The sequence below is a fragment of the Flavobacterium sp. GNP011 genome (assembly GCF_056428925.1).
This window is the reverse complement of record NZ_JBWJVJ010000009.1, coordinates 57,672-138,917: the sequence shown is the minus strand read 5'-3', so window position 1 is coordinate 138,917 and position 81,246 is coordinate 57,672. Positions and strand designations below refer to the sequence as shown.

Below are 81,246 nucleotides of genomic sequence, written 5' to 3'. Positions count from 1 at the left end.
TTTTTTTTTTTTTTTTTTTTTTTTTTTTTTTTTTTTTTTTTTTTTTTTTATTTTTCTAGGATATGTGCGTCGGCAAAAAGCCAATTGAGTTTTGAAATGTCTTGAGCTGAGATTTCGTTTTGCGTTTGTACGGCAAAAACGGTTTTACTTTGGTTTTCAAAGAAATGAATCATTGTTGTGTAGTTTGTTGTATTGCGATGCAAATTTAATCAATTTAGATTACAATTTAGTCAAAAAAAAAGCGGCAATTTGCCGCTTTTTGATTTAGTTGATTATTAACTTTTTAATGACTGAATCAGCATCAATACTTACACGAATTAAGTAAGTTCCTTTTGAAATATTGTCCACTGTAATTTCAGATGTAGTTCGGTTTTCTTCACTGTAAATCTTTTGTCCTGTAATAGAATAGATTTCGATAGCGTAGGGTTTGTTTGTATTATTAATGTAGAAAGTTCCTTGAGAGGGATTAGGATAAAGTATTACTTCATTAATATCTAAAGGTGCAACTGTTGTTGATTCTTTTGTAACTACGATTCTACTCCCTAAATTAGTACAAGTATCTGAAACAAATGAATCCCATTGTCCAACTTTGTTGAATGTAGTTGATGGTGATAAGACGGTAGTTTTGCGACGTATAGTTTCATCAATGGCAAAATTAGCAGTTCCACTATTAAAAGTTCCAATGATATCAATTAGAATTCCGTTTTTAAATAATCCAACAGCATCATTTCCGTTAAAAGCCATCTCGGTTGCTGCGGTAGATAAGTTTGCTGAACTAATAGGATAACAGCTAGAAGCCATTAAGCTGTTTACAATAGTATACTTTGTACCATTTGCTAGGGTTCCAGATAAAGTTAAACCTGTGCTCCACGCACCAGCTCCATTGGTTTGTCTCTTGATACTATAGATTGACAAATTTACTGATGTACCTGTTGCATTTGAAATCTCTAATGCTTTGTTGTTTGAAGAACCTTCAATGTATTCAGAGAAAAGTAAATCAGTTGCGGTGTTGTTCGAATTAGTTACCACAGTCACTGTATTACTCACACCAGAAAGATTTCCTGCTGCATCTTTTGCTCTTACAGTAAAAGCATAACTAGTAGCTGCAGTTAATCCTGTTACAGCTGTATTTAAGGTAGTAACTGTAGTTCTTAGTACGTTGTTTACATATACATTATATCCTGTAACACCAATGTTATCTGTTGCGGCTGACCAAGCTAGAGTAACAGAGGTAGTCGTTTTACTTGAAGAGATTAGATTTAATGGTGTACTAGGCGCAGTAGTATCTGTAGTTCCGCCGCCTGTAGTTCCACCCCAAATAGCAGCTACATAAGCTGGATTGTCAATAAAAGGATTTCTATTACCTTGTCGTGCATAAATAGCATTGTTTCTTTCAATTTCTCTTGAACTTACAGGATCATTAGCATGCCAAGAAAGAAGTACGTTTAAAAAAGCAGTTGTAAAAACTTGATTGCTACTTCCATTAAACATAGCGTAAGGATAACCAGCTACTGTGTTTTCATAACGAGTAGCAAAGTAAAAATACATTCTAGCAATATCTCCTTTGAAAGCCGCTGCAGGTTCAAAAACAGTTCCTGTAAATCCTGAAACAGCACTTGTTCCTAGTTTGCCGCCGTTTAAAGTTGTTGTTGAAGCTGTTGCTACGTTTCCGTGCGGAAAATTAGATCGTAAACCGTTTACTTTTCCATCAGTTGGTGGAATAAAATGGGCATCAGACACCATTGGTGCTGCTGAGTTAAATACTGATTGCGGAATCATGTGTTCTCTATTGTAGCAATCGCCCTCTACAGAGTAGGTACCACATTGTTTTGTTGTTACTGCAAAAGTATACGGATCAGGGCCGTTTTGATTTTCAGAATACAAGTCGAAAATGGTATTGTCATTTTCATTTTGATGATCTCTATCTGATGTGATATAAGTAGTCCACAATCCTGCATATCCTTGATCAGTATGACCTTTGATGATATTGTATAATTGAGTTTTTAAGGTGTAACCTGTTCCACTTGCAGTGTTGTAGTATCCGCTGGGTACTTGTGCTGATACAATTGGTAAGAATAATAGTAATAATGCAGTGTAAATGTGTTTCATAATTGCGTTTTAAAGTAGTTTGCTTTGTGTTTGTTTTAAATACCTTACAAGTTGTTTTTGAGGGTTTTAAAACGGTGCAAATTTATAGTTTTAAATAGCTTTAATGTTATGAAATTGTAAATAAAATTATCACTTTATCATATAATGTGATAAATATTTGTCAAAAGTAAATTCATTCTTACTTTTATGTATGGATTCAATATTTTTAAATTTAATTAAAATAGTTTAAGACTTTATACGAATTGAATTATAAAAGATATTTCTTATATACTTAATTTTAATAAAGATTTAGAAAACCGTATCAGAGATAAATAGGGAAAGAATTTATATAAAAGGGTATAAAAAAAGCGGCACCTAGTGCCGCTTTGAAATTTATTATATTTTTAAAACTAGTTTACAATTAGTTTTTTGGTAACTGATTTTGCGTTATTTGTTATTTTAACCAAGTAAACTCCATTTTGAAGATTGTTGATTATAGTAGAAGAACTGTTAGTGAAATCTTTTTCATATACTTTTAGTCCTATAATTGAAAACACTTGAACAGTATATTTTTCGTTTTCACTTGGGAAATTGATTTTTACAGTACCATTTGAAGGGTTTGGATAAAGAAGTATTCCATTCCTTTCAAAATCTTCGTTAGATAAGGTTGTTATTGTGTGAGCACCTATTCCATCACAAGTATTGCTTGCGAAAGAATCCCACTCTGCTGTTTTATCAAAAGTTGTATTGGGAGAAGTGATGCTTGGTTTTCTTCGTAGGGTAACATTTTCACCAAATTTTGCTGTACCACCATTTAAAGTTCCAATAATGTCAATTAAAACTCCATTTTTGAATAATCCCATAGGATCATCTCCATTAAATGACTCTTGCGCTGACGATAAATTAGCATTTGCTACCGTATAACATGTTGTTGCCATTTGTGGATCAACCAAAACAAATACAGCACCGGCATTTAATGTGCCTGTAAGATTAAGTCCAGTTGTCCATGCTCCAGCTCCGTTTGATTGTTTACGAATAGAATATCCAGTTAAATCAACTGCAGCTCCTGTAAAGTTAGCTATTTCTAATGCCTTATTAAAACTACTTCCTTCTACATATTCAGAAAAGAAAAGTTCTGTTGCACCTGATCCGCCTGTTGGTGTAGCTGAGGTTGTTTCGTTTATTGTTGCGCTTGCTACAGATGAGTTTCTCTCATCATCTCTTGCAATAACATAGAATGAATAATTTGTAGAAGCTAATAAACCTGTAACAGTAGCAGTAAGTGCAGTATGTGAGGATTTGAAAGTTCCATTTAAATATAAGTCATATCCAGTAACACCAACGTTATCTGTTGCAGCGTTCCATGTCAACGTAATTGTATTAGAAGTCGTATTGCTAACTGTTAAATTAGTAACGGTAGAAGGCGCTTGCGTATCTGCAGGCTCTGTGGTCCACACTGAAGCAACATAATCTGGGTTGTCAATATATGGATTTCGGTTGTTTTGACGTGCATAAATAGCATTGTTTCTCACAATTTCTCTTTCGCTTACCGGATCTTGATTGTGCCAAGCAATCAATTGAGTTAAAAAAGCAGCTGTAAAAACTTTTCCAGTTGAGTTATTAAACATTGGAAAATTATAACTTGCAACGGTGTTTTGATAGCGTGTAGCAAAATAAAAATACATTCTTGCAATATCTCCTTTAAATTCATCAATTGGTTCAAATACTTGTCCCGTATATCCTGCTATTGAACCAGTGCCTAGTTTGCTTCCATTCAATGTTGTTTGTGATGCAACTGTAACATTTGCATGAGGAAAATTTGAACGTATACCATTTACTTTTCCATCTGTCGGAGTAATAAAGTGTGCATCAGAAACCATAGGCGACTGGTCGTTGAAAACTGATTGTGGGATAATATGTTCTCTATTGTAGCAACTTCCTTCATTGCTAATATTACCACATCTTTGCCCAGCAGTGATCGCATAGTTATAAGGGTCAGTTCCCGCAGGATTTTCTGAGTACATGTCTAATACGGATCCATCTTTTTCAAAAAAATTATCCACATCAGATGTTTCATAGGTTACATATAAGTCTCCATATGATAATGTGGTATGTCCTTTTATAATGTTGTACAATTGTGTTTTGAGTGTGTATCCTGTTCCTGTAGCTGAGCTGTAGTATCCTGCCGGCGCTTGTGCAAATCCTAATGCACATAACATTACAAATAGTAAAGTGTAGTTTTGTTTCATAGTGTAAATAAAGTGGTATTTGTTTTTGATTTTGAAAATTTTGCCAAAACTACTATTTATTTTCTAAATATCGGGTTATGAAATGTTTATTTAAGTAGTTCTATAACGCGTCTCTTTAAGTATTGTTTTTAAGGTGTTAGTTTTCTGCTTTGGTAAGCGCCCAAATCCGGTTGAAGTGTTCTTGTCAGCCCCAGAATGTCTAACGGAACCAAGAAAGTCGCATTACCTTTGGCGAAAGCTGCCGAAGTATCGTCAATATTCAATTTGTTTTTTGATATGCTTAAAAATTTAGGGTCTTTATTGAGTAAAATAGCATTATAGTGAGCAGGATCTGAATCAAATAGATATAAAGGATTTGTACTTGCAGTGCTTGAGCGGTTATCAAACTTAATCAAGCAGTTGTTAAATTGGTATTCAAATGCAGCTGTAGTTTTTTTACTCAATGTCATTTCTGATGCATAGGAACCATAGATGATACAATTGTTGAATTTAGCTTCTGTAAGGTCTTTTGCCTCTGGTATGGCACCCGTAATAAAATTACTCAGTACCAATGCTTGTTGTTGTGAGCTATTCCAGTTGTTATTAAAACTACAGTGTGTGAAAGAATAGGATCCTCCGTATGTACAAGCTAGCACTGCTTTACCTGCAGCATTTATTACAATATTTTGACCCTTAATTTTTGCGGTCTGTGCTAAAATACCATAGTTGCTACTATTGTAAATTTGGGTGTTTTTAATTTGAACGGTTGAACCATCGTTGTTTTGTATCAACAGGCCTACACTAGCATTTTTAATTGTTAAGTTTTCGAAGGAATTATTGGTACTGCCACTACTTAGCCATACAGTACCCCATTGTCCAGGCACTTCAGCAAATGCGGGTTCTAGTCTATCGCCTTCAAAAACAACTTCGTTTTCCATTTTTGGAGTTATTGATTGTTTTCCTTTGACTTGAATAGATCCTTTATTGGCCACTACAATCCCTGAATTTGCATGAAAATAAACACGAGAGCCAGCTTCAAAAATGGCTGTCTTTTCTTTAGGTACTGCGGCGTAACCATAAATTACGTAGGGTTTTGTTTTGGTAAAAATCAATTCATTGCCATGTACAGGATCATTTTCGTTGAGGTAAAAACCATTTATTTTTTGGTCACCCACAGGAAGTGTTTCGGTTGTTCCATCAGCAAATCGTTCGGGATATAAAAAAATAGCATCTTGAACAAGCGTAACTAGTTCCACGTTTTGTTGATTGCTTCCACTGTCAAATTCAATTTGATCAGTATATAAAAACGTATCCGAACTGACATCAGTAATCGCTGCGGTAGTTTCTATGAATATAAATAAGCTGTCGCGCGCAAGTATGGGAACATTACTGAAAATTTTCCCATTATTTCCTTGTAAACCGTCTACTGTCATTCGGAATTTAGAATTCAAACCTTTACCGAGTTTTATGGTAGGGATTGAAATGTCATTTTTACTTCGGTTGTATACCTTTAGCATGTAGGTGCTTGAGCTGATATTTGAAAAAACAGTATCCAGATAAACGGTATCTTTTGAAAATTTTAAATCACCAGTACTTGCGATTGTTTCGAAGTCCGTTCGGCAAGAGCCCAAACTAATAAGGATTCCAGTAAAAAGTAAAAGTATTTTAAGACGCATGAACTAATTTTTTTTGTAAAAATAGCGAAAATCTATTTTCGAAATCAGAATAACGATTGGAATTCCTATTTTCTATCTCATCTTTTATTTATTTTTACGGTTTAAAAGCTAATAATATGACATTCGACAAAGAAAAAATACTGGAGTATTGCAATACCGTTTCAAAAAACACCTTGATGCAAACACTAAACATTGTGTACACTGATGCTGGTGAAGATTTCTTAGTAGCTACCATGTCAGTTAATGCTACTGTTCATCAACCTATGGGATTGTTACATGGAGGTGCATCTGTAGCATTAGCAGAAAGTGTAGGGAGTGCTGCATCTATGATTTATGTTAATTCGGATGTTAGCGAAGTACGCGGAATTGAAATATCAGCCAATCATCTTAAAGCCAAAAGAGAGGGAATTGTTACCGCAACAGCCCGAATCATTCACCGTGGTAAGAGCATTCACTTGTGGGAAATTAAAATTACGGATGAAAATAACGCTCTTATTTCACTTTGTAAATTGACAAATATGGTGCTTCCTAAACGTAAAACTACCGATAAGTAATGGAGGAAATGATCCAGAAAGTAAAAGGTCATTTGCTTGACAAGCTACCCTTTGTTTTGTACCGGAAACCCAATCAAAAAGAAATTACGGGTTATTTACAACAAGAGGATACTTTATTTTCTATTAATGATTTTACTGAAAAAGGATTCGTTATTTGTTCATTTGATGGATTAAATACGTACTATATCCCTGAAGAAAAAGCTGAAAAATTCCAATGGAAGTACCATCAATCTTTTATTCAAAAGGAAGAAAAAAGCCTTCCTTTTTTTGAAAGCAAAGATAAGGAAGTATTTATAAGCTTGGTTAGTAAAGGGGTTCAAGCTATTAATAATAAGGAGTTTGAAAAAGTAGTATTGTCTAGAAATGAAATTGTAGCTCTAGAAAATAAAAGTATATTTGAGATTTATGAATCCTTGGTATACAGTTACCCTACTGCTTTTGTCTATTGTTTTTATCATCCAAAAATAGGCACTTGGCTGGGTGCTACACCAGAATTACTTCTTAATATAAAAGAGGATGTTTTAAAAACCATTTCACTGGCAGGAACTCAAAAAAATGCTGGTACTCCAGCTGTTTATTGGCAAAACAAAGAAATTGAGGAACAGCAATTTGTGACTGATTTTATTGTTTCAAAATTAAAAAACGAGTTGGAAGGAGTTACAGTGTCTAAACCCTACAGTATTCAAGCGGGTTCTTTGTGGCATATCAGGACAGATATCTCAGGTAGAATTACACCTGAAACATCATTTAAAAAGTCAATTCAAGTCTTACATCCTACACCAGCTGTCTGTGGTTTACCAAAGGAAAGTGCTAAAAAATTTATTATTGAAAACGAAAATTACGATAGGGAATTTTATACGGGTTTTTTAGGTGAGTTGAATTGTGATGTGGATAGCGGTCAACAAAACGCTGATTTATATGTAAATCTGAGATGCATGCAAATTAAAGCTAATGAACTGGAAATGATAGATAAGCAAAGTATAAAACAAGTACATTTGTACATGGGTTGCGGTGTAACAAAAGACAGTATTCCTGAAAAAGAGTGGGAGGAAAGTGTTAATAAATCCATGACCATTAAAAAAGTATTGCAATCATTATCATAGAAAATTAATAATAACAAAAAAGTATGAAACTAGACATATTAGCTTTTGGCGCTCATCCAGATGATGTAGAGTTAGGGTGTGCAGGAACTATTTTAAAAGAGATCTCACTGGGTAAAAAAGTAGGTATTATTGATTTAACTCGTGGAGAGTTAGGTACGCGTGGCTCTGCAACCATTAGAGATCAAGAAGCGGCTGCTGCGGCAAAAATACTTGGCGTAACTGTACGAGAAAATTTGGGGATGCGTGATGGTTTTTTTGTAAATAACGAAACACACCAATTAGAGATTATAAAAATGATACGGAAATACAAACCTGAAATAGTGTTGTGTAATGCCGAAGACGACCGTCACATTGATCATGCTAAAGGAAGTAAATTGGTGTCGGATGCTTGTTTTTTATCTGGTTTAGTTAAAATTGAAACTAGTCTAGAAGGAGAGTTACAAACGGCTTGGCGCCCAAAACTGGTATATCATTACATTCAATGGAAAAATAGCATTCCGGATTTTGTGGTGGATATTACAGGTTTTACAGATTTAAAAGTTGCATCTATATTGGCATATAATTCTCAATTTTATGATCCTAATTCAACAGAACCAGAGTCGCCAATTTCAAGTAAAAACTTCTTAGAAAGTTTAAATTACCGTTCTAGGGATTTGGGTAGGATCACGGGCGTAGATCATGCTGAAGGTTTTACAGTAGAAAGATATTTGGCTGTCAATAGTTTAGGTGATTTGATCTAAAAAGGATATAAATTTTTTTAAAAAAGTTTTAAAAAACGTTTGCAAAAGTAAACTTTAGTTGTATCTTTGCCACCGCTAAGCAAATGGTGGTTGTAGCTCAGCTGGTTAGAGCATCGGTTTGTGGTACCGAGGGTCGCCGGTTCGAACCCGGTCATCCACCCAAAAAAGCAAAAGCCTCGAAGAAATTCGAGGCTTTTTTTGTATCTATAATTCAACTATATTTTGTGGGTTTTAGAAAGATTATAAAACCTATTTTTTTGATGTCTTGATGTTTTGAGTCGTTTCTTTTTCTAATGGCTTAAAACAGGAATTAAACAGCATTTAATTGAACTCAATAGTTTAGCAAAGCGATCAGTTTTATGTTTATAAACGGTTAGGATGTACGGTTTGTATTTCTAGATTGTTTTGGATTTTAAAAAAAAATACGCCTCAAAGTAATTCGAGGCGTATTTTTTTGCACAAGGGATAGTAGTGAAAATCCTCCCGATTTTTTTTCGGGAGATTGTAACGGATAGCCCGACCTTGCTGCAACGCTAGTGGAAGCAAGGATGTGCCCTAATTGCTATTATTTTTTATCTACTACGGGTCTGTTTTCACGATTTGCGAGTTCCCAGGCGGTTACAAATGCAAACTGTGCTCGTTTGGCTAGGGCATCGTACTCAATTTTGTCAGGACTGTCTGTAGGCTGATGATAATCAGCGTGTACACCGTTGAATAAGAAAACGGATGGGATACCAAATTTTGCAAAGTTGTAATGATCTGAACGCTCATAAAAATGGTTTGGATCTTTAGGGTCGTTGAAGGTGTAGTCTAGATCTAGCTTTGTGTATTTAGTATTTGCTGCGGTGCAAATGGCATCTAAGTCGCTTGATAAACGGTTTGCACCAATGACGTATACATAATTATTGCTTTTGGCATGCGCGTCATCACGACGTCCAATCATATCGATGTTGATATCTGTAATCGTATTTGCTATAGGAAACAAAGGATTTTCAGAGTAATAACGGGATCCATGCAAGCCGTGTTCTTCGCCTGTTACGTGCAGGAAGAGGATGGATCTTTTAGGACCGTGGCCGTCTTTTTTTGCTTTTTGAAAGGCTTGAGCAATTTCAAGTAATGCTACGGTTCCAGAACCATCATCATCGGCTCCATTGTAAATCTCGCCGTTTTTTGCGCCTACGTGATCGTAATGGGCTGATATAACCAAGACTTCATTTGGCTTTTCTGAACCTTCAATATAAGCCCAAATATTTTCAGAGTCTGGTAGGTTTTCATTGTATTGCGCGTTCAAGAAAGCAGCTGGAATTTTTTGATAATAATCACTAGCGGCTGTGGGAAATGGAATGCTGTTTTTTTTGTACTGATCAATTAGGTACGTACCTGCTTTTTTTTGGCCTGCTGATCCTGTTTCACGTCCTTCCATTTCATCAGAAGCAACAATGTATAGGTGTGTTTTTAATTCATCAGCAGTTATTGTTTTCATGTATTGCAAAGGATCTACCGGTGCTAGCGCAACTTTTTGACTGGTGCAACTTACAGTCATAGCGACCATAAGTATGGGTAGTAGGTTTTTTTTCATTTTTTATTTTTAATGTAAATTGATTAATGTATAAAGTGCAAATAAGGATATTATGAATGTTATGATGATAAAATTAATTAGAAATAACAGGCTGCTTTTTAGGAATGATTTCCGGCGTGTTTCCCCATAAAAACGATGGTGCGCTGGAAAAAAGTAGTAGACCATCCAGATGATTCCAATCCAGTTTAGTACATTTTCTATCAGGACTACAACGGTAGTTTGTGGCAGCGCAGCGGTACACTTGTTAAGCAGATATAGTATTAAAAAGAGTAGGAGCAGGAACGAAAAATAGTGTAGCGTAAAGATACCATGATCAAAGTAGTACCACTTTTTTTTATTGTGAAAAAGCCACAAGAAGAAAGCAAATAGTGGCATGATGATAAACAAAACTTTAGGAAGGTTGTGACCAAAAGAAGATAGAAATTTCTCGAATATTTCGTTAACCGTATTTTGTTCGGCTACTATTCGTAATTTTTTCATCAGCCAGTAATTTGGATCGGATAGTTTTTCGGAGGCAGGAGCCTGTTTTTGTATCGAGTCTAATTGTGCAACTGTAGGTAAATCTTTAAAGGAAACGTTGTTTATCGTTTTTGTTTTTTCATCTTGTAGGGTATCGGTTTTTTGTAATCCTTTTAGGTTGTTAAAAGTGGTATTAGGACTGCTATGGGATTCTTTTTCAAGAGCAAAAGTAGAGCTAATGGGTACCATTGCAATTACTAAAAAAGTGACAAAACTGATAAAAATATACAGACGAACAGGTGTTAAGTAAGAGAGTCGTTTTCCGGATACATACTCTTTTGATAATGCTGCAGGCTTGAGCAAAAGATTTTTTATGGTGCGCCAAAAAGTGTTGTCGTAATGTGTTAAATCTTCAAAAAAATGAAAGAAAAGATGGTGAAAGGTTTGTCTTGTTTCTATGTTTTCTTGACCGCAATTGGGGCAAAATTTGTTTTCGACCACAAATTTGCAATTAAGGCAGGTTTTGTCGTTTCGGATTTTACTTTTTGACATAAAAAAAACAGTATAAATAATAGACTTTTTGTTGAATTTTAATCTATAAAACTAACAAAAAAACCGAACTTATACTGTTTTTAAAAAATATATTTAAAAAATTATTTCAATACGTCTTTTAAGAAAACGTTCATTCGCTCCCAAGAACGCTTATCTGCTTTCTCATTGTAGGCAGCTCCTTTTGAATTATCATTGCCAGCTTCAGGATCTGAAAAGGCGTGAACGGAATCAGCATAGTAGATCATTTCCCAATCTGCTTTTGCAGTTCTCATTTCTTGCTGAAAAGCCGCTACTTCGGCAACTGGAACATAAGGGTCATCAGCACCATGAAGTATTAGGACTCTTGTTTTGATAGGAGTACTGGTTCTAGCAGCATCGCGACCTAAGCCACCGTGAAACGAAACCACACCTTGAAATTTCATGCCAGCTCTAGCAGCTTCAAGAACGCCTGTACCGCCAAAACAGTACCCTATAACAACAATATTATCAGGATTTGCACCTGCTTTTACTAATTGGTCTAGTGCTAACTGAATGCGTCTTTGATAATCGCCTACATTTTTTTTGTAAAAACCAGCTTGTTTTCCTGCTTCTTCAGTATTCTTAGGATAATTGCCTTCACCGTAAATATCAGCAACAAAGGCATAATAGCCCATTTTTGATAATTTTTCAGCAGATTGTTTGGCATGGGTATCAATACCTTTCCAAGCAGGTAGGATTAAAACTCCTGGTTTTGTTTTTGTTGCTTTTTGAGGTGCAACCGCAAGGCCATTTAGTTTTTGAGCACCATCAGTATACGCTACGGGCTTTAATTGAGTCTGAGCACCAGTGGAACTTAGTAGTACGCCAATAAGGGCTAAAAAGATGTTTTTCATAGTAGTGATTATTAAGGATTACAAATCTCTGATTTAATTATGCTAGTCTGCTTTATCTAATATCCTATTATCTGATATCAGTATTTTAAAATCTTATAGTAGTTAATGCAGGGCTTATTCCCCTGGATGATACGTTTTTTCAGCATGTTTCAATACGTCTTCTTTGTAAAACAAAACATCCTTGAATTGTCCCTCTTGATATCGTTTGGCTTGATCAAAAAAATGTTTTGAGCTAGGATTGCCGCTATTTCCTCCCGCAAGTAATGATTTTGCTTTTATTTTTGTGCCAAATTCGACCGCACATACAAAACTATTGCCGTTGCTACCGTAGCGTTTTTGGGTATTTTTTTGATAACTACTTTTGAATGCTGGTAAGCTTCCCCAAACTGCTGGTCCAAAACCAATAGGCAAACTTTCTTGCTCATCATCATATTCTAATGCTATAGCGCCAGAGGTTCTTTGAAAACGATTGATCTGTCCCCAAGGGATTTCCCAAGAACCAAATTTAGTTTTTAATTCATTAAGAACCTTTTGTAATGGCGGTAGCAAATCATTTGGTTGTGCATTTTTCAAAAATTGAGTAGTATTTTGTACCTGATCTAATTCGCCTTCGTTAGTATATACTTTTTGAATTATAGGTTCTAATTGATAACCCCATTCTACGGCAAGTGTTGTTGCTACTGAATTTTCATGAGCATAAAAATCCCAATTTTTCAAAACAGTTATGGGTGCAATGAGTTCATCATAAAGTGGTGTATTGGTTTTGATGTTCTTTTCAAAACTGGAAATCAATGCTGGTATCAAAAATTCGAATACGGTTAATTTAGTGTCATAACCATCTGCAATTACACGGTCTAAAGTATACTTATTTCCTTTGCTTAACAATCGTACGGCATTAAGTCCTCTAAAATTTTCACCATCAGGCGCCATATAAGGTGGGAAACTTTCGAGTTTTGGACTGTTTTTACCAGCAACAGTAAAAGGTGTAGAGTTGCAGTTTTGCAACCAGCCGTTTTCAGGATTGTAAGAATGTACAATTTCTGAAACCTCGTGCAGTCCTTTCCATTGTGTTGCGTTTGTTGTTCCGTCTACAACTTTTGACCAATTCAATTTAGGATCTCTTATTGGTACAAAATTACCATGCCAGTAGGCTATATTTCCTTCTTTGTCGGCATAGACCGTATTGTTCGAAGTGTTGGCTTTTATATCCATTGCCTTTTTATAGTCAACAAAACTTTTGGATTTAGTTCGAATCCAACTTTGTTCTAAACTTTTTACAGAGCGATTGAATGATTTCAAGCTGATCCATTTTCCGTCTCTTTTAGCCATGATTGGGCCGTTATTGGTGAAATAGGAGGTAAATGTTTTAGGAATTAATTTTCCGTTTTCAAGGTACTTGATGGTTATTTTTTTTTCGACAACGGGTAGGAGTTGGGTGTCGTATTCATAAAACAGTTTCTTATTTTTGGTCACGATATTTTCGGCATACAAATCGGCTACATCCACATTTGAAGAAGTGTGCATCCAACCGCAATTTTCATTAAACCCCTGGTAAATAAAAAATTGTCCCCACGTAACCGCACCATAGGCCTGCAAACCTTCGTCACTACTAATCTGTATTTCGGGTCTAAAGTAAAAGGTAGTATGCGGATTAATGTATAAAATGGCATTTCCAGCTGCTGTTTTTGAGGGTGCAATAGCAAAGCCGTTGGATCCTGTTTGCACATTAATTTCACGTTCTACGTATGCTATTTTGTCACCTGCAGATCCGTAAAAAGATTTAAGTTCACTTGTAGTAAGTCCTGCCGTGCTAATTGCTCCAATGCTCCCATCAGTCCAAAGTAAAGGAAACCATGGCTCAAAATGGTTTAATAAAGCCGGTTGTACTTCGGGGTGTTTGTATAGGTAGAAGTTGATCCCGTCAGCATAACTGTTGAGTAATTTTTGTAACCAAGGTGCCGCTTTTTTATAGTCAGCTTTTGCTTCATCAATGTCTATGAGTAATTTGATTTCTAAATCGTTGTATAGAAATTCTTGTCCTTTTACTTCGGAAAGTCGTCCTAATTTTTCGATGTAATTCATCTCTACACGTTTAAAATCATCTTCACATTGGGCATACAACATTCCAAAAACGGCGTCGGCATCAGTCTTGCCATATACGTGCGCAATTCCCCAATTGTCTCTAATGATAGTTACTTGTTGCGATTGCTTTTGGAGTCGTGCTAGTTCTGACGTAGTCATTTTTTGAGCAAAAAGAACACTTGAAACTAAAAAGCATACTGCAACTGTACTGAAAATCTTGAAATAATTCATTTTTTTTATTTTTAAAGACTTACATTTCGTTTGAATGCGCAACCCAATTCAATTATAGAATCTGTCTTGGCAATTCCTGGTATTGTATCAATTTTTTCATAGAGTACTCGTCGCATGTGCTCGTGATCTTTTGCAATGATTTTGATGTATAATGTGAAAGAGCCTGTAATATAGTAGCACTCTGTAATTTCGGGAATTTTTTTGAGTTCTTCAATAATACGATCTGAATCTTGGTCCTTGTTTAAGGTAATACCAGTAAAGGACCCCCAGTCATACCCAATTTTCTTTTCGTTAATGATAGGTTTTATCCCCGTTATGATTCCATGATCAATCAACCTATTAATGCGCTGATGTACCATTGTATTTGATATTTTCAAAGTAGTAGCTATGGCAGAGTAGGCCATGCGTCCGTCTTTTTCTAGTTCTTTAATAATATTGATATCAAATTCGTCTAATATATCCATGTTGTTAAAATTACAATTGATGCAGTTGTTGTGTTATAAAAGTACTTCTTTTTATTGACTTCAAAAAAAGCTTAAAATTGATTTCTAGTACTTCAGAAATGACTTAATTTTGGTCTAAATTAAATAAATATTTACTATTAGTAGCTTTTTTAAAGTCAAAAATTTTAATTTCGTTGGTAAATTAAAAAATAATGCTAGTTTTGTACTCTTAAAATGTAAATCCTTAACATCATGGCACATACAGAACAAAAACTTTCATCAAAATCTGAATCTTTAATTGCTAAAGAAAATCAATATGGAGCACACAATTACCATCCTTTACCAGTAGTTTTAGAAAGAGGCGAAGGCGTTCATGTTTGGGATGTTGATGGTAAACAATATTATGATTTTTTATCTGCTTATTCAGCGGTGAATCAGGGTCATTGTCATCCAAAAATTGTAGGAGCAATGGTAAAACAAGCACAAACGCTAACGTTGACTTCACGTGCTTTTCATAACGATCAATTGGGTCCTTTTGAAGAATATGTAACAAGATATTTTGGTTTTGATAAAGTATTACCAATGAATACTGGTGCCGAGGCGGTTGAAACAGCTGTGAAACTGTGTAGAAAATGGGCCTATGAAGTAAAAGGAATTCCGGAAAATCAAGCACAAATCATTGTTTGCGAAAATAATTTTCATGGTCGTACCACTACAATTGTATCGTTTTCTAATGATGAAAATGCACGTAAAAGCTTCGGACCTTTTACCGCTGGATTCATCAAAATTCCTTATGATGATGTTGATGCCTTAGAAGCTGTCTTGAAATCAACAACAACTATTGCTGGATTTCTTGTGGAGCCTATTCAAGGTGAGGCTGGAGTTTATGTTCCAAGTGAAGGGTATTTGGCGAAAGCCAAAGCTTTATGTGCAGCACACAATGTTTTGTTTATTGCTGATGAAGTACAAACAGGAATAGCACGTACAGGAAGATTACTGGCTACTTGCGGTAATTGTGATTGTAAAAAAGGTTGCGAAAATACGCCAGAAGTAAAACCAGATATATTAATTTTAGGAAAAGCAATTTCAGGTGGGGTTTATCCAGTTTCGGCAGTTTTGGCAAATGATGTCATTATGAACGTGATTCAACCAGGACAGCACGGGTCTACTTTTGGAGGAAATCCTATTGCTGCAGCGGTTGCCATTGCGGCACTTGAAGTTGTAAAAGATGAAAATTTAGCGCAAAATGCGGCTTATCTTGGTGAAGTTTTAAGAAATGGATTAAATGAAATTGCTGCAAGAAATCCTATCATTACCTTAGTGCGAGGAAAAGGACTATTGAATGCGATTGTTGTAAATTGTGACGAGGAGTCTGATCTTGCCTGGAATATTTGCATGAAGTTTAGTGAATATGGTTTATTGGCTAAGCCTACACATGGAAATAAAATTCGTTTTGCACCACCATTAGTGATTACAGAAACACAAATTCACGAATGCTTAGCGATTATCGAACGAGCATTAAATGATTTTAGATAACACGCAAAAGCATGGGAAAAACAATAAAATTAATAAAGAACAGATCAGATATAGGTGCCGGAACGCGCGGGTCTGATTTAGGTATTGATGCCATAGAAATTGCTGCTATAAATCAAAACAGTGATTATTTCAACCGATTTCTGTTTGAAGATGTTAAAACTCACAATGAAACCATATATGATAAAGACCGTAGCTCTAGTGCCAAGCGAATTGAACATGTTTTAGAACAGTGTATTAGAGTGAACAATGTGGTAAAACAAAGTATTGATGAAAATTACTTTCCAATTGTTTTGTCAGGAGATCACTCTTCAGCTTTGGGAACATTAAGCGGAATAAAAGCGGCTTTTCCAGAGCAAAATATAGGAGTTTTTTGGATTGATGCACATGCGGATTTGCATTCACCTTATACATCACCTTCTGGAAATATTCACGGAATGCCTTTGTCAGCGGCACTTGGAGATGATAATTTGAGTTGTCAAAATAACGAAGTAACTCCAGAAACGCATCAGGACTGGGAGGAAATGAAAAACATTGGTCATCCAGGTCCAAAAGTTCTACCTGAAAATCTAATCTATTTTGGAGTTCGTGATACGGAGGAAGAGGAGGACAAACAAATCGATAAATTAAAAATCAAGAATTATAAAGTTGATGAAGTCAGGTTTCGAGGTTTGCAAACTTGCGTTACTGAGGCTTTAGCAAAAGTAGCTCATTGCGATGTTTTGTATATTTCTTTTGATGTAGATTCTATGGATTGTGATATGATTTCTTATGGTACAGGTACGCCAGTTGCTAAAGGATTTGATCAGTACGAAATAATCGCAATCATAAATCAAATCATCCAAACTAAGAAAGTGGTTTGTATCGAATTTGTTGAGGTCAACCCTTTATTGGATACAAAAGGAAATAAAATGGCCGAAACTGCTTTTGAAGTTTTAGAAGCAATTACTCCAAATTTAATGAACGTAAATCTATAGATCAATAATAATAGATTTTAAGTATCTTATTTAAAATGGGATGCTTATCGTTTTTTCTACATGATATAAAAGGCTTGATTTCAAATTGTATTGAAGTCAAGCCTTTTTTTTAATTGTTATTTTCGAAATTATTTGACAAATCTAATAATTTCGAAAATAAAATTTCTAAATTATATGTGAGTACTCAATCGTAAATTACATTAATCTTTTCCTAGAGGTTACTCGACGATTTTATTCTTGAAAAAACATAAAACAATTCGGTTGCAATTTGTAAACTACGTTCCTCATATTTTTCTTCTTGTTGTGGTGTTTGATCAAATGCTTTAGGATCTTCATAAGTAATCGGAATTCGTTTTTCAGCACCAGCAATAAAAGGGCAGTCGCCATCTGCTTGGGAACAAGTCATAATGGCTGCAAATTCGCTTATTGGATTAAAGTCGGCATCATAAGTTTTAGAAAAACCAATGATTGGATGTTCATTTTTCCCATATTTTATAGCATAAATAGGATTGTTACCATCTGCAATTTTTTTAACTTCAAAACCAGATTTCTCTAATGTTTTGGTTACCATTGGGAATAAAGCCGTTGCTTCAGTGCCACCAGAATAGCAATTTATATTTTGTATCTTAAAATGTGCTGCAGAAGTTTGCGCCCAAACCTGTGATAAATGGCTTCTTCTGGAATTATGAGTGCAAATAAAGTTTAGCCTAATTTCTTGGTGATTACTAACTTTTGTCTGAATATAATCAATAAGTGGCTGCAAAACATTTTTTCGATCAGTCAAAATGGTTTCGAAATCAAAAGCACGTATTACTTTTTCTAGCTCTGGGAATAGGATGGTTTTAATGGGTTCCATTTTACAGTTTTAAATTTAGCAACAACCTCCGCCTGGAGAACAGCTATTGGTTTGACTTTGAATCTCAGATAATTTTACTTTTTGTTTGTTCTCAGGAATTCCACATTGATCTTCAGCCAAACAAGCCGTTAATTTGTTTACTAATGTAAAAGCAGTTCCGTTAAAACCCATATCGTATTTCCCTATAGTTTCAGCTTGATATTCTACTTCCACTTCATAATCTTGGATTCCGAGAACCTTTTCCGAAAGGGTGATGATATCCAAAAGTTTTTTTGGTTTTAAACGGTGTTCAAAGTCATTGGCATCCCATAATTGAAAGTTAACAACGGTTTCATTTCGAAGCTTCCCGCCGCAATCAATAAATTTCTTAGTAATCAAACCTACTTCGGTTACATGAAAATGTTCTGGAACATAAGTACCGTTTGGTAATACAAAAGCAACATTTTCTAACGTGCTTAACTCATTTTTTACTTCTGATAATTTCATTTTTCTAATAATTAAATTAACAACATTGATTTTTCTTATTTTCTAAATAGGTATTGATGTGATCAAAAAAACTTTTGATAGGATTAAACCCTTCTTCATTGAGACAATAGCAAATCGCATTTCCTTCAATGTTACCTTTTATAAGTCCAGCATTTTTGAGTTCTTTTAAATGTTGCGAAACCGTAGGTTGGGCCAGAGGGAGTTCATTTACAATGTCACCACATATACAGCTATTCACTTTTAGAAGATGTTGTACAATAGCAATTCTCGCAGGATGCCCTAAGGCTTTCGCCAATGTTGCTAATTCGTTTTGTTCGTCTGTAAAATGTTCTGACTTGGTAATACCCATGGCTATATATTTATATTGCAATATTACGATAATAATAAATACGAAACTTCAGAATCATTAGTTTTATTTCCAAATAGCCAATTTTATTTAGGGCGTTCCCCTTTTTGTAATCCCTTCCGCAGTAGCTTCAGGAATTGCAAAAGGGTCGGGCTCTTCGCTGCAAGTCCTCGTTCCTTCCTTTAGGTCGTCACTGTGGGCTTTCCGCTGCTATCCCTAACGCGGTTTGTGAATGTAGAGGACGTTTTTCTTGGATAAGTATGAAAACTACCTATATATTATAATTGTTTATCATGGTATAGGTAGTAGCTACATATAATGTCGTTTGATGTTAATGTTGTTATCGTAGTAAATGGTAGTATCTATATATAATGGTATATGATTTTATAATTGTTACTATAGTAAACGGTGGTGTCTACATATAATAGTATTTGATGTTGTAGTAATAAATAGTACTACCTATATATAATAGAGGTCGTTGTATGTAGAATGTAATGAAATCCCCATCAATGCTATGATTTCACAGTAAAACTATCTTAATTCAAAATAACTTAAAAAAAGTTTAGGTTTTAAGAGTCGTTTAATCAGTACTTTAGTTTAAAAGTTAAGAAAAGATTAAAAAAAGGCGAATAAAAAGCTTGTAAAAGCGAATAAAGGTTGTAGTTTTGCACCCGCAATGACGCAGACGTTCTTTAAAATACTGGCAAGAAAAACGAAGTGATTAGGGATTTACTCTTTAAAAAAAAACTTTAAAAAAAGCTTGTGAGATTTAAAAATGAAAGTTATCTTTGCACCCCGCAAAACAACGGAAGTTCCTTGAAAGATTGATAAGAAATAGAGAAGTAAACGAGGTAAAAATTATCTCAAAAAAACTTCAATTTTTTCTTGCCAGTTAAAAAAAGAATAGCTACTTTTGCACCCGCTTTGAGAAACAAACGAAAGGCGAAAAAATAGTAAGAATACGTTCCTAGACATATTGAATTGACAGCCGTTTTGTTCGCAAGAACAGAACATAAAGAATAAGAGTAATAGAATCGGAAGATTTGAAAAAACCACTAGAACTGAGTCGAATAACAATAGTTCGCCACGGCGAACAAACAATATACGATGAAGAGTTTGATCCTGGCTCAGGATGAACGCTAGCGGCAGGCTTAACACATGCAAGTCGAGGGGTATAGGTTTTCGGACCTAGAGACCGGCGCACGGGTGCGTAACGCGTATGCAATCTACCTTTCACAGAGGGATAGCCCAGAGAAATTTGGATTAATACCTCATAGTATAGCAGTTTCGCATGAAACCACTATTAAAGTCACAACGGTGAAAGATGAGCATGCGTCCCATTAGCTAGTTGGTAAGGTAACGGCTTACCAAGGCAACGATGGGTAGGGGTCCTGAGAGGGAGATCCCCCACACTGGTACTGAGACACGGACCAGACTCCTACGGGAGGCAGCAGTGAGGAATATTGGACAATGGGCGCAAGCCTGATCCAGCCATGCCGCGTGCAGGATGACGGTCCTATGGATTGTAAACTGCTTTTGTACAGGAAGAAACACCTCTACGTGTAGAGACTTGACGGTACTGTAAGAATAAGGATCGGCTAACTCCGTGCCAGCAGCCGCGGTAATACGGAGGATCCAAGCGTTATCCGGAATCATTGGGTTTAAAGGGTCCGTAGGCGGTCAGATAAGTCAGTGGTGAAAGCCCATCGCTCAACGGTGGAACGGCCATTGATACTGTCTGACTTGAATTATTAGGAAGTAACTAGAATATGTAGTGTAGCGGTGAAATGCTTAGAGATTACATGGAATACCAATTGCGAAGGCAGGTTACTACTAATGGATTGACGCTGATGGACGAAAGCGTGGGTAGCGAACAGGATTAGATACCCTGGTAGTCCACGCCGTAAACGATGGATACTAGCTGTTGGGCGCAAGTTCAGTGGCTAAGCGAAAGTGATAAGTATCCCACCTGGGGAGTACGTTCGCAAGAATGAAACTCAAAGGAATTGACGGGGGCCCGCACAAGCGGTGGAGCATGTGGTTTAATTCGATGATACGCGAGGAACCTTACCAAGGCTTAAATGTAGATTGACCGGTTTGGAAACAGACTTTTCGCAAGACAATTTACAAGGTGCTGCATGGTTGTCGTCAGCTCGTGCCGTGAGGTGTCAGGTTAAGTCCTATAACGAGCGCAACCCCTGTTGTTAGTTGCCAGCGAGTCAAGTCGGGAACTCTAACAAGACTGCCAGTGCAAACTGTGAGGAAGGTGGGGATGACGTCAAATCATCACGGCCCTTACGCCTTGGGCTACACACGTGCTACAATGGCCGGTACAGAGAGCAGCCACTGGGCGACCAGGAGCGAATCTATAAAACCGGTCACAGTTCGGATCGGAGTCTGCAACTCGACTCCGTGAAGCTGGAATCGCTAGTAATCGGATATCAGCCATGATCCGGTGAATACGTTCCCGGGCCTTGTACACACCGCCCGTCAAGCCATGGAAGCTGGGGGTGCCTGAAGTCGGTGACCGCAAGGAGCTGCCTAGGGTAAAACTGGTAACTAGGGCTAAGTCGTAACAAGGTAGCCGTACCGGAAGGTGCGGCTGGAACACCTCCTTTCTAGAGCCTTAGTGTTAGTAGTAATACACGCTAGGGAAAGAAGACGAAAGTTCAAGTTGGAAACAGATACCAACATTTTATTACTCTTGCTGTTAATTTAAAAAAAAAGAATAAAAATTTAAGAATAAGAGTGTCTCGTAGCTCAGCTGGTTAGAGTACTACACTGATAATGTAGGGGTCGACAGTTCGAGTCTGTCCGAGACAACTATTTAGACTTAAATAAGGAAATTTTAGAAGAAGAGTGAAATCACGTTAAAGTGAGCACGTTATCCAACTGCGAACTGCGACTGATAACTGCCAACTAAAAACGGGGGATTAGCTCAGCTGGCTAGAGCGCCTGCCTTGCACGCAGGAGGTCAACGGTTCGACTCCGTTATTCTCCACAAATTTAGTCGAAAGACTAAAGTCTGAAAGTCAAAAGTATGACTTTATGACCTTAGACTTTATAACTTTCGACCTAAATAAAGTTCATTGACATATTGAGATAAGAAATAATAAAAAGTAGAAAGCGTTTTTTACTATTTATAGTAAAAGACAAAGAAAACGGTCTTAATTAAATTTAAGATTGGTACAATAAGCAAAATAAGGGCGTATGGGGGATGCCTTGGCTCTCAGAGGCGATGAAAGGCGTGATAAGCTGCGAAAAGTTACGGGGAGCAGCACACATGCGTTGATCCGTAAATACCTGAATGGGGCAACCCACTATCTTGAAGAGATAGTACACCGATAGGTGGGCAAACCCGCTGAACTGAAACATCTAAGTAGGCGGAGGAGAAGAAAACAAAAGTGATTCCGTAAGTAGTGGCGAGCGAACGCGGATTAGCCCAAACCAATGTTGTTACGGCAATGTTGGGGTTGTAGGACCACGATATTTTATGTACAAGGAACCGGAAGTTACTGGAAAGTGACACTATAGAGGGTGATAGTCCCGTATGGGTAACGAGTATAATGAATAGTGGTATCCTGAGTAGGGCGGGGCACGTGAAACCCTGTCTGAATTTGGCGGGACCATCCGCTAAGGCTAAATACTCCTGAGAGACCGATAGTGAACCAGTACCGTGAGGGAAAGGTGAAAAGAACCGTGAATAACGGAGTGAAATAGATCCTGAAACCATACGCTTACAAGCGGTCGGAGCCCTTTCGTGGGGTGACGGCGTGCCTTTTGCATAATGAGCCTACGAGTTAACGTTGCTGGCAAGGATAAGTGGTTAAGCCACGGATCCGTAGCGAAAGCGAGTCTGAATAGGGCGCTTTAGTCAGTAGTGTTAGACGCGAAACCGTGTGATCTACCCATGGGCAGGATGAAGCGCTGGTAACACAGTGTGGAGGTCCGAACCGGTTGACGTTGAAAAGTCTTCGGATGACCTGTGGGTAGGGGTGAAAGGCCAATCAAACTCGGAAATAGCTCGTACTCCCCGAAATGCATTTAGGTGCAGCGCACGGCATAAAGTTATATAGAGGTAGAGCTACTGATTGGATGCGGGGGCTTCACCGCCTACCAATTCCTGACAAACTCCGAATGCTATATAATGTTTCCGTGCAGTGAGGGCTTGGGTGCTAAGGTCCAAGTCCGAGAGGGAAAGAACCCAGACCATCAGCTAAGGTCCCCAAATATACGCTAAGTTGAAAGAACGAGGTTTGTCTGCCCAGACAGCTAGGATGTTGGCTTGGAAGCAGCCATTCATTTAAAGAGTGCGTAACAGCTCACTAGTCGAGCGGACGAGCATGGATAATAATCGGGCATAAGCGTATTACCGAAGCTATGGATTTCATATTAAATTATGGAGTGGTAGGGGAGCATTCTAACAGGGTTGAAGGTGTGTCGTAAGGCATGCTGGACTGGTTAGAAAAGAAAATGTAGGCATAAGTAACGATAATGCGGGCGAGAAACCCGCACACCGAAAGACTAAGGTTTCCACAGCTATGCTAATCAGCTGTGGGTTAGTCGGGACCTAAGGCGAACCCGAAAGGGACAGTCGATGGACAACGGGTTAATATTCCCGTACTAGTTATTACTGTGATGGGGTGACGGAGTGATGAAAGCGCCGCGAACTGACGGAATAGTTCGTTGAAGTACCTACCTATAAGACCCGCAGGCAAATCCACGGGTTTTGGGGAAATACGATAGTACTCGGATACTTCGGTAGAAGAGATAGTGCGCCTAAGGGCTTCCAAGAAAAACCTCTAAACTTCAGGTAATAAGTACCCGTACCGCAAACCGACACAGGTAGTCGAGGAGAGAATCCTAAGGTGCTCGAGAGATTCATGGCTAAGGAATTAGGCAAAATAGACCCGTAACTTCGGGAGAAGGGTCGCCAGCAGCAATGCTGGCCGCAGTGAAGAGGTCCAGGCGACTGTTTATCAAAAACACAGGGCTCTGCAAAATCGTAAGATGAAGTATAGGGCCTGACACCTGCCCGGTGCTGGAAGGTTAAGAGGAGATGTTATCTTCGGAGAAGCATTGAATTGAAGCCCCAGTAAACGGCGGCCGTAACTATAACGGTCCTAAGGTAGCGAAATTCCTTGTCGGGTAAGTTCCGACCTGCACGAATGGTGTAACGATCTGGACACTGTCTCAGCCATGAGCTCGGTGAAATTGTAGTAGCGGTGAAGATGCCGCTTACCCGCAGTGGGACGAAAAGACCCTGTGCACCTTTACTATAGCTTAGTATTGACCTTGGATAAATGATGTGTAGGATAGGTTGGAGACTGTGAAGTGGCGTCGCTAGGCGTTGTGGAGTCATTGTTGAAATACAACCCTTTGTTTATCTGAGGCCTAACCCCATAATGTGGGGGACATTGCTTGGTGGGTAGTTTGACTGGGGTGGTCGCCTCCAAAAGAGTAACGGAGGCTTCTAAAGGTTCCCTCAGTACGCTTGGTAACCGTGCGTAGAGTGCAATGGCATAAGGGAGCTTGACTGAGAGACATACAGGTCGATCAGGTACGAAAGTAGAGCATAGTGATCCGGTGGTTCCGCATGGAAGGGCCATCGCTCAAAGGATAAAAGGTACGCCGGGGATAACAGGCTGATCTCCCCCAAGAGCTCATATCGACGGGGGGGTTTGGCACCTCGATGTCGGCTCGTCACATCCTGGGGCTGGAGAAGGTCCCAAGGGTTGGGCTGTTCGCCCATTAAAGTGGCACGCGAGCTGGGTTCAGAACGTCGTGAGACAGTTCGGTCTCTATCTACTGTGGGCGCAAGAAATTTGAGTGGATCTGATTCTAGTACGAGAGGACCGAATTGGACAAACCTCTAGTGTATCTGTTGTCACGCCAGTGGCACCGCAGAGTAGCTACGTTTGGAAGGGATAAGCGCTGAAAGCATATAAGCGCGAAACCCACCACAAGATGAGATTTCTTTTAAGGGTCGTGGGAGATGACCACGTTGATAGGCTATAGATGTAAAGGCAGTAATGTCATAGTCGAGTAGTACTAATAACCCGTAAGCTTATGTACACCCTTTTCCTCCCGAGTAATCGGGAGGGAGAAACTTTCTAATACACTTTTTATATTCTTTATCTCAGTATGTTAAGATATTGCAGCAAAGCTGCGTTTAAAGTTTGATGTTTAATGTTACAGGTTGAAAAACCTGAAACTATAAAAACTTGAAACTCCTTAAACAATAATCTTAAGGTGGTTATTGCGGCGGGGCTCACCTCTTCCCATCCCGAACAGAGTAGTTAAGCCCGCCTGCGCAGATGGTACTGCAGTTATGTGGGAGAGTATGTCGTCGCCTTTCTTTGAAAGCCCATTCTAATCGGATGGGCTTTTTTTTATCATTTACTTTTTACAAGTAAGGTACCTTAGCTCAGATGGTAGAGCAATGGACTGAAAATCCATGTGTCCCTGGTTCGATCCCTGGAGGTACCACAACCAGCTCGGATGGTGAAATTGGTAGACACGCTGGACTTAAAATCCAGTGAACAGCAATGTTCGTGCGGGTTCAAGTCCCGCTCTGAGTACATAGAAAAACCCTCTAACACATATGTGTTGGAGGGTTTTTCGTTTATATTGTACTAAATTTAAATTTTAGATCTTGGAAAAAGATGATCAAGTTTAAAAGTTGGGGATTATGCAAAAATATTAGTTAATCTGAATAAGAAGAAATCTATTTTCCTTTCTCCTCTAAACTGACTTCTAAAAGTTTTTATTTTTGCATTAAATGAATGTGAAGCTGCATTTGTACTTCTATTGAAAAAGTAGTTTAGTATTGATTGATCATTGACTGTTATTGTATTTAGAACAATATTGAAGTTTTTAAATCCTGATTATTCAACTTTTTTATACCAATAAGCTAATTTTAGCATTGCAATATTTTTATCGTTATTTGTGTTGTAGATACTTCTCAATTGTTGAGATAAATTGTAAGCTTTTTTATTTCTGGATAGAGAGCAAATTTAATTTCGGCTCTTCTTGATTGTTTAATTGAGGCTAAACATGATTAAACTGATTTGAGAAATATAACTAACGAAAGAATTAAAAATTAGAATATAAATAATAGACCAATTTGAAAATTCAATTTCCTTAGTCCTATTGAAATTCTAAATAATAAGTTTATTGTGGTTTTGTGTTGAACATAGATTTAATTGTTATGGTAATTTTTATAATATTAGGGATAAAAAAAGGCAACAAAGTATTTTTGTCGCCTTTTTTGAAATTATAAAATAAATGCACTACTCTGCCAAAATGGATTCTGATGTCAGTACGTTCAATTCTATCATGCATTGCTTCATCATTTGAAACGTTCTTTCAATATCATTATCCAAACCTATTGAAAATCGAATTAAGCCATCAGTCAATCCCATTTCTATTTGCTCTTCCATTGGAATTTCGCTTGAAGTTGAAGTTCCCGGTGCGCTAAATAAAGTTTTATAAAATCCTAGACTCACAGCTAGGTAACCTAAGTTTTTTTCTTGCATTAATTCCATCAAGGCATTTGCTTTTTCTAAAGTACCTACATCAAGCGTCATCATACCTCCAAAACCATACTCATGATTAATCATAGACGAATATAATTCATTACTAGGGTGACTTTTTAAACCAGGATAAACCGTTTTTAACCCTTCATTTTCAAAACGTTCGGCTAGATACATAGCATTGTAACTGTGTTGTTTCATTCTTATGTGAAGTGTTCTTAAGTTTTTCATCACACTAGCTGAACGCAAACTATCCATTGTAGGTCCTAATAACATACTGGCTCCACTATTTACATTTTTTAAGCTATTGATAAATTCTTGCGATGCACACGTTACACCCCCAACAGTATCACTACTGCCGTTTATGTATTTTGTTAAACTATGAATTACAATATCAGCGCCTAATTTTGCTGGAGAAACAGATAATGGCGAAAAAGTATTATCAACGACTAGTGTTAAGTTGTATTTTTTAGCAATCAAAGAAAGTCCTTTTATATCCGCTACTTCAAGTAACGGGTTACTCACTGTTTCACAATATAGAACTTTAGTATCTGGAGTTATAGCAGCTTCTACAACATCTAGTTTTGTAATATCAACAAAGGTGGTTTTAATGCCTAACCTTGGAGTGAAATTCTTCAAGAAAGCATACGTTCCACCATAGATTGTTCTGCTCGAAACAATGTGATCACCAGTTCCGCAAAGTTGCAATAACGTAGGTGTAATAGCTCCCATTCCCGATGCCGAAACATTTGCCGACTCTGTTCCTTCCATAGCAGCTAAGGCTTTGTCTAAATATAAATTACTTGGTGATGAATGACGAGAATACAAGTAGCAACCTTCCATGTTGCCTTCAAAGGTATCAAACATGGTTTTTGCCGAAAGAAAAGTATAGGTTGAGGAATCAGAAATGGATGGATTGACACCTCCAAATTCGCCAAAATACTGTAAATCTTGAATGTTATCTGCGGGATTGAAATTTTTCATAAAGATGTTTTTTTTTTAAGCTATTCCTGCTATTCGCTATATCTTTTATTCGCTGAGGCGCATAAAAGGATGCCGCTTCTATCAGGGCTAGGGGACTACGGTTCTAAGATTAATTATATTCCAAAATAACAGTGTTCTAGATTAATAATCAATATTACTTGTTGATTTTAGATTTTTAAACTATAAAAAGTATTAAATGCGATTAAATTTTCTAAATTAGCATCAAAAATAGGATTTGTATAGATTTTTTTCATTTTTAAATTTCAAGAATATGATTTTAGATGCTATTGATAAGAAACTCTTGTATTTATTACAATCAGATAGTAAAAAAACAACCAAGGCGCTTTCCTTAAAGTTAAATCTATCTGTAACGGCAGTATATGAACGAATTAAAAAATTAGAGAGGGAAGGTGTTATCGATAAATATGTTGTTTTAATAAATCGTTCGAAAGTCGAAAAAGGTTTTGTGGTTTTTTGTCATCTTAAATTAATTCAGCACACTAAAGAGTTCATTGCAAAGTTTGAAAGTAAGGTCATTCAACTTAAAGAAGTCATTGAATGTCATCATGTAAGCGGGGATTATGATTATATCTTAAAAGTAGTAGTAAAGGATATGGAGGCCTATCGCGAATTTTTGGTAACCAAATTAACTACATTAGAACATATTGGTAGTACACACAGTACATTTATGATCAACGAAGTAAAATATACTACTGTGGTGGAGTTTTAGTGTGTATTAAAGTGATTTCGATTCTATATTAAATTTTTCGGCTTTACTTTTAGGTTTAATTTATTGGTTGAGTAGAATGAAGAATTAGATTTTTAATGTAAGGTTTATTTTGAATTTGTAATTGACTGAAGTTTTAGTTTATTTTTTTTGTTTAAAAGAGCAAAATGATTTTGAAAATGACTGTATTTAGAAATATAAAATGAAAAGCCGTTCTGAGAATTTTTCAGAACGGCTTTTCTTAACATAAAGCATTTATTTTACTTAACGAAACTATTTTTTAATGATTTTTTGCATAGTTTCTTTTCCATTTTCTAATCTGATGGTAACATAATAAAGACCAATACTCAAGCGGCTTACATCAATGCTTCCTTCATTTAATTTTCCTTCCTGCACAATACTTCCTTGTGTCGAAATGATACTGTAACTGCTTAAAAGGCTTGTTGAATTAATTTGCAAAGTTTCGTTTACAGGATTTGGATACAAACGTATAAGATAGGTTTCTTCTTCAGGTGTTACTACAGATTTAGAACCTATTTTAGAAGTAGTTACTCCCCAAGTATAGCTGTATCCATTGGTTTTATTTAATAAATCAGGTGTTTGATTGGCAGATCCGCTAGAGCCATTATTGAAAATTATATTTACAGACGTTGGGCCGGTTATCGTGTATTTATAAAAACCATTTGTGTCTGCAACCATTGGTACGCCTGGCCAAGTTGTATTGGTAACACTTCCTGACGGAACAGCATTCCAATAATGTACTTTTGGAACAGTTGTCCAGCTCATGGGTGGTTTAAAATAAACCGTAATAGTTGTAGGTGTACTAAAATTGTAAACTTCGGATTTAACTGCTGAAACTACACCGCTAGTATTTTTAACAAACGCTTTTAATGTAGTATTAACAGTGAAAGCAAACGATTTTGTTCCAATTGCAGAAGCCGAAGCAGTTGTTGGAGTTGTTCCATCTAAGGTATAATAAATAGTAGATGCTGTTTCATTAGCTGTCAAAACAACATTTACAGTTGTTCCAGTTGTAAAGGTACCTCCAGGTTTTGAATTTGTAAAATCAGGCACGATTGCAGGACATCTATTCGTAGGTTGGACACTTAACCAAGCCGTATCGTAAAATTTAATTCCTGCTGTGGCAGTTAAATCTACTGTTTTCAGATTTCCATCATTAAATAATAAATTTGTGGCACTAACTGTTGACGGGAAAGTATATTTATACCAATCTCCGCAATCTTGTGTCATAGCTATTCCAGGATAGGTTACGGCTGGAGCAGTTCCAGTTGGTGACCAGTAATAGACTTTTACAGTAGTTTTCCAGTTTGTTGGCTTTTTAAAATAAACGGTAAATGTACTTGGAGCATTAAAAGTATAAGTTTCTGTTTTAATGGCAGAACTAACTCCAGCTGTATTTTTGACAAAAGTTTTAAGGGTTGTTGTGCTTGTTATTGCCAATATTTTAGAACCTACTGAAGTTGCAGAACTTGTTGTAGGTATTGTTCCATCCAAAGTATAATAAATTGTAGAGGTGCTTTCATTCGCTGTTAATGTAACATTCACAGTAGTTCCAGTTGTAAAAGTTCCTCCTGCCTGCGAGATCGTAAAATCGGGAGCAATTACAGGGCATCTGTTATTAGGTTCTGCAATTAACCAAGCTGAGTCATAATATTTAATTCCTGCTGAAGTATTTAAGTCGGCAGTTTTTAGGGTTCCGTCATTAAATAATAAATTTGAAGCACTGACTGTCGTTGGGAAAGTATATTTGTACCAATCTCCGCAATCTTTTGTCATTGCCACTCCAGGATAGGCTACAACGGGCGCAGTTCCTGTTGGTGACCAATAATATACTTTTACAGCAGTATTCCAGTTGGCTGGTTTTTTAAAATAAACTGTGAATTCAGGAATTGCTCCAATAGAATATTGTTTTGTTATAATTTCTGATGAGTTTCCATCTTTGTCTATAGCAAGTGCTTTAATTGTAGTATTTTGTGAGACGGTAATTGTTTTGGTAGACTCTACGAAACTTGATGTAATAGTAGGGGTTGTTCCATCTGTGGTGTAATACAATTTTGGTTTTGGATCTGTACTGTCCGTTGCTGTGATTGTTACATCCAAAGCAACAGTAGAGTTGCCTGCATTAGGAGTAAATGCAACTTTTGGAGCTACATCCAGATTTTTTCCAACCCATACATGTTGAATTTTTGATTTAGTTATGTTTCCTTTTTTATCCGTCACTTCAACATAATAATCTAATAATTTTTCAGAAATTCCTGCAATTTCAGCAGAATATTGATTGGCAATTACGTCTGGCAACATGTATAAATCGGCCTGTGTGCTATTGGTGAAATTTCCTTTTGGGAAAACTCTTTCGGTCATTGGCAATGATATCCATGCTCCAACTTCGCTACCTCCAGCGTAAATTTCGTTTTGATTTGAACTAACTGTGTTCTTTCCATCAATATCAACTCGGTATTTTAATTCTGATTTTTGAATGCCACTCACATCATAGGCAAAAGTATAAACAGTGAAGTCTGCTGAATTCAAGAAATCCTTGTAGGCATAAGGCGCGCCATATCCTCTCTCACCTGGGTTATAAGGCCAGCGTTGCGGAATGAAAACGGAGGGTTTTGTTGCATCAACACCTAGATGTGCATCAAGTGTAGGTTTTGCAAATTGAACGCAACGATTTACAGCAAGTGTTGTTTTTATTTCTAAGTCTTCTGCTAGACCGTAATAAGCATTCCCACTGTCATAACCGGCCATCAAAAAGTGCCATGCTTTTTCAGCTGGACTTATAGCAGCAGTAGGATTAACAATTTCGCTTATTCTAAGATTGTTTCCTTCTAGTTGCTCTGCCATGATAGCATGGTTTTCACCTGCAGTAGTTATAGCTTGGTTCATCATGTCTTCGGTCCAACCATTTGGATTGAATTTTTTGGTAACGGGATCAAAGAACGGCCAAAGCCAATTGGTAAATTGCGGGTGCCCAAAATCACCATCAGCATTTACCCATGAACCATCTTCAACATGTACTACTTCTGACTCGGGAACTGGATTATCTTTTAAATACTGAGGTATCGTTGTTGGGATGTTTCCATTTGCAGCCGATGCATGCGTAAATCCTGTAACTGATTCATTGTAATAGGACGAGCCGCCACCCCAAGCATTATCGCCATCATGAGCAAATAATACTAAAGGAGGTCTTGGAGAAGTAGAAGCCTTGGCAACAATAGGAGCAATTAGTGAAGTACCAATTGCTGCATATCCATCTTCGTAGCTTTCATAATCGGCCATAGGTACAACTGTTATTTTGTATTCTTGTGCTGTTTCTGGATCTACATATTTTGCTTTATATGGAAGATATGAATAAGGAACTGCAAACTGACCGCCGCGAGCATCTTTTTGAGCCGAAAACCAAGTGTTTCCTTTGGTGTCAACCTGATCTGCTTTGTTGGGAACATCACACATAGTTCCTCCAGATCCATATTTTACAGGATAATCAGATAAAGTTCTAGATAAGTGACTATTAGCAATCACTGACCATTCTATACCACATTCTTTCAATGTTTTTATAATTCTTTCAGAGAAAGCGCATTCTGCGGGCCAATATCCTTTTGAATCATGTGAGCCAAACAATTGTGCCGAGTAATATTGATGTGCTTTGATTTCTTTTTTCAAGGCTTCGTCGCTCAATAGAGGAGAAAGGGCGTGATGCATCGTGAAGGAAACCATTTCCATACGAGGAAAGCCACCAGATGTTTTCCATGATTTAGCATCTTTAATATTCTGAATCCATGAATTGGAATAGCCCCATTGATTGGCTTGGGCGAGTTCATTAACGTTTTCAAGTAGGGAACCTCCGTATGTTATTTGTGCTCCTGCTTTGGCTAAATCTCGAATAGAATTAATAGCATTTTTTGGAGCAAATTGATAAGCAGCAACACGGTCGCCTATACCAAAAATCTCTTCCAAATTATTTGTAGGGTGAGCGAGTCCATTTTTGTCATTATTAGCACCAGAAACTTTTAAATCTTGTGATTCTTTTGCAATTTGGTACCTGTTGGGATTCTTTTTACTTAGATCGCCCCAATAGGTTGGTTGATGCAAATGCCATAAATAAGTTGTATTAACTTGTGCATTTACAAAAACAAAAGGAATTAAAAGTACATAAAATAGTAGTAGATTTTTTTTCATGATTCGATATTTTACGTTTATATTATAATTTTTTATTAAATGTATATATTATTAACATAAAAAATATATTTAATGTTTTTTATTGGCTACTATTACGTTATAGTGTTTGTAACTTTATGTTTTCTAACACAAACAAAAAAACTAATAGTATTTTTAATGAATTAATCGTTTAATAAGGTTTATGTGATTCATAGTTTTGATTTTATTATTTTTAATAAAAATTAACAAGCGGAGTTGTTTTTAGAGAGTATAGTTGCTTTTGTAGTTCTATGTTAGTTAAGAGATAAATTATGATTTTTTTATAAAAGGTTTTCATTAATACTTGATGAAATCGTTATAATTAGAACAAAAACCTCTAAATTTAAACTTTAAACAAAACTTTATTGCTTAATTTTGCATCACTAAAAATAAAAAATAGATACTATGAGTTCATTTGACGTAGTCATTATAGGTTCAGGCCCAGGCGGATATGTATCTGCTATTCGTTGTGCACAACTGGGATTTAAGACAGCAATTATTGAAAAATATTCTACTCTAGGTGGAACTTGCTTAAATGTGGGATGCATTCCTTCAAAAGCATTGCTTGCTTCTTCTCATCACTACAGTGAAATTGCACATTTTGCAGATCACGGTATTGAACTTTCTGGTGATGTAAAGGTAAATCTTGAAAAAATGATTGCACGCAAACAAGCGGTTGTAGATCAAACTTCGGGAGGAGTTAAATTTTTAATGGATAAAAATAAAATCACAGTTTTTGAAGGTTTAGGTTCTTTTGTTGATGCTACACATGTTGCTGTTGCAAAAGCAGATGGAACTTCTGAAACTATTGAAGCAAAAAATATTATCATAGCAACCGGTTCTAAACCATCTTCTTTGCCTTTTATCAAAAATGATAAAGAAAGAATTATAACTTCTACTGAGGCATTAAAACTTAAAGAAGTGCCAAAACACCTTGTAATCATTGGTGGTGGAGTAATAGGTATAGAATTAGGTCAAGTGTATTTAAGATTAGGAGCGCAAGTTTCTGTAGTTGAATATTTAGACCGAATTATTCCAGGAATGGATGCATCTTTGTCTAAAGAATTGACAAAAGTATTGAAAAAACAAGGAATGAAATTCTATGTTTCACACAAAGTGAAATCAGTAGAAAGAAATGGTGAAGGAGTTGTTGTTCAAGCCGAAAATGCTAAGGGAGAAACAATAACATTAGAAGGAGATTATTCATTAGTTTCAGTAGGGCGTCGTCCGTATACCGATGGATTGAACGCAGATAAAGCAGGTGTTAAAATTTCTGAAAGAGGAATGGTTGAAGTAAATGATCATTTACAAACAAATATTCCTAATATCTATGCAATTGGTGACGTAGTTCGCGGAGCGATGTTAGCACACAAAGCGGAAGAGGAAGGTACCATGGTTGCTGAGATTATAGCAGGACAAAAACCACACATCAATTATAATTTGATTCCAGGTGTTGTTTACACTTGGCCAGAAGTTGCTGCTGTGGGTCAAACAGAAGAGCAGTTGAAAGCTGCTGGTGTTGATTTTAAATCAGGTAGTTTTCCATTTAAAGCTTTAGGACGTGCGCGCGCTGGTGGTGATTTAGATGGTTTTGTAAAAATCCTAGCTGACGCAAAAACAGATGAAGTACTTGGAGTTCACATGATTGGTGCTCGTTGTGCCGATTTAATTGCTGAAGCGGTTACTGCCATGGAATTTAGAGCGTCTGCTGAAGATATTTCAAGAATGTCTCATGCACATCCAACTTTTGCAGAAGCGATAAAAGAAGCTGCTTTAGCTGCCACTGATAATAGAGCATTACACGTATAAGTAGACTATATTTTAACAAAAACCCGTTCAATCTAATTTTTGAACGGGTTTTTTATTTAATTGACTTTGCGAAAGTATTTTTTGTATGTGAAATAGCCTATTATGCCAATTAAAATGATCGACCATAATTGAACGATTACCGCAATTATTCCTTCAATAAGATACCAGCCATTTTCGAGTCCATCAATTATTTTCGAACCAAAACCTTGACGAAATTCCTTTTCATTAGCAATCATCTCTTTTTTGATGGTTTCACGTTGGTAAATTTGTAACGTTAAAGTGCTAAAATTTACTTGGTCAGCTAATGAGATATTTTCGAGTTTGCTGTTATCTTTTTGTTCGCTTTTTTGATTTAGGTCGTTTTCTGCCTGCACCACTTCATTTAGTTTTTTGCCTTTGCTATCAATCGCTTTTACAAGGCGCTTTTCTTGATTGGCGTCTCTTTTTTCTTTTAATTGATTGGAGAGCAGTTGTAATGAAACATCGTCGGCCTTAATTATACGATACTCCAGAAAATCAATTTGTTTCGCAATGGTTTTGATTACCGTATCCATTTTGGTATTGGGAACCCGAATGGTGATGTTATTCTCAACAGTATATTTCGTGATTTCTAAAGTACTGTCTTGGCTAATTTTAACCTCTTTTTTTTCAGAAATTGTACTTTGTAAATTGGTGTAAGTTACAAAACCTCCAAATTTGTTGGTGGCGTTTTCAATAATGTAAGTTGAGTTGGGGACATTTTTTACCTTAAATTTAATATCGGCAGTTCGTACAAATTTTCTATCACTATTTTTTGATTGTACTGCTGCAGCTGAAGAAACAGTATTACTACTATCTATTGAAGAAGTTGTTGTTTCAGAAGCAGTTTCATCTAAAGAATCAGCTTTTTTGCAAGAAATAGCTAAAATGATTAGCAGTAAAGGGAATAGGGCATGGTGTTTTTTAAGCATAATTTTTTGTTTTACAGGTTAATAATTTATTTGTTAATAGGTGTTTTCTTTTTTGCTAGCTTTTTAGATTTTAAGTAAAATGCTACAATTCAAATTTCATGCCATCAAAATAAACTTTGTGTAAATGGGTAAGGAATTACGTTTAAAAGCTTTGTATATTCTTGCTTTTAGAATAAGTCATGATTACCTATTTAACATAAAAATGTTGTAATTTTGAGCTATAAAAAACATTTCAATTCCTTGAGAACATCCATCATAAAAAATGTCGAAAATCCATTACAAATCAAGCAACAACTTGTAACATGGGCGCAACAGTTTCGTGAAATTATTTTTTTAGATAGTAATTCGTATCCGCAAGAGTACTCATCCTTTGATTGTGTACTTGCAGTTGACGCTTTTACCTCTTTAAAAACAGATTATTACAATGCATTTGATGATTTAAAACAGTATCAAGAAAGCATTAAGGATTGGTTGTTTGGTTACTTGTCTTACGATTTAAAAAACGATATTGAAAAGGTTTCATCAAAAAACAATGACTTTTTAGATTTTCCAGATTTATTTTTTTTTCAACCCAAAAAAGTATTTGTACTCAAAGGAAACACATTTGAAATTCAATATTTGAATTTTTGTGATGATGAAATAGATTATGATTTTGCAACTATTTTGTCAACAGAATGTCCTATCAATACAATTGTTGAAACAGTTCATATGCAACAGCGGATTTCAAGAGAAAATTATTTGGAGAAAGTAATTAAAGTAAAAGATCACATTCACAGAGGAGATATTTATGAAGCTAATTTTTGTATGGAATTTTTTTCAGAAAATACAGCAATTGATCCATTGCAAAAGTTTTTAAAATTAAATTCCATCTCAAAACCACCTTTTGCAGTTTATTTTAAGAATCATAAACATTACATACTTTCGGCGTCACCGGAACGTTATTTAAAAAAAGAAGGAGAATTAATAGTTTCCCAGCCCATAAAAGGTACATCCAAACGTTTTTTGGATACAACTGAAGATGAAGAATCTAAAAATAAATTAGCATCAGACCCAAAGGAACGTGCAGAAAATATAATGATAACTGATTTGGTTCGAAATGATTTGGCACGAACAGCTCAAAAAGGCAGTGTTCAAGTAACAGAGCTTTGTAAGATTTATTCTTTTTTACAAGTGCATCAAATGATTACTACCATTACTTCAAAATTAGATTCTCAGTATACAGCAACCGATGTTTTAAAAACAACTTTCCCCATGGGGAGTATGACAGGGGCACCAAAAATTTCTGTTATGAATATTATTGACGAACTTGAAGAAACCAAAAGAGGCGTTTACAGTGGAGCAGTCGGGTATTTTACACCTAACGGTGATTTTGATTTTAATGTAGTAATCCGAAGTATTCTGTACAACAGTGCTTCAAAATACCTTTCTTTTTCTGTGGGAAGTGCCATTACTTCTTTATCGGTTCCAGAAAAAGAGTATGAAGAGTGTTTACTAAAGGCTCATGCTATGCTTGAGGTTTTGAGTTAGTTAAGTTAAATAAAATGATACAACAAATAGAGAAACATATTCAGCAAAACCTATCTTTTTTACAAGGTAAAAAGGTGCTTTTGGCAACCAGTGGCGGCATAGACAGCATGGTTATGGTTCATTTGTTTCAGCAAATGGGTTTTAACATGGCTATTGTTCATTGTAATTTTCAGCTTCGAGGTTTAGAAAGTTTTGAGGATCAAAATTTTATTCAAGAGTATGCATCAAACAATAATATTCCTTTCTTTTTTACCCAATTCGACACCAAGTCATTTGCCGAAGATTATAAAATATCTACACAAGTTGCCGCTAGAGAGTTGCGTTACAGCTGGTTTTACGAAATTTTAGAGCAAGAGCAATACGATTACATTCTTACGGCACACCATGCTGATGATGCTCTTGAAACTTTTATAATCAATTTAAGTAGAGGAACTGGAATTGAGGGTTTGACCGGAATTCCTCAGCAAAATGAGCGTGTAGTAAGACCACTTTTGGCATTTAGCCAAGATGAAATTACACGTTATGCCCAAGAGAACAATATGAAATGGAGAGAAGACAGCAGCAATGCCACAGATAAATACCTTCGAAACAAAATCCGGCATCAGTTTGTACCTTTGTTAAAAGATATTAATTCTAATTTTTTGTCATCATTTCTTAAAACGCAAACCTATCTTCAGGAAGCTCAAGTTATGATGGAGGATGCCGCTATTATGATTTATCAGCAGGTGGCAAAGCAAGAGGATGAAATTATATATCTTGATATTAAAAAATTAAAACAATTACCTAATTATAAATCCTATTTGTACCAATGGCTCAAAGAATTTGAGTTTACATCTTGGAATGATATTTATGCACTTGTTGAAAGTCAATCAGGCAAGTTTGTTCTCGCTCCTCAATACCGATTATTAAAAGATAGAGATTCTTTAATCCTTAGTCCGATAAATTTCGTAAATACCAATGAGGAATATTTTATTTCTGAAAATCAAAGAGAAGTTAATATTCCCTTAAATCTGACTTTTTGCAAAGTAGCCGACATTAGTATCGTCACAAATACTTCTATCTTTGTAGATGCAGATTTGTTGCACTACCCATTGCGATTGCAAAAATGGAGTGAGGGAGCTGTTTTTCATCCTTTTGGTATGCAAGGGAAGTCAAAAAAAGTGAGTAAATTTTTTAAAGATGAAAAATTATCTTTAAATGAAAAAGAACAAACTTGGTTGCTATATTCCGATGAAACAATAGTTTGGCTTGTTGGATTAAGACCAGACGAACGGTTTAAAGTAACCGAAACAACTAAAAATATTTTAAAAATAGAACTACGCTAATGAAAAAATTATTCTTTCTTTTATGTGCTTTTTTGGTCTACGCCAATTCAAGTGCACAAGTTTTAGATCCTGCTAAATGGACTACCAAAATTGAATACAAAGGTGGATCTACTTATCTATTAACTTTTAATTCTGTTATTGAAAATGATTGGCACTTATATTCTCAATTCACACCAGATGGGGGACCACTTCCTCTTGAAATTATTTTTAAAAACCAAAAAGGAAATTTTAAACTTATTGGCAAAGCCAAAGAAAGCAAAACAAGAACTGCCTTCAATGATATATTTGAGGTAAACGAAACTTTTTTTGAGAAAAAGGCTCAAATTCAACAAGAAATTGAACTTACAAATACTAAGCTTACTGAGGTTAAAGTTGACTTTAATTATCAAGTATGTAAAGATGTCTGCATCAATGTTGAAAAGAATTTCACTATAAAAATTCCTCAAAATGAAAGTGCAACTACAGAAGTAGCACCGGTGATAAATGTTGCGACCGGGGATTCAACTCAGTCAAAAGAGGTTGTTGATATTTTGAAAACAGAGGTAAAATCTGAGAAAACCGCTAAAATAATAGCGTCTATAGCTGAAAAACCAGAGGAAAAAAGAGGATTATTGTCTATCTTTTTTATTGCATTCTTATCTGGATTTGCAGCATTATTAACACCATGTGTTTTCCCAATGATCCCTATGACGGTTAGTTTTTTTACCAAACAAAGTAAAACTAAAGCAAAAGGAATTCGAAATGCTATTATTTACGGTATTGCGATAATTTTTATTTATGTTGTTTTAGGATTTTTGGTAACGGCAATATTTGGAGCTGATGCCCTAAATGCTTTATCTACCAATGTATGGTTTAATATCATTTTCTTTATTTTATTAGTTGTTTTTGCCTCGTCATTTTTGGGCGCATTCGAAATCATGTTGCCAAATTCTTGGGCGAATAAAGTAGACAATCAAGCAGATCGAGGTGGTATAATTGGTATTTTATTCATGGCATTGGCTCTAGCCATAGTTTCTTTTTCATGTACGGGACCTATTGTAGGAACTTTATTAGTAGAAGCAGCATCAAAAGGTGGTATTGCACCTATTGTAGGAATGTTTGGTTTTTCATTAGCACTTGCATTACCATTTATGTTGTTTGCTATGTTCCCAGGTTGGTTGAATTCATTGCCTAAATCAGGTGGTTGGTTGAATACGGTTAAAGTAGTATTAGGTTTCTTAGAACTGGCATTGTCCTTTAAGTTTTTATCTAATGCTGACTTGGTATTGCAGCTCCATTTCTTAGAAAGAGAAGTGTTTTTAGCCATTTGGATTGCTATTTTTGGAACATTAGCTTTATATCTTTTTGGAAAAATTACACTCCCACATGATAGTCCATTGAATCATATTTCGGTAGGAAGATTGTCTTTAGGATTAGTAGTTTTAGCTTTTACGGTGTATCTAATTCCAGGGATTTGGGGAGCGCCATTAAAATTAATTTCAGGTTTTCCGCCACCTATGACCTATAGCGAAAGTCCTTATGGAGTAGGAAATTCAAAAGGAGGCTCAGCAACAACAGCTCAAGTTTTACCAGATGGAGCTCATTTAGGACCACATGATTTAATAGCTTTTGAGGATTATGACAAGGGAGTAGCTTACGCAAAATCAGTTAACAAACCTATTCTATTAGATTTTACAGGTTATGCGTGTGTGAATTGTAGAAAAATGGAAGATTATGTTTGGTCCGATCCAATGATTTTAAAAATATTGCAAAACGAGGTTGTGCTTATTTCGTTATATGTTGATGATAAAAGGGAACTCCCAAAAGAAGAGCAATACGTATCTAAAGAAACTGGAAAAGAGGTGGTAAGCGTAGGAAATAAATGGAGTGATTTTCAAATTACCAAGTTTAAAGCAAATGCACAGCCATACTACATTGTTATGGACACTGATGGGAATATGCTATCAGATAAACCAGAAAGTTACAACTCAGATATCAATGCTTACAGAGATTGGTTGAGAGACGGAATAGATTCATTTAAAAAGGCCGAATAGGCCTTTTTTTATGCTTATTTTTTTACAATGAATTTATTTTAGTGTCTTTAAACTGTTTTTATTTCCACATATTTTTTATCTTTAAACCCTATTAAATTTAAAAAACACATGAAAAAACTACTAAGTATTGCATTATTGATATTTGGTTTCTTATTATCCTCGGCTCAGGATTCTAAACCAAATTATGTAGCAGAAAATTACACTAAAAAAGAAGTGCATATCAAGATGCGCGATGGAGCTGAGCTATTTACCTCAATTTATGCTCCAAAGGATACTTCAAAAAAGTATCCAATTATTATGCAAAGAACACCTTATAACTCGGGACCTTATGGGGCTGATAAAATGAAAAGGTCGATTTCACCTAGTGATACGATGATGAAAGAAGGATATATTGTAGTTTACCAAGACGTTCGTGGTAGATTTATGAGTGATGGTTTGTATGATAACATGCGTGGCTTTGTACCTAACAAAAAATCAAAGACTGATATTGATGAAGCATCTGATACGTATGATACAATAGACTGGTTGGTGAAAAATGTACCTAATAATAACGGAAACGTTGGAGCATGGGGAATATCTTATCCAGGTTTTTATGCAACGTATTCTTTGTTAAGCAATCACCCCGCTTTAAAAGCTGTTTCGCCACAAGCGTGTATAGCTGATTTCTTTTTTGATGATTTTCATCATAATGGGGCTTATCTTTTAAGTTACTGGAAAGTAACGCCTTTATTTGGACCACAAAAAAAGGCACGTACCACAGAGCCATGGTATACTTTTACCAATACAGGAATCAATGATGATTATCAATTTTTTCTTGATGCTGGCCCACTTTCAAAATTAGATAAGTATTATGGAGCCGATAATGAATTTTGGCAACAGCTAAAAGATCATTCTAGTTATGATGATTTTTGGCAAAAGCGAGGTATTCTTCAACACTTGAACAATATAAAACCTGCAGTTATGACGGTTGGTGGTTGGTTTGATGCAGAAGATTTATACGGTCCATTAAATACATACAGCACGATTGAAAAGAGCAGTAAAAATTACAATACAATCGTAATGGGGCCATGGAGTCACGGAGATTGGGCTCGTAATTCTGCCAAACAAGTTATTGGGAATATTAATTTTGGTGATAGCATTTCAGGTTTTTACCAAAAAAATATTGAAGCTAATTTTTTCCGTCATTTCCTGAAAAATAATGGAAAAGGTGAAAACACACTTCCTGAGGCTTATGTTTTTGATTCGGGTAAAAAAGAATGGAAAACGTATGATGCTTGGCCTCCAAAGAATACCGAAAAGAAAGCTTTTTTCATGCAAGAGAACAAGTTGTCGCAAATGGCAAAAAGGAATTTTGCCTTTGAAGAGTTTGTAAGTGACCCAAAGAAGCCAGTTCCTTATTCTGAAGATGTAAAACAACAAGGTCTTACACCTAGAAAATACATGACTGATGACCAGCGTTTTGCTGCCAGACGTCCTGATGTTCTTGTTTTTGAAACGGAAATTTTAACAGATGATACAACACTTGCGGGGGACATTTTAGCCCAATTACAAGTAGCAACAACAGGCACTGATGCTGATTGGGTTGTAAAAGTCATTGATGTTTTTCCTAATGAGGAGCCAGAGACTAAAGAGATAGCTCCTCATTTAAAAATGAGCAATTATCACATGATGGTGAGAAGTGAAGTGATGCGTGGTCGTTTTAGAAATAGTTTTAGTAAACCAGAACCGTTTGTAGCTAATGAAAAAACAGCAGTAAATATTAAGTTGCAAGATGTGTTTCATACCTTTAAGAAAGGGCATAAAATTCAAGTACAAGTTCAAAGCACTTGGTTTCCATTGATAGATCTAAATCCTCAAACTTTTGTAGAAAATATTTTTTATGCAAAACCAGAAGATTTTCAAAAACAAACTCATAAAGTGTACAATGATTCTAAAATAGAATTTACTATCCTTAAATAAAGAGTTGTTAAGATTTATATCTTTTATGAATCAATCCCTTTTAAAAAAAAAATACCTCAAAAAGTTATTACTTTTTGAGGTATTTTTTTTTAAGATATGTTTCAAAATGATTATTTAATACTTATTCTAGTGAATAATGCTTGATTATAAAAATTCACCATGTTGAGAAATGTCAAGTCCTAATTCTTCTTTTTCTTCGCTTACACGTAAAGGTGTTATTTTGTTTACAATGAAAAACAAAACATACGATGCGGTAAAAGCAAAAATAGAAACCACAACTAAAGCTTTTAATTGGTTTAAAAATAAAGTTGTTTCTCCAAAAATTAAACCTTGATTATCTCCTACAATTGAGTTAATTGATTTTGAAGCAAATACACCAGTAAGAAGCATGCCTACCATACCGCCCACACCGTGACAAGCAAAAACATCTAATGCATCATCAATTTTTCCTTTATGAAATGCTCTCACTACAAGATTACTGATGATACTAGCAATTGCTCCTATAAACATAGCGTGTGGAATACTCACAAAACCAGCAGCTGGTGTAATGGCTACTAAGCCTACAACTACGCCAATACAAGCGCCCATTGCTGATAATTTGTGTCCTAGAATTTTGTCTAGAAATACCCAAGCCATTCCAGCAGCAGCTGCCGCAACTGTAGTAGTTCCTAATGCTTGTACCGCAAGGCCATTTGATCCTAGTGCTGAGCCTGCATTAAAACCAAACCAACCAAACCACAGTAAACCAGTTCCTAATAATACATAGGTTATTCTTGCTGGATTAACCTTTTGAACTTTTCTTTTTCCAAGGAAAATAGCTCCTGCAAGTGCTGCCCATCCTGCACTCATGTGTACTACTGTGCCTCCAGCAAAGTCAAGTACTCCCATTTTGAAAAACAAACCATCAGGATGCCAAGTCATGTGCGCAAGCGGAGTATAGATAAATAATATAAACAAAACCATAAAAAGTAAATAAGCCCAAAAACGGATACGCTCTGCAAATGCTCCAGTTATCAAGGCAGGTGTAATGATGGCAAACTTAGCTTGGAATAAGGCAAATAGCATAAACGGAATGGTAGGAGCAAGACTCCATGCTGTGTTTGTTCCTACACCTTGAAAAAACAAGTTAGGGATTGGATTTCCAATAATACCTCCAATTGTAGGGCCAAATGAAAGTCCGAAAGCAATGATAACCCATAAAACAGTGACAATTATCATGGCCATAAAACTTTGAAGCATTGTACTAATTACATTTTTTTTTCCAACCATACCGCCATAGAAAAAACCTAATCCAGGAGTCATTATAAGTACTAGAGCTGTTGCAACAATAATCCAAGCGGTATCGCCAGTGTCAAATTTTACAGCCTCGGTTGGAGCAGGTGCGTCGATTAAGAAATAATTTGAAAAAAGGGTAAATAACAAGATTGCAATTAACAGCACACTCAAAACAATTTTTCTCATAGTTTTTTGATTTAAATTTCAATAAAAGTATAAAAATGTTGTTTATACCCCATTAAAAATAACAGTATGAGTTAAACTTTTGAATATATATTAAAATGACCCCTATTTTTTTAAGGGTTAATTATAATTTAATCTTTAAATTTACAATTTAACAAGCCCAATTTGAACTTTTTAAAAATTTTATTGTCAATCTAGATTATTTACATGAATTTATTGCATAAAAAAAGACACTAATTGATGAATCAACTAGTGTCTTTAGAAATACCATTCTAAAAAAGATTATTTCAACGTATGTCTACTTAAAATTTGATACACCTCGTTAATGTTGTTACCGCCTTTTCCAAATTGTTTACTGATGGGGGTATCGTCATTATTAAGCCAAATTTTTAATTCAGCATCCATATCTAATAATCCTGCACTTTCTTTTGAGAATTTTTTTATACTAGAGTAGGGAATGGTTAAGTAATCAACTTTAGTTCCTACTAATTGTTTTTCAATTAATATTAACCTCTTATTGGTGAAAATAAACATATCTCTAATGAGTTTGTATGCTTTTTCAATTACCTCACCTTCAATCAAGATTGGTTCAAATTCTGTTGCAATATTTTGAATATTTACCTCAGACGCATTTCCTAGAATAGCATTAAATAATCCCATAATAATTTATTTTTGGTTGTATTTTGTTTTGTAACGATCGTTCAATTTAGTTTGATGTGTTTCTAAGCTAATCATTCTACCTTGTATGAAAGCATTTGTAAGCCTGTTTGTTCTCATATCAAGTGCATCACCATCAGATAAAAATAAGGTTGCATCTTTTCCTTCTTCAAGAGTACCGCATTGTGCATCAATACCTAATATTTTAGCCGTATTTGATGTTATAAGTTGTAAAGCTTGCTCTTTATCTAAGCCATAAGCAGCACAAGTTCCAGCTAAAAACGGTAGGTTTCTTGTGTTCATTCTTTCATGTGACCCACTATTTTCGAGGCCTACAAGAACTCCTTTATCAGTTAGTAGTTTTGCGTTTTTGTATGGTAAATCAATATCATGATCATCATTTTCTGGCATTTCATGAACTCTTTTTAATAAAACACCAATGTTATTTTCTCGCAATAAATCGGCAGTTTTATAAGCTTCATAGCCACCAACAATAACCATTTTTTTGATACCATTTTGTTTAGCAAACTGTACGGCATCAATAATTTGTTTTTCTTCATTAGCATGAATAAATAAAGTTTGAGTACCATCAAATAGACCTCTTGTAGATTCTAAAACAATGTTTCTTTCTTTTGAATTTTCGCCTAAATAAGCTTTGGCGTTAGCAAGATAAGATCGTAGTTCTTGAACTTCTTTTGCATATTCTTTGTTGGCTTCAATATTTCCTGGTTCTGCCCACCAGCCGCTTCTTCTAAAAGTTGAAGGAAAGTTAACGTGTATTCCATCATTTTCTTTAACCAATGCATCTTTCCAGTGCCATGCATCCAGCTGAACAATTGAGGATGTACCTGATATTACTCCGCCTCTAGGCGTTATTTGTGCCATTAAAATTCCGTTTGGTCTTACTGTTTCAATAACTTTTGAATCAGCTGTATAAGCAATAATGCTTCTTACGTGAGGTTTCATAGCACCTATTTCATCTTCGTCATCAGATGATTTAACGGCGTCAATTTCAACAAGACCTAAAGTAGAATTTGGAGCAATAAATCCAGGGTAAACATGTTTTCCAGCAGCATTTATCGTAACATCATAAGCACCAGCCGCAAGACGTATAGCGGTAGCATCGGCAATTAGGGTAATTTTTCCGTTTACAAATCCTAATGCACTGTTTTCAATCACTTTGCCATTTCCTAGATGCGCAGTTGCATTCATGATCAAAACAGATTTGGATTGTTTATTTGCGGGTGTTTGTTGCGCTTGAGCTAGTATTGGCAAACCGAGTGCCAAAATTAAGAGGTATATTTTTTTATAATTCATTTTATATTTTTTTAAAGTTGCTTGACTAAGCTTAAAGTATGAAATTGAGAAAGTGTTACTCCTCAAGAGTATCGCACTCATATTCTTTTCTTTCTTTCTTTTTAGGCTCTTGTGTGATCATTCCTTTGTTTTTTTCTTGTAACAATTGACCTATCAGTTCACTTCTTTCTTTTGTGATTTCTACTCTTTTTTCAAGATCTTTTTTTGCATCAAAGTACACAACTCCTTCAATTAAAGTTTGCTCTGCTTTTGCATAAATAGATAATGGATTGTCACTCCATAATACAATATCAGCATCTTTACCTGCTTTTATACTACCCACTTTATCATCAATGTGCAATAATTTTGCTGGATTCAATGTTACAAATTTCCACGCATCCTCTTCAGATATATTTCCGTATTTTACTGCCTTAGCAGCTTCTTGATTTAATCTTCTTGACATTTCAGCATCATCAGAGTTGTAGGCAACTACAAGTCCAGCGTTGTGCATAATAGGACCATTAAAAGGAATAGCATCATTTACCTCAAATTTGTAAGCCCACCAATCAGCGAAAGTAGAAGCTCCCACACCGTGCTCTTTCATTTTATCAGCCACTTTGTAGCCTTCTAGGATATGTGTATATGTATTTACTTTAAAATTAAATTTTTCAGCAACATTCATTAACATTAATATTTCTGATTGTACATAAGAGTGACAAGAAATAAAGCGTTCTTTATTTAATATTTCAGCAAGAGTCTGTAGTTCTATGTCTACTCTAGGAGCTTTTCCTTTTTTATTACTTGCGTTAAATGCTTTCCAGCTCAAATCATATTCTTTGGCTCTTTGAAAATAATCAATAAAAACTTGTTCAACACCCATTCTTGTTTGTGGAAAACGAGTAGGATTTGTATTTCCCCAGTTTGATTGTTTTACGTTTTCTCCTAGTGCAAATTTTATAAATCCTGGTTGGTTTTTGTATAACATTTCATCAGCTGCAGCTCCCCATTTCCATTTTACAATGGCAGATCTACCACCAATAGGGTTTGCTGAACCGTGTAATAATTGCGATGTTGTTACACCACCAGCTAGTTCTCTGTATATATTTACATCTTCAGAGTTTACTACGTCTTGAATAGTTACTTCGGCACTAGAGTTGTGTCCGCCTTCATTCACTCCATTAGAAATCGCAATGTGAGAGTGCTCATCTATAATACCGCTTGTAAGGTGTTTTCCTTTGGCATCAATTACAGTAGCAGAGGCATCCGAAATGTTTTTACCCACTGCTGCAATTTTTCCGTTTTTCACCAAAACATCTGTTTCGGTCAGGATTCCTTCTTTTTCGTTAGTCCAAACTGTTGCATTTTTATACAAGATATTTTGCGCTGCAGGTTTGCTAAGATTTCCAAAAGCTGTATTTGGGAATGTTCTAGGGATTACAAAATTGTTTTTTTCAACTTTAGTAGAATCGATGGTTTTTACAAATGGAGCTGTTTTTACTGCAGACCATTTTACTTCTTTTCCGTCAAATAAAACTGCTTTTCCAGAAAGGGTTTGGGTATCGTCAATAAACCCAATCAATCTTGTAAAACTAGTTTTGGTTGAATCCAAAGGTTTGATCACGGTAGATAACCAATTGTTGCTCATAGAAAGTTTTGAATTTACTTTTTTGGCATCAACAGTTGTAATTTCTGATTTTGGTGCGCTTACTTCACCATTTATTTTCCATTTGAATTTTTCATTATTAATGGTGAGATCGTAATTCCCTCTAATATCTTTGATAGTTAAATCATTTATTACAAACTTGTTACCTTGAACCCAGTTTTCATATAAAATTGTTTTTTCATCAAAAATGGCGCCTGATGCAATTACGAAATTAGCTAAGCTTCCGTTTTTTAACGATCCAACTTCATTGCTTTTTCCTAAAATAGCTGCAGGAATTGTAGTCAGTGCCTCTAGAGCTTTGGTACTGTCAAAACCAAATTTTATAGCTTTTAAAAGGTTTGTTCTAAAATCTTCAATTTTCTTTAATTTATCAGTAGTCAGAGCAAATACCACTCCATTGTCTGATAAAACTTTTAAGTTTGTAGGAGCTTGATTCCAAAAACGCAAGTCTTTTAACTCCATTTGATTAGCCTGGTTTGGATCCGAAACATCATACGCTTCTGGGAAATTTACGGGAATTATAAATTTAGAATTGGTGTTTTTAATTTCTTCAATTCTTTCAAATTCGTTTCCGTTTCCTTTTAAAACATAGTTTAAGCCAAATTCTTTAGCAATTTTGGCAGCACGTAAACTGTTTAATTTGTCCTCCGATGCAAATATTTGAACTAATTTTTCATTATTTGCAAGCGCCTCAAGCGAAAGATCTTTAGTAGCAGAGTTCCCCTTTTTATACCAGTCTAAATCATGATACATTTGTCTTAATAACGCCATCATTCCCATTAAAGACCCAGGATAGGATTGATTTGTGGTAACGCTCCTTGTAAAAGCAAAGTGATTGGTTAACTTGTCTGCCAGCAATTGGTTTTGCTTTTCAAAATTATTCAATGCTATTAAGGTCCCTGTTCCTCTTGCAATACCGTTAGGAACGTGTGTTCCTACTACTCCAAAACCAGCTTTTAGCAATTCTTCTGCTTTGGTTTGGTCGTATTTAAAGTTTTCATAGGCATTAGCCTCGGCTAGTATACTTTCATTCCAGTAATAGCCTATTCTTTTAGTGTCATATGTAGGCATACGTGGACCAGTAACACTTTTTGGTTTTTCTATACCAAAATTAGTGTAGATATCTATGAAGGAAGGATAAATTGTTTTTCCCTCAAGATTTATCGTAGTACAGTTTTTTGGAATGGTAATCGAGGTTCCCGCACTTACTACTTTCCCGTTTTGGATCAGTAAGGTACCTTTTTCAATAATTTGAGTTGGAGTTACATAAATTTTAGCATTTGTAAATGCAGTAAAATTGGCACTCTTGTTTTGTATACTTTCGTTATTAGGAAAGTATTCCTGCGCATACGTTTTAGATAGCACCACGCTAAATAAAAGTAGAAATAGAATTTTTTTCATAGTTTAGTTTCTAATTAGTTCTTAAAAGTAAAAAATTGTTCAAAGAGTGTAGGCTGTTTACATGAATTTAACATTTGTTTTTTATTATGTTGATTTACTAAGTATTATAAATTAGAATATGTTTCTATTTTATGAAATTATATAAAAGATGCTATTTTTTTATATTGTTTTTGCAGATGTTAAAATATAAGAAAAGTTTTTACTAATTTTATTTTAAAATAATAATATATGTTAGTAAAGGTTTTTGGGAGTGCTGTTTTTGGCGTTGAAGCTACAACAATTACAGTTGAGGTTAATATGGATAAGGGTATAGGCTACCATCTTGTAGGTTTACCAGATAACGCTATAAAAGAGAGTAGTTACCGTATTGCTGCCGCGCTCAAAAACAATACCTATGCTATGCCCGGAAAAAAAATCACCATTAACATGGCGCCTGCAGATTTACGTAAAGAAGGTTCTGCCTATGATTTGACATTGGCTATTGGTATTTTAGTGGCTTCAGGCCAAATCAAAGCAGATGCTCTTGAACAATATATTATAATGGGTGAATTGTCTCTTGATGGAAGTTTGCAACCTATAAGGGGAGCCTTACCAATAGCAATTAAAGCTAAAGAAGAGGGTTTTAAAGGTTTTTTTCTGCCTAAACAAAACGTAAAAGAGGCAGCCATTGTAGCTGGACTTGAAGTCTATGGTGTTGAAAACGTTCAAGAAGTGATTGATTTCCTTGAAGGTAAAGGAACTCTAGAACCTACCACGATTGATACTCGCGCTGAGTTTTACAAGACACTGGATTTTCCAGAGTTTGATTTTTCGGATGTAAAAGGACAAGAAAGTATTAAACGTTGTATGGAAATTGCTGCTGCTGGTGGACATAATATTATATTAATAGGTCCGCCGGGTGCAGGAAAAACCATGCTTGCTAAAAGATTACCAAGTATTTTGCCGCCCATGACTTTGCGCGAAGCACTTGAAACTACAAAAATTCATAGTGTTGCTGGTAAACTTAAAGAAGTGGGTTTGATGAATCAAAGGCCTTTTAGGAGTCCGCATCACACTATTTCTAATGTGGCCTTAGTAGGTGGCGGAAGTTATCCTCAACCTGGAGAAATTTCTATGGCGCACAACGGAGTTCTATTTTTGGATGAACTCCCAGAATTTAAAAGAGATGTACTTGAAGTAATGCGTCAACCCCTTGAAGATCGAGAAGTAACTATTTCTAGAGCTAAGTTTACGGTAACGTACCCATCATCGTTCATGCTTGTTGCTAGTATGAACCCTAGTCCGAGTGGTTTTTTTAATGATCCAGATGCTCCACAAACGTCTTCACCACATGAAATGCATCGGTACTTGAGTAAAATATCTGGGCCATTGCTAGACAGAATAGACATTCATATTGAAGTAACTCCTGTTCCTTTTGATAAACTTTCAGATGATCAAAAAGCCGAAAGTAGTGTTGCTATTAGAGAGCGCGTGACTGCAGCTCGAGAAATACAATCTGTACGTTTTGATCACATGGACCACATTCATTACAATGCCCAAATGAATACCAAACAAATCAGAGAGTATTGCGCTCTTGATGAGGTATCAAAACAATTATTAAAAACAGCTATGGAACGATTGAATTTATCTGCAAGGGCTTACGACCGAATTTTAAAGGTAGCGCGAACTATAGCTGATCTTGAAGCATCCCCAGCAGTGCAGTCAAACCATATTGCGGAAGCTATTCAATATCGAAGTTTGGATCGCGATGGTTGGTTGGGATAATTTTTTTGAGGATTTTTTTTAATTATGGTCTACTTTAAAAAACATAAATGATAGTCTTACTTTTTACAAGACATTAATTCATGATATATCGTAGTATATTTTTTAAATCTAAAATAATATTACGTTGCTATATCTAAATAGCTATGAAAAACGGAATTAGGACTAGTATAAAAGTAATGTTATAGTCTTTTTTATTTTGACCTTCGAGTCATTTTAATGAACCTATTCAAATTTACAGCTCATGGCTATTTGCAGAATTTATAAACGAGTCAATTTTGTCATCAGTAAGATTTTGAATGTTTTTAGTAATTTTTTCAATATCCCAATTCCACCATTGTATTGCTAATAATTTTTCAATTTGTTCTTTTGTAAATCTTTTTTTGATTTCTTGAGCTGGATTCCCTCCAACGATGGAGTAGGGTTCTACATTTCTAGTTACCGTCGAATTCGATGCAATTATCGCCCCGTCACCTATTTTTATTCCGGGCATTATAGTAGAGTTATACCCAATCCAGACATCGTTTCCTATTTCTGTATTTCCTTTATTAGGATACTGTTTTCCTTCCATGGCATTTTTCCAGTCCTCTCCAAATATTGCAAAGGGATAAGAACTTATTGATTTTGTGAGGTGATTTGCCCCATTCATTATGAATTTTACATCAGAAGCAATCATACAAAATTTGCCGATAATTAATTGGTCTCCAATAAAATCAAAATGATATTTTACGTTTTTCTCAAAATTAGCAACGTTTTCAAAATCATCATAATAGGTATAATCTCCAATAATTATGTTAGGGTTTGTGATTGTGTTTTTTAAAAAACAAAGTTTATTATAATTTTCTAATGGAAATTGGGTGTCTTTATTTGGGATTTTCATTTCTGAATTTTTCTAGATGATCTTTAATTTATTATTATAAACTATTTTTTCTTTTAAAAAGCCCACATTATCTGTAAATCATCGGAAATGTAGTCTGCCGAGGAAGATAGTAGATTCAAAAGTAATGGTCCTATTGTTTTTAATTTTAAGTGTAGGTAATTTAATTAAATTGGAAATACACTTATATAATTTTTCTTAATTTTTTTACTCCATCAAATCAATTTTGTAACCAATCCCAATATCAAAAATGGGATATTCCTTGTTTTTAAAATAGATAATTGGTTTTTCAATTTGTCTCCACTTTGAATCTCTTTCATAATCAAATCGATAAAATGTTTTAGTATCTTTTTGCCTTTCAATAATAGGGATGTTTGGTAAAATCCATTTTATAAATTTTTTATCAGCAAATTTTTTATTAACGTCATAAGGCATTTCAATAATTAGGGAATTATTTTCATCAACTTTCCCGATAAATGTTACTACAACAAACAAACCATCTTCGGGAATTTTGATGTTTTTTTCAAAGTTTGTAGTAAAAAAATCATTTATAAGTTCGGAATCGATTACCTCATATTTACAGTAATTATTTAAATTTTCACCAGGCATTCCATCAACACATTCTAATATTTCTAATTTTATTAAAGTTTTATATGGATATTGTTTCTCGGGATACATGTTTCTTGTAACATCATTAGCTTTTTTAAACACCGGAATTTCAATGCTTTTTAAATAATTTATTTTTGTTTCATGTGTATTAATTTTAAAAGCAAACTTCAAGCCTATTGCGCTATGATACATCTTGTTATAATCACTATGGATTATTGGTTTTGAATTTATTTTTTTTGCAACATTTAATTTTTGATTGTTTTTAATTACAACTTCATCTAAATTTATAATTTTTGGTTTTAAAAAAATGATGGAGTCGTTTATTTTTAACTCTATTTTTTTTAATTCGTAAGATACGTGTGATATTTCAAGTGAGTTGATATTAATGTCACTAATATTAATTTCACCTTTCTCACTTGAAAAAACACCATATCCATTTAGAAAATTGATGTTTGCATACTTTACTGGCAATTTTGTTATACTGTCTAAAACGTTTAGTTTTCTATTCTGAGAATTTGAAAAATAAATATTAAATACCGCAAGTGAAATACATAAAAAAAGTTTATTCATTTTATTTTTCTTAATTACAAAAAGTTTTTAGTTCGAACTATAAGACTAAAAGTAAATCAGTATAGAAACTTCATTTTTTAAATTTTAGTATAAATATAGTAGATTTAAACTACAAAAAATATTTTCAACCAAAAGGCAGTTTGCTTATTTGGTAAAAAAATACGTGAACTTGTCTCTTGAAATTCTCTCAAACTCTTCGAAAAACTTTTAAGTAATCGATACAAATATTCTGTTGTGCTTTTCAGCTACGTCTTATTAAACCTGTATTTAATTTTTTGTTTTTCGGTTGTTTCAATTTATTGTTAATGTTATGAAAGCAACTAGGCAATTATTGATTTCTAGGATTATTTATTTAAGGCAACATCATCTTTCCCAGATTGTAACTATTACAAATTAATAGAGATTTACTTTTTTTAATGTTAAAAAGTGGGATTCATACGCTAGCGGTATAAAAAGTATAGAAATAAATACGTCAAAAGAGAGATTTCGATAAAGATCTCTTTTACTTTTGCCAGATGTTAGAAATTCTGTTCCAAGACGAATATATTATTGCAATTAATAAGCCAAGTGGATTGTTGGTTCACAAATCATTTTATGCACGCGATGCAAAAGTGTTTGCTATCCAAGAATTGAGAAATCAAATAGGAGGGCAACATGTTTATCCTATTCATCGGTTAGATCGCAAAACATCAGGTGTCTTGTTATTTGCGTTGGATACAGCCGTTTTAAAAATTATGAATGATCGTTTTGCCTCACGCGAAGTCGAAAAAAAATATTTAGCAATTTTACGTGGTTGGTCACCCCTAGAATTAACGATTGATTATGATTTAACCAATGATGATGGTGTTGTACAAAATGCAATAACCTATTTTCATCGATTGCAAAGTGTTGAAATTGAGTTAGAATTTAACAAACAGCCAACGTCACGATATTGTTTGGTGGAAGCGATTCCTGAAACTGGGCGTATGCATCAATTACGAAAACATTTCAAACATATTTTTCATCCCATTTTAGGAAGTCGGCCACATGGATGCAACAAACAAAATAAATTGTGGTTGGAGCATTTTGAACTGAAAGGAATGATGCTTCATGCCCATCAGTTAATTTTTAATCATCCCATAACAAATGAAAAATTAATCTTGAATGCAAAGATTAATGAAGAGTTTAGAAGAGTAGGTACTATTCTTAATCTAGATTTGAGTACGTATGAATAGCATACTAATTTGTAAAGTAATGCTTTAAGTTATTGCTGCATTTGGAAGCAATAGTTTCAGTAAAAAGAGGACCATATTTGAGATTTTTGATTAATTCTTGAGACATTTATATCGAATGTTATTTTTACGGATTTAAATTTAAAGGTTAAATTCATAGATATTTTCGCAACTTTTACGATAAATTTATTTTTTTACAATGATACTTTGTGCTTGGTGTGGTTCAGTATTTTGTTTTCTCTTACTGCAGTTGAACGCTTTCTTTTTAGTCATAAATTTCACATTATAATACCTTCACAAGATGATGGAAATTAGCAGTAGTGCTACCGTAGATTTAGTTTAACTACTGTTTCACCAAACTTGTAAAACGCAAATTGGAATCAAAATATCAAACAGAAATATAAAATAATAAAAACGCTACTTTGAAAACACAAATTCCTCCCTTTGAACTTCTGCTTTTTTACAAACTTCGTTAAATTCTTCCACTGATTTAAACTGTAGTTGTTCGATAATTTTATATTCGTAAAAAACCGTGAAAGTATCATTTTTAAAAACCCAAGGCTCTACTGTGATTTCTTTTACAGCCTTGTAAAACGTTTGACTCATATCACCGTCAGGACTTTCAGATACTTCCATTTTGCGTCCTTCGGGCTGTATTTTGTCCATGCAAATAAGAAGAGAAAAAGCATCGCACCATTCTACAAGGCGGTACAAGCGATGCATGTATTCTTCGTTTATGTTTAAATGTTTGAAAATATCTTTGCGGTTTTTTTCTTGCTCTTTCAAAAAAGTTTTCAAATTCTGGTCTTGACCGTGAATTGAATCAGCACAAATAAAATCTAAATGTAAGGAAGTTAATAACGCATTTAACTGACTTTTTGAAGTTGCATTTTCCATTACATTGAGGTATCGCTTTAAATCCGTTTTTTTAGATTCATCGTTGACTAAGAAATGTCTTGGCGCACCTGCCTTGGTTAAATTTTTATTTTCTAATGTTTCTACAACCCCGTCATCATGCTCAGCGATAGCAATGAGTGTTGGCACAATTATATCATTTGGCAAATCAATATTATATTGATATCCTATCATCGCAGCTAGAAGGCCGTGAGAGCGCTGGTTTATAATTTTCCAACCTTTAGCATGTGAAGCAACAATCATAATATGGAGGTTTTCAAATTAATATTTAAAATAAAAAAGATTTCATTATAGAAAATTCTCTTGTAATTCAAATTTACCATAATATATCCAAAGAAGGCAATAATTCTAACCTTGGTACTAATTAAAAAAAGTGGAATAATAAATTAATGTAAGTTCAAGTTATAAGCGCAACAGATAAATTAAAAACACTTGGAGTTATGCCATTGCGATGGCGAGCTTCCCGCTCGTGCCTTTTACAAATTTATAGTGATCCACTTTTGCTAGTGTTCATGAGCTGGTGTAAGGGATTAGATTAAATTGTTTTTGTCACGCAAGCAACGAAATTCGGGATGCTAGCTATTGTTTTATTTGGTCTTAAAGTCCTTTTTTATTAGACAATTTGGAAAGAACGGTTTTAATATTTTCAATTGTTAAGAAGGAGTGAACACAAAAATAAAAAAAGGAGAAGTTATTTTTTCATTTAGAGTTTAGGTCAATTTGAAATAAACTTACTGTTGCGTTGTCATAATGTGCAGGAAGTCCTTCAGTATTTTTAAGTTTTAGTAAACCTAAAAACTCAAAGCCACATTTTGTGTAGTAATTAATCAATCCTGAATTATCGCCAACTGTATCCATTCTAATGATTTGTTTTTGATTTTCAATAGCATAAATTTTTGCCCACTCAACGATTTTACCCGCTAAATTTTGTCCGCGAAAATCAGGACTGGTTGCTATTCGGTGAATGTAAATAGCTGGTTCTTCGTTACGTTCCTCCCAAATTTGTGGATCGTCAAAAGTTGTCGCCCAGACACAAGCAATTTTACCATCAACCACTATTTTCCATTGTCTGTTTTCTAAAATTTCAGTTTCAATAAGTTGTCTGTCAAATTCTGGCCAGTGATGGGTAAATCTCGTTTTCTGAAAATCGGTGGCGATTTTGTACAAACGGAAAATTTCGTCTGTGTCGTTGCTGTTGCTATTTTGTATTTGAAAGTTCATTTATGTGTTTTTAATTACTATTTTAAGGTAAGATGGTTGTCTGATTAGTACACCCTACTTTCACCATCATTTGGAATAAAAACCTTGTCAGAAAGTCCAATTTTTGAAATTTCTACTTTTAATTGTTGTCGTGTCGTCGGGCAATGATTTACAGCTTCCAGATGATTTGCGATTACTTGATTTGGTGCATTTTTTACAAACCTCAAAATGTCATCCATTCGCATTAATAAAGGCTGAAAAATATCTAATTGTGCTGTTCCAGAAGCCGCCACAGCTATTTCAGGTTTTAATTGTGTCAAAACTTTGTGAACATCGTCAGTGTAAACGGTATCGGCGCTCAGGTAGATTGATTTTTCGTTTGGTAATTTGATATAAAAGCCCATTACATTCCCCATTGGTTTAGCTACAAATCCGTAACCGTGAACTGCTGGAATACCTATAATTTTTCCACTTAAAAAAGGGCTTTCTTTCCAATATTCAACAGTTTGTGATACGTTTAATCCTTTTTTCCTTAATGTGGCTTCGTCTTTTATGCTACAAATAACAGGAATTTGTTTAGAGCGAAGAAAATGCTCTGCTTCCTTGTCTAAATGGTCGGGGTGCAGATGTGTTATTAAGCAATGTGTAGTTTTTTCAACTATATCCATTGCATTGGTTGGCAAATCTACAATTGGATTTCGTTGTGGTTTAAATCGAAAAAGTGTGAAAGTTGGTCCAGCTGTTCCTTTTTTTCCAAGCATTGGATCCACTAAAATTACTTTGTCTCCCGTTTCTATGATCATAGTGGCATTTCGCAAATGGTGTATTTTCATTTTTTGATGTTTTAAATTGAAAGTACAAAGTTGCTTATTGGCACAATAGATTCCATTGATTGAAATCAATAAATCAAAAAAACAAAGTGTACTCGATATTGATTTGAATCAATGCACCTAAATTTATTCAATATTATTTTTGCAATAATAAAAGTTACAAAGAAATGAACTATAAAGTTGAAGTACTATCGAATACTATTTTTGCAACAAATTCTTATTTAGTAATTGATAATCATAAAAATGCATTAATTGTCGACCCAAGCTTTGATCCTAAATCAATTGAAAGAAAAATTGATTTTTTAGGTTTGAAAGTTGTAGGTATATTAGTAACACATGCACATCAAGATCATATTTTTAGCGTTAAGTATTTTATGGATTTATATAATGTTGCGGTATGGGCTTCAGAGAAATCAAAAGAATTGTTTGGAGATCGTTTGCGCAATCTTAGTTTTATTGGTTCTCAACATTTTGGACTAGAGGAAACTATTTTGAATGTTCTTGTGAAAATTTTGGAAGATCAAACCACCTATCATATAGAAAACTTTGTTTTTACAACTGGTATTTATCCCGGGCATAGCATTGGTTGCACTATTTTTGATTTTGGAGAATTTATGCTGACTGGTGATTTTATTTTCAAAGGAACTATTGGGAGAATAGATTGGCCTGGCTCCAATCCTGAGGATATGAAGAACAGTTTGATGTTATTTAAAGATAGATATAAAGCAATCGATATGCCAATATATGCGGGGCATAATGATGCCACAACTATTCAAAATGAATTGAATACAAATATTTTTTTATTTGATCCAACCAATGTAAAATGGTTATAGGCTATATTCTTTTTCTAATTCTGCTTAATGTTTCAGGAGTGATTCCTAAATACGAAGCAATATGATATTGTGGAATTTGAAGTAGCCAGTCTGGTTTTGTCTTCATAATATCGAGATATAATTCTTCGGCGGTATTTACAAAATGGTTGAATTCTTCGGTTTCTTTATTGACAACTATTCGTTGAAAAATGGTTTCAACAAATAACTTACCACAATTGTATTGGTTAGTAAATGTCGAAAATATTTCTTTTGATAAAACTCTCAAATCAACATCAGTTAAACATTCTTGGTATTTTTTTGTAGCGGTAGCGTGTGCAAAGGATGAAAAATCAGTGATAAAACCGGCATCTGTAAAAAAATTAATATTTTTTTCTTTGTCGGTGGTTGCATAATATTCTCGGATTATTCCTTGATCTAAAAAACGAAGTTCATTTTCTACTTTTCCATTTTCTAAAATGATTTCCCCTTTTTTGAATGATTTTACAGTAAAAGTATTCACAAACTCATCTAAACCTTCTTTGTTAAAAGGAAATTCATTGCTAAAAAATAATGATAATTTGTCTGATTTTGTCATATTTACTCTTAAGATAATTTTGTAATTCGTTCAATAAATTGCTACCAATGTATCTTTACATAAGATACCCCTTTTTAAACAATTAAATTATATCTTTAAGCAAAGGTATGTTTCGTTTTTTAATTTCAAATGTATTTAATTTTTCTAATAAAAGGATCTAATAAATCTTTATTGATTAAATACTTTTCGTTCTAAATTTTGTGTAAAGTAAGTATGTCTTTCTGAAGATGTAAATGAAATACTGACAATAAATTTTTAACTTAATTTTTAATTTTAAAAGACGTAATAGGCATAATTATTTTATAAAATAATTGAAGTGTAATTGTTCATTATCAACGTTCTTCTGTTGTCTATTTAAATAGCTAATAGAATTGGAATTATTGTAGTCTTTTAATTGGTTTATAAAAAAACGGCGTTTCAAGTCACACTGAAACGCCGTTTGTTACTTTTTAAAGTGCTTATCGAATACTTTTCACGAAGGTTGCTATATTTTGGGTTCCGTTTTTAGTTAAATCTTGAATAAACGCACTGCCTATAATGGCTCCTTTAGCAAATTGTGTGGCTTGATTAAAAGTTTCGGCATTGTTGATTCCAAAACCTATAACTTGTGGGTTTTTCAAGTTCATATCGGCAATTCGTTTGAAATATGCTTCTTGTGTGGCTCCAAAACCAGTTTGAGAACCGGTAACACTGGCTGAACTTACCATGTAAATAAATGCATCAGAGACGCTGTCTATGAAATGAATGCGCTCTACAGAAGTTTGTGGTGTTATTAAAAAAATGTTTTTAAGACCGTATTTCTCAAATATATCTTTATAAGAATCAGCGTATACATCTACGGGTAAATCTGGAATGATTAATCCGTCTATGCCTATTGCAGCACATTTTTTACAAAAATTTTCAATTCCGTATTGCAACATAGGGTTAAAGTAGCCCATGATGATTAGTGGTATGGAAACTGTTTCTCTTATTTTTTCCAGTTGGTCAAATAATACTTGCGTGGTCATGCCGTTATGCAAGGCTTGGGTTGAACTTTCTTGAATCGTTGGTCCGTCGGCTAGTGGATCACTAAAAGGCAGTCCAATTTCAATCATGTCAACTCCATTTTTTTCTAAGTCTTGGATTATTTGTACGGTATCATTCAAGCTAGGATATCCAGCAGAAAAGTAAATGGAAAGGATCTTATTGTTTTCTTGTAATTTTTTATTAATTCTGTTCATGATATATTAATTTCCCTTTTTGATTAGGGTTTAGTTATGGGCTTACTTTTATTTAAATTACGGCGCTGTAGGCCCAGGCTTTCTGTTTTGATTGGAGTTGTACTTCAACTCTTTTATAATGCAGCCCTTCATATAAATCAGATAGGTGAAGCTCTTTGGTACTAATTTCGTAAACCATTCCATTAATGGTATTTTCTTGATTTTCAGTTTGTGTAATAATGGGGTAGTTGACTATTCCAAATTCTTCTTCAATTTGAATTTGTTTTATCACATAACCTATTAATGTCTCTGGAGTGCCCTCTAGAATGCGCCCAAACAGGTCTTTTTGTATGTCCTCGTTTTGTAAACTACCGTAAGCAAATAATTTTTCCATAATGTGGGTTTGACAAATTTAATTTAAAACGTGCTTTGCTATTCTTGATTGCGTTAAGGATGGCAGCGGTATCTCCCGGTTTAGAAAAACAAGGCTTTTGCCGTAGTTTTTGTTAATCGGGAATTTAGCGTACAGCCTGACCTCGCTTTTTTCGGCGAGGGAACGCCCTAAAATTAAGTCAAAAAAAACATCTCACATGATAATAATGTACTAAACTATAATTTAAAATAATCTATGTAGGTATTTAAATCTTTGTCACCGCGGCCTGAGAGATTAATTACTACAATATCATCTTTCTTGAATTTCATTTCGTCTAATACTGCAAAGGCATGCGCACTTTCTATGGCAGGGATTAAGCCTTCCATTTTAGATAATTTGATACCCCAGTCCATAGCTCGCTCATCAGTAATGGAGATAAATTGAGCTCTTCCAGTCGTATATAAATTAGCGTGCATAGGGCCAACGCCAGGATAATCAAGCCCCGCCGAAATGGAGTAAGGCTCTGTTATTTGTCCATCGTTTGTTTGCATCAATAGTGTTTTACTTCCGTGGATAACACCTATTTTTCCGAGTGCTGAGGTGGCTGCGCTTTCCCCAGAGTCTACGCCTAATCCAGCTGCTTCTACAGCAATGATGTTGACTTCTTTTTCGTCAAGGAAATGATAATATGTTCCTGCAGCATTGCTACCACCGCCTACGCAGGCAATAACATAATCTGGGTTTTCTTTCCCTTCTTTTTCGAGCAATTGCTCTTTTATTTCTTTTGAAATAACACTTTGAAAACGTGCCACCATATCAGGATACGGGTGTGGTCCTACCACAGATCCTATAATGTAGTACGTATCTACAGGATTGTTAATCCAGTCTCTGATAGCTTCATTAGTAGCATCTTTCAAGGTTTTTGAGCCAGACTTTGCAGGTCTTACCTCGGCACCTAGCATTTTCATTCTGGCTACATTTGGCGCTTGTCTTTTTATATCCACTTCACCCATGTACACAATACATTCAAGTCCCATTAAGGCACATACAGTTGCCGTAGCTACACCGTGTTGTCCAGCGCCGGTCTCGGCAATAATTCTTTTTTTACCCAATCGTTTGGCTAGGAGTATTTGACCTATGGTGTTGTTTACTTTGTGTGCTCCTGTGTGACACAAATCTTCTCTTTTGAGGTAAATTTTAGTATTGTATTCTTCGGATAAGCGTTTTGCAAAATACAAAGGAGTAGGGCGGCCTACATACTCTTTTAGCAAGGCATCAAACTCTTCTTGAAATTCAGGTTCTGCGGTGATTTTTAGGTAATTTTGGCGCAGTTCTTCTACATTTGGGTATAACATTTCAGGAATGAAAGCACCACCAAATTCTCCATAATATCCTTTTTCATTAACGTTGTAACTCATTTTGTGTATGTTTAAAAGTTAAAGTTGTAAATTATGTTGCAACTTTTGTAATAATGTAATGTCTTTTAATCCAGGCTCTGTTTCAAATTTACTGTTTAAGTCTAGAGCGTGAATTGGTAAATTGGTATTCAAGATTTGTTTTATAGATTCAACCTCATCAAGGCTTATCCCACCACTTAAAAAAAAAGGTTTTTGCGAAGGATATTTTTCTAAAACCCGCCAGTCAAATGTATCTCCGTTCCCACCCGGAAGTTTGCCTTTGGTATCAAATAAAAAGTAATCGCAGACCGTTTCAAAAGGTTCAAGTTCTTGAAAATCAAAGGTGTCATTAACCGAGAACACCTTGATGATTTCTATTCTTTTTCCTTTTAATTTTTCTTTCAAATCAATACAAAAATCAACCGACTCATTTCCATGCAATTGTATAGCTTGTAAATTATATTTTTCGGCTTTCGCCAAAATTACTTCGATTTTCTCTTGTACAAATACGCCCACTTTTTTTATGGATGCTGGTAATTCGGGCATCTCTCCATCAAAATAACGACTAGATTTATCCCAAAAAATAAATCCCAAATAATCAGGTTGTAGCGCAGCAAGTTTCAGAACGTTATCTGGATATTTCATACCGCATACTTTTACTTTTACTCCCATTTTTTCTGATAGAAAGGGAGACGAAAGGGGAGTTGTATTTGGATTATTTGTTGAAGGTTGCATAATGACTACCTGTATTGATTGTTGTGTTTTATTTTTTTTAAATTAAGAAAGTAGTTTCTGGATAAATTCAGTAGCTGCTTTTCCTGCGTTGTCTGTTTTCATAAAATTTTCTCCTATCAAAAATCCCTTAAAACCGAACGGTTTGAGTTCGTTAATAGCTTCCACGCTAGCAATTCCACTCTCGGATACTTTTACAAAATCATCTGGAATTTGTGAAGCGAGTTGCTTGCTGAAATCCAAACTCACTTCAAAAGTTTTTAAATTTCTATTGTTAACACCAATCATGTCAAGTGACGGCATAATAGATTTTTCTAACTCTTCTTGATCATGTACTTCAAGCAACACTTCTAATCCTAAACTATGTGCAAATTCAGATAACTGTTTGATTTCCTCTCGTGTTAAAACCGCAGCAATCAGTAAAATTAAATCGGCGCCGTGGGCTTTTGCCTCTAGAATTTGGTACTCATCAACTATGAATTCTTTGCGCAAAAGCGGAATGGTTACTGTTGCTCTAGCCAAAAGTAAATCATCAAGAGAACCGCCAAAATACTTCCCATCAGTAAGTACTGATATTCCACAAGCGCCTGCATTTTCATATCCTTTTACCACCTCTTCAACAGTAAAATTATAATTAATTTCAGCTTTTGATGGTGACCTGCGTTTGTGTTCCGCAATTATTCCAGAGTTACTAGCTCTAAGTGCTTGACTTAATGAAATTGTTTTTTTTTCAAAAAATACTGAGGATTCTAGCTGTGATACCGGAATTATTGTTTTTTTGAGAATTACTTCTCTTTTTTTGTCAACTATTATTTTATCTAAAATGTTCATTTCTTTTTTATTAGATGTTTTTATATTTAACGTTTATTATTGATTTATAATTTGTAATTAACTATTTCAACAACAAATACTTAAAATTAAAAACTATTTTATTTGCTTAATTCCTGTAATTTCTTCAAAGATAAAAGTCCTTTACCAGATAATAAACTTTCTTTCGCTATTTGAAATCCTTCTAAAGGCGAACAGTTTGTAACCGTTGCAATAGCCATCGCAGCATTGGCACAAACCACATTGTTTTGAGCTTCGGTTCCTTTTCCAGCAATAATTGTTGTAAACATTTGAGCCGATTCTTCAATGGTTGTACCGCCTTCAATTTCTTGTTGCGTGAGTATATTAACTCCAAAATCTTCGGGATTCAACATACCTTCTTTGGTTTTTGATATTGTTTTTGAAGCACCAGTCAGCGATATTTCATCGTATCCATCTAAAGAATGAAGTATGGTGAAGTTTACATCTGTATTTTGATACAAGTACGCATACATTCGGGCAAGTTCTAAATTAAAAACACCTACCAATTGATTTTTTGGAAAAGAAGGATTTACCATGGGGCCTAGCATATTAAAAAATGTTTTTACAGCCAGTTCTTTTCTAATAGGTCCCACGTTTTTCATTGCAGGATGAAATAAGGGTGCGTGCAAAATACAAATCCCAGCTTGGTCCATACAACTTTCTAGAAAACCATTGTCATTACTAAAACGGATGCCTAGTTTTTCCATTACGTTACTAGAACCAGAAATAGACGAAACACCATAATTACCATGCTTAGCCACTTTTATTCCGGCACCTGCTGCTACAAATGATGCTAATGTCGAAATATTAAAGGTGTCCTTCCCATCTCCGCCAGTACCACAAAGATCTATGGTGTTATAAGCAGATAAATCAACTCGAATACACAATTCTAGTAGCGCTTCTCTAAATCCAGCAAGCTCCTCAATAGTGATGCTTCGCATCATGTAAACGGTAAGGAAAGAAGCTATTTGGCTGTTGTTGTAACCTTCGTTTGAAATAGTAATCAATACGTTTTTTGCTTCCTCTTTAGAAAGTGTTTCGTGATTGATCAATCGGTTTAATATGTTTTTCATTTTTGATAGTTGTTCTTAATGGTAAACTCTTTGTGTGATAATTTAACTAGGAAAATTTTTAAAACTAGCTTTTAATCCAGTTTTCCAAAATTCGTTTTCCATTAGGTGTCAATACACTTTCAGGGTGAAACTGCACCCCACGTACATCATAAGTTTTGTGACGCAAGGACATGATTTGTCCGTTTTCGTCAAGAGAGGTAATCTCTAGAACATCGGGTAAATTAGTATCTACTACCCAAGAATGGTAACGACCTACCTCAAATTCATTGCTTAGTCCTTCAAAAAGAAGTTCATCAGTCACGGTAGTTTTTACCATAGAGGCTACGCCATGATATACTTTGTCAAGATTAGAAAGCGTTCCACCGTAAACCTCACCTATGGCTTGCTGCCCTAAACATACTCCAAAAATACTCTTGGTAGGTCCATATTTGCGAATGACTTCTTTTAATAAACCCGCTTCATCAGGAATTCCAGGACCAGGTGAAAGCAGAATTTTATCGAAAACTGAAATTTCATCAATATCAAATTGATCGTTTCTATAAACGGTAACTTCAAGGTCTAAATCTTCAAGATAATGTACCAAATTATAGGTGAAACTATCATAATTATCAATGACTAAAACTTGCCGTCTTGCAGCAGCAGTTGAAGTAGATGGTGTGTGTATATTGTTGCTCATTATATTTTTTTATTTTTATTTTTTTTTGAAAAAGAAACCCTTTTACAAGGAATTTATTAGAATTGAATTTAAATCGTTTCGGCTAAGTCTAATGCGGCATATAAAGCTCTTAATTTATTGTATACTTCTTGCATTTCACTTTCTTCATCAGAGCTTGCCACAATTCCAGCGCCCGCTTGACAATGCAATTGATGATTTTTACTTAAAAAACTTCGGATCATAATGGCATGGTTAAAATTACCATCAAAATCCATAACACCTATTGCGCCTCCATAAAAATTCCGACTTGTTTTTTCGTATTCTTCAATGAGTTGCATGGCACGGTGTTTAGGTGCACCACTTAAGGTTCCTGCAGGAAACGTATCAGCAACTACTTGCATCGTTGTAGCCGTGTCATGTAAATGACCTGTGACTTTAGAAACCAAGTGAATAACGTGCGAAAAGAATTGTACTTCTCTATATTTTTCTACTTGAACATCATGACCATTTCGGCTTAAATCATTTCTGGCTAAGTCAACTAGCATAACATGTTCACTGTTTTCTTTTTTATCCTCAGATAATTGCTTGGCAAGGTTTGCATCTTTCTCATCATCTCCAGTGCGTTTAAAAGTTCCAGCAATGGGATGAATTTCGGCTTTTCTATCTTTTACTATAATTTGAGCTTCGGGAGAGCTTCCAAAAATTTTGAAATCACCATAATCAAAGAAAAATAGGTACGGAGAAGGGTTGATGCTTCTCAAGGCTCGGTATACATTAAACTCATCACCTTTAAAACCTTGCGTAAATCTTCTTGATAGAACTAGCTGAAACACATCACCTCTAAAACAATGTTTTTTAGCCAAAGCCACATTTTCCTTAAATTCTTCATCAGTCAAATTAGAAAAACCGTCACCTTCTTTTGAAAATTTATACGAAGCAATATTTCTAGATTGAAGCAGTTGTTCTAGCTCGGCAATATTATTACGACCGTCTAAGCTGTGGCAAAAAAGAAAGGCTTCGTTTTTAAAGTGGTTGATTGCAATAATATTTTGGTAAACCGCATAATACACATCTGGAATGGAATTGCTATTTTCTTTTTTGGCGATTGTGACTTTTTCAAAATACCGAACCGCATCATACGAAATGTATCCAAATAACCCGTTGTTTATAAATTTGAAATTGTTTTTATCAGATTTAAATTGTGCTGAAAATTCCTGAATTACAGCAGGAATATCAGTACTTGCATCAATATTGATTTTTTGGGAACTACCGTCAGGAAAAGATTTATAAATGATTTCATTTTCTATTTTTAAAGATGCAATAGGATTGCAACAAATGTAGGAAAAGCTGTTGTCATTACCGTGATAATCACTACTCTCTAGTAAAAGACTATTGGGGAATTTATCTCTAATCTTAAAGTATACACTCACAGGCGTTATGGTGTCAGCTAAGATTTGTTTGTATTTTGTTTGTAAAGTAAATGATTTCAATTTTTTATATTTTTAAGTGTTGTTTCAATTTTTATCAAAAAAAAAGGCTTGTCGTGATGACAAGCCTTTTATATTTATAGTTTTAAAAATACCATAGGAGCTTAGTTCACGACATTTGACGTAAATTGTTCCACCACCATGTATTTTTTAAAATTGTATTCAATGTTTATTATTTTATACAAATATATAAATGAAATTTCAATTATGATACGTTTTAAAATAAAAATAAATATTTTTTTTTCTATTTTTTGTTATGAATATAAAACCTGAGTTTTTCTTAGAAGTGATTTTATTATGAATTACTTACTGGCTAAATTGCTGTAGGATCTTAAACGGAAATCTGGAGCTTTTTTTAAGGAAGGTTGAATGAAAAAATCTAAAGTTGGTATATTAGTATAATCTAATGCGTAGGAGGCGTTGCTGTACCAATTTGCTATTTCAATATTATTTCCTGCTACTTCACTAATAATTTTATCAGAACAATTATTAGCAATTACACCTCTAAAACTGATTCGACTGAGATTTTCACTAATGTAACTTATCTTTGAATCTAAAACAGCAATTGCAGAAAAGCCATGTATTACGCTATTATCTAATGTTAAAAAACATTTATCTTTTATATAAATTGCTTCTTTTACAAGTCCTTGATTGTTTTCTTGCGTATTAAGTAGGGTCATGTTATTGGCTGTGATGTGAGTGGCTTTTTTAGTAAAATCGCAGTTTTCTATTTTGTCATAATTATCAATTTCAAAGCATCTTGAACCTGATACATCTGATGAAAATGGATCCCTAATAGCAATACTGTTTGTAATTTTAGATTGAGAGCCTTGTGTAAAATCAAAATCATCATCAGTAGAACGGTATGAAATAATATTGTTTAAAGTTGTTTTACCTCCATAACATTCAAAGGAATCATCATTTGAAAAACTGATTTGAATGTTTTCTAGTTTTGTTTTGTTTCCAACTCCAGCAAGTGATAAACCATTGAGTTCTTTTTGTTCTTTTAATTTTCTGCCTGAAAATTCAATACGCACAAATTTTAAAATCCCAGAATTATCCTCTTCATTTACACCACCATAATAGCTAACTTCTGGATTTAAATTAAAGTCTAAAAAACCGATTCCACCAATTCTATTGATAGGAGCATCACCAAGAATTACAATACCACCCCAATCTCCCGGTTTTCTTGATAAAACAGCATTGTTAGAAGTAAAGATAATAGGAGCAGTTTCATTCCCTTCGGCCATGATCTTAGATCCTTTTGTAACTACAAGTGTTCCGCAAGTTTCTTTATCGCCACGAATTACAGTTCCTGCCTCAATTGTAAGCGTTGCTTTGTTTGTTACATATACTACACCTATTAAACGATAAGTGTTTTTGCGTTGCAAGACCATGTCGCTGCTTATAACTCCTGTTAGTATCGTATTAGCTTCATTATATTCTGTAGTGGCAGGTTTAAAATTTGTCCAGTTATTGAGCCAATTCTCTTCTCCTAAAATACCTTTGAGTTGTTGTGCATTGATGTATAAGCAAGAAAGCAATAAAAGCAGTGTCATTTTTAGTTTCATAGTATTTGTTTTTGTAGATTCAATTATCACAAGAGATGGACGTTTTTAACAATCCAAATGTACTTATGATCTGTTAAGAGATTCTCTACTTAATATTATGAGTTTATTACGAATAACTAGCGTATGTTATTTTTATGCAACTTAAATTTATTTGTTGCGCTATTTTAAATTTATTTAGTATTGAAAAAGTAAAATAAATGAAACTTTACTTTTGATTTTAACTATTGAATAGTGATGGATGTTTATAATATTTTGTGTCAAGTTAAACTATAAACAAATTAATAAATAGTAGAAACAAGTTTAAAGACAAAAAAAACCTATCAATTTCTTGATAGGGTTTTAGAGGTATTTAATTTGAAATTAGAATTTCAAATTCACAGCTAATGTAAAATCATCGTTGATAGCTTTGTCACCAATAGCACTAAAGATGCTTGCCGAGTTGTACTCTATTTTATATTTAGTTCTGTCTACAACTACATTTGCAGTTGCTGTATTAGCTGTAGTAGCTAGATCAAAAGTTACAGGTTTTGTAATTCCTTTAATTGTTAAATCAGCAGTTACATTGTAAAGATTAGCTGATTTACTTGCTACTTTTTTGAAAACTAAAGTTGAAGTTGCAAATTTATCAGTTCCAAAAAAGTCATCTGCTTTTAAGTGTCCTTCTAGATTTTCTTTTCCTTGTCCAGCTTTTAAGTCGGTTACAGTCATTGAAGTCATATCAACAACAAATGAACCTCCAGCTACTTTTTTTCCTTTAAAAACAAGGTTTCCGCTTTTTAGGTTAATTGCACCTTCATGTGCACCCGTTACTTTTTTTCCAACCCAGTTGATAGTACTTTTAGATACATCTACTGCTTTTGTTTGTGCGTTTACTGTTACTGTTGTTAGCGCTATTACTGCAGCTAATGCAATTGATTTTAAGTTTTTCATTTTAGTTTGTTTAAAGTTGATTAAAATAATTATAGTGTAATAAATAAATCCTCGTTTGATTTTCTCACTTTTTTATAATGCTGAGTAGCATCTTCTTCATGACGGTACCCTATTGTTGCAAGAAGGGTAGCATTTAGACCTAATTTATCTAGACCTAGAATTTCATTTACTTGTGCTGGAATAAAACCTTCCATAGGAGTAGTATCAATTTTTAATTCAGCCGCACTGTTTAATAAGTTACCTAATGCAATGTAAGTTTGTTTTGCAGACCAAATATCTCTTGCTTCTTGTGGTAATCCTACAATATTTCCCTTCATGTAGTCAACGTATCCTTGAATACTTTCTAGCGGAATTTCGCGAGTTTCGCTTATTGTTTTAGCAAAATTATCAATACCTTCAGCACCAAAATTTAACTCATTTGCAAATACAATTAAATGAGAAGCATCTACAACTTGAGCTTGTCCATAAGCTGCAGGTTGTAATTTTGCACGTAATTCAGGATTTTCAACAATAATAATTTTGTAAGGTTGTAATCCATAAGAAGATGCTGTTAAGCGGATAGCTTCTTTTAGTGTATTTAAATCTTCAGTTGTAATTTTTTTGGATGCATCAAACTTTTTTGTAGCATATCTCCAATTCTGGTTTTCTATAAAAGTACTCATAATTATTTTTATTTATTGTTTTCTATATTTTTCTAATAAAGCGTTTAAAATTTCAATTTCTTCTGGTGTTAAGTTTTGAGAAAAAAAACGTTCATGCGCAATAACTTTTGGATCTAATTCTGATAGAACTTCTAATCCCTTACCCGTAATTAAAACTTCAATTTTTCGTCTGTTATCAGGACATACTTTACGTGTTACATATTCTTTTAATAACAATTTGTCTACAAGGCGGGTTGTATTACTTGTTTTTGCAAGCATTCTTTCTTGTATTACAGACATGTTTGCTGGATTTCCTTTTTGACCTCTTAAGATACGCAATACATTATATTGCTCACTTGATATTTCAAAAGGTTTGAGGATTTCATTAAAATTCTCTGTAATAACATTTTGTGTGTACAAAATATTGAGGATAATTTTTTTGGAATTATCCATAGCTACAGTTGATTTTAATATCTCTTCAATTTTCATATTTGTATATATGTAATTTGTCGGTACAAATATAGCGAGAATTATGGTTGTATATACAAATGTGTTTTAAATTTTTGTTAAATTTTATTTTAAAAAGCTATGTAAAGCATTTAGAAAATAATAAAAATATACTATATAATTGAAATACATTTAACCTATTTTATGTGTATTCCATCGAACAATATTTAAGTTTCATCATTTAATTTTTTAATAGATTATTTTTTTTGTTACATTTAACAATTACTTTAATACTAATGTTTTATGAATGAGGCTAATTACAGCTATGATGAATTGCTTATTTTAGTAAAGCAAAAAGAAATACAACTTCGAACCTTAATAGAAAAAGAATCTTGTAAAAATAACTTTGAACAATTGATTCATAGTTCACAGGATTTTGTATGTGTTGCCAATGCCGATTGTTATTTTAAAGAAATCAATCCTACATTTGTTGCAGTTTTAGGTTACTCAGAACAAGAACTTTTATCGCAACCATTTCTAAATTTTATACATCCTGAAGATCTTGAAAAAAGTATTGATGAAGTAAAAAGGCTTGGTAAAGAAAAACAATCAATAAACTTTGAAAATCGTTATGTAAAAAAAAATGGTGAGATTATTTCTATCCAATGGATTATCACCGTATCTCATGAACACGGCCTGGCTTATGGCATAGGTAGAGACGTAACGTGTGTTAAAAGAATTCAAGAGCAATTATCAGAGAGTGAAAAATTACTTAATGATGCCCAGCATATTGCGAAATTGGGTAGTTGGAGATATGAGTTAGATACCAAAAAAATGTTTTGGTCTAAGGAATTGTATTCTATTTATGAATTAACAAAAGAGCCTGATCAAGATTTATTTAAAGAGTTTTTAAATATTTTTTCAAAAGAGGATTCTTCTTTTTTTCTCGAAAAAATAAATAATGCAATAGATGATGAAAAGGAATTTGATTTAGAACGCAGAATAGTCTTTGCAAATCAAGATCAAAAATGGTTGTATGCCATTGTTACACCCCAAAAAGACCAATCAGGCAGCGTAATCGCTTTTCACGGAACTGTACAAGATATAACTGAAAAAAAGCAAATAGAATCTGAAATTAAAAAACGTGAAAAAGTTGAGGTTGATCAGCAGATACAATTAATCCAGCGAGAAAGTGATTTAAAGTTTAAAAATTACATAGAGAATGCTCCGGATGGTATATTTGTTTTAGATGAGAATGGTAATTATCTGGAAGTAAACCACGCTGCTTCTGTACTTACTGGCTATTCAAGAGAAGAGTTGCTCACTAAAAAATTTGGGGATTTATCCAGAATAGAAAATCATAAGGAGTATTATAAAGAATTTAAAAATTTAGTTGAAAAAGGAGTTGGCAAAAAAGAAATTCAAGCATTTTTAAAAAACGGTTCTGAACGATACTGGCAAGTTGAAGCAGTAAAAATTTCCGAAAATAGGTTTCTAGGTTTTGTAAAAGATATTACAGAGAAAAAAGCTATTGAAGATAAAATTGCTCAAAATGAACGCCGTTTTAGAGCATTAATAGAAAATAATGTTGACATTATTTCCTTAGTGGATGAAAAATTAAACATCATATTTAGGAGTGAATCGGCACAAAGAGTTACCGGATGGTCACATAAAGATTTCGATAATATATCAGTTTTCAATTTTATTCATCCTGAGGATCAAAAAAATATTCCACTCTTATTAAAAAAAGCATTAAGTGAACCAGGAAGTCCATTTCCAATTGCTTTACAATTAAAACATAAAAAAGGTCATTACATCTGGCTAGAAGGTTATGTTAACAATTTACTTCATGATCCTGATATAGGCGGAATTGTTATTAATTTAAGAGATGTAACATCTACTAAGAAAGCACAAGAATTACTGAATGAGGAACGCCATAAATTTTTTAAGATTGCTGCTACCTCACCAGGATTAATATATTCCATGAGACAAAATAAAGATCAGTCTTTATCTTATACTTATGCTAGTAATGCTATTCAAGAAATTTATGGTTATGCTTTTGATGAAATTGAGTTTGATACCTCTAAATTATTTGAGCGCATCCATCCAGATGATGTTAATAACGTTATTGATAAGATAAAAATAACTAAAACAAAATTAGTACCACTCAAGACTCAATATCGCTATTTTCATCCGCAAAAGGGAATGGTTTGGCATGATGTAAACTCGTTGCCAGTTCCAGAACCTGAAGGAACGGTTATTTGTCATGGTATAATAACTGACATTACCGATCGAATTCTAGCAGAACAAAAAATCATTAAAACAAACAGACTGTATTCGTTTATAAGTCAAATGAATCAAATGATTGTACGAACTATAGATGAGCAAACTTTATTTAGAGAAGCATGTACAATTGCTGTAGAAACAGGTAAATTTAAGCTAGCATGGATTGGTATAATTGATCCAGTTAGTGAAAAAGTACTTCCTGCCATGGTTGCTGGGGAGCATGAAAATTATGTTTCTGTAATCAAGACAATTTCTACAAATAACAAAATTCCTGAGGGTCAAGGACCAATAGGAAGAGCGGTTAATGATAAAAAACATATAGTTTGTAACAACATTGAGACTGATTCTACAATGAATCTTTGGAAAACAGAGGCTTTGAGAAGAAATTATAGATCGATGATCACAATTCCTATCAAAAAATTTGATACAGTTGTTGGTGTGATTGCATTTTACGCCAGTGAAATCAACTTTTTTGATGATGAAGAAATTACCTTACTTATTGAGGCTACAGAGGATATTTCTTTTGCACTTGAAATATTTGAAAAAGAGTCACTTCGAAAAAAGGCAGAAGATACCATTTTTGAAAGTGAACAACGTTATCATACGTTAACAGAGGTTTCTCCTGTTGGAATTTTTAGGACGGATCCTACAGGATATACTACTTATGTTAACCCGTATTGGAGTCAACTTTCTGGTTTGTCTTTTGAAGAGGCATTAGGGAATGGGTGGTTTAAGGCTGTGCATCATGATGATGTAGCAAACCTTGCTGGTCGTTGGAATAACGATTCGAAAAAATTAAATTCTTCATTTTCTGAATACAGATTTGTACGTCCAGATGGATCAATATCTTGGGTAATGGGCAAGGCTATACCAGAGAGAAATGTAAAAAATGAAATACTAGGTTACATAGGTACAATTACTGATATTACCGAGCGTAAACTTGCTGAGTCTGAAATTTTGAAAGAAAAACAGCTTTCTGAAGTTGTTATAAATAGCCTTCCTGGAATTTTTTACCTCTATGATGAAAAAGGGAAATTTGTAAAATGGAACCAAAATTTTGAAGAAATCACGGGATATAATGAAGAGGAAATTTTGAATATGAGTCCGCTTGATTTCTTTGATGACGATCAAAAAAAGAGACTCGCTCCCCGAATTCAATCTATATTTGAGACCAAGCAAGGCAATTCTGACATGAATGGCGAAGGTTTTGAGCTTGAATTCTTTACTAAATTTAAAAACAAAATTCCGTATTATGTAAACTCAAGATGTATTTCATATGAAGGTAAAAAGTGTATTGTAGGTATGGGAGTAGATCTCACTGAAATTAAAAAAGCAGAAGAGAAAATTAGAGCAGCCAATGAGCGTTTTGAAATGATTTCAGCAGCTACCAATGATGCTGTTTTTGAGGTGAACTTAATTACAGGAGAGAGTTGGAATAATCAAGCATTTATTGATCTATTAGGTTTTGGTAGCACAATATCAAATGGTGTCAATAATATGACTGTCTGGCGTTCAAAACTCCATCCGGATGATAGAGATAGAGTTATTGAAAAACTGGAAGAAACATACGCTGGAACTACTAATAATTGGTCTGATGAGTTTCGATTCATGAAAGCAGATGGAACCTATGGGATATTTTTTGACAGAGGTATAATTTCTAGAGATGAAGAAGGTAAAGCAATACTACTTAATGGTGCATTAACCGAAATTACTGAATTAAAGAATATCAAAGAGCAGCTTATTAACAGTGAAGAGCGATATAAAAGTTTGATAGAGCAAGCCTCAGATGCAATTATGATTAGCAATAGTAAGGGTAAATTACTTGAAGTTAATGATAGCGCTTGTAAAATGCTAGGTTTTACAAAAGAGGAATTATGTACTAAGAATTTTGAAAACTTATACATTATAGATGATCTTGTCAAAAGACCAATAATCTTTAATGAATTGATAAATACTGAGCAAACATTGATGGAGTGCAATATGATGCACAAAAATGGTACTTTAAAAGCTGTAGAGATCACGGCTAAAAAAATTGTAGATGGTAGAATTGTAGCCATTGTTAGGGACGTTAGTGAGCGTAAACAAATAGATGATGAGTTTATGCGAATGCATAAAAAAATGGAGGCCATACTTGGTGCCATTCCAGATATGCTTTTTGAAATTAATCTTGAAGGTAAAATTTTTAATTATCACTCCCGTAGAGACGATTTACTAGCTGTACCACCAGAATATTTTCTAGATAAAAAGTTTTCAGATGTGCTTCCTCATGATGCGTCAATTGTTATTATTGAGGCTATTCACGAAGCTTCAATTGATGGGTTTTCAGCTGGTAAGCAATATGTACTCGAATTAGGCCAAGAAAAGCATTGGTTTGAATTATCCGTTGCGCCTATGAAAGAAAATTTAGATAATGAGATTCATTTTATCTGTTTATGCAGGGATATTACAAAAGCTAAGCAATCTGATTTTGCATTTTTTAAAAGTGAGGAACGCTACCGTGGATTATTGAATAATCTAGATGCAGGAATAATGGTGTACAGACCAGACGGATCAATAATAGTAAACAATCAAAAATCAAACGAATTATTAGGGCTTACTGATGATGAATTGAAAGTCATATCTAGTTATGATGCAAATTTTAGACTTTATAATGAGCTTGGGATTGAATTACTTGTTGAGAAATATCCAGTTAACCAAATTATTTCAACTAAGACTTCCTTGAAAAATTTCAAAATGGGAGTAGTACGATCTACTAATAAAGAACCAATATGGGTCTTGGTAAACGGCTATCCGGATTTTGATAGTCACGGGAATATCAACGAAATTGTTTTGAGTTTCATTGATATTACAGAACAGAAAGTGCTGGAAATGGAGCTCTTAAAAGCTAAAGAATTGGCCGAAGCCGCAAACAAAGCCAAAACAGATTTCTTAGCTAATATGAGTCATGAAATTAGAACTCCATTAAACGGGATTATAGGTTTTACACACTTGTTAATGAAGTCTAATCTTAAGAAAAACCAAGCAGAGTATATGACTACTGTTAATGAATCAGCAACGTCATTAATGGATATAGTAAATGATGTTTTGGACTTCTCCAAAATTGAGTCGGGTAAACTAGAGTTGGATTTTGAAAAAGTAAATCTTTTTAAACTTACCAATCAGGTAATCAACTTGTTTAAGATTCAGGCCATCAAAAAAAATATAAACTTAATTCTTGAAATTGACAAAACTGTACCGCAATTCATCATAGCAGACTCGGTACGACTGAAACAAATTTTAGTAAACTTATTAAGTAATGCAATAAAGTTTACTCATTTTGGTGAAATTAGATTAGATATTAGTCAAATAAATAAACCTGAAAAAAAATCAGCTTCAATCAAGTTTTCTGTAAAGGATACTGGTGTTGGGATCAAGACATATAATAATGAAAAAATCTTTAAGTCCTTTGTACAAGAGGATAATTCTACTAACAGAAAGTTTGGGGGTACTGGATTAGGATTAGCTATCTCAAATCAGTTGCTAGCCTTAATGGATAGTAAGTTAGAGTTAATTAGTAAATATGGAGATGGAAGTGATTTTTATTTTGTAGTTAAATTCAAGAAGACTAGTTTAAAAAATGACCTTGAAATACCAATTATTCCTAAAAACAATATTATTAGTGCATTACCAGAGTGTGTTTTAGATGATAAGAGAGTCTTGATTGTTGAGGATAATAAAATAAATATGCTTTTAGCCAAAACCTTGGTAAAAAGAATCATTTCTAATTGTCAAATTTTTGAAGCCAAAGATGGAAACGAAGCAGTAATCCTTTACGAAAAAGAAAGACCTGATGTTATTTTAATGGACATTCAAATGCCTAATAAAAATGGATATGAAGCTACAGACGAAATTAGAAATTTAGATAATTCTCAAGACGTTCCTATTATTGCAATTACAGCAGGTATTATGGTAGGTGATAAGGAAAAATGCTTTGAAGCAGGTATGAATGATTATTTACCAAAACCTATAATTCAAACAGATTTAGAGCGTGTTTTGCAAGCTTGGTTAAAAAAGTAAATTTTTAAAAATTATATTAATTGAAAAAAGGTGTTTGACTAATCAAACACCTTTTTATAATTTTCATCAAAACACAAATTGATATTTCTTAAGTTTCAATAAAATCATTAATTATGTTTGCTAAACAATTTTATACGATGCAATTGAGTAGTTCTTATCATATAAAAGAGCTTCTTGTATTTTTTCAATGGCAATTACGAAATGGCTTACAATCACAATTTCTTGAAAGTTTGAACTTGTTGAAACTTGATAAATGCCTTCTATTTCAGTTAATTTCGAATCAATTCTTTCGGCGCATGTAAAGCAAGTTACTCCGTTTAATTCATATAAATTTACAACTACATTTGTGTTTTTTTCAAAAGTGATATACAACTCAGAGTTAGCTCTTGGCGTAATAGAATTAAAAGCAGTTTCCATTTTTTTTATATGGAAAGCATTTTTAAAAAGAGTTTCATATTCATTTTGGCTTCCGCCAAAGGGAGGACCAGACTCAAACTCTCTATTAAAAAGGAGACCGGATAGAATTCCGTTTTGAGCTAAAAGTTGGTGCATTTTCCACATATATTTTTGTCTCATAAATGGAGGAATGGCACAAAAAAAGGTTTGTTCTATAATACAGTCATACTGCCCTACATGATCAAAGAAATCACCAAGAACAATTTTAATTTTTGGATTTCCTGCATGTTTCTCAACTAAAAATGATACTGGTGATGCTGCAATATCAATCACAGTGATGTTAGTAAAACCATTTTTTAGCAAGTAATCAGCCTCATGACTGTTGCCGCATCCAGGAATTAAAATACGACAGTTTTTATCTGTAAGTGTATCTATAAATTCCTGCAGTGGTGGCGCTATGGTACCTAAATCCCATTTAGTGGTTTCAGCTGCATATTGTGATTCCCAATAATTTCCATCTATGGGTGCCTCGCATTGCACTACACAACATTTTATATCAGACATGTGTATATTTTTTTCTAAATCTATTTTTTTGATGAGGTTTCTCGGTCTCTAGTTCAAAGGGCTTTTTGTTGCTGTTATTGTTTTAATATTTTACTTTGGCAAACAAAATCTGTTTTGGGAATACTCGTTTTTGCAATGGCGTTAAATCCCCCTTCAATTTCGGTAAAGTTTCTAAAACCGCGAGCCTCAAGGATGGAAGCCGCTATCATACTGCGGTACCCACCAGCACAATGAATGTAAAAATGTTCTTTTGGGTCAATATCTTTAATCCAGTCATTTATAGCAGCAAGAGGTTTGTTATAGGCTTCGTCTACATGTTCTGCGCTGTATTCTGTTTCTTTTCTAATATCAACGATCTTGCTTTCACCTATTTTTACTTCTTGTTCAAATTGTGCTGCCGAAATTCTGTTGATTGTATCCACCTCATTTCCAGCATTTACCCATGCATCAAATCCTCCGTCAAGATGACCTAATAAGTTATCAAACCCTACACGACTCAATCGTGTTACTGTTTCTTCCTCTTGTCCTACTTCACAAATTATCAATATAGGTTGTTGTACATCAGCCACTAGCGCACCTACCCAAGGGGCAAAATCTCCGTCAATACCAATATTTATAGACTGCGGGATAAATCCTTTTGCAAAAACACCGTTTTTACGAGTATCAAGAAGTAATGCACCATTTTCTTCGGCAGCAGTTTCAAATTCTCTAGGAGTTAGTGCTCGCATTCCTAAATTGAGAACACTTTCAAAACTGTCATAGCCTTTTTTATTCATGGCTACATTCATACCAAAATACGCTGGCGGAGGCAATAAACCATCCGTAACTTCTGCAATAAACTCTGCCTCAGTCATTGTTGCACGTAGGGCATAATTTGTTTCTTTTTGATTCCCAATGGTAGAAACGGTTTCTTTACTCATGTTTTTCCCACAAGCACTGCCCGCGCCATGCGCAGGATACACAATAACATCATCTGCCAAAGTCATAATTTTATCACGTAAAGAATGATATAAGGTAGCTGCAAGCTGATCTTGTGTCATGTGAGCCGCTTTTTGAGCCAAATCAGGTCTTCCAACATCACCTATGAATAAGGTGTCACCAGAAAAAATGGCATGGTCTTTTCCGTTTTCATCAATTAGTAAAAACGTAGTACTTTCCATGGTGTGTCCTGGAGTGTGTAGTACTTTTATAGAAACATTACCTAAAGTAAAAATCTGGCCATCCACAGCAGATATACAGTCAAATTCACAAGTGGCATTTGGACCATAAACAATTGGAGCATTTGTAGAACGACTCAAATCTAAGTGTCCGGAAACAAAATCAGCGTGAAAATGCGTTTCAAAAATGTATTTTAATGCCACACCGTCTCTTTTTAATCTATCAAGATAAGGCTGCGTTTCTCTAAGCGGATCTATTATGGCAGCTTCACCATTTGAAGTAATATAATAGGCACCTTGTGCTAAACATCCTGTATATATTTGTTCAATTTTCATTTTTATATTTTTTTACAGTACAAATGTACTTCTGTTTTTTAGTAAATACAGTGATATTTGTTACATAAAGTTTTTATTTGAAAAAAAATTCTTTGGTAATAATATAGATCCCCATAAAAAGCACAAACCAACCAAAAATAGGTTTTAGTTGGACTCCATCTATTTTTTTAGAAAGTTGCAAACCTATTAGCATTCCTATAAAAGCCATACCTGATATTAAAAAAAGAATTTTATAATTTATAGGTGTGCCAATGTAGACATCACCTCCAAAACCAATACTCGAGTTGATGAAAATTATAAGCAATGATGTGCCAACCGCTTGCTTCATAGGTAATTTTGCAAAAAATAAAAGTGCAGGTATAATTAAAAACCCTCCTCCAGCTCCCAGAAATCCTGTTACAATCCCGATGAGAAATCCAATTAGACTAAGTTGAATATAATTGGTCTTGGATGTTGAAATCGTAGGTTTTGATTTTCTTATCATAGCGATAGCAGATGCAATCATTAGTACTGAAAAAACAGACATAATAAGTACATTTTTGGAAATTTGATAAGAGGCTATCGAAAATAGTGTATTGGCTATTTTAGGAAAAATAACTTCGCGTATTATTAATATTGAAACTACTGATGGTATTGCAAAGTACAAAGCCGATTTAATTTTTAAATTCCCCATCTTGTAATGACTAACGCAACCAAATAATGCGGTCACACCTACAATAAAAAGGGAGTAGCTAGTAGCAATTTCAGGATCTATTTTAAAAAGATATACTAAAATAGGTATGGTAAGAATGGAGCCTCCGCCGCCTATTAATCCAAGCGATAGCCCAATTATGATGGATGCAATGTATCCTAAATATTCCATAAACGATGTTGTTGAAAGGTGAACTAATTTTTAAAAACGTAAAATGTTAGTTTTAAAGAAGTTCAATATTATTACGATGAAGTGACACAATTCCTCTTTGTTCCATTTTTTTTAACAATCTAGATATGACCTCTCTAGAAGTATTTAAATCAGATGCTATTTCTTGATGAGAAAGTTTTAATTCTTTACAGCCACAAGATGTTGCATGCCTTTGCAAATAAAATTCTAATCTTTCGTCCATAGCTCTAAAGGCAATACTATCTATAACTTCAAGTACTTCTTCAAATCGGCTTCTGTAGGTGTCAATAACAAATTCGTACCAGCTTCGGTGTTGCATCATCCATTTATCCATCAATGGCAACGGAATCATAACTAGTTCAACATCTTCGACAACAAGGGCCATAATTTGACTTTTTTCATTTTTAGTAGCACAAATCATTGAAATCGCGCAAGCTTGTCCTGGTTGTAAGTAATACATGAAAAATTCTCCTCCATTTTCATCCTCTCTGTATATTTTTATTTTTCCATGTATTACGAGTACTGTACTTTTTATATATTGGCCTGTCCGCATAATTACAGATCCAGCTGGATAAGAATGTAAGACTGCATTGTTTTCTATTTCGTGAACTAAATCTGTAGAGAAAGAGTGGAATATTTTTTTTAAGGAGTCAATCATTTCTTGAATTTATATTTTCTATAAAAGTAATCTAAAATGCTAAATTTAGCCGTTTTTTCAATCCTAAAAAATAATTAAATACCTCATTAATAGGTTGTTGAAAATTGTTTTCCTATAGATTTTGTAGGCTTATAAAATATCTTGTTTTATTTGATTGAATGTGAATATTTTACGCAATCGTTTTCTTAGGATTAGAATCTAATTAACAATTGATTCGATACTTGTTTGATAAAAACATCGTATTTTTACAAAAAAACAATAGTATGAATTTAACACAAGAAGAGTGGGTTTCTCAATTTGAGGCCGACGAAAACACAGTAATTTTAGACGTAAGAACTGAAGATGAATTCAATGATGGTTTTATAGCCAATGCCATTAATATTGATATTCATAGGGGGCAAGATTTTATAACTGAAATTGAAGCATTAGATAAAGATAAAAAATACTATATATACTGTAGATCTGGTATGCGTAGTGCAAAAGCTTGTGAAATAATGAATCAATTGGGATTTGAAAACACCTATAATTTACTAGGAGGTATTTTAGATTGGGAAGGTACTGTAGTAACGCCTTAATATTGTGCATGCGCTTGCTGATTTTTAATTTTAAACCTCAAAAAAATGAATGTAATTCCCGAAGAATATCAGATTAAGAGCTTATTAAATCAAGACACCTATCTTGTTAATGGTGAATTAAAAAAATGGGAGGGACAAACTACTGCCGTTTTTTCTACAATTTCATCTACTCCTGCTTATGGTCCTACCATTCTTGGTTCAATACCATTTATGGGTGAAGAGGAGGCCCTTGAAGCTGTACAAGCAGCAAGTAATGCCTACAGTAATGGTCAAGGACTTTGGCCTACCATGAAAGTATCAGATCGTATTAAGTGTATGACAAATTTTGTCAAGCAAATGAAAACAACTCGAGCTGAGGTTGTAAAGTTACTAATGTGGGAAATAGGAAAATCATTGCCAGATTCTGAAAAAGAGTTTGATAGAACCGTGGAATACATTTATGATACTATTGAAGATTATAAATTATTAGATAGAAATTCATCCCGATTTACTAAAAGTCAAGGTGTCAATGCCATGGTGCGTCGTGGGCCTTTAGGAGTTGTCTTGTGTTTAGGACCATATAATTATCCGTTAAATGAAACTTTTTCATTGCTAATTCCTGCTTTGATTATGGGTAACACTGTAATTTTTAAGCCAGCAAAACATGGAGTACTTTTAATTTCGCCTTTGTTAGAAGCTTTTAGAAATAGTTTTCCAAAAGGTGCCATCAATATCATTTACGGTAGAGGTCGCGAAGTAGCTTCGCCAATTATGAAATCTGGGAAAGTGGATATTCTGGCGTTGATTGGGAATAGTAAATCTGCTATTGCACTTCAGGATCAGCATCCTAATAAAAACAGATTGCGTTTAATTTTAGGTCTTGAAGCGAAAAATCCAGCCATTATTTTGCCAGATGCTGATCTTGATTTGACTATTCAAGAATGTATATCGGGCACATTATCCTTTAATGGTCAGCGTTGTACAGCATTAAAAATAATATATGTTCATGAAAGTATTGCAGATGAATTTAACACCAGGTTTGCTGCAAAAGTTGATGCTCTCGCTTTTGGTAATCCTTGGGACAAAGATGTAATGTTAACTCCTTTGCCGGAAAAAGAAAAGCCAGCTTACATCCAGGAGTTAATTGATGATGCAATTAAAAATGGTGCTACAATCATCAATGAAAAAGGGGGTGAGCATACGCCAAATTATATTTTCCCAGCCGTTCTGTTTCCAGTGAATAAAGAAATGAGAGTGTACCATGAAGAGCAGTTTGGA

At 34.4% G+C, this 81,246-nt stretch carries 59 protein-coding genes, 5 tRNA genes and 3 rRNA genes (1 of these 67 cut by a window edge); 25 read left to right on the top strand and 42 right to left on the bottom strand.

Annotated features, from left to right (window positions below; translation table 11 throughout):
- Positions 1-47: 47 nt before the first annotated feature.
- The 4 genes from AC061E_RS09985 to AC061E_RS09970 form a co-directional block, all read right to left on the bottom strand.
- The gene (locus AC061E_RS09985; RefSeq protein WP_478286108.1) at positions 48-173 is read right to left on the bottom strand and encodes a hypothetical protein; all 126 of its coding nucleotides are present in this window, start codon (positions 171-173) and stop codon (positions 48-50) included.
- Between the two features lie 91 nt (positions 174-264).
- The gene (locus AC061E_RS09980; RefSeq protein ID WP_478286102.1) at positions 265-2,109 is read right to left on the bottom strand and encodes an endonuclease; all 1,845 of its coding nucleotides are present in this window, start codon (positions 2,107-2,109) and stop codon (positions 265-267) included.
- Between the two features lie 389 nt (positions 2,110-2,498).
- Positions 2,499-4,337: an endonuclease gene (locus AC061E_RS09975; RefSeq protein WP_478286101.1), complete on the bottom strand. Its 1,839-nt coding sequence runs from the start codon at positions 4,335-4,337 to the stop codon at positions 2,499-2,501.
- A 128-nt stretch (positions 4,338-4,465) separates the two neighbouring features.
- Positions 4,466-5,992: a hypothetical protein gene (locus tag AC061E_RS09970; protein ID WP_478286100.1), complete on the bottom strand. Its 1,527-nt coding sequence runs from the start codon at positions 5,990-5,992 to the stop codon at positions 4,466-4,468.
- A 116-nt stretch (positions 5,993-6,108) separates the two neighbouring features.
- Here AC061E_RS09970 and AC061E_RS09965 point away from each other — a divergent pair, with 116 nt between their 5' ends.
- From AC061E_RS09965 to AC061E_RS09950, 4 genes are all read left to right on the top strand, one after another.
- Positions 6,109-6,546 (top strand): PaaI family thioesterase, encoded by a 438-nt coding sequence (locus AC061E_RS09965; protein WP_478286099.1) that lies wholly within the window; start codon positions 6,109-6,111, stop codon positions 6,544-6,546.
- An 8-nt stretch (positions 6,547-6,554) separates the two neighbouring features.
- Positions 6,555-7,649, top strand: a complete 1,095-nt coding sequence (locus tag AC061E_RS09960; RefSeq protein ID WP_478286098.1) for a chorismate-binding protein — start codon at positions 6,555-6,557, stop codon at positions 7,647-7,649.
- 23 nt (positions 7,650-7,672) lie between these two features.
- On the top strand, positions 7,673-8,389 hold the full coding sequence (bshB1, locus tag AC061E_RS09955) for a bacillithiol biosynthesis deacetylase BshB1 (RefSeq protein ID WP_478286097.1): 717 nt from the start codon (positions 7,673-7,675) through the stop codon (positions 8,387-8,389).
- A gap of 86 nt (positions 8,390-8,475) precedes the next feature.
- A tRNA-His gene (locus tag AC061E_RS09950) sits at positions 8,476-8,549 on the top strand.
- 405 nt (positions 8,550-8,954) lie between these two features.
- Here AC061E_RS09950 and AC061E_RS09945 read toward each other — a convergent pair.
- The 5 genes from AC061E_RS09945 to AC061E_RS09925 all read right to left on the bottom strand — a co-directional run bounded on the left by AC061E_RS09945 (position 8,955) and on the right by AC061E_RS09925 (position 14,628).
- Positions 8,955-9,968 (bottom strand): M28 family peptidase, encoded by a 1,014-nt coding sequence (locus AC061E_RS09945; RefSeq protein ID WP_478286096.1) that lies wholly within the window; start codon positions 9,966-9,968, stop codon positions 8,955-8,957.
- Between the two features lie 9 nt (positions 9,969-9,977).
- Entirely contained in the window at positions 9,978-10,979 is a 1,002-nt protein-coding gene (locus AC061E_RS09940) for a DUF3667 domain-containing protein (RefSeq protein WP_478286095.1), read from the bottom strand.
- Between the two features lie 101 nt (positions 10,980-11,080).
- Positions 11,081-11,851 carry a dienelactone hydrolase family protein gene (locus tag AC061E_RS09935; RefSeq protein ID WP_478286094.1) on the bottom strand — a complete coding sequence of 257 codons (771 nt, stop codon included), beginning with the start codon at positions 11,849-11,851 and terminating at the stop codon, positions 11,081-11,083.
- Positions 11,852-11,965: 114 nt separating this feature from the next.
- The gene (locus AC061E_RS09930; protein ID WP_478286093.1) at positions 11,966-14,164 is read right to left on the bottom strand and encodes a penicillin acylase family protein; all 2,199 of its coding nucleotides are present in this window, start codon (positions 14,162-14,164) and stop codon (positions 11,966-11,968) included.
- 11 nt (positions 14,165-14,175) lie between these two features.
- Entirely contained in the window at positions 14,176-14,628 is a 453-nt protein-coding gene (locus AC061E_RS09925) for an Lrp/AsnC family transcriptional regulator (protein WP_158730007.1), read from the bottom strand.
- A 231-nt stretch (positions 14,629-14,859) separates the two neighbouring features.
- On the opposite strand from AC061E_RS09925, the gene rocD reads away from it, so the two are divergent.
- Both rocD and AC061E_RS09915 read left to right on the top strand, forming a co-directional pair.
- Positions 14,860-16,143, top strand: coding sequence for an ornithine--oxo-acid transaminase (gene rocD, locus AC061E_RS09920; protein ID WP_478286092.1), 1,284 nt, complete (start codon positions 14,860-14,862; stop codon positions 16,141-16,143).
- An 11-nt stretch (positions 16,144-16,154) separates the two neighbouring features.
- Positions 16,155-17,117 (top strand): arginase, encoded by a 963-nt coding sequence (locus AC061E_RS09915; RefSeq protein ID WP_478286091.1) that lies wholly within the window; start codon positions 16,155-16,157, stop codon positions 17,115-17,117.
- 211 nt (positions 17,118-17,328) lie between these two features.
- Here AC061E_RS09915 and AC061E_RS09910 read toward each other — a convergent pair whose 3' ends face one another.
- The 3 genes from AC061E_RS09910 to AC061E_RS09900 are packed head-to-tail and all read right to left on the bottom strand — an operon-like array spanning position 17,329 to position 18,808.
- Positions 17,329-17,973 carry an arsenate-mycothiol transferase ArsC gene (locus tag AC061E_RS09910; RefSeq protein ID WP_478286090.1) on the bottom strand — a complete coding sequence of 215 codons (645 nt, stop codon included), beginning with the start codon at positions 17,971-17,973 and terminating at the stop codon, positions 17,329-17,331.
- 15 nt (positions 17,974-17,988) lie between these two features.
- Positions 17,989-18,459: a DUF6428 family protein gene (locus AC061E_RS09905; RefSeq protein WP_478286089.1), complete on the bottom strand. Its 471-nt coding sequence runs from the start codon at positions 18,457-18,459 to the stop codon at positions 17,989-17,991.
- A 16-nt stretch (positions 18,460-18,475) separates the two neighbouring features.
- Positions 18,476-18,808 (bottom strand): ArsR/SmtB family transcription factor, encoded by a 333-nt coding sequence (locus AC061E_RS09900; protein ID WP_314839663.1) that lies wholly within the window; start codon positions 18,806-18,808, stop codon positions 18,476-18,478.
- Between the two features lie 1,101 nt (positions 18,809-19,909).
- On the opposite strand from AC061E_RS09900, the gene AC061E_RS09895 reads away from it, so the two are divergent.
- From AC061E_RS09895 to AC061E_RS09865, 7 genes are all read left to right on the top strand, one after another.
- Positions 19,910-21,423, top strand: a 16S ribosomal RNA gene (locus tag AC061E_RS09895).
- 131 nt (positions 21,424-21,554) lie between these two features.
- Positions 21,555-21,628, top strand: a tRNA-Ile gene (locus AC061E_RS09890).
- A 104-nt stretch (positions 21,629-21,732) separates the two neighbouring features.
- Positions 21,733-21,806: transfer RNA gene (locus AC061E_RS09885), tRNA-Ala, on the top strand.
- A 188-nt stretch (positions 21,807-21,994) separates the two neighbouring features.
- Positions 21,995-24,880, top strand: a 23S ribosomal RNA gene (locus AC061E_RS09880).
- 173 nt (positions 24,881-25,053) lie between these two features.
- Positions 25,054-25,163 (top strand): 5S ribosomal RNA (gene rrf, locus AC061E_RS09875).
- Together the 16S, 23S and 5S rRNA genes with 4 tRNA genes alongside form the textbook arrangement of a ribosomal RNA operon.
- 58 nt (positions 25,164-25,221) lie before the next feature.
- Positions 25,222-25,294, top strand: a tRNA-Phe gene (locus tag AC061E_RS09870).
- A 6-nt stretch (positions 25,295-25,300) separates the two neighbouring features.
- Positions 25,301-25,386 (top strand) — tRNA-Leu (locus tag AC061E_RS09865).
- 108 nt (positions 25,387-25,494) lie between these two features.
- On the opposite strand, the gene AC061E_RS09860 is transcribed toward AC061E_RS09865, so the two are convergent.
- On the bottom strand, positions 25,495-25,635 hold the full coding sequence (locus tag AC061E_RS09860; RefSeq protein WP_478286107.1) for a hypothetical protein: 141 nt from the start codon (positions 25,633-25,635) through the stop codon (positions 25,495-25,497).
- A gap of 462 nt (positions 25,636-26,097) precedes the next feature.
- On the bottom strand, positions 26,098-27,324 hold the full coding sequence (locus AC061E_RS09855; protein WP_478286088.1) for an aminotransferase class I/II-fold pyridoxal phosphate-dependent enzyme: 1,227 nt from the start codon (positions 27,322-27,324) through the stop codon (positions 26,098-26,100).
- A gap of 271 nt (positions 27,325-27,595) precedes the next feature.
- On the opposite strand from AC061E_RS09855, the gene AC061E_RS09850 reads away from it, so the two are divergent.
- Positions 27,596-28,054, top strand: a complete 459-nt coding sequence (locus AC061E_RS09850) for an Lrp/AsnC family transcriptional regulator (protein WP_478286106.1) — start codon at positions 27,596-27,598, stop codon at positions 28,052-28,054.
- A gap of 270 nt (positions 28,055-28,324) precedes the next feature.
- On the opposite strand, the gene AC061E_RS09845 is transcribed toward AC061E_RS09850, so the two are convergent.
- The gene (locus tag AC061E_RS09845; RefSeq protein ID WP_478286087.1) at positions 28,325-32,251 is read right to left on the bottom strand and encodes a starch-binding protein; all 3,927 of its coding nucleotides are present in this window, start codon (positions 32,249-32,251) and stop codon (positions 28,325-28,327) included.
- A 423-nt stretch (positions 32,252-32,674) separates the two neighbouring features.
- On the opposite strand from AC061E_RS09845, the gene lpdA reads away from it, so the two are divergent.
- Positions 32,675-34,078, top strand: a complete 1,404-nt coding sequence (gene lpdA, locus AC061E_RS09840) for a dihydrolipoyl dehydrogenase (RefSeq protein ID WP_478286086.1) — start codon at positions 32,675-32,677, stop codon at positions 34,076-34,078.
- A 56-nt stretch (positions 34,079-34,134) separates the two neighbouring features.
- On the opposite strand, the gene AC061E_RS09835 is transcribed toward lpdA, so the two are convergent.
- Entirely contained in the window at positions 34,135-35,028 is an 894-nt protein-coding gene (locus AC061E_RS09835; RefSeq protein ID WP_478286085.1) for a DUF4349 domain-containing protein, read from the bottom strand.
- Positions 35,029-35,268: 240 nt separating this feature from the next.
- Here AC061E_RS09835 and AC061E_RS09830 point away from each other — a divergent pair, with 240 nt between their 5' ends.
- From AC061E_RS09830 to AC061E_RS09815, 4 genes are all read left to right on the top strand, one after another.
- A complete protein-coding gene (locus AC061E_RS09830) occupies positions 35,269-36,555 on the top strand; it encodes an anthranilate synthase component I family protein (RefSeq protein WP_478286105.1) in 1,287 nt (428 codons plus the stop codon).
- 14 nt (positions 36,556-36,569) lie between these two features.
- Entirely contained in the window at positions 36,570-37,880 is a 1,311-nt protein-coding gene (tilS, locus tag AC061E_RS09825; RefSeq protein ID WP_478286084.1) for a tRNA lysidine(34) synthetase TilS, read from the top strand.
- Positions 37,880-39,913 (top strand): protein-disulfide reductase DsbD family protein, encoded by a 2,034-nt coding sequence (locus AC061E_RS09820; RefSeq protein ID WP_478286083.1) that lies wholly within the window; start codon positions 37,880-37,882, stop codon positions 39,911-39,913. Before tilS ends, AC061E_RS09820 begins: the two co-directional genes overlap by 1 nt.
- 108 nt (positions 39,914-40,021) lie before the next feature.
- The gene (locus AC061E_RS09815; protein ID WP_478286082.1) at positions 40,022-41,872 is read left to right on the top strand and encodes a CocE/NonD family hydrolase; all 1,851 of its coding nucleotides are present in this window, start codon (positions 40,022-40,024) and stop codon (positions 41,870-41,872) included.
- 144 nt (positions 41,873-42,016) lie between these two features.
- On the opposite strand, the gene AC061E_RS09810 is transcribed toward AC061E_RS09815, so the two are convergent.
- The 4 genes from AC061E_RS09810 to AC061E_RS09795 form a co-directional block, all read right to left on the bottom strand.
- Positions 42,017-43,333 (bottom strand): ammonium transporter, encoded by a 1,317-nt coding sequence (locus AC061E_RS09810; RefSeq protein ID WP_144893609.1) that lies wholly within the window; start codon positions 43,331-43,333, stop codon positions 42,017-42,019.
- A 279-nt stretch (positions 43,334-43,612) separates the two neighbouring features.
- Positions 43,613-43,990 carry a PH domain-containing protein gene (locus tag AC061E_RS09805; RefSeq protein ID WP_478286081.1) on the bottom strand — a complete coding sequence of 126 codons (378 nt, stop codon included), beginning with the start codon at positions 43,988-43,990 and terminating at the stop codon, positions 43,613-43,615.
- Between the two features lie 6 nt (positions 43,991-43,996).
- On the bottom strand, positions 43,997-45,304 hold the full coding sequence (locus AC061E_RS09800) for an amidohydrolase family protein (RefSeq protein WP_478286080.1): 1,308 nt from the start codon (positions 45,302-45,304) through the stop codon (positions 43,997-43,999).
- Between the two features lie 55 nt (positions 45,305-45,359).
- Positions 45,360-48,347, bottom strand: a complete 2,988-nt coding sequence (locus AC061E_RS09795; protein ID WP_478286079.1) for an amidohydrolase family protein — start codon at positions 48,345-48,347, stop codon at positions 45,360-45,362.
- 228 nt (positions 48,348-48,575) lie between these two features.
- Between AC061E_RS09795 and AC061E_RS09790 the strand changes: the two genes are divergently transcribed.
- Positions 48,576-50,111, top strand: coding sequence for a YifB family Mg chelatase-like AAA ATPase (locus AC061E_RS09790; RefSeq protein ID WP_478286078.1), 1,536 nt, complete (start codon positions 48,576-48,578; stop codon positions 50,109-50,111).
- 232 nt (positions 50,112-50,343) lie between these two features.
- Here AC061E_RS09790 and AC061E_RS09785 read toward each other — a convergent pair whose 3' ends face one another.
- Entirely contained in the window at positions 50,344-50,988 is a 645-nt protein-coding gene (locus tag AC061E_RS09785) for a CatB-related O-acetyltransferase (RefSeq protein WP_478286077.1), read from the bottom strand.
- Between the two features lie 204 nt (positions 50,989-51,192).
- Positions 51,193-52,164, bottom strand: a complete 972-nt coding sequence (locus tag AC061E_RS09780; protein WP_478286076.1) for a peptidase associated/transthyretin-like domain-containing protein — start codon at positions 52,162-52,164, stop codon at positions 51,193-51,195.
- A gap of 515 nt (positions 52,165-52,679) precedes the next feature.
- Here AC061E_RS09780 and AC061E_RS09775 point away from each other — a divergent pair.
- Positions 52,680-53,378, top strand: a complete 699-nt coding sequence (locus AC061E_RS09775) for a pseudouridine synthase (RefSeq protein ID WP_478286075.1) — start codon at positions 52,680-52,682, stop codon at positions 53,376-53,378.
- Between the two features lie 414 nt (positions 53,379-53,792).
- Here the strand turns inward: AC061E_RS09775 and AC061E_RS09770 are convergent, their stop codons facing one another.
- The 3 genes from AC061E_RS09770 to AC061E_RS09760 all read right to left on the bottom strand — a co-directional run bounded on the left by AC061E_RS09770 (position 53,793) and on the right by AC061E_RS09760 (position 56,323).
- On the bottom strand, positions 53,793-54,533 hold the full coding sequence (locus AC061E_RS09770; protein ID WP_478286074.1) for a DUF3891 family protein: 741 nt from the start codon (positions 54,531-54,533) through the stop codon (positions 53,793-53,795).
- A gap of 456 nt (positions 54,534-54,989) precedes the next feature.
- Positions 54,990-55,511: a GNAT family N-acetyltransferase gene (locus AC061E_RS09765; protein WP_478286073.1), complete on the bottom strand. Its 522-nt coding sequence runs from the start codon at positions 55,509-55,511 to the stop codon at positions 54,990-54,992.
- Between the two features lie 44 nt (positions 55,512-55,555).
- Positions 55,556-56,323, bottom strand: a complete 768-nt coding sequence (locus AC061E_RS09760) for an MBL fold metallo-hydrolase (protein WP_182651937.1) — start codon at positions 56,321-56,323, stop codon at positions 55,556-55,558.
- 164 nt (positions 56,324-56,487) lie between these two features.
- Here AC061E_RS09760 and AC061E_RS09755 point away from each other — a divergent pair, with 164 nt between their 5' ends.
- A complete protein-coding gene (locus tag AC061E_RS09755; RefSeq protein WP_478286072.1) occupies positions 56,488-57,153 on the top strand; it encodes an MBL fold metallo-hydrolase in 666 nt (221 codons plus the stop codon).
- A gap of 1 nt (position 57,154) precedes the next feature.
- Here AC061E_RS09755 and AC061E_RS09750 read toward each other — a convergent pair whose 3' ends face one another.
- The 13 genes from AC061E_RS09750 to AC061E_RS09690 all read right to left on the bottom strand — a co-directional run bounded on the left by AC061E_RS09750 (position 57,155) and on the right by AC061E_RS09690 (position 69,123).
- Positions 57,155-57,727, bottom strand: coding sequence for a Crp/Fnr family transcriptional regulator (locus tag AC061E_RS09750; protein ID WP_221917235.1), 573 nt, complete (start codon positions 57,725-57,727; stop codon positions 57,155-57,157).
- Between the two features lie 458 nt (positions 57,728-58,185).
- Complete coding sequence (trpA, locus tag AC061E_RS09745) at positions 58,186-58,947, bottom strand: tryptophan synthase subunit alpha (RefSeq protein WP_478286071.1); 762 nt, start codon at positions 58,945-58,947, stop codon at positions 58,186-58,188.
- 52 nt (positions 58,948-58,999) lie between these two features.
- Complete coding sequence (locus AC061E_RS09740) at positions 59,000-59,320, bottom strand: gamma-glutamylcyclotransferase family protein (protein WP_478286070.1); 321 nt, start codon at positions 59,318-59,320, stop codon at positions 59,000-59,002.
- Between the two features lie 215 nt (positions 59,321-59,535).
- Positions 59,536-60,717 carry a tryptophan synthase subunit beta gene (gene trpB, locus AC061E_RS09735; RefSeq protein WP_478286069.1) on the bottom strand — a complete coding sequence of 394 codons (1,182 nt, stop codon included), beginning with the start codon at positions 60,715-60,717 and terminating at the stop codon, positions 59,536-59,538.
- Between the two features lie 18 nt (positions 60,718-60,735).
- Positions 60,736-61,368 (bottom strand): phosphoribosylanthranilate isomerase, encoded by a 633-nt coding sequence (locus tag AC061E_RS09730; RefSeq protein ID WP_478286104.1) that lies wholly within the window; start codon positions 61,366-61,368, stop codon positions 60,736-60,738.
- A 105-nt stretch (positions 61,369-61,473) separates the two neighbouring features.
- Positions 61,474-62,259 (bottom strand): indole-3-glycerol phosphate synthase TrpC, encoded by a 786-nt coding sequence (trpC, locus tag AC061E_RS09725; protein WP_478286068.1) that lies wholly within the window; start codon positions 62,257-62,259, stop codon positions 61,474-61,476.
- Between the two features lie 98 nt (positions 62,260-62,357).
- The gene (gene trpD, locus AC061E_RS09720; protein WP_478286067.1) at positions 62,358-63,350 is read right to left on the bottom strand and encodes an anthranilate phosphoribosyltransferase; all 993 of its coding nucleotides are present in this window, start codon (positions 63,348-63,350) and stop codon (positions 62,358-62,360) included.
- A 64-nt stretch (positions 63,351-63,414) separates the two neighbouring features.
- On the bottom strand, positions 63,415-64,026 hold the full coding sequence (locus AC061E_RS09715) for an anthranilate synthase component II (RefSeq protein WP_478286066.1): 612 nt from the start codon (positions 64,024-64,026) through the stop codon (positions 63,415-63,417).
- Positions 64,027-64,094: 68 nt separating this feature from the next.
- Positions 64,095-65,495 carry an anthranilate synthase component I family protein gene (locus AC061E_RS09710; protein ID WP_478286065.1) on the bottom strand — a complete coding sequence of 467 codons (1,401 nt, stop codon included), beginning with the start codon at positions 65,493-65,495 and terminating at the stop codon, positions 64,095-64,097.
- A gap of 299 nt (positions 65,496-65,794) precedes the next feature.
- Positions 65,795-67,063, bottom strand: a complete 1,269-nt coding sequence (locus AC061E_RS09705) for a beta-helix domain-containing protein (RefSeq protein WP_478286064.1) — start codon at positions 67,061-67,063, stop codon at positions 65,795-65,797.
- 360 nt (positions 67,064-67,423) lie between these two features.
- Positions 67,424-67,993 (bottom strand): YceI family protein, encoded by a 570-nt coding sequence (locus AC061E_RS09700; protein WP_478286063.1) that lies wholly within the window; start codon positions 67,991-67,993, stop codon positions 67,424-67,426.
- Positions 67,994-68,022: 29 nt separating this feature from the next.
- Positions 68,023-68,655 carry an NAD(P)H-dependent oxidoreductase gene (locus tag AC061E_RS09695; RefSeq protein WP_478286062.1) on the bottom strand — a complete coding sequence of 211 codons (633 nt, stop codon included), beginning with the start codon at positions 68,653-68,655 and terminating at the stop codon, positions 68,023-68,025.
- A 12-nt stretch (positions 68,656-68,667) separates the two neighbouring features.
- Entirely contained in the window at positions 68,668-69,123 is a 456-nt protein-coding gene (locus AC061E_RS09690) for a MarR family winged helix-turn-helix transcriptional regulator (RefSeq protein ID WP_478286061.1), read from the bottom strand.
- A 261-nt stretch (positions 69,124-69,384) separates the two neighbouring features.
- Between AC061E_RS09690 and AC061E_RS09685 the strand changes: the two genes are divergently transcribed.
- Positions 69,385-75,423 (top strand): PAS domain S-box protein, encoded by a 6,039-nt coding sequence (locus AC061E_RS09685; protein WP_478286060.1) that lies wholly within the window; start codon positions 69,385-69,387, stop codon positions 75,421-75,423.
- A gap of 120 nt (positions 75,424-75,543) precedes the next feature.
- On the opposite strand, the gene AC061E_RS09680 is transcribed toward AC061E_RS09685, so the two are convergent.
- The 4 genes from AC061E_RS09680 to AC061E_RS09665 form a co-directional block, all read right to left on the bottom strand.
- Positions 75,544-76,383 (bottom strand): methyltransferase domain-containing protein, encoded by an 840-nt coding sequence (locus AC061E_RS09680; protein ID WP_478286059.1) that lies wholly within the window; start codon positions 76,381-76,383, stop codon positions 75,544-75,546.
- Between the two features lie 74 nt (positions 76,384-76,457).
- Positions 76,458-77,876, bottom strand: a complete 1,419-nt coding sequence (locus tag AC061E_RS09675; RefSeq protein WP_478286058.1) for an MBL fold metallo-hydrolase — start codon at positions 77,874-77,876, stop codon at positions 76,458-76,460.
- Positions 77,877-77,949: 73 nt separating this feature from the next.
- Positions 77,950-78,738, bottom strand: coding sequence for a sulfite exporter TauE/SafE family protein (locus tag AC061E_RS09670; protein WP_478286057.1), 789 nt, complete (start codon positions 78,736-78,738; stop codon positions 77,950-77,952).
- Between the two features lie 52 nt (positions 78,739-78,790).
- The gene (locus AC061E_RS09665) at positions 78,791-79,414 is read right to left on the bottom strand and encodes a Crp/Fnr family transcriptional regulator (protein WP_478286056.1); all 624 of its coding nucleotides are present in this window, start codon (positions 79,412-79,414) and stop codon (positions 78,791-78,793) included.
- A gap of 263 nt (positions 79,415-79,677) precedes the next feature.
- Here AC061E_RS09665 and AC061E_RS09660 point away from each other — a divergent pair, with 263 nt between their 5' ends.
- Together AC061E_RS09660 and AC061E_RS09655 are read left to right on the top strand one after the other, a co-directional pair.
- Positions 79,678-79,989, top strand: a complete 312-nt coding sequence (locus AC061E_RS09660; protein ID WP_478286055.1) for a rhodanese-like domain-containing protein — start codon at positions 79,678-79,680, stop codon at positions 79,987-79,989.
- 45 nt (positions 79,990-80,034) lie between these two features.
- Positions 80,035-81,246: the 5' portion of an NADP-dependent glyceraldehyde-3-phosphate dehydrogenase gene (locus tag AC061E_RS09655; protein WP_478286054.1), read on the top strand. It continues 369 nt past the right edge of the window; the window shows 1,212 of its 1,581 coding nt (coding positions 1-1,212); its start codon is at positions 80,035-80,037; the stop codon falls past the right edge of the window.

What these genes read in the sequence shown, in the direction of transcription:
- AC061E_RS09985 (WP_478286108.1), bottom strand. Translation starts at nt 173, where the DNA reads ATGATTCATTTCTTTGAAAACCAAAGTAAAACCGTTTTTGCCGTACAA.
- AC061E_RS09980 (WP_478286102.1), bottom strand. Translation starts at nt 2,109, where the DNA reads ATGAAACACATTTACACTGCATTATTACTATTATTCTTACCAATTGTA.
- AC061E_RS09975 (WP_478286101.1), bottom strand. Translation starts at nt 4,337, where the DNA reads ATGAAACAAAACTACACTTTACTATTTGTAATGTTATGTGCATTAGGA.
- AC061E_RS09970 (WP_478286100.1), bottom strand. Translation starts at nt 5,992, where the DNA reads ATGCGTCTTAAAATACTTTTACTTTTTACTGGAATCCTTATTAGTTTG.
- AC061E_RS09965 (WP_478286099.1), top strand. Translation starts at nt 6,109, where the DNA reads ATGACATTCGACAAAGAAAAAATACTGGAGTATTGCAATACCGTTTCA.
- AC061E_RS09960 (WP_478286098.1), top strand. Translation starts at nt 6,555, where the DNA reads ATGATCCAGAAAGTAAAAGGTCATTTGCTTGACAAGCTACCCTTTGTT.
- bshB1 (WP_478286097.1), top strand. Translation starts at nt 7,673, where the DNA reads ATGAAACTAGACATATTAGCTTTTGGCGCTCATCCAGATGATGTAGAG.
- AC061E_RS09945 (WP_478286096.1), bottom strand. Translation starts at nt 9,968, where the DNA reads ATGAAAAAAAACCTACTACCCATACTTATGGTCGCTATGACTGTAAGT.
- AC061E_RS09940 (WP_478286095.1), bottom strand. Translation starts at nt 10,979, where the DNA reads ATGTCAAAAAGTAAAATCCGAAACGACAAAACCTGCCTTAATTGCAAA.
- AC061E_RS09935 (WP_478286094.1), bottom strand. Translation starts at nt 11,851, where the DNA reads ATGAAAAACATCTTTTTAGCCCTTATTGGCGTACTACTAAGTTCCACT.
- AC061E_RS09930 (WP_478286093.1), bottom strand. Translation starts at nt 14,164, where the DNA reads ATGAATTATTTCAAGATTTTCAGTACAGTTGCAGTATGCTTTTTAGTT.
- AC061E_RS09925 (WP_158730007.1), bottom strand. Translation starts at nt 14,628, where the DNA reads ATGGATATATTAGACGAATTTGATATCAATATTATTAAAGAACTAGAA.
- rocD (WP_478286092.1), top strand. Translation starts at nt 14,860, where the DNA reads ATGGCACATACAGAACAAAAACTTTCATCAAAATCTGAATCTTTAATT.
- AC061E_RS09915 (WP_478286091.1), top strand. Translation starts at nt 16,155, where the DNA reads ATGGGAAAAACAATAAAATTAATAAAGAACAGATCAGATATAGGTGCC.
- AC061E_RS09910 (WP_478286090.1), bottom strand. Translation starts at nt 17,973, where the DNA reads ATGGAACCCATTAAAACCATCCTATTCCCAGAGCTAGAAAAAGTAATA.
- AC061E_RS09905 (WP_478286089.1), bottom strand. Translation starts at nt 18,459, where the DNA reads ATGAAATTATCAGAAGTAAAAAATGAGTTAAGCACGTTAGAAAATGTT.
- AC061E_RS09900 (WP_314839663.1), bottom strand. Translation starts at nt 18,808, where the DNA reads ATGGGTATTACCAAGTCAGAACATTTTACAGACGAACAAAACGAATTA.
- AC061E_RS09855 (WP_478286088.1), bottom strand. Translation starts at nt 27,324, where the DNA reads ATGAAAAATTTCAATCCCGCAGATAACATTCAAGATTTACAGTATTTT.
- AC061E_RS09850 (WP_478286106.1), top strand. Translation starts at nt 27,596, where the DNA reads ATGATTTTAGATGCTATTGATAAGAAACTCTTGTATTTATTACAATCA.
- AC061E_RS09845 (WP_478286087.1), bottom strand. Translation starts at nt 32,251, where the DNA reads ATGAAAAAAAATCTACTACTATTTTATGTACTTTTAATTCCTTTTGTT.
- lpdA (WP_478286086.1), top strand. Translation starts at nt 32,675, where the DNA reads ATGAGTTCATTTGACGTAGTCATTATAGGTTCAGGCCCAGGCGGATAT.
- AC061E_RS09835 (WP_478286085.1), bottom strand. Translation starts at nt 35,028, where the DNA reads ATGCTTAAAAAACACCATGCCCTATTCCCTTTACTGCTAATCATTTTA.
- tilS (WP_478286084.1), top strand. Translation starts at nt 36,570, where the DNA reads ATGATACAACAAATAGAGAAACATATTCAGCAAAACCTATCTTTTTTA.
- AC061E_RS09820 (WP_478286083.1), top strand. Translation starts at nt 37,880, where the DNA reads ATGAAAAAATTATTCTTTCTTTTATGTGCTTTTTTGGTCTACGCCAAT.
- AC061E_RS09815 (WP_478286082.1), top strand. Translation starts at nt 40,022, where the DNA reads ATGAAAAAACTACTAAGTATTGCATTATTGATATTTGGTTTCTTATTA.
- AC061E_RS09810 (WP_144893609.1), bottom strand. Translation starts at nt 43,333, where the DNA reads ATGAGAAAAATTGTTTTGAGTGTGCTGTTAATTGCAATCTTGTTATTT.
- AC061E_RS09805 (WP_478286081.1), bottom strand. Translation starts at nt 43,990, where the DNA reads ATGGGATTATTTAATGCTATTCTAGGAAATGCGTCTGAGGTAAATATT.
- AC061E_RS09800 (WP_478286080.1), bottom strand. Translation starts at nt 45,304, where the DNA reads ATGAATTATAAAAAAATATACCTCTTAATTTTGGCACTCGGTTTGCCA.
- AC061E_RS09795 (WP_478286079.1), bottom strand. Translation starts at nt 48,347, where the DNA reads ATGAAAAAAATTCTATTTCTACTTTTATTTAGCGTGGTGCTATCTAAA.
- AC061E_RS09790 (WP_478286078.1), top strand. Translation starts at nt 48,576, where the DNA reads ATGTTAGTAAAGGTTTTTGGGAGTGCTGTTTTTGGCGTTGAAGCTACA.
- AC061E_RS09785 (WP_478286077.1), bottom strand. Translation starts at nt 50,988, where the DNA reads ATGAAAATCCCAAATAAAGACACCCAATTTCCATTAGAAAATTATAAT.
- AC061E_RS09780 (WP_478286076.1), bottom strand. Translation starts at nt 52,164, where the DNA reads ATGAATAAACTTTTTTTATGTATTTCACTTGCGGTATTTAATATTTAT.
- AC061E_RS09775 (WP_478286075.1), top strand. Translation starts at nt 52,680, where the DNA reads ATGTTAGAAATTCTGTTCCAAGACGAATATATTATTGCAATTAATAAG.
- AC061E_RS09770 (WP_478286074.1), bottom strand. Translation starts at nt 54,533, where the DNA reads ATGATTGTTGCTTCACATGCTAAAGGTTGGAAAATTATAAACCAGCGC.
- AC061E_RS09765 (WP_478286073.1), bottom strand. Translation starts at nt 55,511, where the DNA reads ATGAACTTTCAAATACAAAATAGCAACAGCAACGACACAGACGAAATT.
- AC061E_RS09760 (WP_182651937.1), bottom strand. Translation starts at nt 56,323, where the DNA reads ATGAAAATACACCATTTGCGAAATGCCACTATGATCATAGAAACGGGA.
- AC061E_RS09755 (WP_478286072.1), top strand. Translation starts at nt 56,488, where the DNA reads ATGAACTATAAAGTTGAAGTACTATCGAATACTATTTTTGCAACAAAT.
- AC061E_RS09750 (WP_221917235.1), bottom strand. Translation starts at nt 57,727, where the DNA reads ATGACAAAATCAGACAAATTATCATTATTTTTTAGCAATGAATTTCCT.
- trpA (WP_478286071.1), bottom strand. Translation starts at nt 58,947, where the DNA reads ATGAACAGAATTAATAAAAAATTACAAGAAAACAATAAGATCCTTTCC.
- AC061E_RS09740 (WP_478286070.1), bottom strand. Translation starts at nt 59,320, where the DNA reads ATGGAAAAATTATTTGCTTACGGTAGTTTACAAAACGAGGACATACAA.
- trpB (WP_478286069.1), bottom strand. Translation starts at nt 60,717, where the DNA reads ATGAGTTACAACGTTAATGAAAAAGGATATTATGGAGAATTTGGTGGT.
- AC061E_RS09730 (WP_478286104.1), bottom strand. Translation starts at nt 61,368, where the DNA reads ATGGGAGTAAAAGTAAAAGTATGCGGTATGAAATATCCAGATAACGTT.
- trpC (WP_478286068.1), bottom strand. Translation starts at nt 62,259, where the DNA reads ATGAACATTTTAGATAAAATAATAGTTGACAAAAAAAGAGAAGTAATT.
- trpD (WP_478286067.1), bottom strand. Translation starts at nt 63,350, where the DNA reads ATGAAAAACATATTAAACCGATTGATCAATCACGAAACACTTTCTAAA.
- AC061E_RS09715 (WP_478286066.1), bottom strand. Translation starts at nt 64,026, where the DNA reads ATGAGCAACAATATACACACACCATCTACTTCAACTGCTGCTGCAAGA.
- AC061E_RS09705 (WP_478286064.1), bottom strand. Translation starts at nt 67,063, where the DNA reads ATGAAACTAAAAATGACACTGCTTTTATTGCTTTCTTGCTTATACATC.
- AC061E_RS09700 (WP_478286063.1), bottom strand. Translation starts at nt 67,993, where the DNA reads ATGAAAAACTTAAAATCAATTGCATTAGCTGCAGTAATAGCGCTAACA.
- AC061E_RS09695 (WP_478286062.1), bottom strand. Translation starts at nt 68,655, where the DNA reads ATGAGTACTTTTATAGAAAACCAGAATTGGAGATATGCTACAAAAAAG.
- AC061E_RS09690 (WP_478286061.1), bottom strand. Translation starts at nt 69,123, where the DNA reads ATGAAAATTGAAGAGATATTAAAATCAACTGTAGCTATGGATAATTCC.
- AC061E_RS09685 (WP_478286060.1), top strand. Translation starts at nt 69,385, where the DNA reads ATGAATGAGGCTAATTACAGCTATGATGAATTGCTTATTTTAGTAAAG.
- AC061E_RS09680 (WP_478286059.1), bottom strand. Translation starts at nt 76,383, where the DNA reads ATGTCTGATATAAAATGTTGTGTAGTGCAATGCGAGGCACCCATAGAT.
- AC061E_RS09675 (WP_478286058.1), bottom strand. Translation starts at nt 77,876, where the DNA reads ATGAAAATTGAACAAATATATACAGGATGTTTAGCACAAGGTGCCTAT.
- AC061E_RS09670 (WP_478286057.1), bottom strand. Translation starts at nt 78,738, where the DNA reads ATGGAATATTTAGGATACATTGCATCCATCATAATTGGGCTATCGCTT.
- AC061E_RS09665 (WP_478286056.1), bottom strand. Translation starts at nt 79,414, where the DNA reads ATGATTGACTCCTTAAAAAAAATATTCCACTCTTTCTCTACAGATTTA.
- AC061E_RS09660 (WP_478286055.1), top strand. Translation starts at nt 79,678, where the DNA reads ATGAATTTAACACAAGAAGAGTGGGTTTCTCAATTTGAGGCCGACGAA.